This window comes from Haemophilus paraphrohaemolyticus, assembly GCF_002015045.1.
GTDB lineage: Bacteria > Pseudomonadota > Gammaproteobacteria > Enterobacterales > Pasteurellaceae > Haemophilus_A > Haemophilus_A paraphrohaemolyticus.
In genome coordinates this window covers 1-91617 of the sequence record NZ_MUXX01000005.1, presented here as the reverse complement: position 1 = coordinate 91617, position 91617 = coordinate 1, and the positions used below count along the sequence as shown (strand labels likewise).

The window sequence follows — 91617 nt, the reverse complement described above, 5'->3', positions numbered from 1 at the left end:
ATCAGGTTGTACCCTCCCCTCCCCCTCTTTGCTAAAGAGGGGCAAAAACGAGTGAGATTTTATATCATTGTTTTACTTTGATATGGCAAATATAAATTAGTCAGATGACAGCAAGTTTATAAGGAAAATCCCCTCTTTAGCAAAGAGGGGGAGGGGAGATTTGGCAGCCTTAATTAGAGAAGAAAATAAGTAATACAAAAATGAAAATCCTCACCCCCATTCTGCCTATTATGGATACTATTTTAGGCGACTTAGTTAGCCTCCAAACTGAAGGCAAAATTACCCATCAAACCATTGAACGCGTGGCATTGCAGTGGTATGAGAGTGAGCGCAATATTCTGCGTAAAACGACGAATACGGGGCGTGAAGTCGCCTTTCGTTTGCTCAAAGAGGGGCAACGTTTAAAGCACGATGATGTGGTGTTTACCAGCGATGAATTAGTGATTGCGATTGAAATTTTACCGAGCGACGTGATTGTGCTATCGCCGAAAACCTTGCCTGAAATGGCACGGGCGTGTTATGAAATCGGCAACAAACATTCACCGCTATTTTTAGATGGTGATGAAGTTACATTGCCTTACGATAAGCCAATGTTTGAATGGTTACAAGCAGCTGGATTTCATCCTCAAAAAGCAGAACGCCGTTTAAGCCAAGCGTTGAGAGCGAACTCTGCACAAGGGCACGGGTATTCGCACAGTCATTCGCATGATCATCACGGTTATCATCATCACGGAGATGGAAATTGGCACCAACATTAAACCGAAGCCTTGCAGATTTGGGGGCGTTGTTGCACTTAGTTGACCCCACTTTACCAATCGGGGGCTTTAACCATTCAAACGGTTTAGAAACCTTTGTTCAACAAGGTGCTGTTTCGACGAAACCAAGCCTAGAAGAATATGTGCAAACTCAGCTTTTGCAAAACTGGGTGTATAACGATGGCGCTTATCTTTCGCTCGCATTTGAAGCCATGGCTACCAATGATTTTGACCGTTTGTGCGAATTAGATCATTCGCTATCTGCGACCAAAATTGCACGAGAAAGTCGCGAAGGCAGTTTTAAACTCGGCGTGCGGTTATTAAAAATTTTTATCCGCTATGAACAACACCCAATGTTGAGCCAATTTCAGCAAGCGATTCAAAATAAAACCGTGCAAGGCTATTTCCCGATAGTGTTTGCAATGGTTGCTCAAGCCATGGGTTTAAGCAAAGCCGACACACTCTATGCGTTTTACTACAACGCAGCAGTTGGTGCAATCACTAACGGCGTGAAGCTAATTCCTCTCAGCCAAATGGATGGGCAAGATATTTTGTTTAACTTGCGTGGCTCGCTCGTACAAGCGGTGGAATTAAGCCTTGACCCCGACGAAGAATGGCTTGGTGCGGCAACGCTGGCGAATGACATTCGAGCAATGCAACACGAAGTACTTTATACGCGACTTTATATGTCGTAAGTGCGGTTATTTTTTATTGAGATTTTACTATCACAGAAGTGCTTATGGGCTTTTTCTGTGATCATCAAAAACGAAAGGAACATTATGCGTAACTACATTAAAATTGGCGTGGCTGGCCCTGTTGGCGCGGGCAAAACTGCCTTAATTGAAAAACTCACTCGCGAAATGGCGAGTAAATATAGCGTGGCAGTAATTACTAACGATATTTACACCCAAGAAGATGCGGAATTTTTAACAAAAAACAGTTTGCTTCCACCAGAGCGTATTATGGGCGTGGAAACAGGCGGCTGCCCGCATACTGCAATCCGTGAAGATGCGTCAATGAACTTGGAAGCGGTTGATGAAATGGTGGCTCGTTTCCCTGATGTGGAAATCGTGTTCATTGAATCAGGTGGCGATAACCTTTCAGCGACTTTTAGCCCTGATTTGGCAGACGTGACAATTTTCGTGATTGACGTGGCTCAAGGGGAAAAAATCCCACGCAAAGGCGGACCGGGTATCACTCGTTCAGATTTGCTAGTCATTAATAAAACTGATCTTGCTCCATTCGTTGGTGCTGATTTAAGCGTCATGGAACGTGATGCTCGTCGTATGCGTAACGGTCAGCCGTTTATTTTCACCAACCTGATGAAAAAAGAAAATCTTGACGGCGTGATCGGTTGGATTGAAAAATATGCATTGTTGAAGAATGTAGAAGAACCTCAATCTTTAATAAGATAAATTCATACCAATAAAGTATCATTCATGGTAGGTAAATATTTTTAAAGGAATAAATATGATGGATTTCAATCGTGCACTTGAATTACTCCGTATTGGTTCTGATAATTCACAAGCTCAATTCAGGGAAGGACAGCTAGAAGCTATTTCTCGTATTATTGAGGGACATCGTCGCCAGTTAGTGGTGCAAAAAACAGGGTGGGGGAAAAGTTTTGTGTATTTTATTGCAACAAAAATTCTGAGAGAGCAAGGTAAAGGGCCTGCTTTATTAATTTCTCCACTTTTAGCCTTAATGCGCAACCAAATTGCTGCGGCTAAAAAAATGGGCGTGAGAGCTGCAACGATTAATTCTGATAATACCAATGATTGGGATGTTATAGCACAAAAGATTGTTTCCAATCAGATTGATATTTTACTGATTTCCCCAGAAAGGTTGGCTAATCCAGTCTTTATTCAAAGTGTATTAAACCATATTGCTGGAAATATTTCTTTATTGGTTGTTGATGAAGCACATTGTATTTCTGATTGGGGGCACGATTTTCGTCCACATTATCGACTTATTGAACGCATAATTAAATATCTTCCAGCAAATTTAAGAGTATTAGCCACAACCGCAACAGCGAATAATCGTGTTACGGATGATCTTGTCCAGATTTTAGGACCTAATATTCAAGTTTTACGCGGTGATTTAAATCGCCCATCTTTAACTTTGCAAACCATTACAATTCCAAGACAAGTCGAACGATTAGCTTGGTTGGCAGAGCAGTTACAAATATTACCTGGTAGCGGGATTATTTATACACTTACAGTGCGTGATGCCAAACAAGTTGCTGATTGGCTAAAATTTAAAGGTTTCATTGTTGAGCCTTATACAGGAGAATCAAGTAACAGAGAAACCTTAGAAAACGCCTTATTGAATAATGAAGTCAAAGCCTTAGTTGCAACAACGGCATTAGGAATGGGATATGATAAGCCCGATTTGTCTTTTGTTATCCATTATCAAATGCCTAATTCCATTGTTGCTTATTATCAACAAGTCGGGCGTGCGGGGCGGAATCTAGCGAATGCATATGGTGTATTGTTGAATGGGATAGAGGACGATGAAATTAGTACATTCTTTATCGAAAGTGCTTTTCCTAAGCTAAACGAAGTGCAGTCAATTTTAGCAGCGTTAGAAAATTCAGCGTTTGGTTTGTCTGTTCCAGAACTAATGAATCAAGTGAATTTAAGTTGTAGAAAAATTGAACACGTATTAAAACTGTTATCGCTAGAATCACCTGCACCATTGGTGAAACAAGGAACCAAATGGCAATTAACCTCTACATCCTTGAGTCCCAGTTTTTGGCAAAGAGCGGAGCGTTTAACCCAGTTACGCTATCAAGAGCATCAACAAATGAAAGAATATGTTGGTTTATCTTTTGAGCAACATATGAAATTTTTAATTCAGGCATTAGACGGTGATGTGAAACAAGTGGCTTCGCCACAACTTCCACCATTGTCAGAATCTGTTAATCCAATATTGGTTCAAGAAGCCATTGATTTCCTACAAAGAACAGATTTCCCGATTGAAGCACGTAAGCAGTTTCCTGCAGGTGGACTTCAACATTATGGTTTTAAAGGGCGTATTCCCGAATGCCATCAAGCACAAGAAGGACGCGTTTTATCAATATGGGGAGATGCTGGCTGGGGCGGTTTAGTAAAACAAGGGAAATATCATAATGGGCGATTTTCCAATGAATTAGTCATTGCTTTTGTCGAAATGATAAGAAAGTGGAACCTTCAACCTCAGCCAACTTGGGTAACCTGTGTTCCTTCACTTCGACATCCAACACTTGTACCAGATTTTGCACAGCGTGTTGCTCAACGATTAGGATTGCCTTTTGACCCTGTGATTAGCAAAGTTAAAGAAACACCAGAACAAAAAACGATGGCAAACAGTAATTTACAAGCTAAGAACTTAGATGGTGCATTGGGTTTGACGCATACCCCTAATCAAGGTTCTGTTTTGCTTATTGATGATATGGTGGATTCACGTTGGACATTAACAATTTGCAGTTATTTATTAAAAATTGGTGGAAGTGGAGCTGTTTTCCCTGTTGCACTTGCTCAAACTACTGGTAATACAGAATGATTATGAATATCTCGGACAATACAAAAGCTATATTATTATTAACCGCACCTCTTTTATTAAATGGAGGTGAAGTACCGCAATATGATTTATTGAAACCATCAGAATACAATAAATTAATGGCTTATTTAGTTAACATAAAAAAACAACCTGCTGATTTATTATCTTATCAAGCAGATGAAATTTTAAATAATTATGTAGAACTAGAAAAACATCGAGTTATGCAATTATTAAATCGCGGTTTTTTGTTAAGTCAAGTATTAGAATATTGGCAAGCACGAGGTATCTGGGTTGTTAGCCGTGCTGATGATGGTTATCCTAATCGTTTAAAAACACGTTTAAAAGAGCAATCTCCAGCCATTCTATATGGTTGTGGAGATATTAATTTATTAAATTATGGTGGATTAGCGATAGTTGGTTCCAGGCAAATAGATAATGATTTGATTAGTTATACTGAAAGTATTGCTGAATTATCTACACAAGCAGGTAGAATGATCATTTCAGGAGGTGCTCAAGGTGTTGATAGCACAGCTATGTATAAAGCTTTACGCTCAGAAGGTTGGGCTTGTGGTGTATTAGCCGATAATTTAGAAAAAGCAGCTTTAAGCCTGAGTAATCGTGAATTTTTGCGGAATGGGCAATTAGTTCTTATTTCAGCTTGTGATCCCAAAGCTGGATTTAATACAGGTCATGCGATGCAACGAAATAAATATATTTATGCATTATCTGATATAGCTTTGGTGGTTAATTCTGATCTTAATAAAGGCGGAACTTGGGCTGGTGCAATAGAGCAATTAAATAAATACCGACAAATTCCAATTTATATTCGTTCTACTGGCAATGCTTCAAAAGGGCTGGAGGCACTTAATAATAAAGGTGCATTACTATGGAAAAATCCAAGCAATATTCAAGAATTTTCGGCTCTTTTTAATTTAAATAATGTAATGAATAAAGCATCTCAAATGTCTTTGTTAGATTGTGATGAGGAAGATTCTCAAAATGAGTTAACTAGCTCAATAAACCATGAAAATAAAAATAGTCCTTTGAATGCTGAATCAAATCCATTATTTTCACTGAAAGCAAATGAAAAACTATTTAATTTTGTAAAAGAATTAATTCGTAATTCAACATTAAATTCAGCCAAAAGAGAAATTGAGTTAGCCGATGAGCTTGATATTTCTACTTCCCAAATGAAAAAATGGTTACAAAGATTAGTTGATGAGAAGCACCTTATTAAGAAAAGTAGACCCATTAAATACATTTGGAATAATGATTAGTCTATGAACAGCAAATTATCCTTTTCTACCAAACTTTCCTCCAACGGCAAAACCCAGCTAGCCGAATACTTTGCGACGCCACCGTTTAAAGTGATAACGTTGCCAAGTTACGATGATGCGTGGGCAAATGGCTTGAATGCGATGCAAATGTCCTCCTCCCCTGGTGTGCTGGCGGGCGATGTGTTAGAGATTGACATTTCATTGGCAAAATCGACCGCTCTTTCGCTCAATACGCAGGCATTTACTCGGGTGCAGGCGATGAATGAAGGCGAGAGTGCGATGCAGACAACCCATATTTCGCTTGCGGAAAACAGCTGTTTGTTCTATTTGCCGCATCCACTGGTGTTGCATAAAGATTCCGCTTTCAAGCAGCAAACCCAGATTGAAATGGGCGAACAAAGCGAGCTGATTTATGGTGAAATCGTAGCAATTGGGCGAGTGTTGAATGGCGAACGTTTTACCTTTCGTCAGTTTTCCTCCCATTTGAAGATTTATGTTTTGCAAAACGACGGCAAAAAACGACCGCTTGTCAGCGATTGTATTCAATGGTGTCCATCGAAAATGAACCTCACCGCCTTGAGCCAGATGGAAAATTATTCTCATCAAGGTTCGCTCACTTATCTGAATTTGGCGAAAAGCAATGCGGAAATCAAACAACAGGTACAAGCCTTGCAGCATCAATTTGCCGATGAGAAAGATCTTCTGCTTGGCATTTCGCTGCTGAATGAAAGTGGTTTGATGGTGCGCGTGCTAGGACACCGAGCGGAGACGATTCAGCTGTTGTTTAAAAAAATTGGCAAGCAACTGAAAAGTATAGAATTCTTATCGCAAATATGATTATTACAAGCGGTTAAAAATACGAATAGCCTTGCAAATGGAAAATTTGCAGGGCTTTTTTGTAAATTTTTTTCACGCAAACCTTTGCTTTTCAAACACTTACCGACAAACAAGAAAAGAGCGTGTAGAATACGCATACTTTGAATTTTTACTCAATCAAATAGGACAGAAAATGGAAATGATTGAAATTTTGGGCTACGTGGCGTCTATTCTTGTTGCCAGCTCGTTTTTTATGAAAGATGTGGTAATACTACGCACCATCAACACCTTCGGGGCAATTGGTTTTGTGATTTACGGCTTATTGCTCCCAACTTACCCAGTGGCGTTTTTAAATACCCTCGTGGCGGGTGCGAATATTTATTATATTTGGCAGGCGTTAAAGCAGAAGAAAGCTAAATAATTTCATTTTTCTAAAACCACTTTCGGGTGGTTTTGTTTTACAAGTGGTGCATTTTCTCGCTTGAAATACAAAGCTCACTGGTTTACTCTAAGCCAATTTTAGAAAACAACTTAGAAAACAATGACTCCCACCGATTTAAGCCAAGTAAAATGGCAACCAACCGCTCCGATTGAAAACTTGCTCAAACGTGCGAAGATAATGAAAAATATCCGCCAGTTCTTTGCAGATCGAGGTGTGTTAGAAGTCGAAACCCCTGTTTTGAGTGAATTTTCGGTCACCGATGTTCATCTATCGACTTTTCAAACTCAATTCCTTTCGCCTTTTGAACACGAAGCCAAACCGCTCTATTTAATGACCAGTCCCGAATATCATATGAAACGTCTGCTCGCAGCAGGTTCAGGAGCAATTTATCAGCTTTGTAAGGTATTCCGCAATGAAGAAACGGGCAAACGGCACAATCCTGAATTTACGATGCTGGAATGGTATAGACCGTATTTTGATATGTACCGCTTAATCAATGAAGTGGATGATTTATTGCAAGAAATTTTAGACTGTGAACCCGCCGAGTCTTTCAGCTATCAATTCGTGTTCCAGACTTATGTTGGGTTAGATCCTCTTTCTGCCACCAAAGCTCAATTGGTTGAAAAAGCCCGCAAATACGGCTTGCAATGCGAAGAAGACGAAAATCGTGATACGTTGCTGCAGTTCCTCTTTAGCGAGGTGGTAGAGGCTAACATCGGCAAAGATCGTCCAACGGCAGTCTATCACTTCCCATCCTCTCAAGCGGCACTGGCTCAAGTGAGTAGCGAAGATCACCGCGTAGCTGAACGTTTTGAGTTCTATTACAAAGGTCTAGAGCTTGCCAACGGTTTCCACGAGCTAGATGATGCCAAAGAACAAATCCGCCGTTTTAATGCGGATAATGCCGAACGCGAAAAAATGGGGTTGCCACCACAAGCGTTAGATACCCGCTTCCTTGCTTCCCTTGAAGCAGGAATGCCCAATTGCTCAGGCGTGGCTCTGGGGGTCGATCGCTTAGTGATGATTGCACTTGACGCGGAGCATATTCGTGATGTGATGGCGTTTAGTGTGGAGAGTGCATAGTGATGCAAACAAGCGGTGGTATTTGCAAGTTTTTTACAAAAAACACCGCTTGTACTTTCATCACATGATGACTAACGTATTTAATTTAATCCTTTCTATATGAGGCTCAAAATGACTAGATATCAACAACATCGCCTCATCATTCATTTGTTCTGATAATACCCCCATAATTTCTTGATTTGTCTTTATTTCACTACAGAAATCTCCACTGCCAATTGCTGTTTAAAACTGAGTAACTGATTTAGTCGGGCGGTTTCGACACAGACCATATGTTGGTAATCGTTCGGTTGCATTGCACTTGGTGGAGTGTCCCAAGGGTTCCAAAGCACAATGCTGTCGGCGTTTTGGTGGTCGATCTCAATATTCCGCTCCCACAAGCGGTCGGAAATTATTGAGTTTTTACCAATATAAGGATAAATACAATCCACGCCTTGTTGAATTTGACGAGTAGTAGGCAATTTAACTTGTTGATCAGTGAGTTTATCGAACGCAGTCATTGGCAAGTTTTGCACTTCTACATTCTCAATTTGACTTAAATTGAAATAGCTATGTAGTGCAATTTGAGCAGGATCTTGACCATAATGGGTAAATTCAAGTCGGAGTTTTTCGCTGAATGTCATTTGAATGTGAGCTTGGATTATCTGATGCTCATTAAATACTGAGAAATTTAATATGACTTGTTTATCCTGAATATCGTAATCGCTAAGTGTCCAAAGTTGTAAGCGGGCTGCGCCGTGGGCAGGCTGTTTTGCGGTGCCAAACCAAGGATAGCAAATCGGTACGCCCCCACGAATAGCGACACCTCGTTTGAATGGCTCAATAGGGCTAAGCCAAAAAATATCATGTTCTGCATGGCTAGGTTGCCAACTTAACAATTGTGCACCTTGGAGAGCGATTCTGGCTTTTCCTACGGGATGATCGAGTTCAAGCACTGGGATTTCGTTTTGTTGAATAAGGTAAAGGGAATTAGCTAAGTTCATTTTTGGATCCTTTTTATTATTTCTTGTAAGGTCTAATCATATTAGCCCCCACAACGGTGAGATGATCATATTGTTTTTTTAACGTATGCTTCTCGCCATTTCCTGCATATACGGCATTGTTTTCTCAAAAAAATAGCGGTACGAAGGGCAGAGGTAATTGTGTAAATTCGGATCATTTTCTATTGGAATGAACCGATGTTTTGGGCAGCCGCCATTGCAAAGTTTTTTAAATTCACACCGCTTGCAGAGCGTCGTGAGCTTGGTGTTTTTATCTAAGCCAAATTGTTGTTGCTTGGTTGAAGTGGCAATCTCTGCCAACGATTGTTGGTTGAGGTTGCCGATTTTATATTCGGGGTAAACAAAGTGGTCGCAGGCATACACATCACCGTTGGCTTCTGTGACTAACGATTGGCCACAAGTGGGTTGATGTACGCAAGTAGTGGACGGGTAGCCTAGCCACTGCCCGAGCAAATTATCAAAGGTGGAAACATAAATTTTGCCGACATCGTATGAATGCCACTCTTGAAATACATCAAACAGAAATTGTCCAAAGCCTTGCGGTGGTACGGAGAAATCGGTGACTTCTGAAGTGTTCGAGGGGAGTTCTACAATCGGGATAAACTGCATATAACGCGAGCCGAGCTGTTTAAGAGCTTGGTAAGTTTCCCGCCCTTTCTGCCAATTCTGATCGTTCACCACCGTCAGTGTGTTAAATTCTACCTCGTTTTTTTTCAGCAATTCTAAAGCTTTTGTTACTTTTTCAAAGGTTGGGTTGCCGTTGCCTGAAATGCGGTAGCGGTTATGCACAGCGCTTAAGCCGTCGATGGATAAGCCAATAAGAAAGCGGTTTTCACGGAAAAAATCTGCCCATTGTTGGTTTAAAGCGATGCCGTTGGTTTGAAAAGCGTTGGTGATCTGCTTGCCATTGGCAAATTGTTGCTGAAATTCGACCGCTTGCTTGTAGAAATCCAAGCCTAAAAGCGTAGGCTCTCCCCCTTGCCACGCGAATTCAACCCGATTACCTGCGTGAGAACCAATGTAATTTTGAACGTAATTTTTGAGCGTTTCTTTCGACATAAATGGGGCGTGATGTCCAAACTGCGCCTCTTTTTCCAAGTAGAAGCAGTATGTACATTGAATGTTGCAGTGGAAGCTGCTGGGTTTTGCCATTAGGTGGAAATGTGCGGTCATTTTCGTTCCTATTTGGCTTTATGGCGTTTAAACGCCCCTTTTTGTTCCAAGGCTTTTACAATGCGAATAGCAGTTTCGGTTTCACAGCCCGCATATTCAGCGATTTCACGATAGGTCCAGTTATAATCTGGGAAGTGCTGGGTGAAAAAATCAAGGCTATCGATGATACGATCAAGGGTACCGAGATAGGCATTTTTTGCTAAGCGTTGCTCCGCTTCACGTAGTTCATCGGCAAGAATTTGCAGTAAATACAAATTCATTTGTGGGTTATGTTGGAAGAAAGTGGAACTCACTTCAGGCGTGATACGAATTAACTCCGCTTCAATAAGCACTTTGGCGTTGCAGTGATAGTGTGGATCTCGTTCGTCAAACAGGGTACGAAAGCCAAAATAATCGCCGTGGGAATAGAGGCGAACAAGGCTCTCTTTGCCATTTTCAAGAGTGTGAAAAAGCCCGATTAAACCTGAGGAAACATAGTAAAAACCGTGTGCGGTTTCTCCTTGCTCATAAACAGTTGTGCCTTTGGTGAGTAGGCGTAATGCCGTAAGTTGGCAGTGGTTGAGTTCGGTAGGTTTAATCGGGTCTTTTTCCATAAATACTCCATGCGTTAAATTTCATTAATAATACGATAAACCCAATTCTCCAATGGGTCTTTTAACCGCACCATTTCCGCGTGCATTTCCTCCAACATCTCTTTTTTAACCGCTTGATATTCAGATTTGTAGAAGAGATTGTGCATTTCCGCAGGGTCGTTTTTCACATCGTAAAGCTCGCCCACATCAGAGGCTGAACACCAATTTATAATCTTTGCGGTGCCACATTCGTTGCTCGAAATAGACAAAATGCCCTGCAAGTTGAGCTAACACGCCTTTGCGTTGGTTGTCTTGATTTTCGCGCACAATCGGTAAAATGCTCTCTCCTTCAAAGGCGGTGGGAATAGGTTGCTCGGCTAAATCATACACCGTTGAGGTCAAGTCGTGCAAATAGACGAGGTTATCATCTTGCTGATTGCTGCGATTAGAATTTGGGTCTTTAATAATCATCGGAATGTTGTAGGTGGTGTCGAACATAAATTCGCCTTTTTCAATCATTCGATGAGCACCCATCGCATCGCCGTGGTCAGCGGTGGCAACAATAAAGCTGCTGTCGTAAATGCCTTTTTCTTCAAGGAAAGCGAAAAGGTCACCAATCGCATCGTCAATCAAGGTAATGTAGCCCCAGAATTTGGTGATCACCTCTTTCCAGTGGTCTTCGCTTGCCTCCCACATCCCCCACATTTTGGAAATGGTGCGGTAGTGGTTTGGCTTGCCTTCAAGCGGTTTAAAAAAGCTTTCATCTAGCACCACATCTTCTTTGCTATACATAGAGTAATAAGGCTCTGGCACAATGCACGGTGTGTGTGGACCCCAGAAGTTGATCCACGCAAAGAATGGTTTGCCTTCTGCTAATGATTGCCCGATATATTTTTTCGCTTCATCAATGATGAAATACGGGATAGTTTGCTCTTTCGTACCAGAAAGCAAGCCGCAAAGCTCTTGTACGCGTAAGTGTGGGTTGTCGCCAAAATAGGCATTACTCACCTCTGGAATCTCATAGCCTTTTTCTTCCAGCCACTCTTTATAGCGGTTGGAATGTGTTGGCGGTTGATTAAACACAAGGTTTTTATACACACCGCTGCCTGGGTAGCCATAGCCATCAAAATTATGTCCTTGAATGCCGTAATCTTCTGGCACAGATTTGGTGCCAACGTGCCATTTCCCCACCACATAGGTGTTGTAGCCTTCCAATTTGCCGATGTTTGGTGCAGATTGCAAAATTTCGCCTGTACCGCCTTTTTCGCCGTTACGAATAATGCCGTGTGTGGAAGGCATCAAGCCTGTAAAGAGCGAGGTACGTGCAGGGCCGCAAACCGATGCGGGTGTAAAGGCGTTATTAAAGCGAATACCGTCTTTGGCAAGACGGTCAATGTTTGGTGTTTTCACAATTTGATGACCATAAGCCCCAAGCATATCTTTGCGGATTTGGTCTAAAAGAATGTAAAGAATGTTCATAATATCTCCATTACTCTGTAGGGTGTGTGAATTTGAAAAATTCACGCACGCAAGCGGTTAAAAATGGGCGTGGATTGCAAATAATCCACACACCCTACGATTATTCCGCTTTCGGTTTAAACACAAACCATACAATCACTTGTAACACGGCATATACGCTTAACACCATACTTGGATTGCCCGCTTCTGATGCCAAGCCAATTGGCGATAAGAAGGCGTAAAGTGCGAATAAACCAAGGATTAATGAGATGGAAGTTACTTTGATGTATTTCCAGTTGGTTAAGTCCACATCGCCTTTGTTGACGGTGTTTTCCACATAAGGTTCGCGTTTTAAGAAGATGCCTAACACGAGCATTAACACCACATCGAACACGAACAAGCCACCCATTACATACACGAAGTTAAGTTTAACTTGGAACACCCAAACTATGCAGAAGTATAAAATAACGTGAGCAAGCAAGGCGATACGTGCAGCTAAGCCAGAGACGGTTTTGTTGAATAAGCCGACCGCAAATAATGCCACGATTGGAATGTTCACAAAGCCTGCGAAACGTTTAGTGATTAAGAAGATACCATCTGTTCCGAACATCAAGAGCGGTGCGAAAATCATGGTAACAATCGCCATAATGGTGGAGACCTTTTTCGCGTAAGCAATTAACTCTTCTTCTGACCGCACTTTTTTGCTGATGGAAGGCAATAAGTCTTTACAGTAAATGGTTGCAGCAGAGTTTAAGAATGAGTTGAAAGTACTTAAAATCGCACCGAACAATGCTGCAATGAAGAAGCCTTGTAACCAAGTTGGTAACACTTTGTTCACGAGTAATGGGTAAGAGGCATCAATTGGATTTACGCTATCGCCCAAAATGTGGAAGCTGAGTAAACCTGGTAAGTTTAAGATCACTGGCAAGGTGAGCAAGAATAATGCCGCAATCAAAATCCCTTTTTGACCTGATTTTAAATCTTTAGCCCCTAAACAACGTTGTACGATCGCTTGGTTTGTTGTCCAATAGAAGAAGTGAACTACCATAATCCCTGTGAAGATGGTTGGCCACGGCGTTGCATCCGTTTCGCTACCTATCGCATTCCATTTATCGATGTGCGTGGTGGTAATGGTGTGCAAGCCTTCAGAGAGGCTGCCATCGCCCAAATACATCAATGCAAAGAATGGCACGAGCAATGCACCGATAACCAAAATCACTGCATTGATGGTGTCTGACACTGCTACCGCTTTCAAACCACCGAAAATGGCATAAATTGCCCCGACAACGCCAATCGCAATCACCGTGTAAGTAATTGCCGCTCCGTAGCTCAAGCCAAACGCTGTTTCAAGGTTGAATATTTTGTTAAACGCAATCGCCCCTGTGTAAAGTGCGGTTGGAATTACGATTAAAAGATAGAAAATCAAGAACAGCGTGGACATAATCAAACGGGTTTGACGGTCGAAACGGCTCTCAAAAAATTCTGGCACGGTGGTGTAACCGTTACGCAAATAGCGTGGCAACATATAAAGTGCCAAGAAGCAGAGTGGAATCACGGTTGGCACTGTCCATGCAATTACCGAGAAGTTACCTTTATAAGAAACCGCATTCACACCGATAAGCTGTTCGGTGGAAAGCGAGGTTAATACCATTGAGCAACCAATTACCAAGCCGCCTAAGCCACGTCCTGCAAGGAAATAGCCTTTTGAAGTAGAAAGGTCATCCCCTTTAGTTTTGAGCCATGAAATATACGCAACTAATGCAGTGACGATGATAAAACTAGAAATCGTTAGCCACATACGTTCCTCCTTTAGGAAACATCTAAAATTATGGTTAGATTACTGCAATGTTTTCGATTAGTTTATGATGCTTGTCATATTCGCAGTGTGAGTCTGATCACAAATTCGAAACAAAACTTCATTTTTATGTATTTTATTGGATGGTTTATGAGCGTGATCATATTTTCCTTTTTTGTTCTCATTATAATCAGCGACAAATTACAAAAGGCAAAAGGATCAGATGATGAGCATCACCTTAATTTTAATTCTGATAGGTTGTGGCATTATCACCAACATTATGTCTGCCATTTTCGGCATTGGCGGTGGCGTATTGATGGTACCTATTCTTTACACTCTCTTTCCCGAATTTCCATTGCAAATGGTCGCAGCTACCTCACTGACCATCGTAATGGGCTCTTCGATGATTAACCTCGTCTATTTCTATCGTCAAAAAGTAGAAATAAACTACAAAGCGATGTTGATTTGGTCGGTAGGAATGATGATTGGCGTACAGCTCGGGTTTGAAGTGAGTTTTTACGTGCCTGACATTGTGATTATCAGCGTTTTTGTCATTACGCTTTCCGCCCTTGCAATTCGCACCTTAATGAGCAAACAAGCGGTCGAAAACGGCAGTCAAAATGCAAATGAAACCGCAAAAGGCATCGGACTTTGCACCTTCGGCGGATTTATTGCAGGAATGACGGGCATTGGCGGCGGTTCGATTATGGCACCGCTTATCGGGCAGCTCAAAAGCGTAAAACCGCATCAAATCGCCCCTTACACCAACTATATGATGGTGATTGGCGGACTCGGCAGTTTGTATGGCTATCTTACTAAAACCCCGCCATTTCATTTCGGTTGGCAAGTGGGCTACATCAACTTTTCTGTAGTGCTGATTGTGGTGTTCTGTGCATTCATTACCAGCTTCTTCTCAATGAAAATCCGCGACAAACTCTCGCCCGCTTTAGTAAAAAAACTGCTCGGCATTATTTTGCTAGTAATTGCGACTTATATGTTGATCGCACATTTGATGAAATAAAAGAAATAAACGGTGAAATTTGCAATGTCTTTTACAAATTTCACCGCTTGTGAATATTATTTTTGTAATTTTTTGAGTAACTCGATTTCTCTTTCTAACCCTTTTATAATTTTATCTTTTTGTGCTAATAATTCATCTTTATGGCTTAATATTAATTGTAATTGTTGAATCGCTTTTTCTAAATTATCATTTCCAACTGCAAATAAAAAATGATTTGAATTATTTGAATTTGTTGATTCGTATGAAGAATTATTAAAATAAACTTTTTCAGTTTCCCCCACAGAGAGCAACTCACAAATATCCATATCAAATACTTCAGAGATTTGTTCTAAACGAGATAGATTTGAACGCACTTCACCTCGCTCAATTTTTCCATAACCCGTTACCGACATTCCTAATTTATCCGCCATATTTTCTTGCGATAACTGGTGTTGTTCGCGTAATTGACGGATTTTCTCATTGATTTTCATACACTGCTCTCTCAAGGTAAATAGCTACCTTAATTCGGTAACTGGCTGTAATTGTTGGTTGATTGTACATAATTTCGACCAAAATTATAATTCTTTTGGATTTTTTCTCCTACTTTTATTTATTGAGGTTCCTATGAAATTAAAAAATGTAACTATTGCAACAGCACTTTTAGCTGTATTAACAGGCTGTGGAAGTAGTGGTGGCAATTCAAGCACACTAAACACCAATCAACCAACCGCTCAAAATGAACAAAATCGTCAGCAAGTAACTGATGCTAAGAAAGCTGAAGAAGCTCGTAAAGCTGAAGAGGCTCGTAAAGCTGAAGAAGCTCGTAAAGCCGAAGAAGCTCGCAAAGCTGAAGAAGCCCGCAAGGCTGAAGAAGCCCGTAAAGCCGAAGAAGCTCGTAAAGCCGAAGAAGCTCGCAAAGCTGAAGAAGCCCGTAAAGCTGAAGAGGCTCGTAAAGCCGAAGAAACTCGTAAAGCTGAAGAGGCTCGTAAAGCTGAAGAAGCTCGCAAAGCTGAAGAAGCCCGTAAAGCCGAGGAATACCAAGCAGGATTATTAAAAGCACAATCAATAAAAGAAACAAAAATAGGGCAGGCACTTCCTTATCACTTAGGCAATAATGAAATCGGATATATTGATCGTAGCAAACAAAGCATATCTCAAGATGGTAAATTAACTAAATTTTCTGGAGGAACATATATTTATAATCAACCCTACTCTATTGTTATTGCAAATACTGAAAGTGAGAATATTCAAAATGATGTTGATTTAACACCTGAATGGTATGCTTATGATGTGGATGTTGCAGGTTTAGCAACCGAGGAGAAAAATATTCCAACGAATGGAAAAGCCACCTATATGGGGCAAGGATTTTTTAATGGAGCTACCGCAACATTTATATATAACGTAAATTTTAATATTAAAAAAGGTCAAGGTAGATTAACTGAAATGGGCGGCTCAGGAAAATTAACCTTACAAGAAGCAGATATTAAGCGTATTAATTTAAAAGGTAATAATATTATTGGCGTAGAAGGAAAAGCAGAATCATCTTATAATCATTTAGTTGATGGTCACTATCAATTAGGATTCTTTGGTCCTAATGCAGAAGAAGTTTCTGGTTTAGCAACTTTCTCTATGGAAGAAAAGAGAAAAACAGCTGGAACAACAAAAAACGATCATAATAAATTTGAGTTTGGTTTAGGTGGCACCCGCGGTGAAATTCAAAAATAACCTTTCTGTAGGGGAGAATTACATTCGCTCTGATATTCCACCGATGTTTTAGAGCAAATGCGATTTACCCCTACAAGAAAATGCCGTTTGAAGTGGATTTAAACGGCATTTATTTTTCATCATACCCCAACAAGGTAACTTATCATAACAGCAAGTATATGGTTCATTTTTAATTGCAAACCTATAATTCATCATTTCTTTTCTCATCTGTAATATCATGAAAAAACTCGCAAATTTCCTTATTATTCTACCGCTTGCAACACAAGCAGAAACCTTTCACGCACCTCAACCTGTATTCTTTGAGAACAACGTTTTGCCAAAACAGGCAGAGCCGCAAATAAAAACGCAGTCTAAAGCAGAGAGTGTACCCACATCTTCATTTGCCCTTTCTGATGCAGATAGCACCAAAACCAAGCTCGAGAAGTTGATTAACAATGGTGTAGTAAAGCAACAATGGCATTTGTTGAAGCAGCTACTGCCGTTGTATCAACAGCAGGCGAATTATGATGAAACGCTTTATCGTTACGCAATGGGGGCGATGTTGCGGGCAGAAAAAGAATACCCACAGGTAATTTCGCTTTATCAGCAGATTTTAGCCGAGAAGCCAGAGTTAGCTTATCCGCGTTTTGATTTGGGTGTGATGTTGTTTGAAAACAAGCAATATCGCCAGGCGAAAGCAGAGTTAGAACGTGCTAAGCCCGAACTTTCACCACAAATGCAGCAGCTTACCGAACGTTATATGCAAGCAATGGCGGAGCGGCAAAGCTGGCAGCCTGATATGGAGCTACAATATACCCAAACCGATAACATAAACAACGCCTCTTCTCAGCAAGATATTATATTGGGAGGATTGAGATTTAAAAAAGATGCGGACTCCTTGCCGCAAAAGGCACACGGTTTTCGCTACAGTGTGGGTGTAAACCGTGAATTGAACATATCCGGCAATCATTTTGTTACAGCAAATGGTCGTTTTGGTGGGGTGCATTATTGGGATAACCAAGATTATAGCGAAAAATCGCTGTATGCCTCGCTCGGTTATCGATACCGTTCTGCATTGCAAGCAGTCGGATTTTCCCCATTTTTTGAACAGAATTGGCTCGGCTCACCATGTTATAGCAAAAATTTTGGTGCAGTTGCAGATTTTCGTCGAGAATTGACTGCTTACTGGGCAATGTCAGGATCTTTTTCGCATACGCAAAAACGCTATGCACAAGAAAGCGTGGCTCGCCGTCATAATGGTTACTTAAACGGTGTTTCACTTTCGTTAAGCTATCAAGCCAAGCCGAATTGGTTGCTTTTTAGTGGTGTGGAAGGCAGTGTTGATCATAGTAAAGATAAAGCAGAATCTTCTCTTCGCCGTGGGGTGAATATTGGTTCGGTGTGGGAGATTAAAGAGTTTGTCAGCCGTGTTAGCTTACGTTATGTGAAGCGAGATTTTCGTGCGGAGAATTTTTATTTTCCAACCAAAAAACGTCAAGATAAAGAATATAGCTTGAATGTGTCGGTGTGGCATAACCGTTTGCAATGGCAAGGTTTTGTGCCGAAGTTGAATTATCGCTACCGTAAAATTGATAGCAATATTCCTGCGTTCTATTCCAGAGAAAGTAGCGAGTGGTTTGTGTCAGTAGAGAAAGATTTTTAGCTCCCTTTTGAAACAACAAGCGGTGAAATTTGCAATTTCTTTTACAAATTTCACCGCTTGATCTGCACCCCAAAACCTGGACACCTATTTTGAGGTGCAGATTATGTCCTACTCTTATCAATTTTGTTTGAAAATTATCAAACTCGTCACCGAACAGGATTATGGTATCCGTGAGGTGGCTAAACTTCAATGATTTACTTCGTGTGGCTAAAATGCCTCGCTCAAGCTTTTACTATAAAGAGATTAAGCGAAATTATCACGAAGCTAAAGAAGCTATTTTATCGCTGTATAAAAAGAACAGAAAACGAGATGGTTATCGCCCCATGGCGTTTAAACTACGCCAAAGGGGGGGCCATTTGAATCATAAAAGGTGTTAAAGCTGATGAACGAGTTAGGTATTCATTCCATTTTACGCAAGAAAAGGCATGGAAAACATGGAAAAACATCGCATATTGCCCCGAATTTGCTGAATCGTGATTTTACAGCAACGGCACTCAATCAAAAATGGGGAACGGATGTAACGGAATTTCATGTTGGGCAAGAAAAGCTTTATTTTTCACCGTTGATGGATTTGGCTAACCGAGAAATTATTGCCTATAACTTTGCGACACGCCCGAAGTTTTCATTGGTAAAAAAGAGGTTAGAATAAGGGCTTAGTCGGCTTAAACCGACAGAATGCCCGATTATTCATAGCGACCAAGGTGTATAGTATGGCTCGGCGGAATGGGTAAAGATGTTAAAGGGTAAAGTGGTTCAAAGGATTGAGCCCAGTGCAATACCGAGCTCAATATTTAGGCGGATCACTTTTTCTTAAACCTCCCACCAAATCAATGCCCATTGGCGTTGTCCATGTTTTATTGGTTCATTGTTTATTTGTTTGTGTTGATAGAAGTGAGCTAAATTTTGTTTTTCTTTTTCGGTTAGATTGCCGAGAGAAAACTCCACAGAATTTAATAAATCCTCAAAGGTTTCACCTTGGAAATAGCCTGATTCAGTTTCAATAAAACTCACATTCGCGTGAATACCTTTTTGGTAAAGATGATTGACTAAATAAATATAAGTCGGAAAGCCCACATCATCACGACCAATGGCTTCAAATACGCCTTCATCGAGAAAATGGCGTTGTGTCACCGAGGTTAAAAAGACGCGTTTTTTTGCCTTACTTTGCAGCTTTTCAATCATGTCATCCAAATCATCCACAAGCGTTGAGCGAGAGGCGAGTATAACATCCGCTTGAGGCACATCATCCCAGTTATCCGACCATGATTTATGTAGAAGCGTAATATTATTCAGTTGATGCTTTTCTTTGTATTGCTGCACCATATCCAACATGCCTTGGCTGTAATCGAGGGCATACACAGCTTGGCATTGTTGGGCTAAAGGAATCACAAACGTGCCGGGGCCACAGCCGATATCTAACACTGTTTCATTGGGTTGCACATTCATGGCTTTGAGTAACGTTTCATTATAACGACTTGGTTTGCCCACTAAATTCTCAGCCATTTTAGGGGCTTTTTTATCCCACTTTGTTGGTGGAAGATTATAGTGATTACAGGATTTTAGATGTTGTTGATAGAGATCGTTGAAATTGATGTCGTTGATGATCATAGTGACGCCCCAAAGTGCGGTTAGTTTTCAGATTGTTTTGAATTGCTTGCTGATTATATGCTTTCTCCCACTGAAAATCATTTGAAAATGATTGACGCAAACGTTTTCGTTTTGGTGTTTTTCCTTTATAATAGCCCGCGATTTTTACCTCAAACACAACTCAAAGGTACCCGTATGTGAAACCGAAAGTAGCCGTATTGCGGGAACAAGGTGTAAACAGCCACGTTGAAATGGCAGCGGCCTTTGACCGTGCAGGCTTTGCCGCGATTGATGTTCACATGAGTGATTTAATGGCAGGCCGTTACAACTTAAACGACTTCAATGCGATGGTGGCTTGTGGTGGTTTCTCTTATGGTGACGTATTAGGTGCAGGTGGTGGCTGGGCGAAATCCATTTTATTTAACCCACAATTACGCGATCAATTCAGCCAATTCTTCGCCAATGAAAACACCCTTTCATTAGGCGTATGTAACGGCTGTCAATTTATCTCCACTCTTGCGGAAATTATCCCTGGTGCAGAAAATTGGCCACGTTTCGTGCGTAATAAGTCAGAACGCTTTGAAGCTCGTGCCGCGATGGTGAAAATCACCGACACCAACTCATTGTGGTTTAAAGGCATGGCGGGCTCACATATGCTGATTGCCGTTTCTCATGGCGAAGGATGCGTAGAATTCAAAACACCTGAGAATTTGACCGCACTTCAAGCGCAAAACTTGATTGTTGCACAATATATCGACAGCCGTTTAAACGTGACTGAAACCTATCCAGCCAACCTAAATGGTTCGGCATTAGGCATTCAATTTCTAACGTCGATGGCCGTATTGCCGCGATGATGCCTCACCCAGAACGTGTATTCCGTGCCGTGAGCAACTCATGGTATCCAGAAAATTGGTCTGAAGATGGTGCTTGGATGCGAATTTTTAGAAATGCGAGAGTGAATTTCAAATAATGTGAAATTGCTCACAGAAAATTAATACAAAATAAGAGATACTGGGTGAGTCAGTATCTCTTTTTTATACTGAACAATTCTTGGATATTTTGTCCGTAATATCAATTGAACTATATGAGGAGTTCTTAATGAGTAGTTTAGTTACATTGCTAGCTAATATTGTTGCGCCATTGCAACGTCAATTTATTAACTTTATCCGCATTGCTATTTGTGTTGTGATGGTTTAGATTGGCGGCTTAAAAGTTTGCCAATATGAGGCAGATGGTATCGCACACTTTGTGTCAAATAGTCCTTTCTTAAGCTTCCTTTACAAAAACGGTGCAAATGAAGTGACAAATGATAAGGGTGTTTTAGTGAAAGAATATACCTTATATAAAAACCTGAAGGCAAAATGGTCGCAAAAAATATCGAATGGCATAAAGCCAACGGCACCTATACCGCTTCTTATATTATTGGCGCAATCATTGTGACAATTGGTATTTTAGTATTAGCAGGTATTTGGTCTCCAACACTCGGACTATTTGGAGGCTTACTCACGTTTGGTATGTCGATAGTCACGCTGTCGTTCCTGATATTTACGCCAGAAACCTGGGGGCCGAATTTAGGTGGGGACTTCCCAACACCTAATTATGGCTTCCCATATCTCTCAGGTGCTGGCCGACTCGTGATTAAAGATATTATTATGATGGCAGGCGGCTTAGTTGCTGCAGCAGAATGTGAGAAACGTTATTTAGAGAATAAAAAGCAATTTGCTTAATTAGTTTATTTAAAAGGCTTGCTGAGATAAATGGCAAGTCTTTTTCCTAAGATACAAAAAGAAGCAGTTGAATAATAATCATATATTAATTGTCGTGATGATAAGAATATGAATAGCACGCGTTTAGTAAAATTTATGGTATCAAAATTGTCTACAAATGTTGTTTGGGTGTTGGTTTTTAGAAATGCAAGAAAACATCTAGGTAATTATTAATTCAATAAAGGTAAAATATGTCTATTACAAATTTCAATACTGAAAATAATTCATTTAGTAAACTTATTTCTGATAGAGTGGTTTTTAAAATACCAAAATTTCAACGTGATTATAGTTGGGGAAATGATGAATGGAGCGAGTTATGGGAAGATATTGATACATCTCTGAGAGAGGATGAGGCTCATTATATGGGATATTTGGTTTTGCAATCAGTAGGTAAAAACACCTTTAATGTTATCGATGGGCAACAAAGAATCACAACTTTATCTCTAATAATATTGGCGGCAATGAAAATGCTTAAAAGATTAATAGAAGATAATATAGACTCTGATGATAATAAAAATAGACTTGATAGTATACGAACTAGATTTATTGGTTATCAAGATAGTGTCACATTAATAAATAAAAATAAATTAGTATTAAATAGGCATAATGATAGATACTACAAGGATTATATCGTCCCTTTAATTGACGATTTACCGAAAAGAGGTTTCAATGAAAGTGAGCATCGTCTAAGAAAATCATTTACTTTTTTTTATGATAAACTCGATTTTCATATTAAATCTAAGCCGAATAAAGGAGCGGAGATTGCAAGATTTGTTGAAAGTATTGTTGATAATTTGTTTTTTACGGTAATTACTGTAACTAATGAGCTAAATGCATATAAAGTATTTGAAACGCTAAATGCTAGAGGGGTAAAACTTTCTTCAACAGATTTATTAAAAAATTATCTTTTTTCGATTGTGGATAATCCAAATATTGAAGATTCTAGCTCTGAAGTTGAAGAGTTGGAAGAAAAATGGAATAGAATCTTGAATAGATTGGGTAATAATAATATATCTGATTATTTAAGGGTGTTTTGGTTAAGTAAGTATGATTTTGTTAGACATATGAATTTATTTAAAACAATTAGGAATAAAATAAAATCTAGAGAAGATACTTTTAAACTAATTAGTGATATGGATCAAAACTTAGATGCTTATTTACTATGTGTTTCGCCAGAGCAAGAGTTATTGTCTAGTTCTAATAAATCAGAGATAGATTCATCTAAATTATTAAAATTATTCAGAATAAAACAGCACTATCCATTGGTTATGTCAGCTAAGAGAAAATTAACTGAACAAGAATTCCAGAAAACATTATCCTATTTATCAATTATTGTCTTTAGATATACAGTAATTGGTAACCAACCCTTAGGAGATCCTGAAAAAGTATATTTTACTACTGCTCAAAATATAGAATCTGGGAAATTAAAGAATGCTCTTGATGTAGCTAGAGCATTAAAAGATTATTATCTTTCAGATAAGCAATTTTCATCACTATTTGAAAATAAAGTAATTATTACTAGAGATTCAAAGAATAATAAAATTGCAAGATATATTTATTCAGAGATAGAAAAAGAAAAAAGTAGAATTAGGTCGGATATCAATGATGACTCTATAACAATAGAACATATTTTACCTCAGAATCCAAATGATACTTGGTCTAGTATAGATGCTAGTGATAGAGAGAAATATATCTATCATGTTGGAAATATGATGTTATTGGAAAAATCCTTGAATAAAGATGCAGAGAATAAAAGTTTTAATGAGAAAAAAGTATTGTATAAGCAAAGTAAATTTCAACAAGTATCTGAACTCTTAACTTCACTTGATACTATTAATGATAGTTGGGATGTTCGTAATATAGAGAAAAGGGCTCATATGCTATCTAAATATGCTAGCCAGATATGGCGCATAAATAGCATTTAGATACTGATATTTTCTTAACAAAAAAGCGGTCAAAAATCACAACGAATTTTGACCGCACTTTGATCTGCCCCCAAAAACCTGGACACTTAATTTGAGGTGCAGATTATGTCCTACTCTTATCAATTTCGTTTGAAAATTATCAAACTCGTCACCGAACAGGATTATGGTATCCGTGAGGTGGCTAAACTTCATAAAATTTCCCACGCTCTCGTCATTTATTGGCTAAAAGTATTTCGGGAAAGAGGGCTTGATGGCGTAAAATCGCCTCATACAAACCTTCAAACATCTAAAATAGTGAAGCCAAAGATAAAAAAGAAAGACATTGAAATTCCAGAAACCACAGACTTTTCACCTAAAGCGTTTAAAAAGTTACAACGAGAGCTCGCCTTGGCTCGTGCGGAGATTGCTTATCTAAAGGAGTTGGAGGTGCTCGACCGTCAAAAACAACGACAGAAAAAAGAAAAATCATTGAAAGATTGAAGCAAGACCATGCTTATCATTCAATTGCTGAATTACAGGCTGAAATTGAAGAATATTTAGTGTATTACAACCAAAACCGAATTAAACTTGGTTTAAAAGGATTGAGCCCAGTGCAATACCGAGCTCAATATTTAAGTTAACGAACCTGTCCAACTTTTGGGGGACAGATCAAAGTGCGGCCAGATTTTTAGAAATTTTGGGTTAATAGCAAAGTAAAATAACTCTTTATTTAAAAGTGGAAATTGTGCGTTAACTCAAAATCAGTAACAATATTGCGTCAAAATAAAAATAAATCATTCAGGAATAAATATGGATCATTCAGTTCACAACAAACTTGTTTCTTTTATTTGGAGCATTGCTGACGATTGTCTGCGCGATGTGTATGTGCGCGGTAAATATCGTGATGTAATCTTGCCGATGTTTGTGCTTCGTCGTTTGGATACTTTACTTGAGCCAAGCAAAGATGCCGTATTGGAAGAAGTGCGTTTTCAAAAAGAAGAATTGGCATTCACCGAATTGGATGACCTTCCCCTTAAAAAAATTACCGGCCATGTTTTTTATAACACCTCAAAATGGACATTAAAATCCCTCTATCAAACCGCCAGCAATACGCCGCAGTATATGCTGGCTAATTTTGAAGAATATCTTGATGGTTTTAGTGCCAACGTGCAGGAAATTATCAACTGCTTCAAGCTGCGTGAACAAATCCGCCATATGTCCCATAAAAATGTTTTGCTGAGTGTGTTGGAAAAATTTGTCTCCCCTTACATCAATCTTACCCCTAAAGAGCAACAAGACCCGGATGGCAACAAATTGCCCGCCTTGAGCAATCTGGGCATGGGCTATGTATTTGAAGAACTGATCCGTAAATTTAACGAAGAAAACAACGAAGAAGCCGGCGAACACTTTACGCCACGCGAAGTGATTGAGTTGATGACGCATTTGGTCTTTGATCCGCTCAAAAACCAAATCCCGGCGGCTATTACGATTTACGACCCGGCTTGCGGCAGCGGCGGTATGCTGACCGAATCACAAAACTTTATTGAACAAAAATATCCGCTGCCAGAATCGCAAGTTGAGCGCTCAATTTTCTTATTCGGTAAAGAAATCAACGACGAAACTTACGCCATCTGCAAATCCGACATGATGATTAAAGGCGATAATCCCGAAAACATCAAAGTCGGCTCCACCCTTGCCACCGACAGCTTCCAAGGCGAACACTTTGACTTCATGCTTTCCAATCCGCCATACGGCAAAAACTGGAGCAATGACCAAGCATATATTAAAGATGGCAAAGAGGTTATCGACAGCCGCTTCAAAGTCTCCCTGCCTGACTACTGGGGCAATGAAGAAACTCTTAATGCCACCCCGAGTGCTAGTGATGGACAGCTATTATTCCTAATGGAAATGGTCAGCAAAATGAAATCGCCGAATGACAACAAAATCGGCAGCCGAGTGGCCTCCGTGCACAACGGCTCAAGCCTTTTTACCGGCGATGCAGGTTCGGGGGAGAGCAATATCCGTCGCCATATCATTGAGAACGATTTGCTGGAGGCCATCGTACAGCTGCCCAACAAGCTATTCTACAATACAGACATTACCACCTATATTTGGTTGCTGTCCAACAACAAACCCGAAACACGCAAAGGCAAAGTACAGCTGATTGATGCCAGCCTCTTATTCCGTAAGCTGCGTAAAAAACTAGGCGAAAAAAACTGCGAATTTGCGCCGGAACATATTGCCGAAATTACCCAAAACTATCTTGATTTCAGCGCTAAAACACGCGAAACCGACGGACAAAATGAAGCGGTCGGCTTAGCTTCGCAGATTTTTGACAATCAAGATTTCGGCTATTACAAAGTCACCATCGAACGCCCGGATCGTCGTTCTGCACAATTTACCGCCCAAAATATTGCGTCTTTACGTTTTGACAAAGCCCTGTTTGAGCCGATGCAATATCTTTATCAGCAACATGGCGAACAAATTTACAACGCCGAATATTTAGCCAAAACAGAGCCAGAAATCAGCGCTTGGTGTGAAGCGCAGGGCATTGCCTTAAACAATAAAAATAAGGCTAAGCTGTTGGATGTCAAAACGTGGGAAAAAGCCGCCGCACTTTTTCAGACGGCCTCAACCTTACTCGAATATTTCGGCTCAACCCAATTTGACGATTTCAACCAATTCAAACAAGCCGTGGAAGGCCGTCTGAAAGCCGAAAAAATCTCCCTCTCTGCCACAGAGAAAAAGGCCATTTTCAATGCCGTAAGCTGGTACAACGAAAGTGCCGCCAAAGTCATTGCCAAAACGCTTAAGCTCAAACCAAACGAATTAGACGCCCTTTGCCAACGCTACCAATGCCAAGCCGACGAGCTGGCAGACTTTGGCTATTACGCCACCGGCAAAGCAGGCGAATATCTCCAATACGAAACAAGCAGCGACTTGCGCGACAGCGAATCCATACCGCTTAAACAAAATATCCACGATTATTTCAAAGCCGAAGTGCAGCCGCACATCAGCGAAGCATGGCTGAATATGGAAAGTGTGAAAATCGGCTATGAAATCAGCTTTAATAAATATTTTTACCGCCACAAACCATTGCGCAGCCTTGCAGAAGTGGCCCAAGATATTTTGGCGTTAGAAAAACAGGCTGACGGCTTGATTAGTGAGATTTTAGGGGAAATCGATGAGTGATTTAATTATTTATAACACTGATGACGGCAAAGCCAATGTTGCGTTATTAGTGATGGAAAACGAAGCGTGGCTTACACAAAATCAGTTGGCAGAACTTTTTGACACCTCTGTACCAAATATAACCACTCATATAAAAAACATATTAAAAGACAAAGAGTTAGATGAAAATTCAGTTATTAAGGATTATTTAATAACTGCCCAAGACGGCAAAGAATATCAAGTGAAACATTACTCGCTTGACATGATTTTAGCCGTAGGATTTAGAGTTCGCAGTCCGCGCGGCGTACAATTTCGACGTTGGGCGAATACACAACTTCGCAATTATTTAGAAAAAGGTTTTTTAGTTGATAAAGAACGATTAAAAAATCCTCAAGGTCGTTTAGATTATTTTGATGAATTACTGGAACAAATCCGTGAGATTCGTGCCAGTGAAATGCGTTTTTATCAAAAAGTGCGAGAATTATTTAGTCTATCAAGCGATTACGATAAAACAGATAAAAATACCCAAATGTTTTTCGCTGAGACGCAAAATAAATTGATTTACGCCATCACCAAACAAACCGCAGCCGAATTAATTTGCAAACGTGCCGACGCTACCTTACCCAATATGGGCTTAACCACATGGAAAGGCACGATTGTACGCAAAGGCGATATTGTGATTGCTAAAAATTATTTATCAAATGATGAGTTAGATTCCCTGAACCGATTAGTCATGATTTTCTTAGAAAGCGCAGAGTTGCGGGTTAAAAACAATCAAGATTTAACTTTGTCATTCTGGCGAAACAACGTAGATAATTTGATCGAATTTAACGGATTTCCCGTTTTACAAGGCAATGGCAAGCGAACCCAAAAACAAATGGAAGCCTTTACCTATGAACAATACACATTATTTGACCAAGCACGAAAACAACAAAAACAACGCCAAGCAGATAACGAAGATTTAAAAATATTAGAAAATTGTCAAAAAGAAATCAAACAGTTAAAAGATAAACGGTAGTTAAAGCTATGCACCCTATACAAGCGGTCAGATTTTAAGGATTTTTTGCAAATGAGACGATACGAGAGTTACAAAGATTCGGGCGTGGAATGGCTGGGGAAAATACCGAGTCAGTGGGAATTAACTATAGGAATGAATGTATTCAGAGAAAATAAACGTGATAATAAAGGAATGAAAGAAAAAACTGTTCTTTCATTGAGTTATGGTCAAATAATTATAAAACCTGAGGAAAAATTAGTTGGCCTTGTTCCTGAATCATTTGAAACCTATCAGATTGTAGAACCAAACGATATTATTATTCGTTGTACTGATTTGCAAAACGATAAAACCAGTTTACGAACAGGATTAGCAAAAGATAAAGGTATTATTACGAGTGCTTATCTGAATTTAAAGGTTATAAATAATCATTCCGCTAAATTTTTACATTATTATCTTCATACTTTAGACATTACTAAAGTGCTTTATAAATTTGGTTCTGGACTGAGACAGAATTTAAGTTTTTTAGACTTTAAACGGTTACCTATTATTGATATTCCTCTCTCCGAACAACAAAAAATCGCGCAATTCCTAGACGAAAAAACCGCCAAAATCGATCAGGCGGTGGATTTGGCGGAAAAGCAGATTGCCCTGTTGAAAGAGCACAAACAGATTCTGATTCAAAATGCCGTAATCCGTGGCTTAAACCCTGATGTGCCGTTAAAAGATTCCGGTGTGGAGTGGATAGGGCAAGTGCCGGAGCATTGGGAAGTGAAAAAGTTAAAGTATTTAGCAAAACTTTCTCCTAGCAAATCAGAAATAACATGTAATCATGAGGAATCATGTAGCTTTATTCCTATGGAAAAATTAAAACTAAATACCTTGGTATTAGATGAGATAAAACAGATTAAAAATGTTTACTCAGCATATACTTATTTTAGGGATGAAGATTTACTAATTGCTAAAGTTACACCTTGCTTTGAGAATAAAAATTTTGCTATCGCAAAAAATTTAGTAAACAGCATAGGTTTTGGGTCGTCTGAAATATATGTATTAAGGACATACAATAATCTTTTAAATAAATTTTTATTTTATAGACTGCAAGAACAAAATTTTATGGAAATAGCGATTAGCAAAATGTCTGGAACTGGTGGATTAAAGAGAGTTCCATCAGAATTTATAAATAATTTCCAGCTTGCTTTACCACCATTTTGCGAACAGCAAAAAATTGCCGACTACCTAGACAAACAAACCGCCAAAATTGATCAAGCCATCGCATTAAAAACAGCCCATATTGAAAAGCTAAAAGAGTATAAAAGCGTGTTGATTAACGATGTGGTAACCGGCAAGGTGCGGGTATCGGTGTGAAAAGTGCGGTCAAAAAAGCTAATGGATTTTGAATATTGGCAGCGCAACTTGGGCGTAATGAATAAATTTTAAAACATTCACAAAAGGGTGAAAAATGGTTTCAGGAACTAAGGAAAAAGATTTAGAAATTGCCATCGAAAAAGCCTTAACCGGCACTTGGCGTGAAAACATGGAAAATAAGCTGAGTGAGCCGAAGGTGGAATACCTGCCGCGCCATCATGGTTTTGAGCTGGCATTTTCACAGGATTTTGATGCGCAGTTTGCGATTGATACGCGTCTGTTTTGGCAATTCCTGCAAACCAGCCAAGAGGCGGAACTTGCCCGTTTTCAACAGTTAAACCCAAACGACTGGCAACGTAAAATTCTAGAGCGGTTAGACCGCCAAATAAAGAAAAACGGCGTGTTGCACCTGCTGAAAAAAGGCTTAGATATTGATAGCGCCCATTTTGATTTGCTTTACCCCGTTCCGCTTGCCAGCAGCGGCGAAAAGGTTAAACGGCGTTTTGAACAGAATCTGTTTAGCTGTATGCGCCAAGTGCCTTATTCTGCCTCAAGCAATGAAACGGTGGATATGGTGCTGTTTGTCAATGGCTTGCCGATTATTACCCTTGAGCTGAAAAACCATTGGACGGGTCAGACGGCCATTGATGCCCAAAAACAATATCGCAACCGAGATTTAAGCCAAACGCTGTTTCATTTCGGGCGTTGTTTGGCGCATTTTGCCTTAGATACGGAAGAAGCTTATATGACCACCAAATTAGCGGGGCCTGCTACGTTTTTCTTGCCGTTCAATTTGGGCAACAACTGCGGTAAGGGCAATCCGCCCAATCCCAATGGACACCGCACGGCGTATTTGTGGCAAGATGTGTTCAGCAAAGCCAGCCTTGCCAACATTATTCAGCATTTTATGCGTTTAGATGGGTCAACAAAAGATCCGTTGGATAAACGCACACTCTTTTTCCCTCGCTATCACCAATTAGATGTGGTCCGCCGTTTGATTGCTGATGTCAGTGAACAAGGCGTGGGCAAACGCTATTTGATTCAACACTCTGCCGGCTCAGGCAAATCTAATTCCATTACTTGGTTGGCGTATCAGTTGATTGAGGCCTATCCGCGCAATGAAAAGGCGGCAAACGGTAGAGAGGCAGACCGCCCGATTTTTGATTCGGTAATTGTTGTTACCGACCGTCGTTTGTTTGATAAGCAACTGCGCGACAATATCAAAGATTTTTCAGAAGTTAAAAACATTGTTGCGCCGGCGTTGAGTTCGGCAGAATTGCGCCAATCCCTTGAGCAGGGCAAAAAAATCATTATTACCACGATTCAGAAATTCCCGTTTATTGTCGATGGCATTGCTGATTTAGGCGACAAACAATTTGCGGTGATTATTGATGAGGCGCACAGCTCACAATCCGGTTCGGCACACGACAATATGAACCGAGCCATCGGCAAAACGGAAGACCTTGATGCCGAAGATGTGCAAGATTTGATTTTACAAGCCATGCAATCCCGCAAAATGCGCGGCAATGCGTCGTATTTTGCTTTCACCGCCACACCGAAAAACAGCACTTTGGAAAAATTCGGCGAGAAACAGGCGGATGGTAAATTTAAGCCGTTCCACCTTTATTCTATGAAGCAGGCGATTGAAGAAGGCTTTATTTTGGATGTGATTGCGAATTACACCACTTATAAAAGTTTTTATGAGATCACTAAATCAATTGAAGATAATCCGGAGTTTGATAGTAAGAAGGCTCAAAGCCGCCTGAAAGCTTATGTGGAGCGTTCGCAACAAACGATTGATACCAAGGCAGAAATCATGCTGGATCATTTTATCCAGCAAATCTTTAACCGTAAAAAACTCAAAGGCAAAGCCAAGGGAATGGTGGTAACGCAAAATATTGAAACCGCCATCCGCTATTTTCAGGCGTTAAAACGCTTGCTGGCTGAGCGAGGCAATCCATTTAAAATTGCGATTGCGTTTTCAGGCAGTAAAGTGGTTGATGGCGTTGAATACACCGAAGCGGAAATAAATGGCTTTGCAGAAAGCGAAACCAAAGATTATTTTGATAAAGATGAATATCGCCTATTGGTGGTAGCCAATAAATATTTGACCGGCTTCGACCAACCTAAATTATGTGCGATGTATGTGGACAAGAAACTCTCCGGCGTACTTTGTGTTCAGGCATTATCGCGTTTAAATCGTAGTGCGAATAAGTTGGGAAAACGCACGGAAGATTTGTTTGTATTGGACTTTTTTAACAGCGTTGAAGATATTCAGCAAGCATTTGAGCCGTTTTATACTTCTACGTCGTTGTCGCAAGCAACCGATGTCAATGTCTTGCATGATTTGAAAGATCAGTTGGATGAAACCGGCGTGTATGAACAAGCAGAGGTCAACGATTTTACTGAAGGCTATTTTGCCAATAAGGACGCACAACAATTAAGCAGTATCATTGATGTGGCGGTTCAACGTTTCGACCATGAGTTGGCGCTTGAGCCAACCCAAAAAGTCGATTTTAAAATCAAGGCAAAGCAGTTTTTAAAAATTTACGGGCAAATGGCCTCCATCATCAATTTTGAAAATATTGCTTGGGAGAAGCTTTATTGGTTCCTCAAATTCTTAGTACCAAAATTAAAAGTACAAGATCCAATGGATGAATTTGATGAAATTTTAGATGCAGTGGATTTAAGCTCTTACGGTTTGGCGCGAACCAAACTGAATTACAGCATTAAATTAGATGATGAAGAAACAGAGCTTGACCCACAAAATCCAAATCCACGCGGCACGCATGGTGAAGATAAAGAAAAAGATCCGATTGATGAAATTATTCGTGTGTTCAATGAAAGATGGTTCCAAGGCTGGAGCGCAACACCGGATGAGCAACGGGTAAAATTTATCAATATTACCGAGCGCATCCGTAGCCATAAAGACTTTGAGCAAAAATATCAAAACAACCCGGATGTTCATACCCGTGAATTGGCTTTCCAAGCCATTTTGCGCGATGTGATGAGTGAACGCCACCGAGATGAACTAGAACTATACAAACTTTTTGCGAAAGATGCCGCATTTAGAACCGCTTGGACGCAGAGTTTACAACAAGCTTTGGCTAGATAGAAAAAAGTGATCTGCACCCAAAAACCTGGACACCTAATTTGAGGTGCAGATTATGTCCTATTCTTATCAATTTCGTTTGAAAATTATCAAACTCGTCACCGAACAGGATTATGGTATCCGTGAGGTGGCTAAACTTCATCACCGAAATTTTCATTGGTAAAAAAGAGGTTAGAACAAGGGCTTAGTAAGATTAAACCGACAGAATGCCCGATTATTCATAGCGACCAAGGCGTATTGTATGGCTCGGTGGAATGGGTAAAGATGTTGGAGGGTAAAGCGGTGCAAAGTATGAGTGGCCGAGGAAATTGCCACGATAATGCGGTGATTGAAAGTTTTTTTGCGATACTAAAATCAGCGTGTTTTTACTCTCGGACTTATCATTCAATTGCTGAATGACAGGCTGAAATTGAAGAATATTTAGCGTATTACAACCAAAAACGAATTAAACTTGGTTTAAGAGGATTGAGCCCAGTGCAATACCTAAGTTAACTAACCTGTCCAACTTTTAGGAGGCAGATCAACAAGCGGTGAAATTTGCAATGTCTTTTACAAATTTCACCGCTTGTGATATTCGCTGTTCGCTGATTAGAGCAATAACGCCGATCCCCATTTGATAATATCAAAGAAGAATTTATTTTGGTTGGTGGCAACGCCATCGCTGTTTTTCTTGTCGTCGCTTGCGGTTTTTGTTTCTTCCACCATTCCGCTTTTGTATTGCCCTTTGACAACAGCTAAATCATCGCGGGCTTGTGCTCGCAGTGTTTCGCATTGCTGGGCTGTTAAAGGTTGGAGCTCGGTGGGCTTATCTTTAAATTTTTTGAATTGATATTGTGCATAGCCCATGGATTTTTCATCGGATTGTAGAATTTTGACATATTCTTCGCCAATGACTTTTTCAAGCGGGTAGAAGAAAACATATTGAGCATGGATATAGCTATCTTCTTTTGAAAAATGATTTTGTTGAATACGGGTCAAATTTGGATAAATACATTGACGAGCCTGTTCGCTTTCTGCCACCCATTTTTGTGCATCTTGGTCAGAAAGGACATAATCTGCATCCGCAAATTGACCTGGAAATGCCTCTTCTGGTTGATTGCTGGAAGAGCAAGCGGTTACTATGAATGGTAATGCGAAAATAAACGATTTTTTAAACATAGAATTTCCTTAATTAGAGTTTGATAAACCCATCATAAATATGCGTTGCATCGCCTGTCATATAAAGCGGGTGACCAACACCGTCCCATTCAATCCAAAGTGAGCCACCAGGTAAATCTACCTGTACTTTGCTGTTTAATACGCCTTGCATAATGCCGACGGCAACTGCACCGCACGCACCGCTGCCACAGGCCTGCGTTTCGCCCGCACCACGTTCGAAAACACGGAGTTTGATATGATTGCGATTGAGCACTTGCATAAAGCCAATGTTAGCTCGTTCTGGGAAGCGTTCGTGGTTTTCAAGCAATGGACCAAGTTGTAACACTGGGGCAGTGTCGATGTTTTCAACTTGTAATACACAGTGTGGGTTGCCCATAGACACAACGCCACAGAGCACGGTTTGTAGGTCGGTACGGAGAATGTAGTTTTTCTCGAATTTATTGGCAGTAAACGGCACTTGTGCGGGTTCCCAAATCGGTTCACCCATATTTACACGCACTTTGCCATCATCTTTGAGGCTTAAGATCATTTTGCCTTTGGCTGTGCTGACGTGAATATTAGGCTTGTTAGTTAAGCCTTTTAATGTCACGAAACGGGCAAAACAGCGTGCACCGTTGCCGCATTGCGACACTTCGCTGCCATCGGCGTTAAAAATGCGGTAGTGAAAGTCTAACTCTGGGTCATAAGGGGGTTCAACTAATAGAAGTTGGTCGAAGCCGATGCCACGATGACGGTCGGAAAGTTGTCGGATGATGTCGGGGGTCAGAAACACGTTTTGCGTGACGCCATCGATCACCATAAAGTCGTTACCCAAACCGTGCATTTTTGAAAACTGCATATTTTTTCCTATTTTTTGATTTTAATTAAATCTAATAGTAGAGATTAGATTTGTTTATGATATAGTTAGCGGTGATTTTTAATCAGTCGTAACCTCAAATTATGGGGATTTCTTTCTAAATTATAACGGAGTTGTTCAAATGTCTACAATGTTTCTTGTGCAATTCGCCATTGTGTTGCTCTGTATCTTAGTCGGTGCACGCGTAGGCGGGATTGGTTTGGGTGTGTTTGGTGGTTTAGGTTTAGCCATTCTTTCTTTCGGTTTTGGCTTAAAACCAGCTGGTTTGCCGATTGATGTAATGTTTATGATTATGGCGGTAGTTTCTGCTGCGGCTGCAATGCAAGCTGCAGGCGGTTTGGATTATATGATCAAAATCGCAACCAACATTTTACGACGAAATCCGAAACATATTACATTTATTGCACCGCTGGTTACGTGGACATTTACCGTATTGGCTGGAACAGGACATGTTGCATATTCGGTTCTTCCTGTGATTGCTGAAGTAAGTCGTCATAGTGGCATTCGCCCAGAACGTCCTCTTTCAATGGCGGTAATTGCTTCTCAATTTGCCATTGTTGCAAGCCCAATTGCAGCAGCTGTTGTTGCGGTTGTTGCATTCCTTGAGCCACAAGGTATTCACTTAGGTGATGTGTTGATAGTGACGATTCCATCTACTCTTGCAGGTATTTTATTGGCATGCGTATTTGTGAACAAAATGGGTAAAGAGCTCAAAGATGATCCAGAATATCAACGCCGTTTGAAAGATCCAAAATATGCAGATACCTTTAACTCAACTGCAAGTTCTACGGAAATTGAAGTGAGCAAAACGGCAAAAGTGTCAGTTTCACTCTTCTTATTCGGTGCATTGCTTGTCGTGTTAATGGGGGCTATGCCTTCACTCCGCCCGGTTTTTGATGGCAAACCAATGGGAATGGCACACACTATCGAAATCATTATGCTTTCAATTGGTGCATTAATTATCTTCACTTGTAAACCAGACGGAACAGAAATCACTAAAGGTTCTGTTTTCCACGCGGGTATGCGTGCGGTGATTGCAATCTTCGGTATCGCGTGGTTAGGTGACACCTTAATGCAAGCCCACATGGCGGAAGTAAAAGGTTTAGTTGAAGGTTTAGTACAAACCGCACCTTGGGCATTTGCTTTTGCATTATTCGTACTTTCTGTGTTAGTAAACAGCCAAGGCGCGACAGTAGCAACCTTATTCCCACTTGGGATCGCATTAGGCATCCCAGCACCGATTTTAATCGGGGTATTTGTAGCAGTAAATGGATACTTCTTCGTGCCTAACTATGGTCCGATTATTGCATCAATTGACTTTGATACCACAGGTACAACCAAAATCGGTAAATACATTTTCAATCATAGCTTTATGCTTCCAGGCTTATTAAGTATGGCATTCTGCTTAGTATTTGGCTTACTATTGTCTAACGTATTACTTTAAGTATGTTTGGGCATGGCAAACATGCCCAATGTTATTTACATCAATAAAACCGCTTTCAAGCGGTTTTGTTTTATCTCAGATTTACAAATTACTCTATAAAATCAACCGCTTACCACCATTCTAGTAAGAATAATGCCCATCACAGTCAATAAAATTCCACCGACCAGATGCAATCCTAACGTTAAACTAAATTCCAGCCATTTTCCTGTTAAGAGTTTCTCACTTAATTCCGCAGAAAAGCTAGAAAAAGTGGTGAAACTGCCAAGGAATCCCGTGATAATCAGTAATTTCTGCTGATCGTGCAGTGATAACCCCATTGCAATCCCAATCAACAAACAGCCCACCCAATTCGCAATTAGCGTACCAAAAGCAAAAGTAGTGAAAATAGGGTTAAGCCATAACCCAAGTAACCAGCGGGCAATTGCCCCTGCAACTGCGCCAAGAGAAATGAGTAATAGGTTTATCATTATTACACCAAAAACAAATGCGGAATCAAGTTCATTACGCCTACTGTTGCGAGAGAAAGCAATAAGCGGGATGCACCAAAAATAAAGCCTCGATGCGTACCGTTGTCGAATTTCACCAGCAAATTTGCCATTGCCGTGAGAGCATAAACCTCAATGACGGTGAAAATGACTAAGTAAAGATAAGCAGTGTAAATTGACAAATAATGTAAAGTCAAAAACCACGGCACGACAATCCCGACCGCCAAAATTGGTGCAACCCAAGCGGTTTGTTTTGGAGTGAGGTTAATTTTGCGTGAAAAAATGCTTTGCAAAAGCACGGTGAGCAAACCATTCACAAACAACGCAATCGGTGAATGTTCGGGCATACCCAGTTTGTTGTCGAACAAAAACGGGAAAATCACGAAAAACGAGGTTGCTATCGAAAGCGGGATAAAGAGCATCAAATGCACAAAGAGAAAATCTTTGGTCATAATGTCACGGATTTGCGAAAAGCGAAATTTGACCAATTTTTGCACCGCTTGTATTTGTGAAAACGGCTTAATCATCAGCACAAATAAAATCGCTTCAATCGCAAAGCACGCCCAAATGAGAGCATTGATGTGATCGTACTTAATAAACGGAATCACCAAAAGTGGGGCACCCATTGAAGACATTGATGTGACTTTGAGGTATTTGCCTTGCAGACGTGTTTTTTCAGCATATTCATTGCCAGCAATCGCGAGTAAACAAGCTTTGGCATTCGTGCCGAATAAGCAACTCCCTAGACCAAAACAGGTGGTAGCGAGTAGCAAGAGAAAGTAGTGATCTGCCGAGAGGAAAAAGATGTAAGCAAGCACATCTAAAAAGCAACCAAGCAACATCATTTTGGCAAGCCCAAAGCGATCGCCCCAGATACCCGCAAAAATGGCAAGTGCTTGATTGCAGAAAAACAGTAGCGAGAGCGAAAAGGCGATTTCGCTGTTACTCAGTCCTTTTTTCTGAAGGTAGATAAAAAAGACCGTTTGCATTGAAAAGAATGCCAATGTGGAGAAAAATCGGCGAATAAGCAGGAGTTTTTGTAAATACAACATAATTGTAGATTAATAATGTGGCGGTGGCGTTTCTTCTTCGCGCGAAGCTACGTTACTTGCTGAGATGCCTTTGAATTTTTCCGCCAAATGGCGAACTTGGGTCTGGAGTTTATCGAGGGCGAATTGTTGATCGATCAAAGCTTGATTTAATTCTTCGATCGTTGCTTCTTGAAAGGCAACTTTGGTTTCAAGTTCTTCAATTCTGTTAAATAATTCAAGATCTGAGGGCATTTTTAATAAAAAAGGTTGTCTAAAAAAGAAATACACTTTACTCTATTGAGCTATATCTTACCAATCTTTTATGAGGAATATAGGATGTTAAACAAAAAATTTACTTTAGTTGCAACATTAATGGCAACATTGGTTGCAGGTTCTGTGATGGCAGAGCAAAAAGCGGATAAAAAATTCGTGGATGATTCATCATACGCAGTGGGCGTGTTGATGGGCAAAAATATCGAAGGGATTGTGGAATCTCAAAAAGAGGTATTCACTTATAACCAAGATAAAATCTTAGCAGGCGTGCAAGATACCTTGAAAAAAACAGGTAAATTAACCGATGAAGATTTACAAAATCAATTGAAAGCATTAGATAGCTATCTCTCTTCACAAGAGCAAAAAATTCAAGCGGAAAAATCAAAAGCAACGATTGAAGAAGGCGATAAATTCCGTGCAGAATATGCAAAAACAGCAGGCGTGAAAAAAACGGATTCTGGCTTATTATATAAAATTGAAAAAGCAGGCGAAGGGGCAAACCCAAGCAAAACGGATGTGGTTAAAGTGCACTATAAAGGCACATTACCTGATGGCACGGTATTTGACAGCTCATACGACCGCAATGCCCCTGTAGAATTTCAATTAGATCAGTTAATCCCAGCGTGGGTTGAAGCCATTCCAATGCTCAAAAAAGGTGGAAAAATGGAAATCGTCGTTCCACCTGCATTAGGTTATGGTGATCGTTCGGCAGGTAAAATCCCAGCGAATTCAACCTTAAAATTTGAGATTGAATTGTTGGATTTTAAACCAGCTAAATAATTAGGTAATGTGTAGGGTGGGCTTTTAGCCCACCATTTTTTATTTGCATATCAACAGTTAATTGGTGGGATAACCTCCCACCCTACAATCAAATGAGCACTTTCACCCCCTACACCGACGAAGATCACGCTATTCTTGCCTCTTATTTTCCCGTGATTGACGGCATTGCCGCACTTTTAGGCGAACATTGCGAAATCGTGTTACATTCGCTCGAATTTCTCGAACATTCCGCCATTTACGTGGTAAACGGACACAACACCGATAGAAAAATCGGCTCGCCATTAACCGACAAAGCTCTACGCTCGTTACATAATATGCAAACCGACAGCGTCTCCAAACCGTATTTCACACGTGGTAAAGGAGGGGGCGTATTGATGAAATCAGTCACCATCGCTATTCGAAACCGCAAACAGCACGTGATAGGGTTTGTTTGCATCAATATGAACTTGGATGTGCCGACCTCGCAGTTCTTAAATGCCTTTTTCCCTCCAGCGGAAGAAAACGATACTTCCGTTAATTTCGCTAGCTCAGTCGAAGATCTGGTTGCTCAAACCATCGACCGCACCATTGAAGAGGTGATGAGCGATCGCACGGTTGCTAACAATAATAAAAATCGCCAAATTGTGGTGTCGCTGTTTGAGAAAGGGATTTTTGATATTAAAGAGGCAATCAACCAAGTCGCGGAACGGTTGAATATTTCTCGCCATACGGTTTACCTTTACATCCGCCAAATTAAGCAAGGTGCAGAAGAGAAAGGAGACGAATAATGCAGTATGTTTTAGCAGTAAAAGGCGAAGTGTATGGTGCACAAGCGGCATATTTAGCCTATCAATTTGCAGAAAAATTGCTGGAAGCGGGGCACGAAATCAGCCAGATTTTTTTCTTCCAAAATGGCGTAAGCAATGCGAATGTGTTGGTTAATCCCGCTAGCGATGAAGTGAATTTAGTAGAACATTGGAAAAAATTAGCAGAAAAACACCGCTTGTCATTGCATTTGTGCATCTCTGCTGCACAGCGTCGAGGCATTGTCGAAGAAAACCTTGCCGAGCCTTTTATTCTGGCAGGCTTAGGCGAATTTAGCCAAGCAGTGCTCAAAGCCGATAGATTACTGACCTTTTAAAATGAAATATAAATTAGCCATTTTATTTACCCAACCACCGTTTGGTTCTAGCATCAGCCGTGAAGGGTTGGATGCCTTGCTTGCCGCTAGTGCGTTTTGTGATGAAGAAGAGCTTGCTATCTGTTTCCTTAACGATGGCGTATTTAATCTGCTCGCCAACCAACAGCCTGAATTGTTACTCCAAAAAGACCATATTGCGACCTTTAAACTGATTGAGCTTTACGACTTGACGGAATGTTTTATCTGCCAAGAAAGCCTTGCAGAACGCGGATTAGACAATTCAGAGCTTGTGCTAAAAGAGGCTCAAAAAGTGAGTAAAAACAGGTTGTTTGAAGTGTTGCATCAAGCTGAAAAAGTACTGACATTTTAGGCAAATACGAGGAGATAAAATGCTTTATACTTTATCCAAAGCCCAATATGACAAGCAAGAACTCACTACCTTGCTTGCCCAATTACAACCCACCGATGCCCTACTTTTATGGCAAGACGGCGTGTTACAAGCGGTCAAAAATCCGCAACTTTTTACAAACCGTGAAAATGTAGTTGCTCTTGCCCAAGATCTCCAAGCTCGAAACCTAACCACTACCGTGAAAACTATTTCTCTTGAGCAAGCGGTAAAATTAACTGAAGCGTTTTATCCGCAAATGAGTTTATAAACGCTATAAAGCATAAAAGGCTAATCGAAAGATTAGCCTTTTGTTTCTGAAAAATCAGAGAATTATTTTTTCAATAAATCACGAATTTCAGCAAGTAATTTCTCTTCAGCTGTTGGCTCTGGTACTTTTTCTGGCTCTGGTGCAGGGGTTTTCTTAAGTGAATTGATGATTTTTACCATACCGAATACAGCAATCGCAATGATTAAGAAGTCGAATACGTTTTGAATGAATGCACCGTATTTCAACATTACCGCTTCAGCACCTTCTTTTGCAGGTGCGATTTCAATCGCTAAATCTTTGAAATCTACGCCGCCGATGAGCCAACCGATAGGTGGCATAATCACATCGCTTACTAAAGAAGACACGATTTTACCGAATGCGCCACCGATGATCACACCGACTGCCATATCAACTACATTGCCTTTCACGGCAAATTCACGAAACTCTTTTAAAATGCTCATGTTGTTTTCCTTAAAATAAAAAATCGCCCACGATTGTGAACACGCGGGCGATTATACGCATTATCTCATTTTTAGATAGAAAATTTACATCTCTTTACTTTAGCCCCACATCCAACAACTTCCCAAGCCGTTCTACCTGTGCCCAATCAGTAAATTCATACTCTTTGCGAGTATCAGTTTCGCCTTTGGTTAGCTTCATAATGAACTGAATCATCACACGATCGAAAAACTTATAACGCGGGTAAAGTAACGCCCCTGCAATCACTTCCACGTATTTGGGTTGCCACGCAATTTTGGCGAGAAATTTTCGCACGTAAACATTATTTTCAGCCGTTCTGCGGTTCGGTTTGCGAGCGGTTAAATTTACGCTGAAAAATGCAGATTTTTTCTGATTTAACACTGTTTGATGCTCCGCCACAAACTGATACACCAGCGGATTAAAATGCCCATAGCGAATTGATGCCCCAATCACAATTTGGTCGGCATTCGCTAATTTTTCGGCAAAATCGACCGCTTGATTTTGCAGTGAAATCACTTCTACATCGTGATTGATTTGCTCGGCAAGCTTGTCGGCAATCTTTTTGGTTTGACCATCGGTCGTAAAATATAAAATCAGGGTTTTCATTGTTAATCTTTCCAAAAAACAGGGCTTAAAATCACAAGTAAGGTAAACACTTCCAAACGCCCGCACACCATCGCAAAAGTCATTACCCATTTTGCCTCATCAGGCACCTGGGTGAAGTTGGTGCTCACGCTACCCAATGCAGGTCCAAGGTTATTCAGGCTTGCTAAAACCGCATTAAAAGCATCGAATGACTGCATTCCACACAAAATCGCCATTAACCAACAGAGAATAAAGACGAAAATATAAGCAGAGAAAAACGCCCAAATGCCTTCTTCAATACGGTCGGAAAGCACAGATTTACCTAGCTTAATCGGCTTAATTGAATTCGGATGCACGAACCGGTGGATTTCGCGGTTCATTTGCAAATAGAGCAGCAGCACGCGAATTACCTTCAAGCCCCCTCCTGTTGAACCTGCACAACCACCAATAAAAGAGGCTAAAATTAGTAAGGTCGGTAAAAATGATGACCATTGACTGAAGTCTGTTACTCCAAAACCGGCAGTAGTGGAAATTGACACCGATTCAAACAACACTTGGTCAATAGTAGTATCAGTGATGCTGAAATAGTTGTAAAGGCTGAGCACCGCCACGCAAATCGCAAACAACGCAATTTGGATAAACAAAAACGAGCGGAACTCGTAATCTCGCCAATAAAGGCGTTGCAACACCGAGCTTTTGCGTTTCTCTTTGGGATCTTTCAACTGGCTAAACAAGGTAAAATGCAAAGCGAAGTTACAAGACGAAATCAGTAAGAAAAAGACTGTAATGTAGTTAATCGTAATGCTGTTGAAATAGCCAATGCTGGCATCATGGGTTGAGAATCCACCTATCGAAATGGTCGTAAAACTGTGCGAAATCGCATCAAAAGGTGTCATTCCCGCCAGCCAATATGCTAGCCCGCACAAAATTGTGAGCGAAAGATAAATTTGCCACAGCATTTTCGCCACTTCTGCGATCCGCGGTTGCATTCGCTCGTCTTTGAGTGGGCCTGGCATTTCCGCCCGATAGAGCTTACCCAACCCCATCATCGGGATAATCGCAATCGCTAATACGATGATCCCCATTCCGCCTAACCATTGCAAAAATTGGCGGTAGAACAAGATGGCTTTGGGCAGATCATCCAGCCCTGTAATTACCGTTGCACCTGTGGTCGTCAGCCCTGAAAAAGACTCAAAAATCGACTCACTGAAATTCAAATCTGGGTGTTCAAGCAGAATAAATGGCACAGCACCAAGGCTGCCCAATACAATCCAGAATAGCACCACAATCAGAAAACCCTCACGGGAACGCAACTGATCTTTGTAATCACGGCAGAACCACCAAAGAGTCGCCCCGACAGCAAATGTGAGGGCAAAAGACTCCAAGAACTCTCGTCCACCGCCATCCCCATAAATCAAGGCGACCGCAGCAGGCAAAAGCATCGTGAGAGAAAAGCTCATCACTAACACGCCAACAATGCGAATAATGGTTAGAAATTGCATTTGACCTTCTTTATTCTTCTTTTTCTAATTCCAATCGCCCCGCAAAACGTTGAGTAAGCGTGGCTTGGATTTGTTCAACCTGCACGGGATTTATTGCCCAATGAAGTTCGATTTTCTCGCAAAATTGCTGATCGAGTATCTCAATATCCCAATCCTGCAGCAAGTGACTGATCGTATTAAATTGCTCATATTCACACTGCAAGCGGTAGTTTTCTCGCAATACTTTGCGAACCGTATCAAGCGATAACAATGCCTGTTGCACTCCGTTGCCATACGCCTTTACCAATCCGCCAGTACCCAGCTGAATTCCGCCATAGTAACGCACTACTACAGCAGTAATTTCACCCAACCCCGAACCAAGCAAATAATTCAACATTGGCTTTCCCGCCGTACCCGAAGGTTCACCGTCGTCCGAAAAACCATATTGTTGCGAATCGTTTGGTGTACCAGCCACCGTCGCCCAACACCAATGGCGAGCGGACGAATGCAATGCTTTCATCTCCGCTAAAAACGCCTTGGATTGCTCCATTCCTTCAGTGTGGCGAAGGTAGGTAATAAATCGGCTTTTTTTGATTTCTTCCTCAAAAATCACTTCCGATTTCGGGATAAAAAATTCCATTCAGTTCTCTTATTGCAACAAATTTAGTGTATTTTAGCAAAAAAATGAGCGATGAGAAAAAACGAGTTTTCTGCTAAAATTCCCCCATTATTTATCAACTTTATACGATTATGTCAAAACTTAATATTATCTTTGCTGGCACGCCTGATTTCGCTGCTCAACACCTACAAGCCTTGCTTGATTCAGAACACAACGTCATTGCCGTTTACACTCAACCCGACAAACCTGCAGGTCGAGGCAAAAAACTGCAAGCCAGCCCCGTCAAACAGCTTGCCGAAGCACACAACATTCCCGTTTATCAGCCGAAATCGTTGCGTAAGGAAGAGGTTCAAGCAGAGCTTAAAGCCTTAAATGCAGATGTGATGGTGGTGGTGGCTTATGGTTTGATTCTGCCTGAAGCAGTGTTAAATGCACCTAAATATGGCTGTTTGAACGTGCACGGTTCGATTCTCCCACGTTGGAGAGGTGCAGCCCCTATTCAGCGTGCGATTTGGGCAGGCGATAGCCAAACAGGCGTAACCATTATGCAGATGGACATCGGTTTAGACACAGGCGATATGTTGCACAAAGTGTATACCGATATTTTACCGATAGAAACCTCCGCTTCGCTTTATCAAAAACTTGCCGAGCTTGCTCCGCCAGCATTATTAGAGGTGTTAAACGGGTTAGAAAATCAGCAATTCAAACCTGAAAAACAAGATGATGATTTAGCTAATTACGCCGAAAAGCTTACCAAAGAAGAAGCAAAATTAGACTGGAATTTGCCCGCTTGTCAGTTGGAACGCAATATCCGAGCCTTCAATCCAGCCCCAATTGCCTTCTTAACCGTGAATGTGAATGGCAATGAAGAACGAATAAAAGTTTATCAAGCTAATGTGTTACCACACCAAGAAAAAGCATTCGGCACTGTGATTGCCTTTGATAAAAAAGGCTTGAAAATTGCCACTCAAGATGGTGTATTAAACATTACCCAACTTCAACCACAAGGCAAAAAACCGATGTCGGTGCAAGATTTCTTAAACGGACGAGCAGATTGGTTTAAGGTGGGAGATGTATTAAATTAAAGAAAATGGTCGTATAATACGACCATTTTTATGGATAGAACAAAACCCTGTAAATTTGCAGGGTTTTATGTTTTTTAGACTGCTTGTAGAATTACAGGCTTAATGTTAAGTAAGCTACAACAACTGTGTAAACTACGGATAATCCATAGAAAATCACGCCCCCTGCTTGGAGGTGTACTTTTAAGTCGTGTAAGCCGTGGTGAACACGGTGCATTCCCGCCCACATTGGGAAAATAGTTAAAACCAAAATAGTGATTTTACCAATCCAAGTGTGTGCGAAGGTGTTGATAGTTTGTGCATCAACAATGCCGAATGGTAAGAGTAATGCGAAGATTAAAATCACCACAGGGAAGAAGAACGCACTCACAGAACCGCCTGCACTAAAGAGTAACCATACGGGCGGTTCGTTTGATTTTACCGCTTTGTTAATAACGTCTTGTTTGCTCATATTTCACTCCTATAACGCAAGGGCTAATACGATGATGCTAATTACCGCGGTAATACCCCACATAATTTTCGCACCCGTTGCCACAGGTAATTTTTCACCTTTTACCATAATACCCAAGACTTGTGGGGTCATAATGAAGAGCGTTGCAGCGTGCAATAACATTGCCGCTAAGCTCACAAGGTTTAAGATAATCACAATTGGATTTTTTAAGAAGTCCACAAAGTTCGTGTCAAAAGTGCCGTTACCTAATGCGATTACGCCATAAAGTAATACTAAGCAGAACCAAACAGTTGGGATAGCAGTTGCTTCACGCACCATATAGAATTTATAGAAGCCAAGTTTTGTCCACCAATTCGCTTTTACTTCACGTACATAGGCTTTGCGTTTTGTTGCTGTTGTCATAATTCCCCCTAGCCTTTTGGTTTTAACATTGAGATCACGTAGTCTTTGGCACTTTCAAGTTTGCCTTGGTTGATTGCTGAAGCAGGACCAACGTGTTTTGGACACACTTCTGAGCAGTAACCAACGAAAGTACAGCTCCACACACCGTTTTGTGAGCTTAAGAGCTTCATACGTTGTTCACGACCGTTATCACGGTTATCTAAGTTATAACGGTGAGCTAAGGTTAAGGCAGCAGGACCGATAAACTCTGGGTTTAAACCAAATTGAGGGCAAGCGGCGTAGCATAAACCACAGTTGATACACATTGAGAATTGACGATATTTCTCAAGTTGTGCTGGAGTTTGTTTCGTACGCTGACCTGCTGGTGCTTTGTTGTCAATGATGTATGGTTGAATTGCTTCAATACTGTCGATGAAGTGACTTAAATCTACCACTAAGTCACGTTCAATCGGGAAGTTTTGAAGTGGTTCAATACGCATATGACCGCTGTAGTCGCGTAAGAATGTTTTACACGCTAATTTTGGTTTGCCATTTACCATCATACCGCAAGAACCGCAGATTGCCATACGGCAAGACCAACGGTAAGATAGCTCTGGTTGTAACTCATCTTTGATGTAGTTTAATGCGTCTAACAATGAAGTTTGACCATCAAACGGTACTTCATATTTTTCTAAATGTGGTTCACTATCCACTTCTGGGTTGTAGCGAAGCACTTCAATCGTCATTTTTTCCATAGCTATCCCCTATTTTTGTTCTGCCGCTTTTTTCGCTGCTTCTTGTGCTGCACCTTCTGCACCGTACACACGTTTTGCAGGTTGTGATTTGGTGATTTTCACATCGCTGTATTTAATAGTTGGTTTGCCATCCGCGTTGTAGAATGCTTGGGTGTGTTTTAAGTAGTTCACATCATCACGTTCAGTGAAGTCTAAACGTTGGTGTGCACCACGCGATTCTTTACGTTCAACTGCAGAGCAAGCGATAGATTGTGCTACGTCTAAAATAAAGCCTAATTCGATTTTATAGAGTAAATCCGTGTTGAATACGCTTGATTTATCTTTCACGCTGATGCGTTTATAACGTTCTTTAAGCTCTTCAATTTTGTTTACTGCACCTTCCATACCTTCTTGTGTACGGTAGATACCACAACCTTCTTCCATTGCATCGCCCATTTGGTTACGAATGTCTGAGTAAGATTCGTTACCTTCTTGGTTTGCAAGAGCCGTTAAGCGTGCTACAACATCTTTAGCTTGGGCATCAATTTGTGCTTGGTTTGCATTGACTGCTTCTAACGCACGGCGTGCCGCATTTTCACCCGCCACTTTACCGAATACCACAAGTTCAGCTAATGAGTTAGAACCTAAGCGGTTTGCACCGTGTAAGCCTGAAGAAGCACATTCACCCACTGCATATAAACCTTTGATTGAGGTTTCAGCATGCATATCCACTTCAATACCACCCATGGTGTAGTGAACCACTGGGCGCACTGGGATTGGTTGGGTCACTGGATCCACACCTTCATAAGCACGTGCTAATTCGCAGATGAACGGTAAACGTTCAGTTAAGTGTTTTTCACCTAAATGACGTAAGTCTAAGTGAACTACATCCACGCCTTTCGCCGTTTTTAAGGTATTGCCTTTTTTCCACTCTTGCCAGAATGCTTGAGAAACACGGTCACGAGGACCTAATTCCATATATTTGTTTTCTGGTTTGCCGATTGGGGTTTCTGGTCCTAAGCCGTAATCTTGAAGATAACGGTAGCCATCTTTATTCACTAAGATACCACCTTCACCACGGCAACCTTCGGTCATCAAAATACCTGTGTTTGGTAAGCCTGTTGGGTGATATTGAACGAACTCCATATCACGTAATGCCACACCGTGACGATAAGCCATTGATAAACCGTCACCTGTTACGATACCTCCGTTAGTATTGAAACGATAAGTACGGCAACCACCACCAGTTGCGATAACTACCGCAGATGCATTGATTTGCACTAATGAGCCTTCCATCATATTCATTGCCACACAACCGCGAGCTTCGCCGTTATCGGTTAAAATATCTAATACAAAGTGTTCATCAAAACGCACGATGTTAGGGTATTTCATTGAGGTTTGGAACAGTGTATGCAAAATGTGGAAGCCCGTTTTATCGGCCGCGAACCAAGTACGCTCAATTTTCATCCCACCGAAACGACGCACGTTCACTTCACCATCTTCACGACGGCTCCACGGGCAGCCCCAACGTTCTAATTGGGTCATCTCAATTGGAGAATGCTCTACAAAGTATTCCACAATGTCTTGCTCACATAACCAGTCGCCACCGCCTACAGTGTCGTTAAAGTGGTTATCGAATGAGTCGTTATCTTTAATTACTGCTGCTGAACCGCCTTCTGCTGCCACAGTATGGCTACGCATTGGGTAAACTTTTGAGATTAAAGCGATTTTCAAGTTCGGATTTGCTTCTGCTGCTGCAATTGCTGCACGTAAGCCACCGCCACCAGCACCTACAATTGCGACATCAAAATTAACACTTTGCATATGCACTCCAAAATAATAATAGGTAAAAACATAAGAAGTTGGCTTATTCTGCCACTTTGGAGGTACAAAAAAAAGCTTTTTCACAATTTTTTAACAAAAAACAACCGCTTTTATGATCTAACTCAAAAAATGAACAATAGTGAGAATAATACTTAATTATCAATGTATTGATTTACGTTATTTTTTTGAATTCACCTCCAAAGAAGGTAAATTTTTTGATCTATCCCCAAAAAATAATTACATAGTTGTTATAAATTGTAACGACTTTTATTTTACTAATTAAATCATTTAATTTTGGAGTGTTACTTTATAAAATTAGATATCAAATGGATTCCATTGCTGATTATTACCGCCATTAATGTGGGTCTATGGCAACTTGCCCCATCTGAAGGCTTACCTGTTTCTGCGTGGCACACTGTAATTATTTTCGTGCAACCATCGTTGCCATTGTTTGCAAAGTGGGTGAAATCGGCTTACTCGGGATTGTGAGTATGACTATCTACGCCTCACTTACGTAGCAGGAGCGGAAAACGATGCGGGTGCAATCAAAGATGCATTAAGCTAATTAAGCAGCACGCTCATCTGGCTCGTTGTAGTGGTATTTATGAGATTGCACTCGGCTTCACTAAAACGGGCTTAGGTTGCCGTATTGTCCCAGAATGCCAAGTAATACTGCACGTTGTGGTGGTGTAATCTATCCAATTACAGACTCCCTTTCTCGCAACTTCGAATCTTATCCAGAGAACGAATATCACTCTAAAGTGGGGACATTCTTAGTAAGCTATATCGGGAATATGAACGACATCAAAACGAAAAAGGTGCGTGGGATACCTTAATCTGATGGAAAATGTTTTTAGATTGGATGCTTGAATAACCGTGGGAATTGACTCCCACGGTTTATTTTTAATTCATTTCTTTCCTTTATAATGTTAATCTTCATCTGTAATATCAAATCTATGACGCAATCCAGCATTGTAAAGAGCCTGATTAGCTTCTTTTAGCAGTTCCAACCTTTCTTTATGGGTAATATGGTAGATTGATTTTTGATGAATAGCGCCATGTAGTCTAAATAGCATCATATCTGAGCGATCAGAGCCTTGTTTGATAAGCTCAATAAAAGTGTTCATATAGCCTTTCTGTCTAAATTGCTCCACATTCTTGATATTAATACGCTTTAAAATTCGCTCCATTTTTATGTTCATATTAGCTAATGAACGCACTTGTGTTTTACGTTTTTCCTCTTCAAGTCGTTGTTGGTTTGTAAGTTCTTCTAAAATAGAGGTCAGCCAAATAGAAAATTTTGGCGTTTCTAAAGCAAATTTATAAGACATTGCATAAAAATTTTTAGTATTTATACCAACATCATGATCTTGAAGTGGATAAGTTCCTTCAAGTTGCTGAATTTCTGCTTTTGAGTTTGTAGATGCACGTAAAAAGACCATATTATTTTTATATAAAGCCAACATAAATCCATTGGCAAAAACGGCATAATAAGAAAAGTAAGTTTTAATTTTAACTTTCCCTACGATAGGTTCAAAAAGAGTAGAAATGGGTTTTTCAACAGCTTGAATAGGTTGCATTTTTTCTCCTGAAAATATAAATAATTTTGTTAAATAAAAAAATATTTTTAATAAATACCTGAGAATGTATGATCGTTTCAACTACATTTTTTCAAAAATGTGAACTTGCTCGAAAATTTAAGAAAAATATTTTGAAATAACATAGAAATTTGAGATGTTTCAAAATAGTCTAGTTTGTGATAAGAGATGCTAAAAAATTTTGCCTAAAAAGTGGTTCAAAAAATTAGCAAATTTGCAGAAAAAAGAGTTGCCAAAATCGGAATTTGTCGGTATCATACAGCCACTTTTCTCGTGCATCTTTGCGAGAAGGTGTATGGTAAAGTCGTTTGATGTAATCATTTATCAAATGGTGTTGCCGATTTGGCAACATATATAATGTTCCTAATCTTGGAACTATAATTAGGTGTAACTGAGCTCCCTTATTCTTTTTGGATAAGTGGTAGTTTGGTTTTTTATTAGCTAAATTTTAATGGAGCTCTGGTCTAATGCAGAACCAAAGAATCCGTATCCGCTTAAAGGCGTTTGATCATCGTTTAATCGATCAATCAACAGCGGAGATCGTAGAAACAGCTAAACGTACTGGTGCACAAGTTCGTGGTCCAATTCCTTTACCAACTCGTAAAGAACGTTTCACGGTATTGATTTCTCCACACGTTAACAAAGATGCGCGTGACCAATATGAAATCCGTACTCACAAACGTTTAGTTGATATTGTTGAACCAACAGAAAAAACTGTTGATGCATTAATGCGTTTAGATCTAGCTGCTGGCGTTGATGTTCAGATTAGTCTAGGTTAATTGGGAATTTTAAGAGGTTATTACAATGATTGGTTTAATCGGTCGTAAAGTTGGTATGACCCGCGTTTTCACTGAAGACGGCGTGTCTATTCCAGTTACCGTTATCGAAATCGAAGCCAACCGTGTTACTCAAGTTAAAACCCTTGAAAACGATGGCTATTCTGCAATTCAAGTTACTACTGGTACTAAAAAAGCTAGTCGTGTAACTAAGCCAGAAGCAGGCCATTTCGTGAAAGCAGGTGTTGAAGCTGGTCGCGGTTTATGGGAATTTCGTACTGAAGGTGAAGAATTCACTTTAGGTCAAGAAATCAATGTTGACATCTTCACAGATGTTAAGAAAGTCGATGTTACTGGTACATCTAAAGGTAAAGGTTTCCAAGGTGGTGTGAAACGTTGGAACTTCCGTACTCAAGATGCTACACATGGTAACTCTTTATCACATCGTGTACTTGGTTCTATTGGTCAAAACCAAACTCCAGGTCGTGTGTTTAAAGGTAAAAAAATGGCTGGACACTTAGGTGCTGAGCGTGTAACTGTTCAATCACTTGAAGTTGTTCGTGTAGATGCTGAGCGTAAATTATTATTAGTTAAAGGTGCTGTTCCAGGCGCAACTAATAGTGATGTTATTGTCAAACCAGCAGTTAAAGCATAAGTCTAGGAGATAGAGATGGAATTACAAGTTGTTGGTGCAAACGCACTCACTGTTTCTGAAACTACCTTCGGACGTGAGTTTAACGAAGCGTTAATCCACCAAGTAGTTGTTGCTTATGCAGCAGGTGCTCGTCAAGGTTCACGTGCACAAAAAACTCGTGCTGAAGTGTCTGGTTCAGGCAAAAAACCTTGGCGTCAAAAAGGTACAGGCCGTGCACGTTCTGGTGACATCAAATCACCAATCTGGCGTTCAGGTGGTATCACATTCGCTGCGAAACCACAAGATCACAGCCAAAAAGTGAACAAAAAAATGTACCGTGGTGCAATCAAAAGCATTCTTTCTGAATTAGTTCGTCAAGACCGTTTAGTGGTTGTTGAGAAATTCGAAATTGATGCACCTAAAACTAAAGTTTTAGCACAAAAATTAAAAGAGATGGCGTTAACTGACGCTTTAATCATTACTGCAAACTTAGATGAAAATCTATTCTTAGCAGCACGCAACTTATACAAAGTAGACGTTCGTGATGTTCAAGCAATCGATCCAGTTAGCTTAATCGCTTTTGATAAAGTGGTTGTAACTGTTGATGCAGTAAAACAAATTGAGGAGATGCTAGCATGATTCAACAAGAACGTTTGCTAAAAGTGCTTAAAGCACCTCATATCTCTGAGAAAGCGACAAACAACGCTGAAAAAGGTAACACAATCGTATTTAAAGTTGCATTAGATGCTAACAAAGTAGAAATTGCGAATGCGGTTGAAGCACTTTTCGAAGTTAAAGTTGATTCTGTACGTACAGTGGTTGTTAAAGGTAAAACTAAACGTCACGGTGCAAAATCAGGTCGTCGTAGTGACTGGAAAAAAGCTTATGTAACTCTTCAAGAAGGTCAATCACTTGACTTCGTTGAAGGTGCGGCAGAGTAATTCGGAGGAATAGAAAACTATGGCTATCGTTAAATGTAAGCCGACCTCCGCTGGTCGTCGTCATGTAGTTAAAGTTGTTAATGCAGAACTTCACAAAGGGAAACCTTTCGCAGCACTTTTAGATACCAAATCTAAAACTGGTGGTCGTAACAACTTAGGTCGTATCACTACTCGCCACATCGGTGGTGGTCATAAACAACACTATCGTTTAGTTGATTTCAAACGTAACAAGTTAGAAATCCCAGCAGTAGTTGAGCGTTTAGAATACGATCCAAATCGTTCTGCTAACATCGCATTAGTTCTTTATAAAGATGGTGAACGCCGTTATATCTTAGCACCAAAAGGTTTATCTGCTGGTGATACGATTCAAGCAGGTGCTTCAGCTCCAATTAAAGTAGGTAACGCATTACCTATGCGTAACATCCCAGTTGGTACGACTGTACACAACGTGGAATTAAAGCCTGGTAAAGGTGGTCAAATTGCACGTTCTGCGGGTGCTAGCGTACAAATTATTGCACGTGAAGGTAACTATATAACTTTACGTCTTCGTTCAGGCGAAATGCGTAAAGTATTAGCTGATTGTTTCGCAACAATCGGTGAAGTAGGTAACTCTGAGCATATGCTTCGCGTTCTTGGTAAAGCAGGTGCTAACCGCTGGAGAGGCGTACGCCCAACAGTTCGTGGTACTGCAATGAACCCAGTAGACCACCCACACGGTGGTGGTGAAGGCCGTAACTTTGGTAAACATCCAGTTACACCTTGGGGCGTTCAAACCAAAGGTAAGAAAACTCGTCACAACAAACGTACTGATAAATACATCGTACGTCGTCGTGGCAAATAATTTTATTCATTAAAAAGAGGATAACCCATGCCACGTTCTCTCAAGAAAGGTCCTTTCCTTGACCTACACTTGTTGAAGAAGGTAGAGAAGGCGGTGGAAAGCGGGGATAAAAAACCAATTAAAACTTGGTCCCGTCGTTCAATGATCATTCCATCAATGATTGGTTTGACCATCGCAGTCCATAATGGTCGTCAGCACGTTCCAGTTTATGTATCAGACGAAATGATCGGTCATAAACTTGGTGAATTTGCACCGACTCGTACATACCGCGGTCACGCCGCAGATAAGAAAGCTAAGAAATAAGAGGTAAAAGATGGAAACTATAGCTAAACATCGTTACGCTCGTACTTCTGCCCAAAAAGCTCGCTTAGTTGCTGATTTAATTCGCGGTAAAAAAGTTTCTGCAGCATTAGAAATCTTAACTTTCACTAACAAAAAAGCAGCAGCTTTAGTGAAGAAAGTTTTAGAATCAGCTATCGCGAACGCAGAGCACAATGACGGTGCAGATGTAGACGATCTTAAAGTTGCTAAGATTTTCGTTGATGAAGGTCCAAGCATGAAACGTGTTATGCCACGTGCAAAAGGTCGTGCAGATCGTATTTTAAAACGTACTAGCCACATCACTGTGGTTGTATCAGATCGTTAATCAGTAGGAGAATAACAATGGGTCAGAAAGTACATCCTAATGGTATTCGCCTTGGTATTGTTAAACCTTGGAACTCTACTTGGTTCGCGAATACACAAGATTTCGCTGACAACTTAGACGGCGACTTCAAAGTACGTAAATTCTTAAACAAAGAGTTAGCGAACGCTTCAGTATCACGTATCACTATTGAACGTCCTGCGAAAAGCATTCGTGTAACTATCCACACAGCTCGTCCTGGTATCGTTATCGGTAAAAAAGGCGAAGATGTTGAAAAATTACGTAACGCAGTAGCGAAAATCGCAGGCGTTCCAGCACAAATCAACATCGCTGAAGTGAAAAAACCAGAGCTAGATGCAAAATTAGTAGCAGATAGCATCGCTTCTCAACTTGAGCGTCGTGTTATGTTCCGCCGTGCAATGAAACGTGCAGTACAAAACGCAATGAAATTAGGTGCTAAAGGTATCAAAGTTGAAGTTAGCGGTCGTTTAGGTGGTGCAGAAATTGCTCGCTCAGAATGGTATCGTGAAGGTCGTGTACCTCTACATACTCTTCGTGCAGACATCGATTATAACACTGCAGAAGCTCACACAACTTACGGCGTAATTGGCGTTAAAGTGTGGATCTTCAAAGGTGAAATTCTTGGTGGTATGGCGGCAGTGATCGAATCTGAAAAAGAACCAGCGACACAGCCTAAAAAGGCGCCACGTGGCAAAGGTCGTAAATAAGGAGAATCACTGAATGTTACAACCAAAACGCACAAAATTCCGTAAAGTACACAAAGGCCGTAACCGTGGTATCGCGGGCGGTACTGAAGTGAGCTTCGGTACATTCGGTTTAAAAGCAGTTGGTCGTGGTCGTTTAACAGCACGTCAAATTGAAGCAGCGCGTCGTGCGATGACTCGTGCAGTTAAACGTCAAGGTAAAATCTGGATCCGTGTGTTCCCAGATAAACCAATTACTGAAAAACCATTAGAAGTCCGTATGGGTAAAGGTAAAGGTAACGTTGAGTACTGGGTAGCTTTAATCCAACCGGGTAAGGTATTATATGAAATGGATGGTGTTTCTGAAGAAATCGCGCGTCAAGCATTTGCATTAGCGGCAGCGAAATTACCAATGAAAACCACATTTGTAACTAAGACGGTGATGTAATGAAAGCTCAAGAACTACGTAACAAAAATGTTGAAGAGCTGAATGCTGAGTTAGTAAACCTTTTAGGTGAACAATTCAAATTGCGTATGCAAGCAGCCACCGGTCAGCTTCAACAAACCCACCAGTTAAAACAAGTGCGTCGTAGTATTGCACAAGTTAAAACTGTATTAACCGAGAAGGCGGGTGAGTAATGACTGATAAAATTCGCACAGTACAAGGTAAAGTAGTAAGCGACAAAATGGACAAATCATTTGTTGTTGCAATTGAACGTACGGTAAAACACCCGTTATACGGTAAATTTATTCGTCGTACAACTAAATTACACGTACACGATGAAAACAACGAAGCTAAATTAGGTGATGTAGTTGAAATCAAGGAATGTCGTCCTGTTTCAAAAACAAAAGCACACACTTTAGTTCGTGTTGTTGAGAAAGCAGTAGCTTAATCAGCAAATCAATATTAAGCCCTCTAGCAGCAATGCTGGAGGGTTTTTTTATGCCTGATTTTCAAAAGAAGTATACTTCTTTTACTTGTTATTGGCATAACAAGTAAAACATATTGAATAACAACTTATAAAGAAGAAATTATGTCAGGTATAATTAATCTACCTCATACTTGCCCTAAATGTGGCAAAACAGCTCGTACAGCACAAGAGTTACAAGAAAAATTTGGCTATCGTACAATTAATACTGGTTCTGCGACTAATCAGAGTTGGTGTAAAAAATGCCGCTCATAATTATCTAATATGGGTAGATATATGAAAAAAACGAGTGATGACCTTCTTATTGACCTCTTTTCTTTACTTTGGAAAGGTGGTGTAGCTGTTTATGAGACTTTTGCTGGATCCTCTAATTCAGGAAAAGAAGCAAGAGATAATGCAAAACGTGAGTTTGAAACTAAATCTGCTGAATGGCGAGAAGCTAGAGATGAGCTTGAAAAACTAAAACAGGAACGAGAACGAAATAAATAAATTCTTAATTAAAAGCGGTCATTTTTCTCAGCAATTTTGCAAATTGCATTAGGAAAATGACCGCTTGTTTTATTCTTTCAAATTTTGATGACTGGGGCTGGATTGTGGTTTACGGCGTGGTAATGCAATGTATGGCGTGGGGAATGATTGCCTATGCGATTCCGTTGTTGTCGCTTAGCTTAACGGGCTTGTTGCTGCTTTCCGAACCTGTGGCAGCATTGTTAATCGACTATTTCTATTTAGATAAGCCGATTGATGTATGGCAATGGTATGGGACGGGCTTAACACTGTTGGCTATTTATTTGGGGGCGAAGAAGTAAAAAATAAGGCGAACATGGTGTTCGCCTTTCTTTATGAATTATGGAGAAATTAAAGAATATCCAACAATTCTACTTCAAACACTAATGTTGCAAATGGAGGGATTGATGCACCTGCACCGCGTTCGCCGTAAGCTAATTCGTGCGGGATGGTTAAACGCCATTTTGAGCCAACTGGCATCATTTGTAATGCTTCAGTCCAACCTTTGATAACGCCATTTACTGGGAATTCAGCTGGTGTGCCACGTTTTACTGAACTGTCGAAAACCGTACCATCAATTAAAGAACCTGTGTAGTGAACACGAACGGTGCTGTCTGCTTTTGGTGTTTCGCCAGTGCCTTCGCTTAATACTTCATATTGTAAACCGCTTTCAGTTGTTTTCACGCTTGCTGCTTTTTTGTTTTCTTCTAAGAATGCTTTGTTCTCTTCATCTAACGCTTTGAATGCTGCCATTTGGGCTTCTTCTGCACGTTGGCTTAATGTTTGAAGTGCTTGTGTCACTTCGTTTAAATCTAATGCTGGTGGGTTTTGGTTTAACACATCATAGATACCTCGTGCGACCGTTTCTGCATCCACATCCATTCCGCTACCTAAAAGTTGCTGACCAATTTGTAAACCAATACCGTAGCCACCTTTTGCTTCTACGCTGTCGAATTTCACTGAGTTGAAATCTAATGCCATTTTTTGTTCCTTCTATTTAATTTAAGATTTGTCAGTTATGGGGCTGAATTTGGTGAATACAAGGCAAAGCAAGAAAAAAGCGGTTTAATTTCAAAATAAATTTGCAAATTTTACTAAATGTGTAAAGTGTAACTCTTTACTTTTGTTTTGAAGAGATTAAAATAGCAGCCAATTTAATCAATACGATTTTATGAAAAGGAGCTTTTATGCTCAAAATGAATGATTTGGTGAAGTTAAGCCAAACGCCGAAATCCACCATTCTTTATTATGTTAAAGAGGGATTGTTGCCTGAACCTGTAAAAGATAAGCCGAACTTTCATCTTTATGATGAACGATGTGTGTCATTGTTGGCATTTATCAAATATCTGCAAACTAACTTTAATGCTTCTATTTCACAAATCAAAGATTTGTTTGCCCATTCTGAATTTGATTGGCAAAACCCTTATGAGAGCTTGATTTCATTGATTGGCATTATTATGGGCGCAGAAAACGAAACCTTCTCGCCTGAATCGCTTTGCCAAGAGTTTGAGATTTCTGAACAGGCTTTAAACCAAATGGTAGATGAAGGCTTGTTAAACCCTCGTAATGGCATTTTTACGGGCAAAGAGCGAGAAATTTTAGCGATTATTTGCCGTTGTAATGAAGCGGAACGTGCGATGTTAAATAGCTACCTGCAAGCAGCAAAAACATTAGCTGTGCAAGAAGTTGATCTCACACTTTCTGCCATTAAAGAAAATGAGCAAAAAGATGAAAGATTAAAACACCTTTTTGATTTATTGCTGGTGGTAAAACCTTACCTTCTTAATATGAAAACCTTAGCGGTTTATCAACAGGAGATTCAATTATGAAACTCTTAAAACACGCGGGCTTTTTGCCCTATTTAGCTATTGCCTTTTTAAATGCAAGTGTTGATCTTGCCCATAAAATCACTATCCAAAATGTGCTACTCAAAAGTTTTGAGGGTAACACTTTGGTGGTGTTAACCGCACTAATCAACGCAATGATTTTATTGCCGTTTATCTTCCTTTTCTCGCCATCTGCCTTTATTAACGATAAATTCAGCAGAACCAAAGTGATTCGTTGGAGTAGCCTTGTAGCCGTTGGTATTAGCGGGGCTATTTTAGTGAGTTATCTCATCGGGCAGTTTTATCTTGCTTTTGCGTTAACCCTTGTGCTCGCAGCACAAAGTGCAGTTTATTCGCCTGCAAAATACAGCATTATTAAATCAATTGTAGGCACGGAAAACATTGGTTTTGCGAATGGGGTTGTTCAAGCGTTGACCATTGTGGCAATTTTGTTTAGCTCTTTTGCATTTTCGATTTTATTTGAAAGCCATTATGTTGCTTCAAGTGAGCCGAATACTGTGCTGCAAAGTGTGTGGTGGATTGGTGTTGCTTTGGTTGCATTTAGTGCATTAGAAGCATTCTTTGCTTTCAAAATTCCTTTCTTCAGCCAACAAGTGGTCGAAAATGAAGAAAAATTTGCAATGTCGAAATACCTTTCGCTAGGCTACTTACGCGATAATATCCGCACCTTGCGTGCAGATAAAAATATCTGGTTAAGCGTGATTGGGTTAAGCCTGTTCTGGGGCGTATCGCAAGTGATTGTGGCGGCTTTCCCAGCACACTATAAAGTGCTGTTTAACGCAGATAATGCGGTTATCATCCAAGCCATTCTTGCGGTAAGCGGCTTAGGTTTAATCGTAGGATCATGCCTTGCGGGCAAGGCATCAAAATTACACATTGAACTTGGGATTGTACCCGTTGGAGCATTAGGGATTTTCGTTTCGCTTTTCTGCTTAACGCTTGTGCAAAACAACGCAATGTTAATGCTTTGCTCTTTTGGATTTGGTTTCTTCGGTGGATTATTTATCGTGCCGTTAAATGCAACCATCCAATATTTTGCCCCTGAAAAAATTAGCGGCAAAATTATGGCGGGCAATAACTTTGTGCAAAATGTCTTTATGGTTGGCTTCTTGTTGCTTAGCATTCTATTTGTAGAGTTTAGCGTTTCAACCACAGGTTTATTCTTAACCGTATCAGTGGTTTGCTTGCTAGGCAGTTTTTATGCAATGTGGCAACTTCCGCACTTATTCACCCGCTTGTTGTTATTACCATTGTTGAAAACAAACTACCGTTTCCACGTGGAAGGGTTGAAAAACTTACCGCAAAGTGGTGGCGTGTTGTTGCTAGGAAACCATATCAGCTGGATCGACTGGCTCGTGTTACAAGCCGCAAGCCCACGTGCGATTAAATTTGTGATGTTCCGTCCGATTTACAACAAATGGTATCTCACTTGGTTCTTACGCATTTTTAAAGTCATTCCAATTGGGGCTGGCTCAAGCCGTGAGTCAATTGAAACTATTCGTAAATATCTTCAAAACGGTGAAGTAGTAGCGTTGTTCCCTGAAGGTCATATTAGCTATAACGGTCAAATCAATGAGTTCAAAAAAGGTTTTGAGCACGTTTTAAAAGATTTAGAAAATGTGACCACCGTGCCATTTTATTTACGTGGCTTATGGGGCAGCAGTTTCTCACGTGCGAATAGCTTCTATAAAAACTTAACCAAACGCCAAGGCAAACGTGAAATCTTGGTAGCATTCGGTAAGCCAATTCACGGCTTTATTGATGCAACTGCGATGAAACAAAAAGTGCTGGAGCTCTCTTATTCTGTGTGGGAAAAAGTGATGCAGAAACGCAAACCGCTTACGCATCACTGGCTTAATAACGCAAAAGCGAATTTGTTTAAAGAGTGCGTGATGGATAGTCAAGGTATAAAACTCAACAACTTGAAATTCATTACCGCAGTGTTATTGATGAGTAAGGCGTTGAAAACACAACTTGGTGATGTGAAAAACGTGGGCGTGTTGTTACCAAGCTCCGCGATTGGAGCAATTGTGAATATGGCGTTGATGATTATCGGCAAAGTGCCTGTTAATCTAAACTATACGCTAAGCCCTGAAGTGATGGCAAAAGCACTTGTGAAAGCTGAAGTTGAGCACGTGATTTCAGCCGAGAAATTCCTCAATAAATTAAACGCAAAAGGCTTCTGTTTCGATGAAGTGTTGATAGGCAAGTTATTACAAGCGGATGAAATTGCAAAACAATTTACCAAAGGTGAAAAAGTGAAAGCGATGCTCACTGCATTATTTGCACCAGTGTGGTGGATTAAATTGATGCATTTTGAGGAAATTCGCTTAAATGATACCGCAGTAATCTTATTTAGTAGTGGTAGTGAAGGCGACCCGAAAGGCATTGAAATTAGCCATAAAAATTTACTCACCAACATCAAACAAGTAAGTGAATTACTTAATTTCCACAAAGAGGATGTGATTTTAAATTCATTGCCAATTTTCCACTCTTTTGGCTTAACGGTTACAACCTTATTGCCACTTTGCGAAGGGATTAAAATGGTAAGCGTTGCTGACCCGACCGATGGGGCAGAAGTGGGTAAAATGTGTGCAAGACATAACGTCAGTATCCTGTTTGGCACATCAACTTTCTTCCGCTTATATATGCGTAACAAAAAACTTCATCCGTTGATGTTTCAAAGTGTCCGAATGGTGATTGCAGGAGCGGAAAAACTCAAACCAGATGTGAAAGAAGCGTTCCGCTTGAAATTTGGTTTAGAGATCTACGAAGGGTATGGTGCAACCGAAACCACCCCAGTGGCAAGCGTGAATATGCCGAATATTCTCGACCCAGATACGTTAAAAGAGTTTAGCTTCAATAAAGTGGGCTCTGTGGGTATGCCATTGCCAGGTACGATCATAAAAATTGTCGATCTAAATACGCTGGAAGAATTGCCTGTGGGTGAAGATGGCTTAATTCTGATTGGTGGCGGTCAGGTAATGAAAGGTTACTTGAATGATCCAGAAAAAACGGCAGAAGTGATTGTCGAGCTGAATGGCGTGCGTTATTACAAAACGGGCGATAAAGGGCATATTGATGAAAATGGCTTTGTGACCATTGTCGACCGCTATTCCCGATTTGCCAAAATAGGTGGTGAAATGATTAGCCTTGGTGCGGTTGAAGAAAATATCGCTCAAGTGCTAAATGATGAACATCAATTTGTCGCAGTTGCGGTGGAAGATGATAAAAAAGGTGAGAACATTGTCTTGTTGGTGAAATCGGCACTAAGTTTAGAGGAAATCAATGCGCGAATTAAATCACTCAGAGTGCCACCAATTATGTTGCCAAGTCGAGTTCTGTTGGTTGATGAAATTCCATTGTTGGGATCTGGTAAAGTTGATTTCAAAGGGGCAAAATCATTGGCAGTAATGCTCACTAGATGATTAACCTATGAAAGAAGCGGTATAAATTTTGCAAATCTCCGCAAAAAATGTACCGCTTGTGAGGTCTTTATCGTATTTTGAATAAGGTTAGAACGTTAAATATGGGCTGATTTTCTCAATGGTTGCATTGCCAATGCCTGAGATTTTGCTTAATTCTGCCGCATTTTTGATTTTTCCCACTTTATTACGATATTCAACAATCGCTTTAGCTTTTGCTTCACCAATGCCGCTTAATTTTTGTAACGTTGCGGCATCTGCTTTGTTGATATTAATTTTTGCTGCTTTTTCTGCTTTTGCTACGGTATTTTTCGCTGCAGATTTAGCAGCATCTACTTTTTCTGTTGCTTCCGTTTTTACTGAATTTAACGTTTCACGTGCTGTTTTTGCATCATTTTTGACCGCTTTTACTTCCGATTTTGCTTTTTCTACAACCGCATTTTTCATTTTGCTCATATCGGTTGCTGCTGAAGTTTCAGTTTGGGTAACCGCTTTTTTCGCTGAAGAAAGTTCGTTGTTAATCGCCGTTTTTGCCTCTTGTTTAAAGGTGGCAAGTGGGTTTGTTGTTTCAGCAAAAGAAGAGGTTGCAGTCATTGCAACAGCAAGGGCTAATAGTGCTTTTAATGGTTTCATTTTTTGTCCTTAAATGGGGAAATGAGGGTTAATCATAATGAAAAAAACTGTACAATAAGACCCGTTTAGCAAAATGAAGTTCATTTTAATTTTTTAGTTGTGTGTTTTATAAGCAAGAGAAAACGATGAGAACCTTTGATTCCACCACCGAACAAAATATTTTACGTGTTGTGCAAGAAGAAGTTGTGCCTGCGTTGGGTTGTACGGAGCCGATCTCTTTGGCGTTAGCCTCAGCAACCGCCCGTTATTATTTAGGCAAAATGCCTGAGCGTATTGAGGCAAAAGTTTCGCCCAATTTAATGAAAAACGGAATGGGGGTAACCGTGCCGAATACGGGCACGGTTGGTCTGCCAATGGCTGCGGCAATTGGGGCGATTGGTGGCGATCACCAAGCAGGCTTAGAGGTGTTGAAAAACATTTCTGCCGAGCAAGTGGCACAAGCCAAACAGATGATGAGCCAACATTTGGTAAATGTGGCGATTTTCGATACCGAGCATATTTTGTATTCGGAAGCGACCCTGTTTGCGGGAGATGAGAGTGTAACTGTTCGCATTGCCGCCCATCATACCAACGTGATTTACATTGAAAAAAATGGCGAGGTGCTTTTCTCTGTACCTTGTTTGGTGGATAGTGGCAATGCGCCCTGTGTCTTTTCAGAACTGACTGCCAAAGATATGTTCGATTTTTCGATGAGCGTGGTGTTAGACAAAATCCGCTTTATTCAACGTGCTGCCGAGCTGAACTCCGCCCTTTCACAAGAAGGCTTGCGAGTCGATTACGGCTTGCATATTGGGCGAACCTTGCAAAAGCAGATTGGGCGAGGTTTGATTAGCGATGATTTGCTTAACCGCATTGTGATTGAAACCACAGCCGCAAGTGATGCTCGTATGGGGGGGGCCAATTTACCAGCAATGAGTAATTCAGGTTCTGGCAACCAAGGCATTACCGCCACGATGCCAGTGGTAGTGGTCGCTCGCCATATTAACGCAAGTGAAGAACAGCTCATTCGATCCTTATTCCTTTCGCATTTGATGGCAATTTATATTCACAGTAAACTGCCTAAACTCTCCGCCCTTTGTGCGGTAACAACCGCTGCAATGGGAAGTTGTGCGGGCGTGGCGTGGTTGCTTACCGAGAGTTTCGATGCGATTAGTATGGCTATCAGCAGTATGATCGGCGATATCAGTGGCATCATCTGCGACGGTGCAGCCAACAGTTGTGCAATGAAGGTTTCTACCAGCGTAACTTCTAGCTATAAATCGATTTTAATGGCATTAGATAATACGCAAGTCACAGGCAATGAAGGGATTGTCGAACACCAAATCGACCGTTCAATCAACAACCTCTGTGCGATTGCCAGCCGAAGTATGCAGTATACGGATAGACAAGTGATTGAAATAATGGTGAGTAAGCCGAAAATCTAAAAATACAAGCACTCAAATCGGCACTCCTGATGCCAAGAAGCACAACCGAATTGGTAAAGATTATCAAGAAATTGACCGTACTTATTTAGACGAAAATGCCTAACGACATAAATTGTCGCTTCATCTTTTATCATTAAGCCATCAACAGAGAGGGCATTAAAATGAAGAAAATTGTTTATATTGATATGGATAATGTGATGGTTGATTTCCCGTCTGGTATTGCAAAATTAGATGAGAAAACCAAGCAAGAGTATGAAGGGCGATATGATGAAGTTGAGGGCATTTTTAGCTTAATGGAACCCATGCCAAACGCCATTTCTGCCGTTCATAAATTGATAAAAAAATACCATATTTACGCACTTTCTACCGCTCCTTGGCATAATCCATCAGCTTGGAGTGATAAAGTAAAATGGATTCAACGTTATTTCGGCGAAGCAAAAGGCTCGGCATTATACAAGCGGTTAATTTTATCTCACCATAAAAACCTGAACCAAGGTGATTATTTAATTGATGATCGCACTAAAAATGGGGCGGATAAATTCGAGGGTAAACACTTACATTTTGGTACTGAACAATTTGCTAACTGGAACTGTGTTCTCTCTTACTTAGATTGCGGCCCTTTTACACCAAGTGACATTTTGCAGGATTGTTTAAAAAAATCAGCCGCACTTGTGCAAGTTGAAAATGAGGAACAAAGTCGAATCATTGGTGCTTTTACAGATCGCTATAAATGGCAAGTGTTTAATTTGGCATGTGTTTATGCGGATGAAACAGCAACCGAACAGAAAACGGTCTATTTAATTATCAGCCCTTATCTCAGTGATGAATTTAAAATGCGTATTGAAGCAATGTGTGCTCATATTCAAGCGGAATATGACGTGTTATTACGCTCAAAATCACAGCTAAAACAATATTTCCAACGCCTTTCAGAGAAGCCATTCTTGCATATTGAAAGCTATACTTATCAACCCCTTTATAAAGCAGGGAATATTTTAGGTATGATGGGAAGAGATAGACAGGTTGATGAAATTTTAGGACAAAAAGGAGCCTGAAAAATGACTTTGGAAAAGAAACCAATTTGCGTAGTATTAACGGGTGCTGGCATTAGTGCCGAAAGCGGTATTCCTACTTTTAGAGCGGAAGATGGCTTATGGGCAGGACATAAAATAGAAGAAGTTTGCACGCCTGAAGCCTTAAAGAAAAACCGTGCAAAAGTATTGGCGTTTTATAATGAACGACGTCGTAATGCTCAAGCTGCAGAGCCTAATGCTGCACACTTAGCTTTGGTTGAATTGGCAGAGTTTTATGAAGTTCATATAATTACCCAGAATGTTGATGATTTACATGAGAGAGCGGGAAGTACTAACGTACTCCATTTACATGGTGAATTGAATAAAGCGCGCAGTAGTTTTAATACCGATTACATTGTTCCATGTTTGGGTGATCAACTGTTAGAGGATAAGGATAATCACGGTCATCCAATGCGTCCACATATAGTCTTTTTTGGGGAAAATGTACCCATGTTTCCTAAAGCAGAAAAGTTAGTGAAAAAGGCAGATATTGTGATTGTTATTGGTACGTCATTACAAGTTTATCCAGCTAATGGATTGGTAAATCTTGCTCCATATGGTTCACTTATCTATTTGATCGATCCAAATCCTAATACAGGATTTGTTTGTAAGAAAGTAATTGCAATAAAAGAAAAAGCGGGTGAGGGCGTTCCGAAAGTGGTCGCTGAGTTATTGGAGAAAATTAAAAAATCATAGAAAATCGACCGCACTTTTTAAATAAATAGCGACTTCGGTCGCTATTTATCATTACTTATCTTGCTTATGTTTAAGCATATGCATAATAAGCCTAATGAGCGTTTCTTTTTGTTTCGGATCAGATTCGGCAACTAATAACGTGAGTGCAGCAAGCCCGGTATCATTGATAACTGGATGCCCATTATGATCAAACAAACGCCCATTTCTATGTAAGAAATCTACAAATAAAAATGCACCGCTACGTTTATTACCATCTGAAAAAGGATGGTTCTTGACAACAAAATAAAGTAAATGCGCTGCTTTTGCTTCAATGCTTGGATAAGCGGGTTCACCAAATACACTTTGATCTAAATTGCCTAGAATCGCAGATAAGCCATTATCTCGTTCACGTCCAAACAGATCACTTGCTTCACCTTTTGCCATCAGCTGTGATTTCAACTCTGCTAGTGCAGAATAGGCCTCAGCATAAGTCGGTAATGTACCGCCTTGCTGTGTTTGTGGTTCGGTAAGTAAACCTTCATCATATTGTTGTAGCCATAAAAACGTATGCGTATAACGGCTGACAATATCCACTAATCCACGACCACTTTCTAGCGTTAATTCCGCTGAATTTGCCGTTTTTTGAATAAGCGCAAGTGCTTGTTCTAATTCGTGAGCATTTTGCTGTAAACGTTTTTGGTTAATGGTATAGCCTTGAGTAAGATATTCTTTTAAACGTGCAGTTGCCCAAATTCTAAATTTAGTACCTAAAATAGAATTAACTCTATAACCCACAGATATAATTACATCAAGATTATAGTATTCAATTGTTCGATTAATTTGTCTTTTGCCTTCAATTTGAACTGTTGCATTTTTTGCAACAGTTGCTTCTCTATTTAACTCGCTATCAGTATAGATATTGCGTAAATGACGTGAAATAACGGACTTATCTCGCCCAAATAAATCAGCCATTTGCTGTAAACTTAGCCAAACGGTGTCATTTTCAAATCTCACTTCCACTTGCGTTGTGCCATCTTGAGCTTGGTAAATTTCAATCGGGTTTTGGTTATTCATATTATTTTCCTTAATAACTTACATGTATATATAACCAGATAAATATACATATTGCAATAAGGATAATCTTATTTGTAAAAGATCTTTAAAAATAACCGCTTTCAACATTCGCAAACGACACAAGTTGTCGCTTCCTTTCATATAATTTCTCCATAAAGAGAAATTCTTTACTTCTTACATATTTATAAAGCCTTTAATTAAGAAAAAGGAGCAAATAATGGCAATGAAAGTAATTATGGCAAGAGATCCACTTTTTGAGGATGTAAAAAAATTTGTGCAACAACAAAAAGTTGCATCTTGCTCGATGATTCAACGCAGATTTATGTTGGGTTTTAATCGAGCTGGACAAATTTTAGAACAGTTGGAACAAGCGGGTATTATTTCATCAATGAAAAGTGGACAGAGAAAAGTATTATGAAAAATGATTTGAATTATGCAGTGGAACTTATCCGAAAAGCGGATGGCATTTTAATTACAGCTGGTGCGGGTATGAGCGTGGATTCTGGGCTGCCCGATTTCCGCAGCGTTGGTGGATTTTGGAATGCTTATCCTATGTTTAAAGAACATAATATATCTTTTGAAGAGATCGCGACGCCACTAGCTTATAAGCATAATCAGGAACTTGCCTATTGGTTTTATGGGCATCGATTAGTTCAATACCGAAATACTATTCCTCACGAAGGGTATCAGATTTTAAAACGCTGGGCGGAAGCTAAATCTCACGGATATTTTGTTTTTACCAGTAATGTTGATGGGCATTTTCAAAAGGCTGGTTTTGATGATAGCCATGTTTATGAAGTACACGGTACTTTGGAGCGTCTTCAGTGTGTCAATAATTGTCGAGGATTAAGTCGGTCTGCATCAAGTTTTCAACCTGTCGTGGACAATGAAAACTTATGTTTAACCAGTGAAAAACCACATTGTCCTTATTGTGGGGGCTTTGCTCGTCAAAATGTACTAATGTTTAATGATTGGAGTTACGCAAGTCAATATCAGGATTTTAAAAAAGTGCGGTTAGAATCGTGGTTAAAAGAAGTGCAAAATCTCGTCGTCATCGAACTGGGGGCAGGGAAAGCCATTCCAACTGTGCGTCGCTTTTCTGAGCGTACGGCGAAAGCAAAAAAGGGCGGATTTATCCGTATTAACCCACAAGATGAAGGTGTGCCGAAAATGCACTTTTTAAGTCTAGAAATGAAAGCGTTAGATGCCCTAAAAGCGATTGATAGCCTTCTAAATCCTTCTCAACAAGCGGTTGAATAATGGAAAATTTTTGCGAAATTACCTTCTGCCAACAAATTGGCAGCAACAAGCGACACAACCAAGATGCTCTTTTTAATGGCGAAGCGGTGTTTCAATATAAACTCAAAACAGCTGAAAAATGTCTTGAAAACCGACCGCACTTTATTGTGGGCGTGGCAGATGGAATTTCCAATAACAACCGACCTGAAAAAGCGAGCAAATTGGCTATGCAATTATTAAGCAAAATGGAAAGCCTAAGTCGCCAAACGATCTACGATTTACAATCCAGTTTATCAGCAGAATTAGCGGAGGATTATTTCGGTTCGGCGACCACGTTTGTGGCTGCCGAAATTGATCAAATTACCCGTAAAGCGAAAATTCTGAGCGTAGGCGACAGTCGTGCTTATTTGATTGATACTCAAGGAAACTGGCAACAGATTACCCAAGATCATTCAATTCTTTCTGAATTATTGGCTGATTTCCTCGATAAAAAAGAAGACGATTTTGCCACGATTTATGGTGGCGTTTCTTCTTGTTTAGTCGCCGATTATTCTGAATTTCAAGATAAAATTTTTTATCAAGAAACTGAAATTCAGCAAGGAGAAAGTTTATTACTTTGCTCTGATGGATTAACAGATGGCCTTTCTGCTGAAGTAAGAGAAAAGATTTGGAAACAATATGATAATGATAAATCAAGATTGACTGTTTGCCGTAAATTAATTGCTAAACAAGGATTTTATGATGATTTATCGGTTATAATCTGTGCATTTTGATTTATATTATAAAAATATTCTAAGGAACCCAAATTATTATGAGTGAAGAAAAAGCAAAAATACTCAAGATTAAAGATGTATTTGATTTGAAGTTGAGCATTCCTGATTATCAAAGACCATATAAATGGACAATAAAACACGTTCAACAATTACTTGATGATTTACTGACACATTTCCGTAATCAACAACAAGTTTATCGAATTGGAACAGTGGTAATACATAAATATAATGAAGAAAACAAAGAAACTAAAAAAATTGAAGAAAAGTTAGATATTGTTGATGGTCAGCAACGTTTAATTACGCTTTCATTATTACTTTATTATTTGAATAATGAAAAAAAATTCATGGATAAGTCTTTATTAGATGAGGGTGTAGCACATACTCTTAGTAAGAGTAATATAATTAATAATTATAATTTTATTAAAAATTATTCTATTTCCCATAAGGAAGCATTTAAAAAGTATCTTTTAGAAATTTGTGAGATGGTTTATGTTGAATTAGATGATTTAGACGAAGCCTTCCAATTTTTTGACTCACAAAACTCAAGAGGGAAACCTTTAGAATCTTATGATTTGCTGAAAGCTTATCATTTACGAGAAATGGAAGATAAGCCAAAAGAGATTATTCATCATTGTGTTGAACGTTGGGAGAAATCTGCACTTTCTCAAGAAATTAATAACTTAGATAAAATTATCAACTATATTCTTTTTAGATTACGCCGATGGCACTATCAAGAAAGCGGAGAGGTTTTTACATCGGACGAGCTAGAGACATTTAAAGGTGTATCAGAAGGTGCTACCTATCCTTATCTTAGTCCACTGTTTTCAACAAAGGTTGTAGAGAAATTAGCACAACAAAATCCTATGTTTTATCATCCAAGATTTGTGAAGACAAGTTTTCAAACAATACAAACTCTAATAAATGGAGAGCAATTTTTTGATTATGTTCAGTATTATTCTGAGCTCTATGAAAAATTATTTAAAGAAGGAAGTGGGCTTGTTGATAAAGTGAAAAAAATTAACGGTAAAGATATAGAAAAAGGCGTAAATACTTTTCTTAACAATCAAGAGTATTGCTATCGAGTAGGAGATAAATATTTGAAAAATTTATTCGAATGTACCGTATTATTCTATTTTGATAAATTTGGTGAAGTATATTTAGATGAATTTATAAGTAAAGCATTTTTATGGGTTTACCTGATTCGCTTTAAACATCAACGTATCCCATTTAAAATAGTAGAAGATGAAGCTTGCTCAAAAAGTGGATTACTTTCCCATATAGAGCGTTCTTTAACACCATCTCAAGTATTAAAATATCCTTTAAGACTCTCGTTAATTAAAGATACAGTAGCTTTTCCAAATGTAAATGGAAATATAGATGGTAAAATAAAAGAAGTTTTTGGAGTATAAGATGACTAATAATATAAAATATGTAAAAACATTAACCGTGTCTGATTTATTTGATAATGATAATAAATGTAACTATATTATTCCAATCTACCAGCGTAATTATGCTTGGGGTGATAATGAAATTAGTTCATTACTTCAAGATATAAAAAATGCTTGTGAAAAAAATAAAGAACAAGATAAAAAATATTATATTGGAAGCTTAGTTGTCTATCGCCGAGAAAATGATGATTTTGAAGTGATTGATGGCCAGCAAAGACTAACAACACTTACGTTAATAATGCATCATCTTGGCAAATTAGGTTTTAGAAATGTTTTTTTTGAACATCGAGATGAATCTGAACAAGCATTATCCAATCTTAATTCTGAAAAATTACCAAGTAATTTTTCACAAGCATTAAAAACAATTAAGAAAGTAATTGATGAATGGGGGAATAATAAAGATGAAATTGTAAAGTTCCTTTTGGATAAAGTTGAAATCATTCGAACTGAAGTGCCAGAAGGTACAGATTTAAACCATTATTTCGAAATTATGAATACCCGTGGAGAACAGCTTGAAAAGCATGAAATTCTAAAAGCTCGTTTGATGAAGGAGTTGCCAATATCTGAGCAATCATTATTTGCAAAAATCTGGGATGCTTGTTCTGATATGAGTCGTTATGTTGTTACGGGGGTTAACTCTGAGTTAAGAGAAGTCATTTTTGGTAATGATTGGCAGAAAACACCTAGAGTTTTTAGAAAGGAAATTTTAAAAGTAGCCAATGAACTTAATAGAGGTAAAGGAAATAAAGAAGAGGACGGAAAGAAAATCGTAGATCTTCTTGATAGCAAGAAAAAAATAGAAATAAAAGATGGGTATTTAGAAGATAAATATGATGGTGCATTTACTTCAGTAATTAATTTTCCTAATTTCTTAATGCATGTTTTAAGAATTCATTTAGAAGAATATAATAAAGATCAAGATTTTACTCAAAATGTGTCATTAGATGAGAAGTTCTTATTAAAGTCTTACGAAGAAAGCTTTAAAGATAATGATAGGGAAGTTAGAAAGTTCATTTTTGTTTTATTTACTTGTCGCTATCTTTTTGATCGTTATGTTATCAAATCTAGCACAATTAGAACTGGAGAAGAAAATTGGTCGTTATGGAAGATTATGCGTAGTAGTTCAAATTATTACTATAAAAATTCATTTAGTGACAATACTGAAAATAAAAATGATGATGAAGAACTTAAGGATAGTGATCCTACAAAAAAAGCAGTGATGTTACTTTCAATGTTCCATGTTTCTAACACATCTCATAGTTATAAAAATTGGTTGTATGCTGTATTACGTTGGTTATTTAAGAATAAGGATAATATAACTCCCAGTAACTATATTGATTTTCTAGAAGATCTTTGTGATAAATTCTATTTTGGTAATAACTGCCAAGGAAAAGATATTACAGATATTATATTGGATAAAGTAGAATTTGAATTAAACTCAGGAGATAAAAAAGATTGGGATGATGGAGTAAATGTTCCTAACTTTATATTTAATCGATTAGATTATCAGTTATGGAAATTTTTCCACGAACAAGAACAAGAACAAGAACAAAAAGTAGAAATTTTGTCAGAAAATGACAAATGGTTAACTATTAAAAATAAAGAGGCTATTTGGAAAAAATTTAGATTTACATTCAGAAGTTCTGTTGAGCATCATTATCCACAGCACCCTTCAGAAGAACATGAGTTAGAGAGATTAGAGAAAAAGACTTTAGATAATTTTGGTAACTTGTATTTGTTATCTCAAAGTAAAAACTCTCGTTTAAGTAATTTAACACCTGAAGCTAAATGTACTTATTATCAAGATGAAAATTATGATAGTCTAAAACAGGCTTTAATGATGGAAAAAACAAAAGAGCTTAATAATTGGAAAACTGAGGAGATATTAAAGCATGGGGAAGAGATGTGGATGTTGTTAAACACACCAATTCCCAATATTTCTAAATCATAACGACACAATCTGTCGCTCTACTTCTTAAACTATGCTCAAACCCATTAGGTTTGAGCATTTTTTATTGGAGTAATGATTATGTCTAAATTCAAACTTAACCCACCATCAGTTTCCCCTTATACCGAAAAATTAATGTTGCAACTTTTATTAGAATATCAAGGATTCGCAGAGGTTTTTAATGAAAATGTTTGGCACTATGACAATATTGCAGCGGCTTTAGGTTTACCGAGTGAAATGGAGCGTTGCGATGATTTTCGTTCGAAAGTAAAAAAATTATTACAAGCATGAAATAAAACGTTGCCAAAATTGACCGCTCTTTATACAAACGAGAATCCAATTATTGAACAAAATATTGATACGCTGACCCAATTATTATCATTGAATACTACTGAGCAGACGCTTTTCCGTTTATCGGTTCAGCTACGCTTAGATGAGCCGTTGAAAAAATTGAGCGAGGCATTACCAAAATCTAATTTGGTAGGGGTAAGTGAGTTATTATCAAATTTATTTGGTTTGCCAAAATCAGACATTATTTCTGCCTTAAAAGATAAGGGAAAACTATTAGGTTATGGCTTGCTTGAACGAAACTATAATCCAGATAGGTTCCATGACTATTTGGATTGGGGAAAAATGTTAGATTTTGATGAATTTATCTCAGAACCATTAAATAAGCAGGTGTTATTAAAAGCTTGTACAAAACCAGCTATTGAATCTAGTTTGAGTTTAGACGATTTTGCTTATTTAAACGAGATGAAAACAATGATGCTGGATTATCTTCAGTCCTCATTCGCTACCCGTAGAAAAGGTGTGAATATTTTAATTTATGGTGCACCAGGTACAGGAAAAACAGAGTTCGCAACGTTATTAGCAAAAGCAGTGAGTGTTTCGGCACATAATATTACTTATATGGATGAAAATGAGGAAGTGATCCGAGCGGAAGAGCGTTTGAATAAATGCCGTGTTGCACAAAAGATTTTAGAAGGGCAATCTTCGTTATTGATTTTTGATGAAATTGAAGATGTTTTTGATGCTGGTTTTTTTGGGCATTCTGTGGCGCAGAAAAATAAGGCTTGGATGAATCAGTTATTGGAAAACAATAATGTGCCAATGATTTGGCTATCTAATTCGGTTTCTGGCATAGATCCTGCTTTTTTACGCCGCTTTGATCTTATTTTAGAAATGCCTGATTTGCCGTTGAAAAATAAATCAGCACTCATTACGCAGTTAGCCGAGGGAAAATTAAGTCCAGCCTATGTGCAGCATTTTGCTAAAGTGCGGTCATTAACGCCTGCAATTTTAAACCGCACAATTCGGGTGGTAAAGGAACTCAATACGTCAAATTTTGCGGAGACGTTGCTTATGATGTTTAATCAAACATTAAAATCGCAAAATAAACCGAAAATCGAACCGCTTGTTTTAGGCAAAGCCGACTATAACTTGGATTATGTGGCTTGTAATGACAATATTCATCGTATTAGTGAAGGGTTAAAACGGTCGAAAAAAGGACGAATTTGTTGCTATGGCCCGCCGGGAACAGGGAAAACCGCTTGGGCAGCATGGCTTGCTGAACAGTTGGATATGCCATTGTTGTTAAAACAAGGCTCAGATTTACTTAATCCTTATGTGGGTGGGACAGAACAAAATATTGCTCAAGCCTTTGAACAAGCGAAAGCTGATAATGCGTTATTGGTGTTAGATGAAGTGGATACATTCTTATTTTCTCGAGAGGGTGCAAATCGAAGCTGGGAGCGTTCACAAGTGAATGAAATGTTGACACAAATTGAACGCTTTGAAGAGCTGATGGTGGTATCAACAAATTTAATTTAGGTGCTTGATCCAGCAGCCTTACGCCGTTTTGATTTAAAATTGAAGTTTGATTATTTAACGCTGAAACAGCGTTTAGATTTTGCTAAACAACAGGCGGAAATTTTAGGGTTGCCGTTGTTATCGGAAGAGGATTTAAGTCAGATTGAATCGCTTAATTTGCTGACGCCAGGAGATTTTGCTGCAGTGGCTCGCCGTCACCAATTTTCCCCTTTTCACAAGGTGCAAGATTGGCTGATGGCACTACAAGGGGAATGTGAAGTGAAACCAGCGTTTTCTGCAACAAGAAGACGAATAGGATTCTAATCAAAGTGATCTGCACCCTAAAACCTGGACACCTAATTTGAGGTGCAGATTATGTCCTACTCTTATCAATTTCGTTTGAAAATTATCAAACTCGTCATCGAACAGGATTATGGTATCCGTGAGGTAGCTAAACTTCATCAAATTTCCCACGCTCTCGTCATTTATTGGCTAAAAGCATTTCGGGAAAGAGGGCTTGATGGCGTAAAATCGCCTCATACAAACCTTCAAACACCGAAAATAGTGAAGCCAAAGATGAAAAAGAAAGACATTGAAATTCCAGAAACCACAGACTTTTCACCTAAAGCGTTTAAAAAGCTGCAGCGAGAGCTCGCCGTGGCTCGAGCGGAGATTGCTTATCTAAAGGAGTTGGAGACGCTCGACCGTCAAAAACAACGACAGAAAAAAGAAAAATTATTGAAAGATTGAAGCCAAACCACGCATTAAATGATTTACTTCGTGTGGCTAAAATGCCTCGCTCAAGCTTTTACTATAAAGAGATTAAGCGAAATTATCACGAAGCTAAAGAAGCTATCTTATCGCTGTATAAAAAGAACAGAAAACGAGATGGTTATCGCCCCATGACGTTTAAATTACGCCAAATGGGTTTTCATTTGAATCATAAAACGGTGTTAAAGCTGATGAATGAGTTAGGTATTCATTCCATTTTACGTAAGAAAAGCTTTATTTTTCACCGTTGATGGACTTGGCTAACCGAGAAATTATTGCCTATAACTTTGCGACACGCCCGAAGTTTTCATTGGTAAAAAAAGATGTTAGAACAAGGGCTTAGTAGGATTAAACCGACAGAATGCCCGATTATTCATAGCGACCAAGGCGTATTGTATGGTTCGGCGGAATGGGTGAAAATGTTGGAGGGTAAAGCGGTGCAAAGTATGAGTTGCCGAGGAAATTGCTACGATAATGCGGTGATTGAACGTTTTTTTGCGATACTAAAATCAGCGTATTTTTACTCACGGAGTTATCATTCAATTGCTGAATTACAGGCTGAAATTGAAGAATATTTAGTGTATTACAACCAAAAACGAATTAAACTTGGTTTAAGAGGATTGAGCCCAGTGCAATACCGAGCTCAATATTTAAGTTAACTAACCTGTCCAACTTTTGGGGGGCAGATCATGTTTTTATTTTATTTGGGATAATAAGTGTTTTACTTCTTGTATTTTTCTTACTATTTCTTGTGATGCTTCAAAGGTTTTTTGATGCCAAGAATATTGTGATTCAATGCTTTTGTCTAACCTATTCTGCCTTAGTAAGTTATTAAAGTTACCCCAATATATATTCATTTTCCCGTAAATATCATCAAATTCGGATAATAACTCTGGATATGATATAGCTATGATTGCTCTAGAATTATCAAAACTATTACATAATTTAAAATATTTCTTATTATATTCTTGTTCATGAAGATTATTCTCCCAATCAATGTTCATACTAGTAAGAGAAAACTCTCTTTGTAGCAAGCATAAATTTTTATATACATGAAGTAAATCTAGTCTTGTTTGTTCTAGTTTGATCTTCTCTAATTCTTTTTGGAATAGCCTTTCATCACGACTGATTTGAAAGTCATTATTTATTTTTATAGACTTTAACGTAGAGCGAGAGTTAAGCCATGAAGTTATAATTGCTGCAGCAGGAGCTAAAATAATTAATAAGATTTCTTTTATTAAGTTGTCCATATAAAAATCCTATAAAAAGGGTCTTAATTTAAATTAAGACCCTTTTAAATAACTACAGAATAAATCTACTCAAATCCTCATTCTCCACCACATCATTTAACGCTTCAGAAACGTATTTCTCATCGATCACAATTTTTTCGCCGCTGCGTTCATTTGCATCAAATGAAATGCCGTCCATTAGACGTTCTAACACCGTATGTAAACGGCGGGCACCGATGTTTTCGGTTTTTTCATTCACGCGGAAAGCGGACTCCGCAATTTTGCTAATACCATCTTGGGTAAATTCCACTTCTACCCCTTCGGTTTTCATTAGCTCGCGATATTGGAGAGTCAGTGAAGCATTTGGCTCAGTTAAGATACGTTCAAAATCATCTTTGGTAAGCGATTTGAGTTCTACACGAATTGGTAAACGACCTTGTAATTCTGGCAATAAATCTGATGGGCGAGCCACTTGGAATGCACCTGAACAGATAAAGAGAATATGGTCAGTTTTTACCATACCATGTTTGGTGTTTACTGTTGAGCCTTCAATAATAGGCAGTAAATCGCGTTGAACCCCTTCACGAGAGACATCTCCACCAGAATGTTCGCCTTTTTTACAGATTTTATCAATCTCATCAATAAAGACGATGCCGTGTTGTTCAACCGCTTCAATCGCTTGTTGTTTCAACTCTTCAGGGTTGACTAATTTCGCCGCTTCTTCATCTAACATCACTTTTAACGCATCTTTGATTTTCATTTTGCGTTTTTTCGTTTTGTTTGGCGACATCCCTTCAAACAAAGATTGCAGCTGAGATGTCATATCTTCCATGCCCGGTGGCGTCATAATTTCTACGCTCACTTGTGCCGCCACATCAATTTCGATCTCTTTGTCATCAAGCTGACCTTCACATAATTTTTTACGGAAAATTTGGCGAGTTGAAGTGTTATCAGATTCTTGTACGTTACCCCACTGATCTTTTGCTGGTGGTAACAATACATCTAAAATGCGATCTTCTGCTGCATCTTGTGCACGCATACGGTTTTTCTCTACCGCTTGCGATTTCACTAATTTGACTGCAACATCAGTTAAGTCTTTAATAATCGACTCCACTTCTTTCCCCACGTAACCCACTTCGGTAAATTTTGTGGCTTCGACTTTGATAAATGGGGCATTAGCTAATTTTGCTAAACGGCGAGCAATTTCAGTTTTACCCACGCCAGTTGGCCCGATCATTAAAATGTTTTTTGGTGTTACTTCTTGGCGAAGTTCTTCTGGCAACTGCATACGGCGCCAGCGGTTACGCAATGCGATTGCTACGGCACGTTTAGCTTCTGTTTGTCCGATAATATGTGCGTCTAATTCTGAGACGATTTCACGAGGGGTCATTGACATAATTTATTCCTTGAAAAACACCCCTCTTTACTTATGAGGGGCTGGGGAAGATTTATTACAAGCGGTGATTTTTTCGCTAATATTTGTAAAGGGAAGATCGTTTCAAATCTCCCCTAACTTCTCTTTTCTAAAGAGGGGGCTTTTTTACACTTCTTCGATAACGTGATTGTGATTTGAGTAGATATCAATATCGCCCGCAATTTTCAGTGCCTCTGCCACAATCTCTTTTGCGGTCAGATTATTTTCTGTTCTTAATAAGGCTAATGCTGCCGATTTGGCATAGTTACCGCCAGAACCGATAGCTAATACATCAAATTCCGGCTCAATCACATCGCCAGAACCTGACACGAGCAAAAATTCACTTTCATTTGCCACAATCATCATTGCTTCTAATTTGCGAAGTGAACGTTCAGTGCGCCACTCTTTTGCCAATTCAACCGCAGATTTCACTAAATGCCCTTGGTGCAGTTCTAATTTTTTCTCAAACAAATCACGCAAAATAAATGCATCAGCGGTTGAACCTGCAAAGCCCGTGACGACTTTATCTTTGTATAAACGGCGAACTTTACGTACAGTGCCTTTTTCTACACAGTTGCCTAATGTTGCCTGACCATCACCACCGATCGCCACTTTGCCATCTTTACGAACACATACAATCGTTGTCATTGTTGATCCTTTATTTTTGGTAAAAACTGCCTTGTAAATTGGGGAGCATTGCTCGTTTTTCAATAGCAAGCGGTCAAATTTTGGCGGAATCTTACAGTTTTAGTCGATTTCATAAAATTCCAATGGCAATCCATCAGGATCTCTGAAAAACGTAAAGCGTTTGCCTGTAAGCTCATCGACTCGAATTGGTTCACATTCAGTTGCAAAACTTGCCAAGAATGCAACCGCTTGTTCTACGTTTTTTACCCGAAATGCCAAGGTAAGCCGCAGGCTTCAGGTGTGGTTGGGCGAGTGGGCGGATTGGGAAAACTGAACAGCTCAATCTGCGACCCATCGGCAAATTTTAAATCGAGTTTGTAGCTTTGGCGTTCAGCTCGGTAGGTTTCTTCGATGATTTCTGCTCCTAAAATTTCTGTGTAAAAATGTTTAGATTTTGCGTAATCGCTGGCAATGATGGCAACATGGTGGAAGCCTAAAATCGGTGTTGTCATTTGTAAACCTTTTGAGAAATTTAACCGCTTGCAGTATCATCTTTCCCTTTTTATTTTTCAAGTTCCTATTTTCATGAATAATTCCTCAAATTCCGTTTTTACTGTTCAATCGAACCCTAACGCTCCTTTTGCCCGGAAGGTGTTGGCGTGGTTTGCGGTGTATGGGCGGAAACATCTGCCGTGGCAGCAAAATAAGACACTTTATAAAGTTTGGCTTTCGGAAGTGATGTTGCAACAAACTCAGGTGGCAACCGTCATTCCTTATTTTGAGCGGTTTGTCGAGCATTTTCCGACGGTAATGGACTTGGCGAATGCCCATATTGATGAGGTATTGCACCTTTGGACGGGGTTGGGCTATTACGCTCGGGCACGTAATTTACACAAGGCAGCACAAACGATTCGCGATCAATTCGTGGGTGAATTTCCTACCCAATTTGAAGATGTATTGGCGTTGTCTGGCGTGGGCAGAAGTACGGCGGGGGCAGTGCTTTCTTCGGTGTTAAATGCACCTTATCCGATTTTGGATGGCAATGTGAAACGGGTGTTATCGCGTTATTTTGCGGTGGAGGGTTGGAGTGGCGAGAAAGCAGTAGAAAATCAGCTTTGGCATTTAACTGCTCAAGTCACGCCGACCGAGCAAGTGGCAGATTTCAATCAGGCGATGATGGATTTAGGGGCAATGATTTGTACCCGAACTAAGCCAAAATGTTCACTTTGTCCATTAGCGGAGGATTGCCAAGCGAATCAGTTAGAGGCGTGGGAAAAATTTCCTGCTAAGAAACCGAAGAAAATTTTACCCGAACGACAAGCCTATTTTCTGGTATTGAAGCAAGGCACTCGTATTTTGTTGGAACAGAGGGAAGCGAAAGGTTTGTGGGGCGGGTTGTATGTTTTCCCGCAGTTTGAGGATGAGGTAAGTTTCAAGCGGTTTATTTCTGATAAAAATCTGCAAATTAGTCGATATTTGCACGCATTTCGCCACACGTTTAGTCATTTTCACTTAGATATTACCCCTGTTTTAGTAGAACTAGGTGTACCAAAAAATAGAGAAAATCAGCCGCTTGGTGTTGCAGAAAATGAGGGAAATTCCCGCTATTTTGTATCTTCAAAGGCGAATTATTGGTATGATCTGGTTCAACCGAATGAAATAGGCTTAGCAACGCCCGTGAAGCGGATTTTAGATGAATTATCTCAAGAGAATAAGGATTGATTATGGCACGTACCGTATTTTGTGAATATTTAAAACAAGAAGCAGAAGGATTAGATTTTCAACTTTACCCTGGTGAGTTAGGTAAACGTATTTTCGATTCAATCAGCAAGCAAGCGTGGAGCGAGTGGATCAAAAAACAGACGATGTTAGTGAATGAAAAAAAATTGAGTATGATGAATCCTGAGCATCGTAAATTGCTTGAAACTGAGATGGTAAATTTCTTGTTTGAAGGCAAAGAAGTGGTCATCGACGGTTATAAACCTGTTGAGTAAGGCTATTGTAATGAAAAAATATACTAAATACTTGCCGTTGATTGCGTTGATTCCATTTTTGATTTCGTGTGGAAGTAGCCCGAAAAAACAGACGAAACGACATGGTAGCAAATATCATAACTACGATTTTAAAGATACTAACGGGCTAGATATTTTAACGGGGCAGTTTTCGCATAATATCGACGATATTTGGGGCAGCCAAGAATTGTTGGTGGCGACCAAAAAAGATTACGTAAAATATACGGACCAATATTACACCCGTAGCCATATTTCGTTTGAAGACGGGATAATTACGATTGAGACGTTGGCGGATCAGGCTCGCTTGAAAAATGCGATTGTGCACACGCTATTGATGGGTGGAGACCCGAAAGGGATTGACCTTTTTGCTTCTGGCGATACGCCAATTAGTGCGAATCCGTTCCTTGCAGGTCAGGTAAAAGACCAATATGGACGTTTTGTGACTAATGCGGTGATTGCTAATGATTTTGCTAATTATTTGGTGCAAAATGCTACAACACGTCGTTTGAAAAATGGGCGAAATGTGGCGGTAGTGCAAATTAAGATGGTGGAAGGGCATATTGAAATTCGTGCTCGTCAATATTTACCGCTTGTTCGCAAGATGGCAAAACGCTACGGCATTGAGCCGAGTTTGATTTTGGGGATTATGGAAGTGGAATCGGCATTTAACCCGTATGCAGTGAGTTATGCTAATGCAATTGGTTTGATGCAGGTTGTGCCAAAAACGGCTGGGCGTGATATTTTTGCTCGCAAAGGATTTGATGGGCAGCCAGATCGTGCTTATTTATATAACCCAGAGCAAAATATTGATGCGGGCACGATGTACCTTACCATTTTGCATGATGAGTATTTGGACGGGATTACGAACTCGCTTTCAATGAGTTATGCGATGATTTCTGCTTATAACAGCGGAGCAGGCGCGGTATTAAAAGTGTTTGATTATGATAAATATGCAGCGATTGATCGCATTAACGAGCTTTCTCCAGATGCTGTTTATCGTATTTTAACCACGGCTCACCCATCAGCACAGGCGAGAAATTACTTGAAGAAAGTATCTAAAGCCCGTGAAAAATATCGTTCAGTTCGATAATTTGATGTTAAAAAATACAATTAGCACAAAAAAAGATCGAATAAACGGAATTTTTAATTTTTTGTAAAAAAACGTTTGACGGTGTCTGAAAAAAACTGCATAATGCACCCCGTAAACGACGAGATGCCTCGATAGCTCAGTCGGTAGAGCAGGGGATTGAAAATCCCCGTGTCGGTGGTTCGATTCCGCCTCGAGGCACCATCTTTTCCTCCTTAGTTCAGTCGGTAGAACGGTGGACTGTTAATCCATATGTCGCAGGTTCGAGTCCCGCAGGAGGAGCCATATTAAGAAGCCCTGATGAGAAATCATCAGGGCTTTCGCTTTTCTAATATCCTACCATTTATATTTAACGTGAAATTCCCCAAGTGAGGGGATTTTTTGTATAATGCACCAATCTATTTTTTCGTTTAATTCATATTTTGCAAAGAATTGACTCCCCTCTTTAGCAAAGAGGGGCAGGGGGAGATTTTGGCAGAAGATAAAACGAAGCTCATACGAGAAATTAATATTGTAATCAAATCTCCTCTAACCCCTCTTTTCTAAAAGGGGGATTAGTTTGCAAACAAAAAATAAAAGAGAACAAAAATGTTTGAAAACCTGTCTGATAGACTTTCTAAAACGCTCAAAAACATTACTGGCAAAGGGCGTTTAACCGAAGATAACATTAAAGATACCCTCCGCGAAGTGCGTATGGCATTGCTTGAAGCTGATGTTGCTTTGCCTGTTGTACGTGAATTCATCAATAAAGTAAAAGAGCGTGCAATCGGTGAGGAAGTAAACAAAAGCCTCACGCCAGGGCAAGAGTTCCTTAAAATCGTGCGTGCTGAGCTTGAGCAAGCAATGGGCGAAGCAAATGAAGGGCTGAATCTTGCCACTCAACCGCCAGCGGTCATCTTAATGGCAGGTTTGCAAGGTGCGGGTAAAACCACCTCGGTAGGCAAATTAGCAAAATTCCTTAAAGAGCGTGAGAAGAAAAAAGTGCTCGTGGTTTCTGCCGACGTTTACCGCCCTGCGGCGATCAAACAGCTTCAAACTTTGGCGGAAGCGTTAAAAGTAGATTTCTTTCCAACCGAAACCACACAAAAGCCTGTTGAAATTGCAGAAGTTGCGTTAAAACACGCAAAACTGAATTTCTTTGATGTGTTGATTGTCGATACCGCAGGTCGCTTACACGTTGATGGCGAAATGATGGACGAAATCAAACAGCTCCACGCGACGCTTAATCCGATTGAAACGCTCTTCACTGTGGATGCGATGACAGGTCAAGATGCCGCAAATACCGCAAAAGCGTTCAATGAAGCCTTGCCATTAACAGGCGTGATTTTAACCAAAGTGGATGGTGATGCTCGCGGTGGTGCGGCGTTATCGATTCGCCAAATTACAGGTAAACCGATCAAATTCTTAGGTGTAGGCGAGAAAACCGATGCCCTTGAGCCATTCCATCCAGATCGCGTAGCATCACGTATCTTAGGGATGGGTGATGTTCTCTCGTTAATCGAAGATTTACAACGCAGCGTAGACCAAGAAAAAGCGGAAAAAATCGCCCAAAAATTCAAAAAAGGCGATGAATTTACCCTTGATGACTTCCGAGATCAGCTTGTTGAAATGAAAAAAATGGGCGGAATGATGTCGATGTTGGAAAAATTACCTGGGGCGAAAAATCTGCCTGATCACGTAAAAAATCAAGTAGACGACAAAATGTTCATCAAAATGGAAGCGATCATCAATTCAATGACGCTGAAAGAACGTGCAAATCCAGACATCATCAAAGGCTCTCGCCGTCGTCGCATTGCGTTAGGTTCAGGTACGCAGGTACAAGATGTGAACAAATTGCTCAAGCAGTTCGATGAAATGCAGCGTATGATGAAAAAAATGCGTAAAGGCGGCATGGCGAAAATGATGCGTGGTATGAAAGGAATGATGGGCGGTGGCTTAGGCGGTCTAGGTGCACTCGGTAGAATGTTTAAGCGTTAATTTTTAGGGCATATTTATGAAAAAATTTCTTCTTCTTGCAATTTTAGCAAGTTTTTTAACCGCTTGCGGGGTAAAAGGTCCGCTTTATTTCCCTGAAAATGCACCTGCACAACAAAGTCAAAATCAATAACAAGCGGTCAATTTTCAACATTTTTTTACAAACACAACGGAATTCCAATGAACCATTTTGAATATAAAAACCAACAACTTTTTGCGGAAGATGTAGCAATTACCGACATCATTGCCGAACACGGCACACCTGCTTATATCTATTCTCGTGCAACGCTTGAACGCCATTGGCACGCTTTTGACAACTCCTTTGGCACACACCCACACTTAATCTGCTTTGCGGTGAAATCGAACTCGAATATCGCTCTGTTAAACGTAATGGCAAAACTCGGTTCGGGCTTTGACATCGTGTCGCAAGGTGAGTTAGAGCGGGTGCTGGTTTCGGGTGGTGAAGCCTCAAAAGTGGTTTTTTCTGGTGTGGCAAAATCGCACAGTGAAATTGAACGTGCATTGGACGTGGGCATTCGTTGCTTCAATGTGGAGTCGATTCCTGAATTGCATCGCATTAATGACGTGGCAGGTAAAATGGGTAAAATCGCACCGATTTCTCTGCGTGTGAATCCAGATGTGGATGCCAAAACCCATCCGTACATTTCCACAGGCTTGAAAGAGAATAAATTTGGCGTGAGCGTACAACAAGCACGTGAAGTTTACCGCTTAGCAAAAACCTTGCCGAACGTGAAAATTGTCGGAATGGATTGTCATATCGGCTCACAACTGACCGAATTACAACCGTTCTTAGATGCTACTGATCGTTTAATTGTGTTGATGGAGCAGCTCAAAGAAGATGGCATTGAACTACATCACCTAGACTTAGGTGGTGGCTTGGGCGTACCTTACAACGGTGAAGAACCACCACATCCAACCGAATACACGGAAGCATTGCTTGCAAAATTAAAAAATTACCCAAACTTGGAAATTATTTTAGAGCCAGGACGTGCGATCAGTGCGAATGCGGGGATTTTAGTGACTAAAGTGGAATATCTGAAATCAAACGAAGACCGTAATTTTGCGATTGTGGATACGGGTATGAACGATATGATCCGCCCAGCCCTTTACGAAGCCTATATGCAAATTACCGAAGTCAATCAATCGCTTGATCGCAAAAAAGCGATTTATGATGTAGTAGGGCCTATCTGTGAAACATCTGATTTCTTAGGCAAAGGCAGAGAATTGGCGATTGCCGAAGGCGATTTAATCGCAATGCGTTCAGCAGGGGCGTATGGGGCAACTATGTCTTCCACCTACAATTCTCGCCCGCAAGCGGTCGAAATTTTGGTGGACGGTGCAAAAGCCTATTTGATTAAAGCCAGAGCCGACTTTGCGGACTTGTGGCGATTGGAGAAACTCATCTAACTACCCTATCAAGCTACGAGGGTAACAAGTTACCCTCGGTAACGCATAATTCAGCCCCTTTGGGGCTGTTTCTTTGTTAAGCTATAATGAAACAACTTTCCTCTGCCTTTCCTCCATTTCTCCGCACAAAATCTTTTTATTACTAAAATTTTGGATATTTTCTTTAAACAAGGCTTGAAAAAGCCTGCATTTTCTGCGATGGTACAGCCGTTCTTATCTTTATCTTCAAGGAAAATATTATGCATAATAATAATCTAAAAGAGCTGACCCTGCGGGGGATGGTGTTGGGGGCGTTGATAACGGTGCTGTTTACCGCATCAAACGTCTATTTGGGGCTGAAAGTGGGGATGACCTTTGCATCTTCCATTCCTGCTGCGGTGATTTCTATGGCAGTGCTGAAATTCTTTAAAGATTCCAGCATTTTGGAAAACAATATGGTGCAAACGCAGGCTTCGTCTGCGGGAACGCTTTCGTCCGTGATTTTCGTATTGCCAGGTTTGTTGATGATGGGCTATTGGCAAGATTTTCCATTCTGGCAAACGATGTTGATTTGTGCTGCGGGCGGTACATTGGGCGTGTTGTTTACCATTCCGCTTCGTCGTGCGATGGTAGTGAATAGCGACTTGCCTTACCCTGAAGGCGTGGCTGCGGCAGAAATTCTTAAAGCGGGCAACCACGAAGAGGGTGATAGTGGCGTGAAAGATATTGCTTACGGCGGGATTTTTGCAGCAACGGTTGCCTTTTTTACTAATGGTTTACGCGTGGTCGCTGATGGCACAAGTGCGTGGGTGAGCAGTGGTAAAGCCATGTTCCAACTGCCGATGGGTTTCTCGTTGGCGTTGGTCGGTGCGGGTTACTTGATCGGTATCGTAGGCGGTTTGGCAATGTTGCTCGGTGTAATCCTTACTTGGGGCGTTGCCGTACCATATTTTACCGCACACGCAGATGTGGCAGCTGATGCGAATATGGTGGATGTGGCAATGACTGCATGGAAAACCAAAGTGCGCTTTATCGGCGTGGGAACTATCGGGATTGCAGCAATTTGGACTTTATTAATTTTGATGAAACCAATGATTGAAGGGATGGTGCATTCGTTCCGTATACTAAAAGGTAATGCGGGCGAAGTGGTGGAACGCATCGACATCGACCTTTCACCAAAAACGATGATTTATATCTTAATTGCCACTGTTGCCTTGATTGTGATTTCACTTTATCACTTCATCGCCGCCGCCCCAATTTCGCCAGAATTAGCGGTGTTATTGGTGGTAGTTTGTACTTTCTTAGCGGTCTTCATCGGCTTTTTCGTCGCAGCAGCTTCGGGGTATATGGCGGGCTTAGTGGGATCATCTTCAAGCCCAATTTCAGGTATCGGGATTATTTCGGTGATCGTGATTTCGTTGGTGTTAGTGACTATCGGAAACTCTGCAGGCTTATTTGAAACGGCAGACGGTCAGAAATTTTTGACCGCTTTAACGCTCTTCACCGCATCTATTGTTTTAACCACTGCGACCATTTCAAACGATAACTTGCAAGATTTAAAAACAGGCTTGCTCGTTCACGCGACACCGTGGAGACAACAAGTTGCCTTGATTATTGGCTGCTTTGTCGGTGCGTTGGTGATTGCGCCAGTGTTAGAGATTCTCTACCATGCTTACGGCTTCAGCGGTGCATTGCCTCGTCCAGATATGGATCCATCACAAGCGTTATCTGCGCCACAAGCGACCATTATGACCACCATTTCACAAGGGATTTTTTCGAATAAATTGGAATGGACTTACATTTTAAGTGGTGTGGGTTTAGGCGCAGTGTTGATTGTGATTGATGCTTTCTTGAAAAAAATCAGCGATAAGAAAATCGGTTTGCCAGTGATCGCTGTGGGTATCGGTATCTACTTACCGCCATCAATCAATATGCCTGTAATTATTGGGGCATTTTTAGCGTGGTTCATTACCCGCCATATCGCAAACTATGCAAAACGTACGGGTAAGAAAGAAGTGGCTGTTAAAGCAGAACGTTTCGGTACACTCTTCTCTGCGGGCCTAATTGTAGGCGAAAGTTTGATGGGGGTGGTGTTAGCGTTCGTGATCGCTGCTTCTGTTACTTCAGGTGGCTCTGAAGCACCACTTGCCTTAAACCTTGAAAACTGGGAAGGCATGGCAGAAGTGCTCGGATTAGCGATCTTCCTCTTCGGTTTATTCTTATTTGCTAGCCGCGTGTTGCGTGCGAAGAGAGCGAAGTAAGTTAGGCTTGAAATTGAATGGGGGTAAGGCATACAATATTGGGAGGCTGGGATTAGCTACCAATTAACCCCTTCCCGATTGTATTAAGACAATCAGGCAATGTGCTACTGTCAAGCAACACACTGCTCAGATCGCCGATAGCACGAGATTTAACATAGAACCGCCTTTACTGGCGGTTTTTTCTTATGCTGCGCGTGTTGCTTTCTATCATTCGTCAAAAATGTGATCTACATCATAAAACCAACACAAAACCATAGCTCAATCCGCACGAAATCGGTACTATATACCCCAAATTTATTATTTAACCCTTTTCACAACTCACGGAGTATTTTATGGAATTTCGTATTGAAAAAGACACTATGGGCGAAGTGCAAGTACCAGCAGAAAAATACTGGGCGGCGCAAACCGAACGTTCACGCAATAACTTCAAAATCGGGCCGGAAGCCTCAATGCCACACGAAATCATTGAAGCCTTTGGTTATTTGAAAAAAGCGGCAGCATTCGCTAACCACGATTTAGGCGTGTTGTCTGCGGAAAAACGTGATTTAATCGCACAAGCCTGTGATGAAATTCTAGCAAATAAACTCGACGACCAATTCCCGCTCGTTATCTGGCAAACAGGTTCAGGTACGCAATCGAATATGAACGTGAACGAAGTGGTAGCAAACCGTGCACACGTTTTACACGGTGGTAAATTGGGCGAAAAATCAATCATTCATCCAAATGACGATGTGAACAAATCACAATCTTCAAACGATACCTTCCCAACGGCAATGCACATTGCGGCATATAAAAAAGTGGTTGAAACTACTATTCCTGCGGTAGAGCGTTTACAAAAAACCTTAGCAGCAAAATCTGAAGCCTTCAAAGATGTGGTGAAAATCGGCCGCACGCACTTAATGGATGCAACCCCATTAACATTAGGTCAAGAGTTCTCGGCTTATGCCGCACAATTACACTTCGGTTTAATCGCACTGAAAAACACCCTGCCACATTTACGCCAATTAGCATTAGGTGGCACAGCGGTAGGTACAGGCTTGAACACACCAAAAGGTTATGATGTGTTAGTTGCAGATTACATCGCAAAATTCACCGCTTTACCATTCGAAACGGCAGAAAATAAATTCGAAGCATTAGCAGCACACGATGCAATCGTGGAAACTCATGGTGCATTAAAACAGTTAGCAGTGAGTTTATTCAAAATCGCTAACGACATTCGCTTGTTAGCATCAGGTCCGCGTTCTGGTATCGGTGAAATTTTAATCCCAGAAAACGAACCAGGCTCATCTATTATGCCGGGTAAAGTAAACCCAACCCAATGCGAAGCAATGACGATGGTTTGCGCTCAAGTGTTAGGTAACGACACGACCATTTCATTCGTGGGTTCACAAGGTCACTTCCAATTGAACGTGTACAACCCAGTGATGATTGCAAACTTCTTACAATCAGCGCAATTATTAGCTGATGCGTGCGTATCATTTGATGAACACTGTGCCGTAGGCATTGAACCGAACTATCCACGCATCAAACAACAATTAGAGCAATCTTTAATGTTGGTAACGGCGTTAAATACCCACATTGGTTACGAAAATGCGGCGAAAATCGCAAAAACGGCGCATAAAAACGGCACAACATTGAAAGAAGAAGCGATTAACTTAGGCTTATTAACTGCTGAACAATTTGATGCTTGGGTTCGCCCAGAGGATATGGTGGGCAGCTTAAAATAACCCGCCTTGTTTAGATAAAAAAAGTCGGCAGAAATGCCGACTTTTTCTTTTTTATTGTTATCTCGATTATGCTTTCTTTTATTTGGCAATAAAAAAGGGCATATTGAATACGCCCTAGAGGAGATTTATTAGAGATTAGAAACTCGCAGCAATGCGATCTAACTCTGCTTTTGCAGATTGTTGTGCTTTTTCTACCGCTTCAGGACCATAACCAATCCCTTCCGCATAGACAAATTCTACCTCAGTAATACCGATAAAATTTAACACCGTTTGCATATAAAGTTTTGCTAAATCAGTTGGGCTATCTTTGTAAATGCCGCCATGAGCTAAAATAACAATCGCTTTTTTGCCCGTGATTAAACCTTCAGGGCCATTTGCCGTATAACGGAAAGTTACACCTGCACGGTTGAGGTAATCAATGTATGTTTTAAGTTGAGCAGGGATGCCTAAGTTATACATCGGCACACCAAAAACTAACACATCGCTATTGTTTACTTCGCCAATAAGCTGGTTTGAAAGTTCAAGTGCTTTTTGTTGTGCTTCGGTTTTCGGTTCACCACGTGTGCCTGCTGCGGCATCTAAGTTGTAGTAAGGAAGTGGGTTTGCACCGAAATCGTATTCAGTGATGTTCGCGGTAATTTTAGATTTTAAGTAGTCGACAAGTTGGCTTGATTGTGAGTTATTTGCCAAGATGCTTGATTTGATGACTAAAACATTTTTCATTGGAAGCTCCAAATAAATCATTGAAAAAAACGCTGTTAGTGTAAGTAAAATCAAGGCAGGAATAAAGAGGATAAAAGTAAAGATACTCTTTATTCTGGCTAAAGAATTGTTGAGTAATTTCTTTCATTGATTGAACTAAATACAACAGGCGGTTAAAATTACCACAGAATTTACTAAATTGTGTGGCATTTTTGGTGCCTAAGGATGAGAAATGAAAGTTGCTGTGTATAGCACTAAAAATTACGACCGCAAATATTTAACCGTTGCAAACGAGAAATTTGGCTCAGCATTTGAGTTGGAGTTTTTCGATTTTATGCTCGATCGTAAAACCGCAAAAATGGCAGAAGGAGCAGATGCAGTGTGTATTTTTGTGAACGATGATGCGAGCCGTCCTGTATTGGAAAAATTAGCGAAGTTAGGGATTAAAACCATTGCTTTGCGTTGTGCAGGGTTTAATAACGTGGATTTACAAGCTGCGGAAGAGTTTGGCATTCAAGTGGTGCGTGTACCTGCTTATTCGCCTGAGGCGATTGCCGAGCATGCTGTGGGTTTGATGCTGACTTTAAACCGTCGTATTCATAAGGCTTATCAACGCACACGTGATGCAAATTTCTCATTGGAAGGTTTGACGGGATTTAATATGCACGGTAAAACGGCGGGCGTAATTGGCACGGGTAAAATTGGGATTGCTACGATGCGAATTTTGAAAGGTTTTGGGATGAATATTCTGGCTTTCGACCCGTTTCATAATCCTATCGTAGAGGAATTAGGCGGAAAATATGTGTCATTAGATGAGCTTTATGCTCATTCCGATGTGATTACCTTGCATTGCCCTGCGACTGCAGAAAATCATTATATGCTGAATGAAACTGCATTTAATAAAATGAAAGATGGCGTGATGATTATCAACACCAGCCGCGGCGGTTTGATTGATAGCCAAGCGGCGATTGAAGCGTTAAAACGCCAAAAAATTGGAGCGTTGGGCATGGATGTTTACGAAAACGAACGTGAGTTGTTCTTTGAAGATAAATCCAATGATGTGATTACCGATGATGTGTTCCGCCGTCTCTCGTCTTGTCATAATGTGTTGTTTACGGGGCATCAAGCGTTTTTAACTGAGGAAGCGTTAGTCAATATTTCGGAAGTGACGCTTTCGAATATTTTAGATATCGCTAATAACGGCGAATGTGTGAATGCAGTAAAAGTCTGATTTTAGCTATACAAGCAATAGTATTTTAAAGATGATTTGCAATAGGTTATTTGTTGCAAATCATTTTTATTTATAGATAATAGTGCTTGTTTTTAACGCATTATTAACTTTTTATATGAAAATTCTTTACGCACTTTTGGGTTTTATTTTTCTCGGCATCGGAATTGCAGGCATTATTTTACCAGGCTTACCAGGCACAGTTTTTTTGCTGAGTGCTTTGTTCTGCTTTACGCGTAGTTCTGAGCATCTGCATAATTGGTTTATTGGTACCCAAATTTATCAGAATCATTTGAAAGAGTTTAATGAGCAACGTGCATTGACTAAAAAGGCGAAGACGCGGATTCTGATGATCGGCACAACGGCGATGGGAATTACGTTTTTTATTAGCTCATCGTGGGTCATTAAGAGCATTATTCTATGTGCGTTGGTGGTGAAATATCTGGTGTTCTTTTTTTATATTAAGACGTTGGATGAAGATGTGCCTAATTTGCAAGAAAGTATAGAAAATTGACCGCTTGAGAAATAAATAAAAGAACGCCCGTCTATGTGTGAACATAAACGGGCGTTTCGTTATACAAGCGGTTAATTTTGCTTGTCATTTTGTAAAAGAATTAAGCGTAGTACATCTCAAATTCCACTGGGTGCGGAGTCATATTCAAACGCTCAACTTCTTTATGGCGGATGCCGATGTAGGCTTCGATAAATTCTTTGGTGAATACGCCACCTTGGGTTAAGAAGTCGAAATCTGTCGCTAACGCATCTAATGCTTCACCTAACGAGCTAGCTACCGCTGGAATTTCTTTTAACTCTTCTGGCGGTAAGTCGTAGAGGTTTTTATCCATTGCATCGCCTGGGTGGATTTTGTTGATCACACCGTCAAGACCAGCCATTAACAATGCCGCGAAACATAAGTATGGGTTTGCTAATGGATCTGGGAAGCGTGCTTCAACACGGGTCGCTTTCGGGCTAGTTACCGCTGGAATACGGATAGATGCCGAGCGATTACTTGCCGAGTAAGCTAATAACACAGGGGCTTCAAAGCCTGGTACTAAGCGTTTATATGAGTTGGTTGATGGGTTGGTAAACGCATTCAATGCTTTAGCGTGTTTAATGATACCGCCGATGTAGTAAAGGGCAGTTTCAGACAAGCCTGCGTATTTGTCGCCCATAAACACGTTTTTGCCATCTTTGCTTAATGACATATTACAGTGCATACCTGAGCCATTATCGCCTGCGAATGGTTTTGGCATAAAGCACGCGGTTTTGCCGTGTTCAAGTGCGACGTTTTGTACTACATATTTATAGATTTGGGTTTCGTCTGCTTTTAAAGTTAAACTGTTGAATTTAGTTGCGATTTCGTTTTGACCTGCGGTTGCCACTTCGTGGTGGTGCGCTTCAATCACTAAGCCCATCTCTTCCATAATTAAGCACATTTCAGAACGAATATCGTGTGCGGTGTCGAGTGGTGCAACGGCACAGTAGCCGCCTTTTTTCAATGGACGGTAAGCGTTGTTGCCGTTTTCATATTTGCGGTTGGTGTTCCACATCGCTTCTACATCATCAATATGATAAGAAACGTTTTGTGGATCGGTTGAGAAACGCACATCATCAAATAAGAAGAATTCTGGCTCTGGACCGAACATTACGCTATCTGCAATGCCTGTTGATTTTAAAAAGTTTTCCGCACGAATTGCGATAGAGCGCGGGTCGCGGTCGTAACTTTGCATTGTGTTAGGGTCGTAGATGCTACAGCGGAGAGAGAGGGTAGGGATTTGAGCGAATGGGTCAACAACAGCGGTTTCAGGGATTGGCATTAACAGCATATCTGCTTTGTTAATGGCTTTCCAGCCTTCAACCGATGAGCCGTCGAACATCTTGCCTTCTTCGAAAAGATCTTCAAGGTCGTCAGCGACAAGGCTTACAGGTAAAGAAACACCGTGTTCCTTGCCCTTAATATCGGTAAATCGTAATAAAACGAACTTGATTTCGTTTTCACGAATCATTTTTGCAACGTTTGCGATTGCATTAGTGTTTGACATTTGGCTTCCTCATTAAATACACAACGTGAAATAAAGCAGAATAATAACATTTCTCTTCACTAAATAGTGAGATTTTCATTAAAAAGTAGAAAATTTCCTTTAATGATATGAGTGATGTTAGAATTTATGCAAGAAAAAGATAATTATCACGCAATTTGTATGAAATAAAAACAAATGAATGGAAATATTAAATTTTTTTCAAAAAGTGCTAGACAAGGGAGAGTGAAATCTATAATATACGCCTCCGTTGCGACGCACTAATCAAAACAACGCGTTCGTAGCTCAGTTGGATAGAGCGTTGGCCTCCGGAGCCAAAGGTCGCAAGTTCGAATCTTGTCGAGCGCGCCAGGTCAAATGCTAAAACCAATGAAGTTATGGTGGCTATAGCTCAGTTGGTAGAGCCCTGGATTGTGATTCCAGTTGTCGTGGGTTCGAATCCCATTAGCCACCCCATTAAATATCTCGAAAGAGAAGCAGACGGCGAGTAGCGCAGCTTGGTAGCGCAACTGGTTTGGGACCAGTGGGTCGTAGGTTCAAATCCTATCTCGCCGACCACTTTTATTGTTCTTTAACAACTTAT

The 91617-nt window shown here is 40.1% G+C and carries 93 protein-coding genes, 5 tRNA genes and 8 pseudogenes; 76 read left to right on the top strand and 30 right to left on the bottom strand.

Translation table 11 applies throughout. The features are described 5' to 3' along the window. Positions 1-200 precede the first annotated feature (200 nt). The 8 genes from ureE (at position 201) to epmA (ending at position 7913) form a co-directional block, all read left to right on the top strand. Positions 201-758 carry an urease accessory protein UreE gene (gene ureE, locus B0184_RS04335; protein WP_005708165.1) on the top strand — a complete coding sequence of 186 codons (558 nt, stop codon included), beginning with the start codon at positions 201-203 and terminating at the stop codon, positions 756-758. Next, positions 743-1450: an urease accessory protein UreF gene (locus tag B0184_RS04330; RefSeq protein ID WP_005708155.1), complete on the top strand. Its 708-nt coding sequence runs from the start codon at positions 743-745 to the stop codon at positions 1448-1450. The genes ureE and B0184_RS04330 overlap by 16 nt, the downstream gene beginning before the upstream one ends. A gap of 84 nt (positions 1451-1534) precedes the next feature. Further along, positions 1535-2170, top strand: a complete 636-nt coding sequence (gene ureG, locus B0184_RS04325; RefSeq protein ID WP_005708158.1) for an urease accessory protein UreG — start codon at positions 1535-1537, stop codon at positions 2168-2170. Positions 2171-2225: 55 nt separating this feature from the next. Continuing rightward, positions 2226-4298: a RecQ family ATP-dependent DNA helicase gene (locus tag B0184_RS04320; RefSeq protein ID WP_232609926.1), complete on the top strand. Its 2073-nt coding sequence runs from the start codon at positions 2226-2228 to the stop codon at positions 4296-4298. Beyond that, positions 4295-5572, top strand: coding sequence for a DNA-processing protein DprA (locus B0184_RS04315; RefSeq protein ID WP_039851139.1), 1278 nt, complete (start codon positions 4295-4297; stop codon positions 5570-5572). The genes B0184_RS04320 and B0184_RS04315 overlap by 4 nt, the downstream gene beginning before the upstream one ends. A gap of 3 nt (positions 5573-5575) precedes the next feature. Then, a complete protein-coding gene (locus B0184_RS04310) occupies positions 5576-6409 on the top strand; it encodes an urease accessory protein UreD (protein WP_005708164.1) in 834 nt (277 codons plus the stop codon). 172 nt (positions 6410-6581) lie between these two features. Further along, the gene (locus B0184_RS04305; protein WP_005708170.1) at positions 6582-6809 is read left to right on the top strand and encodes a hypothetical protein; all 228 of its coding nucleotides are present in this window, start codon (positions 6582-6584) and stop codon (positions 6807-6809) included. A 120-nt stretch (positions 6810-6929) separates the two neighbouring features. Further along, positions 6930-7913, top strand: coding sequence for an elongation factor P--(R)-beta-lysine ligase (gene epmA, locus B0184_RS04300; RefSeq protein WP_005708153.1), 984 nt, complete (start codon positions 6930-6932; stop codon positions 7911-7913). 185 nt (positions 7914-8098) lie between these two features. Here epmA and B0184_RS04295 read toward each other — a convergent pair whose 3' ends face one another. The 5 genes and pseudogenes from B0184_RS04295 to B0184_RS04275 form a co-directional block, all read right to left on the bottom strand. After that, entirely contained in the window at positions 8099-8893 is a 795-nt protein-coding gene (locus B0184_RS04295; protein WP_005708156.1) for a D-hexose-6-phosphate mutarotase, read from the bottom strand. A 78-nt stretch (positions 8894-8971) separates the two neighbouring features. Further along, on the bottom strand, positions 8972-10084 hold the full coding sequence (locus tag B0184_RS04290; protein ID WP_005708166.1) for an anaerobic sulfatase maturase: 1113 nt from the start codon (positions 10082-10084) through the stop codon (positions 8972-8974). Between the two features lie 8 nt (positions 10085-10092). Continuing rightward, entirely contained in the window at positions 10093-10677 is a 585-nt protein-coding gene (locus tag B0184_RS04285; RefSeq protein WP_005708160.1) for a Crp/Fnr family transcriptional regulator, read from the bottom strand. A gap of 14 nt (positions 10678-10691) precedes the next feature. Further along, positions 10692-12135, bottom strand: a pseudogene (locus B0184_RS04280) (sulfatase family protein). 100 nt (positions 12136-12235) lie between these two features. Further along, a complete protein-coding gene (locus tag B0184_RS04275) occupies positions 12236-13912 on the bottom strand; it encodes a solute:sodium symporter family transporter (protein WP_005708157.1) in 1677 nt (558 codons plus the stop codon). 223 nt (positions 13913-14135) lie between these two features. Between B0184_RS04275 and B0184_RS04270 the strand changes: the two genes are divergently transcribed. Continuing rightward, a complete protein-coding gene (locus B0184_RS04270) occupies positions 14136-14930 on the top strand; it encodes a sulfite exporter TauE/SafE family protein (RefSeq protein ID WP_005708161.1) in 795 nt (264 codons plus the stop codon). A 56-nt stretch (positions 14931-14986) separates the two neighbouring features. On the opposite strand, the gene B0184_RS04265 is transcribed toward B0184_RS04270, so the two are convergent. After that, on the bottom strand, positions 14987-15400 hold the full coding sequence (locus tag B0184_RS04265; RefSeq protein ID WP_005708154.1) for a helix-turn-helix domain-containing protein: 414 nt from the start codon (positions 15398-15400) through the stop codon (positions 14987-14989). Between the two features lie 133 nt (positions 15401-15533). On the opposite strand from B0184_RS04265, the gene B0184_RS04260 reads away from it, so the two are divergent. From B0184_RS04260 to B0184_RS10520, 4 genes and pseudogenes are all read left to right on the top strand, one after another. Next, complete coding sequence (locus B0184_RS04260) at positions 15534-16634, top strand: factor H binding protein domain-containing protein (protein ID WP_078177615.1); 1101 nt, start codon at positions 15534-15536, stop codon at positions 16632-16634. A 217-nt stretch (positions 16635-16851) separates the two neighbouring features. Beyond that, the gene (locus tag B0184_RS04255; RefSeq protein ID WP_005708342.1) at positions 16852-18276 is read left to right on the top strand and encodes a surface lipoprotein assembly modifier; all 1425 of its coding nucleotides are present in this window, start codon (positions 16852-16854) and stop codon (positions 18274-18276) included. Between the two features lie 103 nt (positions 18277-18379). After that, a pseudogene (locus B0184_RS10645) lies at positions 18380-18463 on the top strand (transposase); the annotation flags it as partial. Between the two features lie 195 nt (positions 18464-18658). Further along, complete coding sequence (locus B0184_RS10520; RefSeq protein WP_078177613.1) at positions 18659-18925, top strand: hypothetical protein; 267 nt, start codon at positions 18659-18661, stop codon at positions 18923-18925. Between the two features lie 161 nt (positions 18926-19086). On the opposite strand, the gene B0184_RS04235 is transcribed toward B0184_RS10520, so the two are convergent. Further along, the gene (locus B0184_RS04235; protein WP_005709160.1) at positions 19087-19884 is read right to left on the bottom strand and encodes a class I SAM-dependent methyltransferase; all 798 of its coding nucleotides are present in this window, start codon (positions 19882-19884) and stop codon (positions 19087-19089) included. A 176-nt stretch (positions 19885-20060) separates the two neighbouring features. Here B0184_RS04235 and B0184_RS10380 point away from each other — a divergent pair. The 11 genes and pseudogenes from B0184_RS10380 to B0184_RS10850 form a co-directional block, all read left to right on the top strand. After that, positions 20061-20833 (top strand): annotated as a pseudogene (locus B0184_RS10380) (phosphoribosylformylglycinamidine synthase subunit PurQ); the annotation flags it as partial. Positions 20834-20961: 128 nt separating this feature from the next. After that, positions 20962-21590, top strand: a pseudogene (locus tag B0184_RS04220) (YkgB family protein). Positions 21591-21820: 230 nt separating this feature from the next. Next, complete coding sequence (locus B0184_RS04215; RefSeq protein WP_005709159.1) at positions 21821-23554, top strand: DUF262 domain-containing protein; 1734 nt, start codon at positions 21821-21823, stop codon at positions 23552-23554. 105 nt (positions 23555-23659) lie between these two features. After that, positions 23660-24034 (top strand): transposase, encoded by a 375-nt coding sequence (locus B0184_RS04210; RefSeq protein ID WP_078177612.1) that lies wholly within the window; start codon positions 23660-23662, stop codon positions 24032-24034. Positions 24035-24048: 14 nt separating this feature from the next. Continuing rightward, positions 24049-24174 (top strand): annotated as a pseudogene (locus B0184_RS04205) (IS3 family transposase); the annotation flags it as partial. Positions 24175-24343: 169 nt separating this feature from the next. Then, positions 24344-26725, top strand: a complete 2382-nt coding sequence (locus B0184_RS04200) for a type I restriction-modification system subunit M (protein ID WP_005708181.1) — start codon at positions 24344-24346, stop codon at positions 26723-26725. After that, complete coding sequence (locus B0184_RS04195; protein ID WP_005708178.1) at positions 26718-27722, top strand: virulence RhuM family protein; 1005 nt, start codon at positions 26718-26720, stop codon at positions 27720-27722. Before B0184_RS04200 ends, B0184_RS04195 begins: the two co-directional genes overlap by 8 nt. 51 nt (positions 27723-27773) lie before the next feature. Beyond that, positions 27774-29066, top strand: coding sequence for a restriction endonuclease subunit S (locus B0184_RS04190; RefSeq protein WP_005708180.1), 1293 nt, complete (start codon positions 27774-27776; stop codon positions 29064-29066). 94 nt (positions 29067-29160) lie between these two features. Next, a complete protein-coding gene (locus tag B0184_RS04185) occupies positions 29161-32181 on the top strand; it encodes a type I restriction endonuclease subunit R (protein ID WP_005708179.1) in 3021 nt (1006 codons plus the stop codon). 52 nt (positions 32182-32233) lie between these two features. After that, positions 32234-32320, top strand: a pseudogene (locus tag B0184_RS10580) (transposase); the annotation flags it as partial. A 266-nt stretch (positions 32321-32586) separates the two neighbouring features. Then, positions 32587-32670, top strand: coding sequence for an IS3 family transposase (locus B0184_RS10850; RefSeq protein ID WP_115265099.1), 84 nt, complete (start codon positions 32587-32589; stop codon positions 32668-32670). A 96-nt stretch (positions 32671-32766) separates the two neighbouring features. On the opposite strand, the gene B0184_RS04170 is transcribed toward B0184_RS10850, so the two are convergent. Both B0184_RS04170 and dapF read right to left on the bottom strand, forming a co-directional pair. Continuing rightward, positions 32767-33336: a DUF5358 domain-containing protein gene (locus B0184_RS04170; RefSeq protein ID WP_005709236.1), complete on the bottom strand. Its 570-nt coding sequence runs from the start codon at positions 33334-33336 to the stop codon at positions 32767-32769. Positions 33337-33349: 13 nt separating this feature from the next. Then, on the bottom strand, positions 33350-34174 hold the full coding sequence (gene dapF / locus B0184_RS04165; RefSeq protein ID WP_005709200.1) for a diaminopimelate epimerase: 825 nt from the start codon (positions 34172-34174) through the stop codon (positions 33350-33352). 139 nt (positions 34175-34313) lie between these two features. Between dapF and B0184_RS04160 the strand changes: the two genes are divergently transcribed. Then, positions 34314-35636, top strand: a complete 1323-nt coding sequence (locus tag B0184_RS04160; protein ID WP_005709231.1) for an anaerobic C4-dicarboxylate transporter — start codon at positions 34314-34316, stop codon at positions 35634-35636. Positions 35637-35737: 101 nt separating this feature from the next. Here the strand turns inward: B0184_RS04160 and B0184_RS04155 are convergent, their stop codons facing one another. The 3 genes from B0184_RS04155 to B0184_RS04145 are packed head-to-tail and all read right to left on the bottom strand — an operon-like array spanning position 35738 to position 37404. After that, positions 35738-36100 (bottom strand): CrcB family protein, encoded by a 363-nt coding sequence (locus B0184_RS04155; RefSeq protein ID WP_039851503.1) that lies wholly within the window; start codon positions 36098-36100, stop codon positions 35738-35740. A gap of 5 nt (positions 36101-36105) precedes the next feature. Continuing rightward, positions 36106-37170 carry an MFS transporter gene (locus B0184_RS04150; RefSeq protein WP_039851501.1) on the bottom strand — a complete coding sequence of 355 codons (1065 nt, stop codon included), beginning with the start codon at positions 37168-37170 and terminating at the stop codon, positions 36106-36108. Positions 37171-37182: 12 nt separating this feature from the next. Beyond that, complete coding sequence (locus tag B0184_RS04145) at positions 37183-37404, bottom strand: SlyX family protein (RefSeq protein ID WP_005709196.1); 222 nt, start codon at positions 37402-37404, stop codon at positions 37183-37185. A gap of 84 nt (positions 37405-37488) precedes the next feature. Between B0184_RS04145 and fkpA the strand changes: the two genes are divergently transcribed. From fkpA to tusB, 5 genes are all read left to right on the top strand, one after another. Further along, positions 37489-38205: an FKBP-type peptidyl-prolyl cis-trans isomerase gene (fkpA, locus tag B0184_RS04140; protein WP_005709234.1), complete on the top strand. Its 717-nt coding sequence runs from the start codon at positions 37489-37491 to the stop codon at positions 38203-38205. 92 nt (positions 38206-38297) lie between these two features. Further along, positions 38298-38972, top strand: a complete 675-nt coding sequence (locus tag B0184_RS04135; RefSeq protein ID WP_005709218.1) for a helix-turn-helix transcriptional regulator — start codon at positions 38298-38300, stop codon at positions 38970-38972. Beyond that, positions 38972-39325: a sulfurtransferase complex subunit TusD gene (gene tusD, locus B0184_RS04130; RefSeq protein WP_005709239.1), complete on the top strand. Its 354-nt coding sequence runs from the start codon at positions 38972-38974 to the stop codon at positions 39323-39325. The genes B0184_RS04135 and tusD overlap by 1 nt, the downstream gene beginning before the upstream one ends. 1 nt (position 39326) lies before the next feature. Continuing rightward, positions 39327-39695, top strand: a complete 369-nt coding sequence (tusC, locus tag B0184_RS04125) for a sulfurtransferase complex subunit TusC (RefSeq protein WP_005709213.1) — start codon at positions 39327-39329, stop codon at positions 39693-39695. A gap of 19 nt (positions 39696-39714) precedes the next feature. Beyond that, a complete protein-coding gene (gene tusB, locus B0184_RS04120) occupies positions 39715-39981 on the top strand; it encodes a sulfurtransferase complex subunit TusB (protein WP_005709221.1) in 267 nt (88 codons plus the stop codon). Between the two features lie 62 nt (positions 39982-40043). On the opposite strand, the gene mscL is transcribed toward tusB, so the two are convergent. The 4 genes from mscL to B0184_RS04100 all read right to left on the bottom strand — a co-directional run bounded on the left by mscL (position 40044) and on the right by B0184_RS04100 (position 43167). Next, positions 40044-40442 (bottom strand): large-conductance mechanosensitive channel protein MscL, encoded by a 399-nt coding sequence (gene mscL, locus B0184_RS04115; RefSeq protein WP_005709207.1) that lies wholly within the window; start codon positions 40440-40442, stop codon positions 40044-40046. A gap of 94 nt (positions 40443-40536) precedes the next feature. After that, complete coding sequence (gene hemG, locus B0184_RS04110) at positions 40537-41067, bottom strand: menaquinone-dependent protoporphyrinogen IX dehydrogenase (protein WP_005709214.1); 531 nt, start codon at positions 41065-41067, stop codon at positions 40537-40539. Positions 41068-41069: 2 nt separating this feature from the next. Then, on the bottom strand, positions 41070-42548 hold the full coding sequence (locus B0184_RS04105; protein ID WP_005709219.1) for a TrkH family potassium uptake protein: 1479 nt from the start codon (positions 42546-42548) through the stop codon (positions 41070-41072). Positions 42549-42558: 10 nt separating this feature from the next. Next, complete coding sequence (locus B0184_RS04100; protein WP_005709226.1) at positions 42559-43167, bottom strand: YigZ family protein; 609 nt, start codon at positions 43165-43167, stop codon at positions 42559-42561. A 110-nt stretch (positions 43168-43277) separates the two neighbouring features. On the opposite strand from B0184_RS04100, the gene fmt reads away from it, so the two are divergent. Continuing rightward, positions 43278-44231 (top strand): methionyl-tRNA formyltransferase, encoded by a 954-nt coding sequence (fmt, locus tag B0184_RS04095; RefSeq protein ID WP_005709227.1) that lies wholly within the window; start codon positions 43278-43280, stop codon positions 44229-44231. A gap of 91 nt (positions 44232-44322) precedes the next feature. Here the strand turns inward: fmt and frdD are convergent, their stop codons facing one another. The 4 genes from frdD to frdA are packed head-to-tail and all read right to left on the bottom strand — an operon-like array spanning position 44323 to position 47618. Then, entirely contained in the window at positions 44323-44679 is a 357-nt protein-coding gene (gene frdD, locus B0184_RS04090) for a fumarate reductase subunit FrdD (protein WP_005709199.1), read from the bottom strand. Positions 44680-44688: 9 nt separating this feature from the next. Next, a complete protein-coding gene (gene frdC, locus B0184_RS04085) occupies positions 44689-45081 on the bottom strand; it encodes a fumarate reductase subunit FrdC (protein WP_005709223.1) in 393 nt (130 codons plus the stop codon). Positions 45082-45089: 8 nt separating this feature from the next. Next, positions 45090-45815 (bottom strand): succinate dehydrogenase/fumarate reductase iron-sulfur subunit, encoded by a 726-nt coding sequence (locus B0184_RS04080; protein WP_005709235.1) that lies wholly within the window; start codon positions 45813-45815, stop codon positions 45090-45092. A 9-nt stretch (positions 45816-45824) separates the two neighbouring features. After that, entirely contained in the window at positions 45825-47618 is a 1794-nt protein-coding gene (gene frdA / locus B0184_RS04075; RefSeq protein ID WP_005709242.1) for a fumarate reductase (quinol) flavoprotein subunit, read from the bottom strand. A 336-nt stretch (positions 47619-47954) separates the two neighbouring features. Between frdA and B0184_RS10640 the strand changes: the two genes are divergently transcribed. Then, entirely contained in the window at positions 47955-48107 is a 153-nt protein-coding gene (locus tag B0184_RS10640; RefSeq protein WP_005709210.1) for a hypothetical protein, read from the top strand. A 170-nt stretch (positions 48108-48277) separates the two neighbouring features. Further along, positions 48278-48454 (top strand): anion permease, encoded by a 177-nt coding sequence (locus tag B0184_RS10635; protein WP_005709201.1) that lies wholly within the window; start codon positions 48278-48280, stop codon positions 48452-48454. Between the two features lie 93 nt (positions 48455-48547). Here the strand turns inward: B0184_RS10635 and B0184_RS04065 are convergent, their stop codons facing one another. After that, the gene (locus B0184_RS04065; RefSeq protein ID WP_005709238.1) at positions 48548-49198 is read right to left on the bottom strand and encodes a TfoX/Sxy family DNA transformation protein; all 651 of its coding nucleotides are present in this window, start codon (positions 49196-49198) and stop codon (positions 48548-48550) included. 485 nt (positions 49199-49683) lie between these two features. On the opposite strand from B0184_RS04065, the gene rpsJ reads away from it, so the two are divergent. From rpsJ to B0184_RS04000, 14 genes are all read left to right on the top strand, one after another. Then, on the top strand, positions 49684-49995 hold the full coding sequence (gene rpsJ, locus B0184_RS04060; protein WP_001181005.1) for a 30S ribosomal protein S10: 312 nt from the start codon (positions 49684-49686) through the stop codon (positions 49993-49995). A gap of 25 nt (positions 49996-50020) precedes the next feature. Continuing rightward, the gene (rplC, locus tag B0184_RS04055) at positions 50021-50647 is read left to right on the top strand and encodes a 50S ribosomal protein L3 (protein WP_005706393.1); all 627 of its coding nucleotides are present in this window, start codon (positions 50021-50023) and stop codon (positions 50645-50647) included. A 15-nt stretch (positions 50648-50662) separates the two neighbouring features. Then, positions 50663-51265 carry a 50S ribosomal protein L4 gene (gene rplD, locus B0184_RS04050; protein WP_005706452.1) on the top strand — a complete coding sequence of 201 codons (603 nt, stop codon included), beginning with the start codon at positions 50663-50665 and terminating at the stop codon, positions 51263-51265. Then, positions 51262-51567, top strand: a complete 306-nt coding sequence (rplW, locus tag B0184_RS04045) for a 50S ribosomal protein L23 (RefSeq protein WP_005706434.1) — start codon at positions 51262-51264, stop codon at positions 51565-51567. The genes rplD and rplW overlap by 4 nt, the downstream gene beginning before the upstream one ends. Positions 51568-51586: 19 nt before the next feature. Continuing rightward, entirely contained in the window at positions 51587-52408 is an 822-nt protein-coding gene (gene rplB / locus B0184_RS04040) for a 50S ribosomal protein L2 (RefSeq protein WP_005709198.1), read from the top strand. Between the two features lie 27 nt (positions 52409-52435). Then, on the top strand, positions 52436-52711 hold the full coding sequence (rpsS, locus tag B0184_RS04035) for a 30S ribosomal protein S19 (RefSeq protein ID WP_005539416.1): 276 nt from the start codon (positions 52436-52438) through the stop codon (positions 52709-52711). Positions 52712-52721: 10 nt separating this feature from the next. Continuing rightward, positions 52722-53054: a 50S ribosomal protein L22 gene (gene rplV, locus B0184_RS04030; protein ID WP_005706427.1), complete on the top strand. Its 333-nt coding sequence runs from the start codon at positions 52722-52724 to the stop codon at positions 53052-53054. Between the two features lie 17 nt (positions 53055-53071). After that, positions 53072-53779 (top strand): 30S ribosomal protein S3, encoded by a 708-nt coding sequence (gene rpsC, locus B0184_RS04025; RefSeq protein WP_005709211.1) that lies wholly within the window; start codon positions 53072-53074, stop codon positions 53777-53779. Between the two features lie 13 nt (positions 53780-53792). Beyond that, positions 53793-54203, top strand: coding sequence for a 50S ribosomal protein L16 (rplP, locus tag B0184_RS04020; protein ID WP_005706445.1), 411 nt, complete (start codon positions 53793-53795; stop codon positions 54201-54203). Then, entirely contained in the window at positions 54203-54394 is a 192-nt protein-coding gene (rpmC, locus tag B0184_RS04015) for a 50S ribosomal protein L29 (RefSeq protein ID WP_005706394.1), read from the top strand. The genes rplP and rpmC overlap by 1 nt, the downstream gene beginning before the upstream one ends. Then, complete coding sequence (rpsQ, locus tag B0184_RS04010; protein ID WP_005706413.1) at positions 54394-54648, top strand: 30S ribosomal protein S17; 255 nt, start codon at positions 54394-54396, stop codon at positions 54646-54648. The genes rpmC and rpsQ overlap by 1 nt, the downstream gene beginning before the upstream one ends. A 141-nt stretch (positions 54649-54789) precedes the next feature. Continuing rightward, positions 54790-54939, top strand: a complete 150-nt coding sequence (locus B0184_RS10510) for a hypothetical protein (protein ID WP_005709229.1) — start codon at positions 54790-54792, stop codon at positions 54937-54939. Between the two features lie 21 nt (positions 54940-54960). Beyond that, on the top strand, positions 54961-55173 hold the full coding sequence (locus B0184_RS04005) for a hypothetical protein (protein ID WP_005709193.1): 213 nt from the start codon (positions 54961-54963) through the stop codon (positions 55171-55173). Positions 55174-55193: 20 nt separating this feature from the next. Continuing rightward, on the top strand, positions 55194-55493 hold the full coding sequence (locus B0184_RS04000) for an EamA family transporter (RefSeq protein WP_332835004.1): 300 nt from the start codon (positions 55194-55196) through the stop codon (positions 55491-55493). Between the two features lie 49 nt (positions 55494-55542). Here B0184_RS04000 and bamJ read toward each other — a convergent pair whose 3' ends face one another. Further along, positions 55543-56172, bottom strand: coding sequence for a BamJ family beta-barrel-assembly machinery protein (gene bamJ, locus B0184_RS03995; RefSeq protein WP_005709225.1), 630 nt, complete (start codon positions 56170-56172; stop codon positions 55543-55545). Positions 56173-56378: 206 nt separating this feature from the next. On the opposite strand from bamJ, the gene B0184_RS03990 reads away from it, so the two are divergent. Then, positions 56379-57020, top strand: a complete 642-nt coding sequence (locus B0184_RS03990) for a MerR family transcriptional regulator (protein WP_005709195.1) — start codon at positions 56379-56381, stop codon at positions 57018-57020. After that, complete coding sequence (locus tag B0184_RS03985) at positions 57017-60466, top strand: acyl-[ACP]--phospholipid O-acyltransferase (RefSeq protein ID WP_005709220.1); 3450 nt, start codon at positions 57017-57019, stop codon at positions 60464-60466. The genes B0184_RS03990 and B0184_RS03985 overlap by 4 nt, the downstream gene beginning before the upstream one ends. A gap of 87 nt (positions 60467-60553) precedes the next feature. Here the strand turns inward: B0184_RS03985 and B0184_RS03980 are convergent, their stop codons facing one another. After that, positions 60554-61096 (bottom strand): ComEA family DNA-binding protein, encoded by a 543-nt coding sequence (locus B0184_RS03980; RefSeq protein ID WP_005709215.1) that lies wholly within the window; start codon positions 61094-61096, stop codon positions 60554-60556. Positions 61097-61221: 125 nt separating this feature from the next. Between B0184_RS03980 and B0184_RS03975 the strand changes: the two genes are divergently transcribed. The 3 genes from B0184_RS03975 (at position 61222) to B0184_RS03965 (ending at position 64286) form a co-directional block, all read left to right on the top strand. Continuing rightward, entirely contained in the window at positions 61222-62520 is a 1299-nt protein-coding gene (locus tag B0184_RS03975; RefSeq protein WP_005709240.1) for an L-cysteine desulfidase family protein, read from the top strand. A gap of 161 nt (positions 62521-62681) precedes the next feature. Further along, on the top strand, positions 62682-63572 hold the full coding sequence (locus B0184_RS03970; RefSeq protein WP_005709197.1) for a 5' nucleotidase, NT5C type: 891 nt from the start codon (positions 62682-62684) through the stop codon (positions 63570-63572). A 3-nt stretch (positions 63573-63575) separates the two neighbouring features. Next, positions 63576-64286, top strand: a complete 711-nt coding sequence (locus B0184_RS03965) for an SIR2 family NAD-dependent protein deacylase (RefSeq protein ID WP_005709204.1) — start codon at positions 63576-63578, stop codon at positions 64284-64286. 51 nt (positions 64287-64337) lie between these two features. Here B0184_RS03965 and B0184_RS03960 read toward each other — a convergent pair whose 3' ends face one another. After that, complete coding sequence (locus B0184_RS03960) at positions 64338-65339, bottom strand: virulence RhuM family protein/type II toxin-antitoxin system death-on-curing family toxin (RefSeq protein ID WP_005709205.1); 1002 nt, start codon at positions 65337-65339, stop codon at positions 64338-64340. A 217-nt stretch (positions 65340-65556) separates the two neighbouring features. On the opposite strand from B0184_RS03960, the gene B0184_RS03955 reads away from it, so the two are divergent. The 9 genes and pseudogenes from B0184_RS03955 to B0184_RS10630 all read left to right on the top strand — a co-directional run bounded on the left by B0184_RS03955 (position 65557) and on the right by B0184_RS10630 (position 73986). Then, positions 65557-65757: a DNA translocase FtsK gene (locus B0184_RS03955; protein ID WP_005709191.1), complete on the top strand. Its 201-nt coding sequence runs from the start codon at positions 65557-65559 to the stop codon at positions 65755-65757. Beyond that, complete coding sequence (locus B0184_RS03950; RefSeq protein WP_005709222.1) at positions 65754-66599, top strand: SIR2 family NAD-dependent protein deacylase; 846 nt, start codon at positions 65754-65756, stop codon at positions 66597-66599. The genes B0184_RS03955 and B0184_RS03950 overlap by 4 nt, the downstream gene beginning before the upstream one ends. Beyond that, positions 66599-67351: a PP2C family protein-serine/threonine phosphatase gene (locus tag B0184_RS03945; RefSeq protein ID WP_005709237.1), complete on the top strand. Its 753-nt coding sequence runs from the start codon at positions 66599-66601 to the stop codon at positions 67349-67351. The genes B0184_RS03950 and B0184_RS03945 overlap by 1 nt, the downstream gene beginning before the upstream one ends. A 38-nt stretch (positions 67352-67389) precedes the next feature. Next, positions 67390-68760 carry a DUF262 domain-containing protein gene (locus B0184_RS03940; protein WP_005709208.1) on the top strand — a complete coding sequence of 457 codons (1371 nt, stop codon included), beginning with the start codon at positions 67390-67392 and terminating at the stop codon, positions 68758-68760. Position 68761: 1 nt separating this feature from the next. Continuing rightward, positions 68762-70750, top strand: coding sequence for a DUF262 domain-containing protein (locus tag B0184_RS03935; RefSeq protein WP_005709216.1), 1989 nt, complete (start codon positions 68762-68764; stop codon positions 70748-70750). A gap of 78 nt (positions 70751-70828) precedes the next feature. Next, positions 70829-72880, top strand: a pseudogene (locus tag B0184_RS03930) (AAA family ATPase). Positions 72881-72931: 51 nt separating this feature from the next. Continuing rightward, a complete protein-coding gene (locus tag B0184_RS03925; protein ID WP_078177610.1) occupies positions 72932-73306 on the top strand; it encodes a transposase in 375 nt (124 codons plus the stop codon). A gap of 41 nt (positions 73307-73347) precedes the next feature. Beyond that, on the top strand, positions 73348-73578 hold the full coding sequence (locus B0184_RS10785) for an IS3 family transposase (RefSeq protein ID WP_078177616.1): 231 nt from the start codon (positions 73348-73350) through the stop codon (positions 73576-73578). Positions 73579-73650: 72 nt separating this feature from the next. Then, complete coding sequence (locus B0184_RS10630) at positions 73651-73986, top strand: IS3 family transposase (RefSeq protein ID WP_208609337.1); 336 nt, start codon at positions 73651-73653, stop codon at positions 73984-73986. Between the two features lie 36 nt (positions 73987-74022). Here B0184_RS10630 and B0184_RS03910 read toward each other — a convergent pair whose 3' ends face one another. The 4 genes and pseudogenes from B0184_RS03910 to gloA2 form a co-directional block, all read right to left on the bottom strand. Continuing rightward, positions 74023-74577: a hypothetical protein gene (locus tag B0184_RS03910; protein WP_039851440.1), complete on the bottom strand. Its 555-nt coding sequence runs from the start codon at positions 74575-74577 to the stop codon at positions 74023-74025. A 52-nt stretch (positions 74578-74629) separates the two neighbouring features. Beyond that, positions 74630-75955, bottom strand: a complete 1326-nt coding sequence (gene hslU, locus B0184_RS03905; protein ID WP_186334909.1) for an HslU--HslV peptidase ATPase subunit — start codon at positions 75953-75955, stop codon at positions 74630-74632. 141 nt (positions 75956-76096) lie between these two features. Continuing rightward, a complete protein-coding gene (hslV, locus tag B0184_RS03900; RefSeq protein WP_005708936.1) occupies positions 76097-76618 on the bottom strand; it encodes an ATP-dependent protease subunit HslV in 522 nt (173 codons plus the stop codon). A 99-nt stretch (positions 76619-76717) separates the two neighbouring features. Beyond that, positions 76718-77109, bottom strand: a pseudogene (gloA2, locus tag B0184_RS03895) (SMU1112c/YaeR family gloxylase I-like metalloprotein). 73 nt (positions 77110-77182) lie between these two features. Between gloA2 and mutY the strand changes: the two are divergent. The 10 genes from mutY (at position 77183) to fumC (ending at position 87065) form a co-directional block, all read left to right on the top strand. Continuing rightward, the gene (gene mutY / locus B0184_RS03890; protein WP_039851442.1) at positions 77183-78319 is read left to right on the top strand and encodes an A/G-specific adenine glycosylase; all 1137 of its coding nucleotides are present in this window, start codon (positions 77183-77185) and stop codon (positions 78317-78319) included. A 2-nt stretch (positions 78320-78321) separates the two neighbouring features. Continuing rightward, the gene (locus B0184_RS03885; RefSeq protein ID WP_005706474.1) at positions 78322-78591 is read left to right on the top strand and encodes an oxidative damage protection protein; all 270 of its coding nucleotides are present in this window, start codon (positions 78322-78324) and stop codon (positions 78589-78591) included. A gap of 10 nt (positions 78592-78601) precedes the next feature. Further along, complete coding sequence (mltC, locus tag B0184_RS03880) at positions 78602-79699, top strand: membrane-bound lytic murein transglycosylase MltC (protein ID WP_005708938.1); 1098 nt, start codon at positions 78602-78604, stop codon at positions 79697-79699. Between the two features lie 125 nt (positions 79700-79824). Continuing rightward, positions 79825-79900 (top strand) — tRNA-Phe (locus B0184_RS03875). A gap of 5 nt (positions 79901-79905) precedes the next feature. Next, positions 79906-79981: transfer RNA gene (locus B0184_RS03870), tRNA-Asn, on the top strand. 303 nt (positions 79982-80284) lie between these two features. Next, on the top strand, positions 80285-81673 hold the full coding sequence (gene ffh / locus B0184_RS03865; protein WP_005708931.1) for a signal recognition particle protein: 1389 nt from the start codon (positions 80285-80287) through the stop codon (positions 81671-81673). Positions 81674-81689: 16 nt separating this feature from the next. Beyond that, a complete protein-coding gene (gene lptM / locus B0184_RS03860) occupies positions 81690-81803 on the top strand; it encodes an LPS translocon maturation chaperone LptM (RefSeq protein ID WP_005708945.1) in 114 nt (37 codons plus the stop codon). 47 nt (positions 81804-81850) lie between these two features. Continuing rightward, entirely contained in the window at positions 81851-83098 is a 1248-nt protein-coding gene (lysA, locus tag B0184_RS03855) for a diaminopimelate decarboxylase (RefSeq protein WP_005708934.1), read from the top strand. A 239-nt stretch (positions 83099-83337) separates the two neighbouring features. Then, on the top strand, positions 83338-85338 hold the full coding sequence (locus B0184_RS03845) for an OPT family oligopeptide transporter (protein WP_005708944.1): 2001 nt from the start codon (positions 83338-83340) through the stop codon (positions 85336-85338). Positions 85339-85670: 332 nt separating this feature from the next. Further along, a complete protein-coding gene (fumC, locus tag B0184_RS03840; RefSeq protein ID WP_005708947.1) occupies positions 85671-87065 on the top strand; it encodes a class II fumarate hydratase in 1395 nt (464 codons plus the stop codon). A 135-nt stretch (positions 87066-87200) separates the two neighbouring features. On the opposite strand, the gene B0184_RS03835 is transcribed toward fumC, so the two are convergent. After that, positions 87201-87788 (bottom strand): FMN-dependent NADH-azoreductase, encoded by a 588-nt coding sequence (locus tag B0184_RS03835; protein ID WP_005708937.1) that lies wholly within the window; start codon positions 87786-87788, stop codon positions 87201-87203. Positions 87789-87999: 211 nt separating this feature from the next. Here B0184_RS03835 and B0184_RS03830 point away from each other — a divergent pair, with 211 nt between their 5' ends. Together B0184_RS03830 and B0184_RS03825 are read left to right on the top strand one after the other, a co-directional pair. Then, the gene (locus tag B0184_RS03830; RefSeq protein ID WP_005708939.1) at positions 88000-88998 is read left to right on the top strand and encodes a 2-hydroxyacid dehydrogenase; all 999 of its coding nucleotides are present in this window, start codon (positions 88000-88002) and stop codon (positions 88996-88998) included. 115 nt (positions 88999-89113) lie between these two features. Next, complete coding sequence (locus B0184_RS03825) at positions 89114-89509, top strand: YbaN family protein (protein ID WP_005708935.1); 396 nt, start codon at positions 89114-89116, stop codon at positions 89507-89509. A gap of 100 nt (positions 89510-89609) precedes the next feature. Here B0184_RS03825 and glnA read toward each other — a convergent pair whose 3' ends face one another. After that, the gene (glnA, locus tag B0184_RS03820) at positions 89610-91037 is read right to left on the bottom strand and encodes a type I glutamate--ammonia ligase (protein ID WP_005708941.1); all 1428 of its coding nucleotides are present in this window, start codon (positions 91035-91037) and stop codon (positions 89610-89612) included. A gap of 271 nt (positions 91038-91308) precedes the next feature. Between glnA and B0184_RS03815 the strand changes: the two genes are divergently transcribed. From B0184_RS03815 to B0184_RS03805, 3 genes are all read left to right on the top strand, one after another. Continuing rightward, positions 91309-91385 (top strand) — tRNA-Arg (locus tag B0184_RS03815). A 29-nt stretch (positions 91386-91414) separates the two neighbouring features. Then, positions 91415-91490: transfer RNA gene (locus tag B0184_RS03810), tRNA-His, on the top strand. Positions 91491-91515: 25 nt separating this feature from the next. Further along, positions 91516-91592 (top strand) — tRNA-Pro (locus B0184_RS03805). The last annotated feature ends 25 nt before the right edge of the window (positions 91593-91617 follow it).

Coding starts and splice junctions, on each gene's coding strand:
- ureE (WP_005708165.1), top strand. CDS start 201: ATGAAAATCCTCACCCCCATTCTGCCTATTATGGATACTATTTTAGGC.
- ureG (WP_005708158.1), top strand. CDS start 1,535: ATGCGTAACTACATTAAAATTGGCGTGGCTGGCCCTGTTGGCGCGGGC.
- B0184_RS04320 (WP_232609926.1), top strand. CDS start 2,226: ATGATGGATTTCAATCGTGCACTTGAATTACTCCGTATTGGTTCTGAT.
- B0184_RS04315 (WP_039851139.1), top strand. CDS start 4,295: ATGATTATGAATATCTCGGACAATACAAAAGCTATATTATTATTAACC.
- B0184_RS04310 (WP_005708164.1), top strand. CDS start 5,576: ATGAACAGCAAATTATCCTTTTCTACCAAACTTTCCTCCAACGGCAAA.
- B0184_RS04305 (WP_005708170.1), top strand. CDS start 6,582: ATGGAAATGATTGAAATTTTGGGCTACGTGGCGTCTATTCTTGTTGCC.
- epmA (WP_005708153.1), top strand. CDS start 6,930: ATGACTCCCACCGATTTAAGCCAAGTAAAATGGCAACCAACCGCTCCG.
- B0184_RS04295 (WP_005708156.1), bottom strand. CDS start 8,893: ATGAACTTAGCTAATTCCCTTTACCTTATTCAACAAAACGAAATCCCA.
- B0184_RS04290 (WP_005708166.1), bottom strand. CDS start 10,084: ATGACCGCACATTTCCACCTAATGGCAAAACCCAGCAGCTTCCACTGC.
- B0184_RS04285 (WP_005708160.1), bottom strand. CDS start 10,677: ATGGAAAAAGACCCGATTAAACCTACCGAACTCAACCACTGCCAACTT.
- B0184_RS04275 (WP_005708157.1), bottom strand. CDS start 13,912: ATGTGGCTAACGATTTCTAGTTTTATCATCGTCACTGCATTAGTTGCG.
- B0184_RS04270 (WP_005708161.1), top strand. CDS start 14,136: ATGAGCATCACCTTAATTTTAATTCTGATAGGTTGTGGCATTATCACC.
- B0184_RS04265 (WP_005708154.1), bottom strand. CDS start 15,400: ATGAAAATCAATGAGAAAATCCGTCAATTACGCGAACAACACCAGTTA.
- B0184_RS04260 (WP_078177615.1), top strand. CDS start 15,534: ATGAAATTAAAAAATGTAACTATTGCAACAGCACTTTTAGCTGTATTA.
- B0184_RS04255 (WP_005708342.1), top strand. CDS start 16,852: ATGAAAAAACTCGCAAATTTCCTTATTATTCTACCGCTTGCAACACAA.
- B0184_RS10520 (WP_078177613.1), top strand. CDS start 18,659: ATGAACGAGTTAGGTATTCATTCCATTTTACGCAAGAAAAGGCATGGA.
- B0184_RS04235 (WP_005709160.1), bottom strand. CDS start 19,884: ATGATCATCAACGACATCAATTTCAACGATCTCTATCAACAACATCTA.
- B0184_RS04215 (WP_005709159.1), top strand. CDS start 21,821: ATGTCTATTACAAATTTCAATACTGAAAATAATTCATTTAGTAAACTT.
- B0184_RS04210 (WP_078177612.1), top strand. CDS start 23,660: ATGTCCTACTCTTATCAATTTCGTTTGAAAATTATCAAACTCGTCACC.
- B0184_RS04200 (WP_005708181.1), top strand. CDS start 24,344: ATGGATCATTCAGTTCACAACAAACTTGTTTCTTTTATTTGGAGCATT.
- B0184_RS04195 (WP_005708178.1), top strand. CDS start 26,718: ATGAGTGATTTAATTATTTATAACACTGATGACGGCAAAGCCAATGTT.
- B0184_RS04190 (WP_005708180.1), top strand. CDS start 27,774: ATGAGACGATACGAGAGTTACAAAGATTCGGGCGTGGAATGGCTGGGG.
- B0184_RS04185 (WP_005708179.1), top strand. CDS start 29,161: ATGGTTTCAGGAACTAAGGAAAAAGATTTAGAAATTGCCATCGAAAAA.
- B0184_RS04170 (WP_005709236.1), bottom strand. CDS start 33,336: ATGTTTAAAAAATCGTTTATTTTCGCATTACCATTCATAGTAACCGCT.
- dapF (WP_005709200.1), bottom strand. CDS start 34,174: ATGCAGTTTTCAAAAATGCACGGTTTGGGTAACGACTTTATGGTGATC.
- B0184_RS04160 (WP_005709231.1), top strand. CDS start 34,314: ATGTCTACAATGTTTCTTGTGCAATTCGCCATTGTGTTGCTCTGTATC.
- B0184_RS04145 (WP_005709196.1), bottom strand. CDS start 37,404: ATGCCCTCAGATCTTGAATTATTTAACAGAATTGAAGAACTTGAAACC.
- fkpA (WP_005709234.1), top strand. CDS start 37,489: ATGTTAAACAAAAAATTTACTTTAGTTGCAACATTAATGGCAACATTG.
- B0184_RS04135 (WP_005709218.1), top strand. CDS start 38,298: ATGAGCACTTTCACCCCCTACACCGACGAAGATCACGCTATTCTTGCC.
- tusD (WP_005709239.1), top strand. CDS start 38,972: ATGCAGTATGTTTTAGCAGTAAAAGGCGAAGTGTATGGTGCACAAGCG.
- tusC (WP_005709213.1), top strand. CDS start 39,327: ATGAAATATAAATTAGCCATTTTATTTACCCAACCACCGTTTGGTTCT.
- tusB (WP_005709221.1), top strand. CDS start 39,715: ATGCTTTATACTTTATCCAAAGCCCAATATGACAAGCAAGAACTCACT.
- mscL (WP_005709207.1), bottom strand. CDS start 40,442: ATGAGCATTTTAAAAGAGTTTCGTGAATTTGCCGTGAAAGGCAATGTA.
- hemG (WP_005709214.1), bottom strand. CDS start 41,067: ATGAAAACCCTGATTTTATATTTTACGACCGATGGTCAAACCAAAAAG.
- B0184_RS04105 (WP_005709219.1), bottom strand. CDS start 42,548: ATGCAATTTCTAACCATTATTCGCATTGTTGGCGTGTTAGTGATGAGC.
- B0184_RS04100 (WP_005709226.1), bottom strand. CDS start 43,167: ATGGAATTTTTTATCCCGAAATCGGAAGTGATTTTTGAGGAAGAAATC.
- fmt (WP_005709227.1), top strand. CDS start 43,278: ATGTCAAAACTTAATATTATCTTTGCTGGCACGCCTGATTTCGCTGCT.
- frdD (WP_005709199.1), bottom strand. CDS start 44,679: ATGAGCAAACAAGACGTTATTAACAAAGCGGTAAAATCAAACGAACCG.
- frdC (WP_005709223.1), bottom strand. CDS start 45,081: ATGACAACAGCAACAAAACGCAAAGCCTATGTACGTGAAGTAAAAGCG.
- B0184_RS04080 (WP_005709235.1), bottom strand. CDS start 45,815: ATGGAAAAAATGACGATTGAAGTGCTTCGCTACAACCCAGAAGTGGAT.
- frdA (WP_005709242.1), bottom strand. CDS start 47,618: ATGCAAAGTGTTAATTTTGATGTCGCAATTGTAGGTGCTGGTGGCGGT.
- B0184_RS10635 (WP_005709201.1), top strand. CDS start 48,278: ATGCCAAGTAATACTGCACGTTGTGGTGGTGTAATCTATCCAATTACA.
- B0184_RS04065 (WP_005709238.1), bottom strand. CDS start 49,198: ATGCAACCTATTCAAGCTGTTGAAAAACCCATTTCTACTCTTTTTGAA.
- rpsJ (WP_001181005.1), top strand. CDS start 49,684: ATGCAGAACCAAAGAATCCGTATCCGCTTAAAGGCGTTTGATCATCGT.
- rplC (WP_005706393.1), top strand. CDS start 50,021: ATGATTGGTTTAATCGGTCGTAAAGTTGGTATGACCCGCGTTTTCACT.
- rplD (WP_005706452.1), top strand. CDS start 50,663: ATGGAATTACAAGTTGTTGGTGCAAACGCACTCACTGTTTCTGAAACT.
- rplW (WP_005706434.1), top strand. CDS start 51,262: ATGATTCAACAAGAACGTTTGCTAAAAGTGCTTAAAGCACCTCATATC.
- rplB (WP_005709198.1), top strand. CDS start 51,587: ATGGCTATCGTTAAATGTAAGCCGACCTCCGCTGGTCGTCGTCATGTA.
- rpsS (WP_005539416.1), top strand. CDS start 52,436: ATGCCACGTTCTCTCAAGAAAGGTCCTTTCCTTGACCTACACTTGTTG.
- rplV (WP_005706427.1), top strand. CDS start 52,722: ATGGAAACTATAGCTAAACATCGTTACGCTCGTACTTCTGCCCAAAAA.
- rpsC (WP_005709211.1), top strand. CDS start 53,072: ATGGGTCAGAAAGTACATCCTAATGGTATTCGCCTTGGTATTGTTAAA.
- rplP (WP_005706445.1), top strand. CDS start 53,793: ATGTTACAACCAAAACGCACAAAATTCCGTAAAGTACACAAAGGCCGT.
- rpmC (WP_005706394.1), top strand. CDS start 54,203: ATGAAAGCTCAAGAACTACGTAACAAAAATGTTGAAGAGCTGAATGCT.
- rpsQ (WP_005706413.1), top strand. CDS start 54,394: ATGACTGATAAAATTCGCACAGTACAAGGTAAAGTAGTAAGCGACAAA.
- B0184_RS10510 (WP_005709229.1), top strand. CDS start 54,790: ATGTCAGGTATAATTAATCTACCTCATACTTGCCCTAAATGTGGCAAA.
- B0184_RS04005 (WP_005709193.1), top strand. CDS start 54,961: ATGAAAAAAACGAGTGATGACCTTCTTATTGACCTCTTTTCTTTACTT.
- bamJ (WP_005709225.1), bottom strand. CDS start 56,172: ATGGCATTAGATTTCAACTCAGTGAAATTCGACAGCGTAGAAGCAAAA.
- B0184_RS03990 (WP_005709195.1), top strand. CDS start 56,379: ATGCTCAAAATGAATGATTTGGTGAAGTTAAGCCAAACGCCGAAATCC.
- B0184_RS03985 (WP_005709220.1), top strand. CDS start 57,017: ATGAAACTCTTAAAACACGCGGGCTTTTTGCCCTATTTAGCTATTGCC.
- B0184_RS03980 (WP_005709215.1), bottom strand. CDS start 61,096: ATGAAACCATTAAAAGCACTATTAGCCCTTGCTGTTGCAATGACTGCA.
- B0184_RS03975 (WP_005709240.1), top strand. CDS start 61,222: ATGAGAACCTTTGATTCCACCACCGAACAAAATATTTTACGTGTTGTG.
- B0184_RS03970 (WP_005709197.1), top strand. CDS start 62,682: ATGAAGAAAATTGTTTATATTGATATGGATAATGTGATGGTTGATTTC.
- B0184_RS03965 (WP_005709204.1), top strand. CDS start 63,576: ATGACTTTGGAAAAGAAACCAATTTGCGTAGTATTAACGGGTGCTGGC.
- B0184_RS03960 (WP_005709205.1), bottom strand. CDS start 65,339: ATGAATAACCAAAACCCGATTGAAATTTACCAAGCTCAAGATGGCACA.
- B0184_RS03955 (WP_005709191.1), top strand. CDS start 65,557: ATGGCAATGAAAGTAATTATGGCAAGAGATCCACTTTTTGAGGATGTA.
- B0184_RS03950 (WP_005709222.1), top strand. CDS start 65,754: ATGAAAAATGATTTGAATTATGCAGTGGAACTTATCCGAAAAGCGGAT.
- B0184_RS03945 (WP_005709237.1), top strand. CDS start 66,599: ATGGAAAATTTTTGCGAAATTACCTTCTGCCAACAAATTGGCAGCAAC.
- B0184_RS03940 (WP_005709208.1), top strand. CDS start 67,390: ATGAGTGAAGAAAAAGCAAAAATACTCAAGATTAAAGATGTATTTGAT.
- B0184_RS03935 (WP_005709216.1), top strand. CDS start 68,762: ATGACTAATAATATAAAATATGTAAAAACATTAACCGTGTCTGATTTA.
- B0184_RS03925 (WP_078177610.1), top strand. CDS start 72,932: ATGTCCTACTCTTATCAATTTCGTTTGAAAATTATCAAACTCGTCATC.
- B0184_RS10785 (WP_078177616.1), top strand. CDS start 73,348: ATGCCTCGCTCAAGCTTTTACTATAAAGAGATTAAGCGAAATTATCAC.
- B0184_RS10630 (WP_208609337.1), top strand. CDS start 73,651: ATGTTAGAACAAGGGCTTAGTAGGATTAAACCGACAGAATGCCCGATT.
- B0184_RS03910 (WP_039851440.1), bottom strand. CDS start 74,577: ATGGACAACTTAATAAAAGAAATCTTATTAATTATTTTAGCTCCTGCT.
- hslV (WP_005708936.1), bottom strand. CDS start 76,618: ATGACAACGATTGTATGTGTTCGTAAAGATGGCAAAGTGGCGATCGGT.
- mutY (WP_039851442.1), top strand. CDS start 77,183: ATGAATAATTCCTCAAATTCCGTTTTTACTGTTCAATCGAACCCTAAC.
- B0184_RS03885 (WP_005706474.1), top strand. CDS start 78,322: ATGGCACGTACCGTATTTTGTGAATATTTAAAACAAGAAGCAGAAGGA.
- mltC (WP_005708938.1), top strand. CDS start 78,602: ATGAAAAAATATACTAAATACTTGCCGTTGATTGCGTTGATTCCATTT.
- ffh (WP_005708931.1), top strand. CDS start 80,285: ATGTTTGAAAACCTGTCTGATAGACTTTCTAAAACGCTCAAAAACATT.
- lptM (WP_005708945.1), top strand. CDS start 81,690: ATGAAAAAATTTCTTCTTCTTGCAATTTTAGCAAGTTTTTTAACCGCT.
- lysA (WP_005708934.1), top strand. CDS start 81,851: ATGAACCATTTTGAATATAAAAACCAACAACTTTTTGCGGAAGATGTA.
- B0184_RS03845 (WP_005708944.1), top strand. CDS start 83,338: ATGCATAATAATAATCTAAAAGAGCTGACCCTGCGGGGGATGGTGTTG.
- fumC (WP_005708947.1), top strand. CDS start 85,671: ATGGAATTTCGTATTGAAAAAGACACTATGGGCGAAGTGCAAGTACCA.
- B0184_RS03835 (WP_005708937.1), bottom strand. CDS start 87,788: ATGAAAAATGTTTTAGTCATCAAATCAAGCATCTTGGCAAATAACTCA.
- B0184_RS03830 (WP_005708939.1), top strand. CDS start 88,000: ATGAAAGTTGCTGTGTATAGCACTAAAAATTACGACCGCAAATATTTA.
- B0184_RS03825 (WP_005708935.1), top strand. CDS start 89,114: ATGAAAATTCTTTACGCACTTTTGGGTTTTATTTTTCTCGGCATCGGA.
- glnA (WP_005708941.1), bottom strand. CDS start 91,037: ATGTCAAACACTAATGCAATCGCAAACGTTGCAAAAATGATTCGTGAA.